108 protein-coding genes (1 of these 108 only partly in view) are annotated in these 111843 nt (G+C 65.0%); 43 read left to right on the top strand and 65 right to left on the bottom strand.

The features are described from left to right. The 6 genes from H3H36_RS03815 to H3H36_RS03790 form a co-directional block, all read right to left on the bottom strand. A protein-coding gene (locus H3H36_RS03815) for a branched-chain amino acid ABC transporter permease (protein WP_182214259.1) crosses the window boundary here: on the bottom strand, positions 1-21 show its start. It extends 996 nt beyond the left edge of the window; the window shows 21 of its 1017 coding nt (coding positions 1-21); its start codon is at positions 19-21; its stop codon lies off the left edge, out of view. Beyond that, the gene (locus H3H36_RS03810) at positions 18-890 is read right to left on the bottom strand and encodes a branched-chain amino acid ABC transporter permease (protein ID WP_182214257.1); all 873 of its coding nucleotides are present in this window, start codon (positions 888-890) and stop codon (positions 18-20) included. The genes H3H36_RS03815 and H3H36_RS03810 overlap by 4 nt, the downstream gene beginning before the upstream one ends. A 7-nt stretch (positions 891-897) precedes the next feature. After that, the gene (locus H3H36_RS03805; protein WP_182214255.1) at positions 898-2067 is read right to left on the bottom strand and encodes an ABC transporter substrate-binding protein; all 1170 of its coding nucleotides are present in this window, start codon (positions 2065-2067) and stop codon (positions 898-900) included. A 4-nt stretch (positions 2068-2071) separates the two neighbouring features. Beyond that, positions 2072-3640, bottom strand: coding sequence for a class I adenylate-forming enzyme family protein (locus H3H36_RS03800; RefSeq protein WP_182214252.1), 1569 nt, complete (start codon positions 3638-3640; stop codon positions 2072-2074). Further along, the gene (locus H3H36_RS03795) at positions 3633-4796 is read right to left on the bottom strand and encodes an acyl-CoA dehydrogenase family protein (RefSeq protein ID WP_182214250.1); all 1164 of its coding nucleotides are present in this window, start codon (positions 4794-4796) and stop codon (positions 3633-3635) included. Before H3H36_RS03795 ends, H3H36_RS03800 begins: the two co-directional genes overlap by 8 nt. A gap of 275 nt (positions 4797-5071) precedes the next feature. Further along, positions 5072-5425, bottom strand: a complete 354-nt coding sequence (locus H3H36_RS03790; RefSeq protein ID WP_182163021.1) for a flagellar basal body protein — start codon at positions 5423-5425, stop codon at positions 5072-5074. Positions 5426-5613: 188 nt separating this feature from the next. On the opposite strand from H3H36_RS03790, the gene H3H36_RS03785 reads away from it, so the two are divergent. Together H3H36_RS03785 and H3H36_RS03780 are read left to right on the top strand one after the other, a co-directional pair. Further along, on the top strand, positions 5614-6333 hold the full coding sequence (locus H3H36_RS03785; protein WP_182214248.1) for an SOS response-associated peptidase: 720 nt from the start codon (positions 5614-5616) through the stop codon (positions 6331-6333). Between the two features lie 194 nt (positions 6334-6527). Continuing rightward, a complete protein-coding gene (locus tag H3H36_RS03780) occupies positions 6528-7208 on the top strand; it encodes a phasin family protein (protein ID WP_182214245.1) in 681 nt (226 codons plus the stop codon). 37 nt (positions 7209-7245) lie between these two features. Here H3H36_RS03780 and H3H36_RS03775 read toward each other — a convergent pair whose 3' ends face one another. Beyond that, positions 7246-8130, bottom strand: a complete 885-nt coding sequence (locus H3H36_RS03775; protein WP_182214242.1) for an alpha/beta fold hydrolase — start codon at positions 8128-8130, stop codon at positions 7246-7248. Positions 8131-8357: 227 nt separating this feature from the next. Between H3H36_RS03775 and trxC the strand changes: the two genes are divergently transcribed. Further along, on the top strand, positions 8358-8810 hold the full coding sequence (gene trxC / locus H3H36_RS03770; protein ID WP_182214240.1) for a thioredoxin TrxC: 453 nt from the start codon (positions 8358-8360) through the stop codon (positions 8808-8810). Between the two features lie 8 nt (positions 8811-8818). On the opposite strand, the gene mdcE is transcribed toward trxC, so the two are convergent. After that, positions 8819-9535: a biotin-independent malonate decarboxylase subunit gamma gene (gene mdcE, locus H3H36_RS03765; protein ID WP_182214238.1), complete on the bottom strand. Its 717-nt coding sequence runs from the start codon at positions 9533-9535 to the stop codon at positions 8819-8821. Beyond that, positions 9532-10428: a biotin-independent malonate decarboxylase subunit beta gene (locus tag H3H36_RS03760; protein ID WP_182214236.1), complete on the bottom strand. Its 897-nt coding sequence runs from the start codon at positions 10426-10428 to the stop codon at positions 9532-9534. The genes mdcE and H3H36_RS03760 overlap by 4 nt, the downstream gene beginning before the upstream one ends. 293 nt (positions 10429-10721) lie before the next feature. Between H3H36_RS03760 and H3H36_RS03755 the strand changes: the two genes are divergently transcribed. Then, positions 10722-11303 (top strand): SRPBCC family protein, encoded by a 582-nt coding sequence (locus H3H36_RS03755; RefSeq protein ID WP_182214234.1) that lies wholly within the window; start codon positions 10722-10724, stop codon positions 11301-11303. Positions 11304-11321: 18 nt separating this feature from the next. Here the strand turns inward: H3H36_RS03755 and H3H36_RS03750 are convergent, their stop codons facing one another. After that, positions 11322-11771: an RrF2 family transcriptional regulator gene (locus tag H3H36_RS03750; RefSeq protein WP_182214232.1), complete on the bottom strand. Its 450-nt coding sequence runs from the start codon at positions 11769-11771 to the stop codon at positions 11322-11324. Between the two features lie 200 nt (positions 11772-11971). Between H3H36_RS03750 and H3H36_RS03745 the strand changes: the two genes are divergently transcribed. Beyond that, positions 11972-12220: a hypothetical protein gene (locus H3H36_RS03745; protein ID WP_182214229.1), complete on the top strand. Its 249-nt coding sequence runs from the start codon at positions 11972-11974 to the stop codon at positions 12218-12220. 6 nt (positions 12221-12226) lie between these two features. On the opposite strand, the gene H3H36_RS03740 is transcribed toward H3H36_RS03745, so the two are convergent. Beyond that, positions 12227-13405 carry a multidrug effflux MFS transporter gene (locus H3H36_RS03740; protein WP_182214226.1) on the bottom strand — a complete coding sequence of 393 codons (1179 nt, stop codon included), beginning with the start codon at positions 13403-13405 and terminating at the stop codon, positions 12227-12229. Between the two features lie 206 nt (positions 13406-13611). Between H3H36_RS03740 and H3H36_RS03735 the strand changes: the two genes are divergently transcribed. Then, the gene (locus H3H36_RS03735) at positions 13612-14178 is read left to right on the top strand and encodes a YceI family protein (protein WP_182214224.1); all 567 of its coding nucleotides are present in this window, start codon (positions 13612-13614) and stop codon (positions 14176-14178) included. 74 nt (positions 14179-14252) lie between these two features. On the opposite strand, the gene H3H36_RS03730 is transcribed toward H3H36_RS03735, so the two are convergent. After that, entirely contained in the window at positions 14253-14837 is a 585-nt protein-coding gene (locus H3H36_RS03730) for a chromate transporter (protein WP_182214222.1), read from the bottom strand. Further along, complete coding sequence (locus tag H3H36_RS03725) at positions 14834-15409, bottom strand: chromate transporter (RefSeq protein WP_182214220.1); 576 nt, start codon at positions 15407-15409, stop codon at positions 14834-14836. Before H3H36_RS03725 ends, H3H36_RS03730 begins: the two co-directional genes overlap by 4 nt. Before the next feature lie 259 nt (positions 15410-15668). On the opposite strand from H3H36_RS03725, the gene H3H36_RS03720 reads away from it, so the two are divergent. Beyond that, positions 15669-15893, top strand: coding sequence for a hypothetical protein (locus H3H36_RS03720; RefSeq protein ID WP_229219716.1), 225 nt, complete (start codon positions 15669-15671; stop codon positions 15891-15893). Between the two features lie 448 nt (positions 15894-16341). Here H3H36_RS03720 and H3H36_RS03715 read toward each other — a convergent pair whose 3' ends face one another. The 5 genes from H3H36_RS03715 to H3H36_RS03695 all read right to left on the bottom strand — a co-directional run bounded on the left by H3H36_RS03715 (position 16342) and on the right by H3H36_RS03695 (position 19589). After that, positions 16342-17217, bottom strand: coding sequence for a PAS domain-containing protein (locus H3H36_RS03715; protein WP_229219715.1), 876 nt, complete (start codon positions 17215-17217; stop codon positions 16342-16344). Between the two features lie 141 nt (positions 17218-17358). Then, positions 17359-17691, bottom strand: coding sequence for a hypothetical protein (locus H3H36_RS03710; protein ID WP_182214218.1), 333 nt, complete (start codon positions 17689-17691; stop codon positions 17359-17361). Then, positions 17622-18245, bottom strand: coding sequence for a phosphohydrolase (locus H3H36_RS03705; protein WP_182214215.1), 624 nt, complete (start codon positions 18243-18245; stop codon positions 17622-17624). Before H3H36_RS03705 ends, H3H36_RS03710 begins: the two co-directional genes overlap by 70 nt. Before the next feature lie 104 nt (positions 18246-18349). Then, positions 18350-19009, bottom strand: a complete 660-nt coding sequence (locus H3H36_RS03700) for a class I SAM-dependent methyltransferase (RefSeq protein ID WP_182214213.1) — start codon at positions 19007-19009, stop codon at positions 18350-18352. A 31-nt stretch (positions 19010-19040) separates the two neighbouring features. Then, positions 19041-19589, bottom strand: coding sequence for a DUF1444 domain-containing protein (locus tag H3H36_RS03695; RefSeq protein WP_182214211.1), 549 nt, complete (start codon positions 19587-19589; stop codon positions 19041-19043). Positions 19590-19778: 189 nt separating this feature from the next. Here H3H36_RS03695 and H3H36_RS03690 point away from each other — a divergent pair, with 189 nt between their 5' ends. Next, positions 19779-20408: a LysE family translocator gene (locus H3H36_RS03690; protein WP_182214208.1), complete on the top strand. Its 630-nt coding sequence runs from the start codon at positions 19779-19781 to the stop codon at positions 20406-20408. Positions 20409-20485: 77 nt separating this feature from the next. On the opposite strand, the gene H3H36_RS03685 is transcribed toward H3H36_RS03690, so the two are convergent. Then, a complete protein-coding gene (locus H3H36_RS03685; protein WP_182214206.1) occupies positions 20486-21769 on the bottom strand; it encodes an NADH:flavin oxidoreductase/NADH oxidase family protein in 1284 nt (427 codons plus the stop codon). A gap of 151 nt (positions 21770-21920) precedes the next feature. Here H3H36_RS03685 and H3H36_RS03680 point away from each other — a divergent pair, with 151 nt between their 5' ends. Beyond that, positions 21921-22361, top strand: a complete 441-nt coding sequence (locus H3H36_RS03680; protein ID WP_182214204.1) for a MerR family transcriptional regulator — start codon at positions 21921-21923, stop codon at positions 22359-22361. Here H3H36_RS03680 and H3H36_RS03675 read toward each other — a convergent pair. Together H3H36_RS03675 and H3H36_RS03670 are read right to left on the bottom strand one after the other, a co-directional pair. Continuing rightward, complete coding sequence (locus tag H3H36_RS03675; protein WP_182214202.1) at positions 22358-23065, bottom strand: YceI family protein; 708 nt, start codon at positions 23063-23065, stop codon at positions 22358-22360. The genes H3H36_RS03680 and H3H36_RS03675 overlap by 4 nt on opposite strands. 522 nt (positions 23066-23587) lie before the next feature. Beyond that, positions 23588-26254: a M1 family metallopeptidase gene (locus H3H36_RS03670; RefSeq protein ID WP_182214199.1), complete on the bottom strand. Its 2667-nt coding sequence runs from the start codon at positions 26252-26254 to the stop codon at positions 23588-23590. 170 nt (positions 26255-26424) lie between these two features. On the opposite strand from H3H36_RS03670, the gene H3H36_RS03665 reads away from it, so the two are divergent. Together H3H36_RS03665 and H3H36_RS03660 are read left to right on the top strand one after the other, a co-directional pair. Then, entirely contained in the window at positions 26425-27132 is a 708-nt protein-coding gene (locus H3H36_RS03665) for a glutathione S-transferase family protein (protein WP_182214196.1), read from the top strand. Position 27133: 1 nt separating this feature from the next. Continuing rightward, on the top strand, positions 27134-27757 hold the full coding sequence (locus tag H3H36_RS03660) for a glutathione S-transferase family protein (protein ID WP_182214194.1): 624 nt from the start codon (positions 27134-27136) through the stop codon (positions 27755-27757). A gap of 64 nt (positions 27758-27821) precedes the next feature. Here H3H36_RS03660 and H3H36_RS03655 read toward each other — a convergent pair whose 3' ends face one another. From H3H36_RS03655 to H3H36_RS03640, 4 genes are all read right to left on the bottom strand, one after another. Beyond that, complete coding sequence (locus H3H36_RS03655; protein ID WP_229219714.1) at positions 27822-28685, bottom strand: CheR family methyltransferase; 864 nt, start codon at positions 28683-28685, stop codon at positions 27822-27824. Beyond that, a complete protein-coding gene (locus tag H3H36_RS03650; protein WP_182214192.1) occupies positions 28685-33598 on the bottom strand; it encodes a HAMP domain-containing protein in 4914 nt (1637 codons plus the stop codon). Before H3H36_RS03650 ends, H3H36_RS03655 begins: the two co-directional genes overlap by 1 nt. A 5-nt stretch (positions 33599-33603) precedes the next feature. Beyond that, positions 33604-35484: a putative bifunctional diguanylate cyclase/phosphodiesterase gene (locus H3H36_RS03645; protein ID WP_182214189.1), complete on the bottom strand. Its 1881-nt coding sequence runs from the start codon at positions 35482-35484 to the stop codon at positions 33604-33606. A gap of 147 nt (positions 35485-35631) precedes the next feature. Continuing rightward, entirely contained in the window at positions 35632-37272 is a 1641-nt protein-coding gene (locus tag H3H36_RS03640) for a CehA/McbA family metallohydrolase (protein WP_182214187.1), read from the bottom strand. Between the two features lie 362 nt (positions 37273-37634). Between H3H36_RS03640 and H3H36_RS03635 the strand changes: the two genes are divergently transcribed. Beyond that, entirely contained in the window at positions 37635-41060 is a 3426-nt protein-coding gene (locus H3H36_RS03635; RefSeq protein WP_229219713.1) for a CHASE domain-containing protein, read from the top strand. Positions 41061-41101: 41 nt separating this feature from the next. Here the strand turns inward: H3H36_RS03635 and H3H36_RS03630 are convergent, their stop codons facing one another. Further along, the gene (locus tag H3H36_RS03630) at positions 41102-41512 is read right to left on the bottom strand and encodes a hypothetical protein (protein ID WP_182214185.1); all 411 of its coding nucleotides are present in this window, start codon (positions 41510-41512) and stop codon (positions 41102-41104) included. Positions 41513-41697: 185 nt separating this feature from the next. On the opposite strand from H3H36_RS03630, the gene H3H36_RS03625 reads away from it, so the two are divergent. Both H3H36_RS03625 and H3H36_RS03620 read left to right on the top strand, forming a co-directional pair. Further along, positions 41698-42225, top strand: a complete 528-nt coding sequence (locus tag H3H36_RS03625; protein ID WP_182214183.1) for a DUF1697 domain-containing protein — start codon at positions 41698-41700, stop codon at positions 42223-42225. A gap of 60 nt (positions 42226-42285) precedes the next feature. Beyond that, entirely contained in the window at positions 42286-42930 is a 645-nt protein-coding gene (locus H3H36_RS03620) for a dihydrofolate reductase family protein (protein WP_182214180.1), read from the top strand. A gap of 71 nt (positions 42931-43001) precedes the next feature. On the opposite strand, the gene H3H36_RS03615 is transcribed toward H3H36_RS03620, so the two are convergent. Then, on the bottom strand, positions 43002-43271 hold the full coding sequence (locus tag H3H36_RS03615; protein WP_182214178.1) for a hypothetical protein: 270 nt from the start codon (positions 43269-43271) through the stop codon (positions 43002-43004). A gap of 139 nt (positions 43272-43410) precedes the next feature. On the opposite strand from H3H36_RS03615, the gene H3H36_RS03610 reads away from it, so the two are divergent. The 10 genes from H3H36_RS03610 to recD all read left to right on the top strand — a co-directional run bounded on the left by H3H36_RS03610 (position 43411) and on the right by recD (position 56970). After that, positions 43411-43758, top strand: a complete 348-nt coding sequence (locus H3H36_RS03610; RefSeq protein WP_182214175.1) for a hypothetical protein — start codon at positions 43411-43413, stop codon at positions 43756-43758. A 739-nt stretch (positions 43759-44497) separates the two neighbouring features. Beyond that, positions 44498-44824 (top strand): ribonuclease E inhibitor RraB, encoded by a 327-nt coding sequence (locus H3H36_RS03605; RefSeq protein ID WP_182214173.1) that lies wholly within the window; start codon positions 44498-44500, stop codon positions 44822-44824. Positions 44825-45073: 249 nt separating this feature from the next. Next, entirely contained in the window at positions 45074-45466 is a 393-nt protein-coding gene (locus H3H36_RS03600; protein ID WP_182214171.1) for a hypothetical protein, read from the top strand. Further along, complete coding sequence (locus H3H36_RS03595) at positions 45438-46022, top strand: hypothetical protein (protein ID WP_182214169.1); 585 nt, start codon at positions 45438-45440, stop codon at positions 46020-46022. Before H3H36_RS03600 ends, H3H36_RS03595 begins: the two co-directional genes overlap by 29 nt. 124 nt (positions 46023-46146) lie before the next feature. Further along, positions 46147-46470, top strand: a complete 324-nt coding sequence (locus H3H36_RS03590) for a low molecular weight protein tyrosine phosphatase family protein (RefSeq protein WP_182214166.1) — start codon at positions 46147-46149, stop codon at positions 46468-46470. A gap of 60 nt (positions 46471-46530) precedes the next feature. Further along, positions 46531-46890, top strand: coding sequence for a hypothetical protein (locus tag H3H36_RS03585; RefSeq protein ID WP_182214164.1), 360 nt, complete (start codon positions 46531-46533; stop codon positions 46888-46890). 408 nt (positions 46891-47298) lie between these two features. Next, positions 47299-47631 carry a hypothetical protein gene (locus H3H36_RS03580; RefSeq protein WP_182214162.1) on the top strand — a complete coding sequence of 111 codons (333 nt, stop codon included), beginning with the start codon at positions 47299-47301 and terminating at the stop codon, positions 47629-47631. Between the two features lie 309 nt (positions 47632-47940). Continuing rightward, positions 47941-51369 carry an exodeoxyribonuclease V subunit gamma gene (recC, locus tag H3H36_RS03575; protein WP_182214159.1) on the top strand — a complete coding sequence of 1143 codons (3429 nt, stop codon included), beginning with the start codon at positions 47941-47943 and terminating at the stop codon, positions 51367-51369. After that, a complete protein-coding gene (gene recB / locus H3H36_RS03570) occupies positions 51366-55031 on the top strand; it encodes an exodeoxyribonuclease V subunit beta (protein WP_182214157.1) in 3666 nt (1221 codons plus the stop codon). Before recC ends, recB begins: the two co-directional genes overlap by 4 nt. Continuing rightward, a complete protein-coding gene (gene recD / locus H3H36_RS03565; RefSeq protein ID WP_229219712.1) occupies positions 55003-56970 on the top strand; it encodes an exodeoxyribonuclease V subunit alpha in 1968 nt (655 codons plus the stop codon). The genes recB and recD overlap by 29 nt, the downstream gene beginning before the upstream one ends. 328 nt (positions 56971-57298) lie before the next feature. Here the strand turns inward: recD and H3H36_RS03560 are convergent, their stop codons facing one another. Continuing rightward, on the bottom strand, positions 57299-58168 hold the full coding sequence (locus tag H3H36_RS03560; RefSeq protein WP_182214155.1) for a serine hydrolase: 870 nt from the start codon (positions 58166-58168) through the stop codon (positions 57299-57301). 511 nt (positions 58169-58679) lie between these two features. Between H3H36_RS03560 and H3H36_RS03555 the strand changes: the two genes are divergently transcribed. Continuing rightward, a complete protein-coding gene (locus H3H36_RS03555; RefSeq protein ID WP_311196568.1) occupies positions 58680-59054 on the top strand; it encodes a GNAT family N-acetyltransferase in 375 nt (124 codons plus the stop codon). Positions 59055-59546: 492 nt separating this feature from the next. On the opposite strand, the gene H3H36_RS03550 is transcribed toward H3H36_RS03555, so the two are convergent. Further along, on the bottom strand, positions 59547-59846 hold the full coding sequence (locus tag H3H36_RS03550; RefSeq protein WP_182214151.1) for a hypothetical protein: 300 nt from the start codon (positions 59844-59846) through the stop codon (positions 59547-59549). 817 nt (positions 59847-60663) lie between these two features. Here H3H36_RS03550 and ltrA point away from each other — a divergent pair. Both ltrA and H3H36_RS03540 read left to right on the top strand, forming a co-directional pair. Then, entirely contained in the window at positions 60664-62373 is a 1710-nt protein-coding gene (gene ltrA / locus H3H36_RS03545) for a group II intron reverse transcriptase/maturase (protein ID WP_182214688.1), read from the top strand. A 129-nt stretch (positions 62374-62502) separates the two neighbouring features. Further along, positions 62503-63237 (top strand): YcbK family protein, encoded by a 735-nt coding sequence (locus tag H3H36_RS03540; RefSeq protein WP_446033175.1) that lies wholly within the window; start codon positions 62503-62505, stop codon positions 63235-63237. A gap of 8 nt (positions 63238-63245) precedes the next feature. Here H3H36_RS03540 and H3H36_RS03535 read toward each other — a convergent pair whose 3' ends face one another. Then, positions 63246-63458, bottom strand: a complete 213-nt coding sequence (locus tag H3H36_RS03535) for a DUF3460 family protein (protein ID WP_182214149.1) — start codon at positions 63456-63458, stop codon at positions 63246-63248. 108 nt (positions 63459-63566) lie between these two features. Between H3H36_RS03535 and H3H36_RS03530 the strand changes: the two genes are divergently transcribed. Together H3H36_RS03530 and H3H36_RS03525 are read left to right on the top strand one after the other, a co-directional pair. Next, positions 63567-63986, top strand: a complete 420-nt coding sequence (locus H3H36_RS03530; RefSeq protein ID WP_182214147.1) for a hypothetical protein — start codon at positions 63567-63569, stop codon at positions 63984-63986. A gap of 237 nt (positions 63987-64223) precedes the next feature. Beyond that, on the top strand, positions 64224-66419 hold the full coding sequence (locus tag H3H36_RS03525) for a putative bifunctional diguanylate cyclase/phosphodiesterase (RefSeq protein WP_229219711.1): 2196 nt from the start codon (positions 64224-64226) through the stop codon (positions 66417-66419). On the opposite strand, the gene H3H36_RS03520 is transcribed toward H3H36_RS03525, so the two are convergent. The 12 genes from H3H36_RS03520 to flgB all read right to left on the bottom strand — a co-directional run bounded on the left by H3H36_RS03520 (position 66420) and on the right by flgB (position 76504). Further along, a complete protein-coding gene (locus H3H36_RS03520; RefSeq protein WP_182214145.1) occupies positions 66420-67466 on the bottom strand; it encodes a hypothetical protein in 1047 nt (348 codons plus the stop codon). A gap of 5 nt (positions 67467-67471) precedes the next feature. After that, positions 67472-68383: a flagellar hook-associated protein FlgL gene (gene flgL, locus H3H36_RS03515; protein WP_182214142.1), complete on the bottom strand. Its 912-nt coding sequence runs from the start codon at positions 68381-68383 to the stop codon at positions 67472-67474. A gap of 10 nt (positions 68384-68393) precedes the next feature. Then, positions 68394-69764, bottom strand: a complete 1371-nt coding sequence (gene flgK / locus H3H36_RS03510) for a flagellar hook-associated protein FlgK (RefSeq protein WP_182214140.1) — start codon at positions 69762-69764, stop codon at positions 68394-68396. Between the two features lie 90 nt (positions 69765-69854). After that, positions 69855-70271 carry a hypothetical protein gene (locus tag H3H36_RS03505; protein WP_229219710.1) on the bottom strand — a complete coding sequence of 139 codons (417 nt, stop codon included), beginning with the start codon at positions 70269-70271 and terminating at the stop codon, positions 69855-69857. Positions 70272-70279: 8 nt separating this feature from the next. Further along, entirely contained in the window at positions 70280-71386 is a 1107-nt protein-coding gene (locus tag H3H36_RS03500) for a flagellar basal body P-ring protein FlgI (RefSeq protein WP_182214138.1), read from the bottom strand. Between the two features lie 10 nt (positions 71387-71396). Further along, the gene (gene flgH / locus H3H36_RS03495; protein ID WP_182214136.1) at positions 71397-72080 is read right to left on the bottom strand and encodes a flagellar basal body L-ring protein FlgH; all 684 of its coding nucleotides are present in this window, start codon (positions 72078-72080) and stop codon (positions 71397-71399) included. After that, positions 72080-72871 (bottom strand): flagellar basal-body rod protein FlgG, encoded by a 792-nt coding sequence (flgG, locus tag H3H36_RS03490; RefSeq protein WP_182214133.1) that lies wholly within the window; start codon positions 72869-72871, stop codon positions 72080-72082. The genes flgH and flgG overlap by 1 nt, the downstream gene beginning before the upstream one ends. A 28-nt stretch (positions 72872-72899) precedes the next feature. Continuing rightward, positions 72900-73625, bottom strand: coding sequence for a flagellar basal-body rod protein FlgF (flgF, locus tag H3H36_RS03485; protein WP_182214131.1), 726 nt, complete (start codon positions 73623-73625; stop codon positions 72900-72902). 10 nt (positions 73626-73635) lie between these two features. Further along, the gene (locus H3H36_RS03480) at positions 73636-74964 is read right to left on the bottom strand and encodes a flagellar hook protein FlgE (RefSeq protein WP_182214129.1); all 1329 of its coding nucleotides are present in this window, start codon (positions 74962-74964) and stop codon (positions 73636-73638) included. Between the two features lie 14 nt (positions 74965-74978). Continuing rightward, the gene (locus H3H36_RS03475) at positions 74979-75668 is read right to left on the bottom strand and encodes a flagellar hook capping FlgD N-terminal domain-containing protein (protein ID WP_182214127.1); all 690 of its coding nucleotides are present in this window, start codon (positions 75666-75668) and stop codon (positions 74979-74981) included. Between the two features lie 3 nt (positions 75669-75671). After that, positions 75672-76094 carry a flagellar basal body rod protein FlgC gene (gene flgC, locus H3H36_RS03470; protein ID WP_182214124.1) on the bottom strand — a complete coding sequence of 141 codons (423 nt, stop codon included), beginning with the start codon at positions 76092-76094 and terminating at the stop codon, positions 75672-75674. Positions 76095-76141: 47 nt separating this feature from the next. Beyond that, on the bottom strand, positions 76142-76504 hold the full coding sequence (gene flgB, locus H3H36_RS03465; protein ID WP_182214122.1) for a flagellar basal body rod protein FlgB: 363 nt from the start codon (positions 76502-76504) through the stop codon (positions 76142-76144). A 163-nt stretch (positions 76505-76667) separates the two neighbouring features. On the opposite strand from flgB, the gene flgA reads away from it, so the two are divergent. Further along, positions 76668-77369: a flagellar basal body P-ring formation chaperone FlgA gene (flgA, locus tag H3H36_RS03460; protein WP_311196567.1), complete on the top strand. Its 702-nt coding sequence runs from the start codon at positions 76668-76670 to the stop codon at positions 77367-77369. Here the strand turns inward: flgA and H3H36_RS03455 are convergent. From H3H36_RS03455 to fliE, 17 genes are all read right to left on the bottom strand, one after another. Beyond that, a complete protein-coding gene (locus H3H36_RS03455) occupies positions 77354-78154 on the bottom strand; it encodes a glycoside hydrolase family 73 protein (protein WP_182214118.1) in 801 nt (266 codons plus the stop codon). The two genes, flgA and H3H36_RS03455, sit on opposite strands and share 16 nt — an antisense overlap. Then, a complete protein-coding gene (flgN, locus tag H3H36_RS03450) occupies positions 78141-78587 on the bottom strand; it encodes a flagellar export chaperone FlgN (RefSeq protein WP_311196566.1) in 447 nt (148 codons plus the stop codon). Before flgN ends, H3H36_RS03455 begins: the two co-directional genes overlap by 14 nt. Then, positions 78584-78862, bottom strand: coding sequence for a flagellar biosynthesis anti-sigma factor FlgM (locus tag H3H36_RS03445; protein WP_182214116.1), 279 nt, complete (start codon positions 78860-78862; stop codon positions 78584-78586). Before H3H36_RS03445 ends, flgN begins: the two co-directional genes overlap by 4 nt. An 85-nt stretch (positions 78863-78947) precedes the next feature. Next, entirely contained in the window at positions 78948-79952 is a 1005-nt protein-coding gene (locus H3H36_RS03440) for a flagellar motor protein MotB (RefSeq protein ID WP_182214114.1), read from the bottom strand. Then, a complete protein-coding gene (motA, locus tag H3H36_RS03435; protein ID WP_182214112.1) occupies positions 79936-80853 on the bottom strand; it encodes a flagellar motor stator protein MotA in 918 nt (305 codons plus the stop codon). Before motA ends, H3H36_RS03440 begins: the two co-directional genes overlap by 17 nt. A 53-nt stretch (positions 80854-80906) precedes the next feature. Next, a complete protein-coding gene (locus tag H3H36_RS03430) occupies positions 80907-81635 on the bottom strand; it encodes a FliA/WhiG family RNA polymerase sigma factor (RefSeq protein WP_182214110.1) in 729 nt (242 codons plus the stop codon). Between the two features lie 27 nt (positions 81636-81662). Continuing rightward, a complete protein-coding gene (locus H3H36_RS03425; protein WP_311196565.1) occupies positions 81663-82118 on the bottom strand; it encodes a flagellar basal body-associated FliL family protein in 456 nt (151 codons plus the stop codon). Positions 82119-82134: 16 nt separating this feature from the next. Continuing rightward, a complete protein-coding gene (locus tag H3H36_RS03420) occupies positions 82135-83562 on the bottom strand; it encodes a flagellar hook-length control protein FliK (RefSeq protein WP_182214105.1) in 1428 nt (475 codons plus the stop codon). After that, positions 83559-83876, bottom strand: coding sequence for a hypothetical protein (locus H3H36_RS03415; RefSeq protein ID WP_182214103.1), 318 nt, complete (start codon positions 83874-83876; stop codon positions 83559-83561). The genes H3H36_RS03420 and H3H36_RS03415 overlap by 4 nt, the downstream gene beginning before the upstream one ends. After that, complete coding sequence (gene fliS / locus H3H36_RS03410) at positions 83869-84258, bottom strand: flagellar export chaperone FliS (protein WP_182214101.1); 390 nt, start codon at positions 84256-84258, stop codon at positions 83869-83871. The genes H3H36_RS03415 and fliS overlap by 8 nt, the downstream gene beginning before the upstream one ends. A 52-nt stretch (positions 84259-84310) precedes the next feature. Next, the gene (gene fliD / locus H3H36_RS03405; RefSeq protein WP_182214098.1) at positions 84311-85711 is read right to left on the bottom strand and encodes a flagellar filament capping protein FliD; all 1401 of its coding nucleotides are present in this window, start codon (positions 85709-85711) and stop codon (positions 84311-84313) included. Positions 85712-85815: 104 nt separating this feature from the next. Beyond that, on the bottom strand, positions 85816-86235 hold the full coding sequence (fliJ, locus tag H3H36_RS03400; RefSeq protein WP_375539567.1) for a flagellar export protein FliJ: 420 nt from the start codon (positions 86233-86235) through the stop codon (positions 85816-85818). An 8-nt stretch (positions 86236-86243) separates the two neighbouring features. After that, positions 86244-87554, bottom strand: coding sequence for a flagellar protein export ATPase FliI (gene fliI, locus H3H36_RS03395; RefSeq protein ID WP_182214094.1), 1311 nt, complete (start codon positions 87552-87554; stop codon positions 86244-86246). Beyond that, on the bottom strand, positions 87551-88246 hold the full coding sequence (fliH, locus tag H3H36_RS03390; protein ID WP_182214092.1) for a flagellar assembly protein FliH: 696 nt from the start codon (positions 88244-88246) through the stop codon (positions 87551-87553). Before fliH ends, fliI begins: the two co-directional genes overlap by 4 nt. Beyond that, the gene (locus H3H36_RS03385; protein ID WP_182214089.1) at positions 88243-89277 is read right to left on the bottom strand and encodes a flagellar motor switch protein FliG; all 1035 of its coding nucleotides are present in this window, start codon (positions 89275-89277) and stop codon (positions 88243-88245) included. Before H3H36_RS03385 ends, fliH begins: the two co-directional genes overlap by 4 nt. Next, positions 89261-91021, bottom strand: a complete 1761-nt coding sequence (gene fliF, locus H3H36_RS03380) for a flagellar basal-body MS-ring/collar protein FliF (protein WP_182214086.1) — start codon at positions 91019-91021, stop codon at positions 89261-89263. Before fliF ends, H3H36_RS03385 begins: the two co-directional genes overlap by 17 nt. An 18-nt stretch (positions 91022-91039) precedes the next feature. Next, positions 91040-91384, bottom strand: coding sequence for a flagellar hook-basal body complex protein FliE (fliE, locus tag H3H36_RS03375; protein WP_182214083.1), 345 nt, complete (start codon positions 91382-91384; stop codon positions 91040-91042). Positions 91385-91988: 604 nt separating this feature from the next. Here fliE and H3H36_RS03370 point away from each other — a divergent pair. From H3H36_RS03370 to H3H36_RS03340, 7 genes are read left to right on the top strand one after another with little or no spacing between them, the layout of a single operon-like run. After that, complete coding sequence (locus H3H36_RS03370; RefSeq protein ID WP_182214081.1) at positions 91989-92849, top strand: FliM/FliN family flagellar motor switch protein; 861 nt, start codon at positions 91989-91991, stop codon at positions 92847-92849. A 2-nt stretch (positions 92850-92851) separates the two neighbouring features. Further along, positions 92852-93226 carry a FliM/FliN family flagellar motor switch protein gene (locus H3H36_RS03365; protein WP_182162639.1) on the top strand — a complete coding sequence of 125 codons (375 nt, stop codon included), beginning with the start codon at positions 92852-92854 and terminating at the stop codon, positions 93224-93226. Beyond that, positions 93223-93999 carry a flagellar type III secretion system pore protein FliP gene (fliP, locus tag H3H36_RS03360; protein ID WP_229219709.1) on the top strand — a complete coding sequence of 259 codons (777 nt, stop codon included), beginning with the start codon at positions 93223-93225 and terminating at the stop codon, positions 93997-93999. Before H3H36_RS03365 ends, fliP begins: the two co-directional genes overlap by 4 nt. Before the next feature lie 12 nt (positions 94000-94011). Beyond that, a complete protein-coding gene (gene fliQ, locus H3H36_RS03355) occupies positions 94012-94284 on the top strand; it encodes a flagellar biosynthesis protein FliQ (protein WP_182214079.1) in 273 nt (90 codons plus the stop codon). 9 nt (positions 94285-94293) lie between these two features. Then, positions 94294-95076 (top strand): flagellar biosynthetic protein FliR, encoded by a 783-nt coding sequence (locus H3H36_RS03350; protein ID WP_182214077.1) that lies wholly within the window; start codon positions 94294-94296, stop codon positions 95074-95076. Further along, positions 95069-96208 carry an EscU/YscU/HrcU family type III secretion system export apparatus switch protein gene (locus tag H3H36_RS03345; protein ID WP_182214074.1) on the top strand — a complete coding sequence of 380 codons (1140 nt, stop codon included), beginning with the start codon at positions 95069-95071 and terminating at the stop codon, positions 96206-96208. The genes H3H36_RS03350 and H3H36_RS03345 overlap by 8 nt, the downstream gene beginning before the upstream one ends. Continuing rightward, complete coding sequence (locus tag H3H36_RS03340) at positions 96205-98292, top strand: flagellar biosynthesis protein FlhA (RefSeq protein ID WP_182214072.1); 2088 nt, start codon at positions 96205-96207, stop codon at positions 98290-98292. The genes H3H36_RS03345 and H3H36_RS03340 overlap by 4 nt, the downstream gene beginning before the upstream one ends. 113 nt (positions 98293-98405) lie before the next feature. Here the strand turns inward: H3H36_RS03340 and H3H36_RS03335 are convergent, their stop codons facing one another. The 3 genes from H3H36_RS03335 to H3H36_RS03325 all read right to left on the bottom strand — a co-directional run bounded on the left by H3H36_RS03335 (position 98406) and on the right by H3H36_RS03325 (position 102182). Next, positions 98406-99323, bottom strand: a complete 918-nt coding sequence (locus H3H36_RS03335; protein WP_182214070.1) for a hypothetical protein — start codon at positions 99321-99323, stop codon at positions 98406-98408. Positions 99324-99421: 98 nt separating this feature from the next. Continuing rightward, on the bottom strand, positions 99422-100300 hold the full coding sequence (locus H3H36_RS03330; protein ID WP_182214068.1) for a flagellin N-terminal helical domain-containing protein: 879 nt from the start codon (positions 100298-100300) through the stop codon (positions 99422-99424). 253 nt (positions 100301-100553) lie between these two features. Next, positions 100554-102182 (bottom strand): electron transfer flavoprotein-ubiquinone oxidoreductase, encoded by a 1629-nt coding sequence (locus H3H36_RS03325; RefSeq protein WP_375539568.1) that lies wholly within the window; start codon positions 102180-102182, stop codon positions 100554-100556. A 234-nt stretch (positions 102183-102416) separates the two neighbouring features. Between H3H36_RS03325 and H3H36_RS03320 the strand changes: the two genes are divergently transcribed. Next, entirely contained in the window at positions 102417-103193 is a 777-nt protein-coding gene (locus tag H3H36_RS03320) for an SDR family oxidoreductase (protein WP_182214062.1), read from the top strand. A gap of 12 nt (positions 103194-103205) precedes the next feature. Here the strand turns inward: H3H36_RS03320 and H3H36_RS03315 are convergent, their stop codons facing one another. Further along, the gene (locus H3H36_RS03315; RefSeq protein WP_182214059.1) at positions 103206-103769 is read right to left on the bottom strand and encodes a PAS and helix-turn-helix domain-containing protein; all 564 of its coding nucleotides are present in this window, start codon (positions 103767-103769) and stop codon (positions 103206-103208) included. Between the two features lie 161 nt (positions 103770-103930). Here H3H36_RS03315 and H3H36_RS03310 point away from each other — a divergent pair, with 161 nt between their 5' ends. Together H3H36_RS03310 and H3H36_RS03305 are read left to right on the top strand one after the other, a co-directional pair. After that, positions 103931-104626, top strand: a complete 696-nt coding sequence (locus H3H36_RS03310) for a CoA transferase subunit A (RefSeq protein WP_182214057.1) — start codon at positions 103931-103933, stop codon at positions 104624-104626. 33 nt (positions 104627-104659) lie between these two features. Then, entirely contained in the window at positions 104660-105310 is a 651-nt protein-coding gene (locus H3H36_RS03305; protein WP_182214055.1) for a CoA transferase subunit B, read from the top strand. Between the two features lie 328 nt (positions 105311-105638). On the opposite strand, the gene H3H36_RS03300 is transcribed toward H3H36_RS03305, so the two are convergent. Further along, positions 105639-106946 (bottom strand): dicarboxylate/amino acid:cation symporter, encoded by a 1308-nt coding sequence (locus H3H36_RS03300; RefSeq protein ID WP_182214053.1) that lies wholly within the window; start codon positions 106944-106946, stop codon positions 105639-105641. 192 nt (positions 106947-107138) lie between these two features. Continuing rightward, entirely contained in the window at positions 107139-107933 is a 795-nt protein-coding gene (locus H3H36_RS03295) for a 3-hydroxybutyrate dehydrogenase (RefSeq protein ID WP_220459635.1), read from the bottom strand. A gap of 166 nt (positions 107934-108099) precedes the next feature. On the opposite strand from H3H36_RS03295, the gene H3H36_RS03290 reads away from it, so the two are divergent. Genes H3H36_RS03290 through H3H36_RS03280 form a run of 3 tightly spaced genes read left to right on the top strand, consistent with a single transcriptional unit; the run spans position 108100 to position 111610 of the window. After that, on the top strand, positions 108100-108981 hold the full coding sequence (locus tag H3H36_RS03290) for an alpha/beta fold hydrolase (RefSeq protein WP_182214050.1): 882 nt from the start codon (positions 108100-108102) through the stop codon (positions 108979-108981). A gap of 21 nt (positions 108982-109002) precedes the next feature. Next, positions 109003-109353 (top strand): RidA family protein, encoded by a 351-nt coding sequence (locus tag H3H36_RS03285; protein ID WP_182214048.1) that lies wholly within the window; start codon positions 109003-109005, stop codon positions 109351-109353. Positions 109354-109360: 7 nt separating this feature from the next. Then, positions 109361-111610, top strand: a complete 2250-nt coding sequence (locus tag H3H36_RS03280) for a RelA/SpoT family protein (RefSeq protein WP_182214046.1) — start codon at positions 109361-109363, stop codon at positions 111608-111610. Positions 111611-111843 lie beyond the last annotated feature (233 nt).

The following is a 111843-nucleotide window of genomic DNA, read 5'->3' as shown; positions in this document are numbered from 1 at the left end:
GGCGCGATGTGTGCCCGTCATCCGCGCCTCCGGGCCGTGCCCAGCAAGCCGTTAGGCAGCACGAACAGCACCAGCAGGAACAGCACCATGCCGGCCAGTTCCTGCAGCGCGGAGCTGGCCAGGGTGACGGTGAGCGCCTCGCATACGCCCAGCAGCAGGGCGCCCAGCAGCACGCCGGGAATGGAGCCCACGCCGGCCAGCACGGTGATGACGAAGGCCTTGATGGTCAGCGCGCCGCCGTAGGCTGGCTGGATCACGCCGTAGCAGTACAAGGCCACGCCGGCGAACGCGGCCAGCGCGCCCGAGACGAGAAAGGACAGCAGTTCCACGCGGCCCGGCCGGATGCCCATCAGCGCGGCCGCGTCGCGGTTGCTGGCCACGGCACGCAGCGCGCGGCCATGCCAGCTGCGCGCCAGCCACCACCACAGGGCCGCCAGCAGCAGCACGGCCAGCACGGCGAACAGCAGTTCGCTGCGCATGCTGTAGAGTGGTCCCAGCACCACGGCGTCCTGCAGCCAGGTGGAACTGGTGGAGCGCACGTCGGCCTTCCACACCAGCAGCATCGCGTTGGTGAGGATGATGCCAATGCCGAAGGTGAGGATCAGCGAATTGATCTCGCGGTCCTGGCGGATGCGCCGCACGACGCCGTACACGCCGGCCGATGCCACGCAGGTGACGGCCAGCGCGGCCGGAATGGCGGCCACGGGGCCCAGCCCGAAGCCCGATTCCAGCGTGTAGGCCACGTAGGCCGCCAGCAGTACCAGTTCGCCGTGCGCGAGGTTGATCACCCTGGTGCTGCCGAACACCAGCGCCAGGCCGAGCGCGATCAGCGCGTACGAGCAGCCTTGCAGCAGGCCCGAATACAGGGCCTGGAGCAGCAGTTCCGTCATGCCCGCCTTACCATGGCAGGCCGGGATAGACCGGCTTGCCCGTGGCATGTTCCTTCGGCCACACGATGACGATCTTCTTGTCCTGGTGCTGGCCCATGCGGTGTACGAAGTTGGGGTTGTCGCCATTGGCGTTGAACTGCACGCGGCCGATCAGGGTGTCGCGGTCGGTCTTGCGCAGTTCCTCCGCGATGCCGCCTTTCTTGATCGTCCCTTTGTCGGCTGCGCGCGCGATGGCTTCGAACAGCAGCGTGGCCTGCACGTAGCCGAACTGGCCCAGGTAGTCGGGCTCCTTCTTGTAGAGCTGGCGGTAGCCGTCGGCAAAAGCCTTGCCGTCGGCCGTCTCGAACGTGGCGGGGAAGGGCAGCAGGGCCGTGCCGTACACATTGGGCATCAGGTCCGGGAATTCAGCCGCCATCTTGGGCGTGGCCAGCGACCACACGCCCACCATGGCCTTGACGCCGGGCTTGAGCACGCGCGCCGCGCGCAGGATGCCCACGTAGTCGTTCTCGTAGCCGACCATCAGGATCACGTCGGACTTGTCCTGCAGCTTGATCTTGTTGACGATGGGCTTGAAGTCGGTGATGGCCGGATCGAACGAGTGGCCGTTGACCTTCACGCCGCGCGCACCCAGCGCCTTGGTGACGGCGGCGCTCAGATCAGAGGTGGCTTCCTTGGTCGAGTAGATGATGGAGACGGATTTGGCCCCCAGGTCGCTCAACAGGCCCAGCACGGCGCGCTCGTAGCCGGCCGTGTTATTAATGCGGAAGAAGTTCTTGCGGCCGCTGTTGACCAGGCTGTCGTCCACGCCGCCGGACGTCATGTAGACCAGATTGAGCTTGTTGGCCGCGTCCGACGCAGGTGAGATATTGTTCGAACCGTAGCCGCCCGTGATGGCCACGGCGCCCTGGCTGGCCAGCTTTTCCACCGCCGCGATGGCCTTGGCCGGCGCCGATTCATCGTCCACCGTGGCCAGCTTGATCTTGTGCTTGCCGTTGGTCTTGTTGAACACTTCGGCCGCCACGGCCACACCTTCCTGCATGCCATTACCCACGCGGGCCAGGCTGCCCGTCAGCGGCAGTTCCACGCCGACCAGGAATTCCTCGGCCCGCGCCGCGCCGCTGGCGCAAGCTGCGATGACCAATGCCGCCAAGGTGGCGCGCTTGAATGTCGTTTGCATATGTTCACTCTCTCCCATGCTTGTTATGAACTGCGCCTTGAGCCATCTGGCGCAGCTGGTTTTTCAGGATCTTGCCGCTGGCCGCCGCCGGCAGCGCCGCCATGGCGATGATCTCGGCCGGGCGTTTGTAGGGCGCCAGCGCGCCGGCCAGGTGGCGGTGCAATTCGTCCAGGGTTACGTCGCGGCGCGGGTCCAGCTCCACATAGGCTACCACTTCCTCGTTGCCCTCGGCCGCGCTGCGTCCCACCACGGCCGACTGGGTCACGCCCGGATGGGCGTTGAGCACCGTTTCCACTTCCAGCGGATAGACGTTGAAGCCGGACCGGATGATCAATTCCTTGGTGCGCCCGGCGATGAACAGCGCGCCGTCGGCGTCGCGGCGGGCGATGTCGCCCGTGTTGAGCCAGCCGCCAGGATGCATGGCGGCCGCGCTCAGGCCCGGCTCGCGGTAGTAGCCCAGCATCACGTTGGGGCCACGCACCCACAGTTCGCCCGGCGTGCCGGGCGCCACGTCCACGCCATCGGCATCGACGACACGCGCTTCCACGCCGGGAATCACCATGCCCACCGAGGTGTCGGCGCGCGGCTGGTCCAGGCGGGTCTGGCTGATGGTGGGGGCCGATTCCGTCAGGCCGTAGCCGTTGTGCAGGGGCAGGCCGAACAACTGCTCCACGTCCGCCTTCAGGGTCGGTGTGAGCGGCGAGCCGCCGGCGTAGATGAAGCGCAGCTGGGTTTCCAGGCGCTGGCCCGGCGTGGCCAGTGTTTCGAGCAGGCGCGCGTACATGCCGGGCACGCCCTGCAGGATGGTGAGGCGGTGGTGCTCCAGCGCCTGCAGCAGCAGCGCGGGTTGGAAGCGCGGGCACAGGTACAGGCAGGCGCCCGCGTACAGGGTGCCCAGCATCACGGAGGCCAGGCCGTACACGTGCGAGATGGGCAGCACGCCCCAGGCCCGGTCACTTGGCTGCAAGCCGCGCAGGCGGCTGGAGACGGCGGCGATGTACAGCAGGCTGCGGTGGCTCAGCATCACGCCCTTGGGCTGGCCCGTGGTGCCGGTGGTGTAGAGCAGGGCGGCCGTTTGCGTGGCACCGTCGGCGTGCACCGGCTCCGGCACGCAGGCCGTATTGAGTTCACCTATCATCCACTGGCCGAACGCCGTGTCGGCCACACGGGCGCCATGGCGCTGGCCGTGGGCCGCCGCTTCCGGCGAGCAGGACGCCGTGTAGAACACGCGGCGCGCGCCGCTGTGGTCGCGGATCAGGTCCACTTCGCGCGCCGACAGGCGGCCGTTCACGTGCACCACCCAGGCGTCGACGGCGGCGCAGGCGAAGGTCAGTACCGCTTGCGCCACGCAGTTTTCCGCCACCACCATCACGCGGTCGCCGCCGCGCACCTTCAGCTTGCGCAGCAGGGCGGCCGTGTCGTCCACGGCCTGCGCCAGTGCGGCGTAGCTCCAGTGGCGCTGGCCGTCGTGCAGCGCGTGGTCGTGCGGGGCGCGCGCGGCGCCGGCGCGCACGATGTCGCACAGGCGGGCGGGCAGGGCTTCCAGCAGGGAGGCGGTGTCGGTATCACGCATGGGCGGCCTTGATCATGTTGCGGGCGATGACGAGCTGCTGCACTTGCGAGGTACCTTCGAAGATGCGGAACAGGCGCACGTCGCGGTAGAAGCGTTCGGCCGCGTAGTCGGCCATGTAGCCGGCGCCGCCCAGGATCTGCACGGCGCGGTCGGCCACGCGGCCGCACATCTCGGAGGCGAACAGCTTGCAGCAGGCGGCCTCGGTGCCGATGTTGTGGCCATCGTCGCGGCGCCGGGCCGCGTCCAGAACCATGCTGCGGGCGGCGTAGATTTCTGTCTGGCTGTCGGCCAGCATGGCTTGCACCAGCTGGAATTCGGCGATGGGCTGGCCGAACTGGCGCCGTTCGATGGCGTAGCGCAGCGCGTCGTCCAGCATCCGTTCGGCCGCGCCCACGCAGACGGCGGCGATATGCAGGCGGCCCTTGTCGAGCACCTTCATGGCCGTCTTGAAGCCGGCTCCCTCGCGCCCGATCAGATTAGCGGCCGGTACCCGGCAGTTTTCAAAAATGACGTCGCAGGTGTGGGCGCCGCGCTGGCCCATCTTGCGGTCGATCTTGCCCAGCGTGAGGCCGGGCGTGTCCCGTTCGACCAGGAAGGCCGACACGCCGGCGGCGCCGGGCGTGGCCGCATCGGTGCGGGCCATGACCGTGAACAGGCCCGCTTCGGGCGCGTTGGTGATGTAGCGCTTGGTGCCGTTAAGCAGGTAGTGGTCGCCGTCGGCGTCGTGGCCACGCACGGCGCTGGTGCGCAGGGCGGCGGCGTCCGAGCCTGCTTCCGGCTCGGTCAGGGCGAACGCGCCGATCAATTCTCCGCTGGCCATGCGCGGCAGGTAGCGCGCGCGCTGCGCGTCGCTGCCGTCGAGCACGATGCCCATGGCGCCGATGCCGTTGTTGGTGCCGATCAGCGAACGGAAGGCGGGCGAGGCGTGGGCCAGCTCGAACGCTACCTGCACTTCCTCCTCCATGGTCAGGGCCAGGCCGCCGTACTGCTCCGGCAACGACAAGCCGAACAGGCCCAGTGCGCGCATTTGCGCCACGATGGCGGGCGGGATCTGGTCGGTGTCGGCCACTTCCCGTTCATGGGGCAGCAGCACCTCGCGCACGAAGCGGCGCACACTGTCGAGCAGCAGCTGTAGCGTTTCCTGGTCGCGTATCAAGGGCGTCCTTTCGTTGGCGTGGCCCGTGGCTGGTTGGCCGTGTTGCCGGTGTCGCTGGCATGGCCGCCATGCGCGCGCGGGTGCCGGGCGCGTGCTGGCCCTGGTCGTGGTGGAGGTGGGAGTGCCCGGCCGGCGGGCATGGAACGCCGTGCGATGCCGGGCCTGGGAACGGCGCTGCGCCACGCCAGTCCGGCGCAGTGTGCCCCTGCGGGGCCGCCGCTGTCAATGTTTTTTCGGAAAGTTTGCCGCGCGCGGGCGACCCATCGGGCTGGAATTCAAGCCTTGATGTTGATGAGTGAACCCAGCGTCTGGTCGGTGGTCTTGATGACTTTGGCCGACAGGTCGAACTGGGCCTTGTAGACCAGCGCGTTGGTGGCTTCCTTGGCCAGGTCGGTGCCGCTGTCGCCTTTCAGGGCGCCCGAGGTGGCCGCCGGCGTGGCCGCCGCCTGGGCCCGTGCCTGTTGCGACAGCGTCACGCCGCTGCCGGCCGGGCTGGCTTCCTGGAATTGCGCCTGGCGGGGCTGGAAGCCCTGGGTGCTGGCGTTGGCGACATTGTGCGCGGTGGTGTCCAGCGCGCGCTGGCTGGCGTTCAGACCGGACAGGCCGGCGCTGAGGGCGGCGATACTCATGTTATTTCCCTTCGGCAAGAAACTATAGTGTACACCGCATCGCCGCCCCGCGTACACCTTTTGCTGAAATATTGGGCAGATCGGACTGGCGCGGGTGCGTACCCCGCGCGCTGCCCAACCGCTGAGTACGGCGGTGCCTGTTCGGCGCTAGAATAGTTGCGTCATCAACTAGCTGGCTGGTGCGCATCATGTGCGGACGATTCGATCAAAACGATATCGCGCGGCGTTACGTGGCCGCCTTCGGCTGGGCCGACGCGGCCTACCGGGGCCAGGCCGAGCCCACCCACAACGCCACGCCGGGCACGGCGCGGTTGATCTTTCACATGCATGGCGGCGCGCCCGCCGCCGAGGATATCTACTGGGGCTACCGGCCATCCTGGGCCGTGGGCAAGCTGCCCGTCGCCTACCAGGCGCGGCTGGAGAAAATTCACGGCAATTACTGGCGCCGCCTGTTGCAGACGGGGCGCGCCGTGGTGCCGGCCCACGGCTGGTACGAGTGGACGGGCGAGAAGGGCAAGCGCCAGGCCTGGCATATACACCGCAAGGACCGCGCGCCGTTGTTCATGCTGGCGCTGGCCAGCTTCGCGCCCGCGCGCGACCATCCCGCCGAGGGCGGCTTTGTGCTGCTGACCACCGATTCCCAGGGCGGCATGGTGGACGTGCACGACCGCAGTCCGCTGGTGCTGGAGGCGGCCGACGCGGCCACCTGGCTGGACTCGGACCTGTCACCGGAGCAGGCGGCCGAGCTGGCCCGCGCGCTGGCGCTGGGGCCCGATTGCTTCGCCTGGGAGCAGGCCACGCTCGCTTCGGCGCGGCCTGCGGTCAAGGCGGCGCCCGGCGCCGGAGCGGCGGCCGAAGCTGCGCCGGCGGCGCCAGAGCCGGCGCCGCAATTGTCGTTGCCGTTGTGAACAGTGGCTTGCGCGGGCCGGTTTGAAAGGCCCGCACGTTTGATCCAGATCATGCCCCGAAGGTGCTGCTAACGTAGCCTTGTGACTCGCGCTTCAACCGCGCGTCGTCAGCCCGTTTGACCGCCGTATACCCCGCAGCAACGGGAGATTCCGCCATTCAAACCCAAGCAACTATCACACCATTCGAGGCATCCATGTACCCATTTCAGCACACCGTCACTCCCGCCGCCAAGAGCCACCTGGAGGCACAGTTGTCGTACTTCAACGACATGTCCAAATCGCTGTTCCGTACCATCCAGCAGTACAGCGACCTGAACCTGCAACTGGCCCAGACCATGCTTGAGGAAGGCAGTGTGGCCGGCCAGCAGATGTTGACGGCCAACCGGCCGGCCGAAGTGCTGGCCGCCGCCGCCGCCCACGCCCAGCCGGCCGCCGAGAAACTGCGCGCCTACCAGCAGCATGTGTCGCGCATCGCCGCCGATACCCATGTGGACCTGGCCAAGGTGGCCGAGGAACACGTGGCCGAAACGAGCCGCACCGCCAAGGCCCTGGCCGACGAGGTGGCGCGCGTGGCCACCGAGGAAACGGAAAAGACCATGCGCAACCAGCAGGATGCGATGCGCAAGTTCACCGATCCGTTCGAGCGCCTGGCCGACCAAAGCATGCGCCAGGCCGCGCACGGTAACGAGATGCGGGGCTCGTCCACGTTGCAAAGCGCCCACGGCGATGGCATGGAGGGGCGCGAGACGCCCCCGGGCATGCAGGGCGGTACGGCCGGGGCCGGCATGCAGCAGGGCAGTCCGTCGACCCAGGGCGTGCATCAGGGTAGTGCGTCCACCGCCGCTGGCAAGCCGGGCGCGCGTAAGGAAACCTGACCCCGGCCGGCGTGTCGGATGGGAAGGGGCGCCGCGCTCAGGGCGTCTCGCGCAGCCAGTCCAGGATGTGGCCGGCCACGGCCTCCGGCTGTTCGCGCTGGGGAAAGTGGCCGGCCCCGGCCAGGACGATGCGTTGGTAGGGGCCGGAAAACAGGTGTTCCTTGTGGGCCGAGGTGGCGATGCCGTTGGCGCCATCCTGGTCCCCATGCAGCAGCAGGGTGGGCACGGTGATCACGCTGCTGTCGCGCAGGGCCGCCTCCTGCGGTGCGTAATAGGGATCGCCGGCCGCGAAGCCCCAGCGGTGGCGGTATGAATGCACGGTGACGGCCGGCCAGTCCGGGTTGTCGAACGAGTGTGCCGTGCTGCGGAACTCGGCCTGGGTAAATTGCCAGGTCGGTGCCCATGTCTGCCACAGCAAACAGGCCAGTTCACGGCGTTCCTTGCGCACGGCGTCCGCGCCCCGTTCCGTGGCCATATACCAATGATACCAGTAGTTGCGCGCCTGTTCCAGGCTCAGTGCCTGGCTGGCGTCGTTGGTGCCCCAGCCGACCGACAGGGCAATGCAGCGCCGCACCCGTTGCGGCGCCAGCAGAGCCGCGTTGTAGGCCGCGCGGGCGCCCCAGTCGTGGCCGATGAGGGTGACCGGCGGCAGGCGCAGGGCGTCGGCCAGGTCCAGCGCATCCTGCGCCAGCGCGCTCAGTTGCCCGCTGCGGGGCGTGTGGGGATCGAGAAAGCGGGTTTCGCCAGCGCCGCGCAGGAACGGCACGATGATGCGGTAGCCCACGCTGGCCAGCGTGGGGAGCAACTGGTCCCAGGTATGGACATCGTCCGGCCAGCCGTGCAACAGGATCAGCGGTTCGCCGTCCGGCATGCCGTATTCGCGGTAGCCGATGCGCAGTCGTTCCGTGTTGATGAATTCCATCGCGTGCTCCACCTGTGGGCTGGACGGGCCCGCGCGGGCCCTTGGAATTGGACAGTATCGGCCACATCATACCGATACTCGCGCCTGCTTCATAGCTTCGCGGCCCACAAGGGCAGCGACGGGCGCGGCCTTGCTGTGGTAGCCGCCGCTGGCGCTCGCGTTGTAGTACTGGCGCCAATTTCTGCTACCCTTGCAGCTGTTTACTGTCAACATACAAGGCACTTGCCATGACCGCCGATACCAGTCCATCGCTGCACATCGTTTGCCCCCATTGCGACGCCGTCAACCGCGTACCCGCGGCCAGGTTGCGACAGCAGCCCGTGTGCGGCAAATGCCAGGCGGCCCTGTTCACGGGTGAGCCTCTGGAGCTGCCGGCGGCCCGCTTCCTCAAGCATATCGAGCGCAGCGACATTCCCGTCCTGGTGGACTTCTGGGCGCCGTGGTGCGGGCCCTGCCGTTCGATGGCGCCCCACTACGCGCAGGCGGCGCAGCGGCTGGAGCCGGCCTTCCGGGTCGTCAAACTCAATACGGAGGAGGCCCAGGAACTGGCCGCACGCTATGCGATCCGCAGCATCCCCACGCTGGCGCTGTTTCAGCAAGGACGGGAAGTGGCGCGCCAGCCCGGTGCCATGGATGCGGCCAATATCGTCAACTGGGCCACCCAGCACTTGCGCCGCTAACGGCCCGCTCACGATGCGGCGGCAACGTCGCCCATCACGGCCGCCATCACCGGATAAGCGTTCTGCCTGCCGCCACGCGCCAGGCCCAGCGCGGCGCGCTCGTCCGTGGGCCGGACTTGGGCCAGCGCGTTGGCCAGCGCGGCGGCCAGGTCGCCATGCCAGATCGCTTGCAGCGCGCCCATGCGGGTGTAGTTTTCCGGCCCCGGCGCGAACACGGGATGGCTGCGCGCCAGTTGTGCCAATTCCGCCTCCGGCACTTTGGTGATGCGCGCCATGGCCGCCAGCCCCATGACGCGGATGGTGGCGTCGGGCAGGGCGTAGCAGCCGTCGGCCATCAGGCCCGTGCTGACGAAGCCGCCCGACAGCGCCTGGTCATACACCAGCGCGACGATGCGGTGGCCGCGCTGGCGCGCCAGTTCCAGGCATTTGCCCAGGTGCGCCATGTAGCGCTGAATGCCCAGCATTTCGTCGCGGTGGCGCAGGCGCTGGCCCTGGGTGTCGACCAGCAGCACGATGGGGCGGCCCGGCGCGTCGCGCACCGTGCGCAGCACGGCTTGCGCTTGCGCCAGCGCGATCTCCACCCCGATCGCCGCATGGCGCGTGGTGCCGATCACGGCCACCGTCTGGCCATCGACCTGCGCCACGCCGTTCAGGAAGTCGTCCTGTTCCGTGATCGTGTGGCCTTGCGGGAACAGGGCCGCCGCCAAGGTGGTCCACGTCGTCATGGGGCACCCAGCCGGTATGGTGCGGCGGCGTCGACGAAGGCAGGCGCCGCCAGCACGGGAACGTTGTGGGCATCGGGCATGCCCAGTGCTTGCCAGATGTCTGACGGATCGCGCAGCGCGCCAAAGCGTTCGATGCGGCTGGCCAGCAGTTGCTGTTCCCGCTCCAGCGCGTCCAGCGTCAGTGGTACTGGCGCGCTGGTGCAGCGGGCCAGGGCATCCAACGCCCCCTGGCGGAACGCCGCCAGGTCGTCCGCCACCAGCAGCTGGCAGTCGCCGAGCAAATAGCGGTGCTTGCCGCCCGTGGTGCGCCACACCAGGGCGCGGTCGCGCGGGTCGAATTCCGCGCTGCCATGGCTGCTGGCGATCACTTCCGGGCCGGACATGGCCAGCCGCGCCTCGGCCGACATCAGCACCACGTTGGCGCAGCAGGCGATGATGCCCATGCCGCCGAAGGCGCCGTTGGCGCCCCCGACCAGCGCCACCACGGGCACGCCGGCGGCGCGCGCATCGAGCAGGGCGCGCATCACCTCGGACACGGCGATCAGCCCCGCATTTGCCTCATGCAGACGCACCCCGCCCGAGTCGATCAGCAACACGACGGCCGCCACCCGGTCGCGGGCGGCGCGCCGCAGCAGCCCGGCCAGCCTGGCTCCATGCACTTCGCCCACGGCGCCACCCATGAAGCTGCCGTCCTGCGCGGCCACGTAGACGGATACGCCGGCCAGCGTCGCGCGGCCCACGGCCACGCCATCGCCGGGCGCGGCCGGCACGTGGAACAGGGCCAGGTGCGGACTGGCCATCTCCGTCCCCGCCCCGTCGAAGGCCACGAAGCTGCCCGCGTCGAACACGCCGTCCAGGCGCTCGCGCGCGGTCGCGGCCAGGTAGCTGCTCATGGCGCCGCTCCCGGCAGGGCGGGTGCCGCCACGTGCGGGCGCCCGGTGGGTGGGATGGATGGTGGGGGGCTGATGCGTGGTGCGGGCATGTGTGGCTGGCTCGGTCTGGTCTGGGGTCGATGGGTCATGGCGCGCGGCGGCAGCTCAGGCGTGCCGGGCGGGCGATGCTCAGGATAATCGAAAACGGCCGGCCGGCGGTAGTGCTCCGCCGCGTGGCTATAATGGGGCGACGTGGCTGGTGCGGCCAGCCGCGGTCGCGCGCGCCGGCGCCCTCCGGCAGACTGGAGACTTGGATGCGCCGCATTCCCGTGTTTGGCCTGGCCTTGCTGGTGACCGTGGGCGCCGTGCTGCTGGCGCCGTTGCCGCTGCCGCCAGGGACGGTGCGCACCAGCGCCGTCATCGCCCGCAGTCCGGGCGCCGTGTTCGACTATGTGACCACGCCGGGCAACTGGCCGCGCTGGCATCCGTCGTCGCTGGCCGTGGCGGGGGCGACCGATCATTCGTTGCGGGTGGGTGAGGTGGTGGACGAGGATTTCATCGTGGCCGGTTACCAGGGGCGGGTGCGCTGGACCGTGGTGCAACGCCAGGTGCCCGAGCGCTGGGCCATCGCGGGCCAGATCGAGGACGGCGGCAGCGGCAAGGTCAGCTACCGGCTCACGGCGGTCGATGGAGGCACGCTGTTCGAGCGTGAATTTGATTATGCGCGGCCCAACCTGTTGTTCCTGCTGGCGGATCAGTTGCGGGTGCGGCGCCAGGTGACGGCCGAATCAGCCGAAGCGCTGCGGCGCCTGAAGGCGGTGCTGGAAGGGCAGGCGCCCGTGCCCCGCATGGCCGGGCCGGACCGGCGCGCGGCAGCCGGTGTGCCGGCCTCGTGAGCGTTGCGCCATGCCGGCTCAGGTGCGCCGTTGCAGGATGACGGGCGCGCCTTCGGCCGACGGGGCGGCGCCGGGCAACATGTCCTGCAAGGTCAGCCGGTCGAGCACGTCGAGGTAGGCGCGGGTAGCCTGGCCCAGTGCCGATTTGAGGCGGCAATCGCCCGTCAGCGGGCAAGTGTTGTGGTCGCGGTCGAAGCATTCGGCCATGTAGAAATCCGATTCCGTGTCGCGGATCAGCTGGCCGATGTTGATGTCCTTGGGCTCGCGGCCCAGCCGCAGGCCGCCGTTGCGTCCACGTACTGTTTCCACCAGCCCGGACTGGCCCAGCTGGTACACCACTTTCATCAGGTGGTTCTTGGAAATGGCATGCACGTCGGCGATGTCCTGGATGGTGACCAGGCGATCCCGATGGGCGCTCAGGTAGAGCAGCGTGCGCAGCGTGTAATCGGTGAAGGAAGTCAGTCGCATCGTCGGTTCCGTGGTGGCGGGGCGGGCGGCGGTGCCCCTTGCAAATTGCTATTTTACTTGCTGGCCGGGGCACGAGGGAAATTGAGCCCACCGCCGCTGGCGCCGCGCATGATTGCGCTATGATGGTCGCAACGGAGCTGCCTGCGCGGCCCTGCGGGCAGCTTGCCACACATTGAACCATTCTCACAAGCGGAGGCATCATGGACAACAGCGACCAGCGCCGGCAGTTCGTCGGTGAACTGTGGCGCCGCTTCGAGGCGTTGCAGCAGTGGGCCATCGACAACTGGCCCGATGCGCAGCATCCCCTGTCGAGCGCCGATTTCGTGGAAGCACGCAAGGAAATCCTGGCCCTGGCCGACGCGCGCCATCCCGTGCCGGGCCAGCACGTGCCGGAACCGTCCGAAGGCGGGCCACAGTACGAGGACGTCACCCCGACGCCGTGGCCGTGAGCGGCATCAGTGCGCCGGCCGCGCAGGCCGGCCCAGCATCCACGCCGCCAGGCTGGCCACCAGCCCGGCCAGGACACCGCAGGCGAGCTTGAAGGCGCTGTCGAACAGCAGCGGCGCCACCAGGCCCGACACCAGCGCGAACAGCAGCATCTGGATGAACGATTGCATCGACGAGGCCAGGCCGCGATGGTCCGGGAAATGGTTGAGCGCCATCATGGTCAGCGGCGGCATGGCCAGCGCCAATGCGAACGAATAGACGAACAGCGGCAGCACGGCCCAGGGCACGGCGGCCGCGTAGCAATAGTTGTAGCCCACGTTGGCGGCCGCCGACAAGGCCATCAGCCCGTAGCCGAGCCAGACCAGCGTGCGCGGCGCGTAGTGATGCGCGAACCTGGCGGCCAGCGCCGAGCCGACCACCATGCCGCTGATGAGCGGAACGAACAGCCAGGCGAAGGCCGTCTCGGGCAGGTGCAGGATGTCGATGACGAAATAGGCGGCCGAGCCGATGTAGAGCGCGAAGCCGCCAAAGCTCAGGCCGATGGCCACGGACAGCAGCAGGAACTGGTGGTGGCACAGCACTTTCCAGTAATTGGCCGCAATCGCACCCAGGTGGAACGGGTGGCGCGAGCGGGGCGGCAAGCTCTCCGGCAGCGCCCGCTGCACGGCCACGAACATCAGCGCCCCGAAGCCGGCCAGGAACCAGAAGATGGCGCGCCAGCCCAGGCTCACCTGCAGCCAGCCGCCCAGCACGGGCGCGATGGCCGGCGCCAGGCCGAACACCATCATCACGTGCGACAGGATCTTTTGGGCCGCGGCGCCTTCGAAGCGGTCTTGCACGATGGCGCGGCCGACGACGGACCCGGCCCCGGCCGCCAGGCCCTGCAGCGCGCGGCACACCAGCAGCACGCCCAGTGTGGGCGCCAGCGCGCCACCGATGGAGGCGCCGATATACAGCAGCAGCGAGGCCAGGATCACGGGGCGGCGGCCGAACGAGTCCGACAGGGTGCCGTAAAACAGCATCATGGCGGCGAAGCAAAACATGAACAGGCTTAGCGTTTGCTGGATGGCAAGCGGCGTAGCGTCGAAATCGCGGGTGATGGCTGGGAAAGACGGAAGATAGGTATCGATTGCCAATGGTCCGACCATGGTCAGGCCGGCCAGGAGCAAGGTGAGCAGGATATGCATGGCGTGATTCTTGTTCGTTGGAACGGTATTTTACGCTAGCCGGGCTGGGCCGGTACGGGATGGGCCGCTTCGGGTAATTGATCGATTTTTTCGATAGTAAAAGGCCAAATTTTGCGTTTTACATCGAATCTCTGCCGTCGCATAATCGGCCTCACACTTGAGCTGTGCCATCCGGGCCGCTCACCACCGCTTACCTGGAGTTCGTAATGAAAAAGTTAGTCGCCCTGTTGTTCGCCGCCGGTTTCTCCCTGGCCGCCTCGGCCACGCCGGAAACCTTCGTCATGGACAGCACCCACACCTTCTCGCGCTTCGAATACAGCCACTTCGGCTATTCGACGCAGTTGAGCCGCTTTGACAGCACGACGGGCAAGATCGTGCTGGATCGCGCAGCCAAGACGGGTTCGGTGGACGTGACGATCGATGCCAAATCCGTCGATACCGGCTATCCGACCTTCAATGGCCACCTGCAGGGCGAGGACTTTCTCGACACGGCCAGGTATCCCGTCATTACCTACAAGTCGACCAAGTTCAACTTTGACGGCGACAAGCTGGCCTCCGTCGACGGCAACCTGACCATCAAGGGCGTGACCAAGCCCGTCACGCTGACGGTGACGTCGTTCATGTGTATGCCCCACCCGATGTTGAAGAAGGAAGCGTGCGGCGCCAACGCCGTCGCCAAGATCAAGCGTACCGAGTTCAACGCCGGCAAATATGCGCCCTACGTGGGCGATGACGTGACGCTGACCTTCGCTGTCGAAGCCGTCAAGGAATAAGGATGAGGCGGGCGGAGCGGGGCGCCAGCATGGCGCGCTGCCTACCGCCCGGCTTTGCCTGGTTATTCACCGCCTCACACCAGCTGGAACCAGCCCAGTACGGCGCCAGCCGCCAGCAGCCACAGCAAGTGTATCCTGGTGCGCCAGATGATCAATCCGGCCGCGACCGACAGCAGCCACAGCGGCCAGTCCAGGGCGATATCGCCATGGGCGCTGCCCAGGATGATGCCCACCGACACCATCAATCCCACCACGACGGGCGCCATGCCCTGCTTGAAGGCACGCACGCCCAGTAATTCGCGGTTCTGGTGGCCCCAGCGCGCGGCCAGATAGGTGATGGTGGTGCTGGGCACCATGATGCCCGTCATTGTCACCGCCACCCCAGCCAGCGCCGCCAGGTAGCTGCCTGCGTTCAGGCCCACATTCCAGCCCATCAGCGCCACGAACAGCACGTTGGGCCCCGGCGCCGCCTGGGCGATGGCGATCGAGTCGTTGAATTGGGACTGGGTGAGCCAGTGATGTTCCTCCACCAGGAAACGGTGCATCTCGGCCGTGGTGGAGATGGCGCCGCCGATCGACATCAGCGACAGCATCAGGTAGTGGCCAAACAGGTTGAGCCAGTCGGCCCAGTCCAGCGTCAGGTGCAAAGGCGCGTTCATGGCCGCATGTTCCGGTAGGTAAGCCAGCAACCGAGGCCGCCCAGCAAGAGCAGGGTATAGATCAGCGGCCAGTGCAGCACCACCACGCATACCACGCCCAGCGCGGCAATAGGCAGCGACCACGTCAGCGGCAAGGGGTGGCGCCGCAACGCCGCCGTCAGTTTCAAGCCGGTGGCCGCGATCATGCCGGCCGACACGGCCGCCATGCCGCGCAAGGCGCCGGCCACGCCAGGATGGCTGGCGAAATGGGAATGGAGCAGGGCCAGCAACAACACCAGCAGCAGCGGCACCGTCAGCATCCCGGCCAGGGCAGCCATGGCGCCGGGCAGGCCAAAATAGCGTCCGCCTATCATCATGGACAGGTTGACCACGTTGGGGCCGGGCATGATCTGGGCCACGGCCCATTCTTCGACGAATTCCTCTTGGCTCAGCCAGCGCTTGCGCTCGACCAGCTCGCGCTGCACGACGGCCAGCACGCCGCCAAAGCCCTGCAGGGCCAGCACGGTAAACGAGATAAACAGATCAGTCAGGGAAGTGGGGCGGGGCCGTTCCGGCACAGGTGGAGCGCTCATGGCGCCATTATGGCATGGCTATTCAATTGCCGTGTGGCACAGTTGTATGCGGGTTCGCGTGCCGCCAGCCACGCTTTGTTTGATTTAGCACAAAACGGCACGGCCGGCGCGGGGTGCCGGAAAAACATTTTATTTGATGACGATGGGAAGCTGACATTGACTTTGGCGCGCCATCGCCAATACTCGTTTTTGGCAGCCAGCCCGGCGCCCGGCCAGATGAGGAGCTGGCCGCCATCCAATAGACGAGTAGAGGATTGCGATGAACGTACTGAGCATGCAACCCACAGAACCGCCCGTGCCTGCTGACCTGTATCAAGCGAGAACCGACGAGCACTGCCGCGACGTGGTCGATCGCGGCATCCTGGTGCAAGCCAGTTTCAATACCATGTGCGCGATTGAATACCTGAAATCGAACAACGTCCAGCCCCACATCATCGAACGGGTCCTATTGCACCCCGAACAGCGCCGAAAATCCCGCCACTGAGCCGTCACCCCGCCCAATATTCCAGCCTGGTCACAGAAGTTTCCACCGGGCTGGAAGCAGCGCTTCCCTTCCCGTTTCCCGGCCGCCCGCCGCGCCTCCAGTTATACACAAAACAGCAGTGAAAGATTTTTTGTAGTAACTTTCATGGTGACAATTGGTGATATTCTAAGTCTTTGATTTTATGAGGTTTAATTTTTGCCTTCTGGATAGGCAGTTTGTTGAAAGGCCCGTCAGTACAGGCTTTTTGGGTTGTCAAGAGGGGCTTGTCCACAAAGATATCCACAGTCATTGTGGATATCCGAAAAAGTGCTTAACAATCCGCGACTTAGCGTGGGCCGCTGTCACAATGCCGGCAAGATGCAGGCAAGTACAGGGAAAATTGACCGAAAATGAAAGCAGTTCACTACTGTATGCCTGAACAGTGTCTGGCCCTGTGGCGGCCGTTGCATCAGATCAGGCTGGCGACGGCCACGTAGGCTTCCGTCTGCCCCCCGGCATCGGGCGCCGGCATGATGGTGGTGCGCAGCCGCAGGGGCTGGCCTTCGCTGGTGTAGGCCGTCACCACGTCACTCCAGGCTTCGCCATCCTTGAGCGCTTGCAGCGCGTCGTTCAATTGGTCCTGGGGGAAGGGCGCGGCATGCAGGATGCGCGGCGACTGGCCCAGCAACTGCTCCGGCGCGAAGCGCAGCACGGCGCACAGCTTGTCATTCACGTCGGCGATCTTGCCGGCGGCATTGACCGTCATGATCAGCGCATGCTGGTCCACCGCCGCCAGCAGGCGGCGCGCCTGGCTCAGTTCCGATTGCAGCGCGCGGTTGCGCTGCTCGGCCGCTTCCAGGCCCGCGTAGGCCCGCAGCGACGAGATCACGGTCGTGAACAGTTTGCGCGTGGTTAGGTCGGTCTTGCACCAGAAGTCGTTGATGTCGTAATCGAGGATGATGCTGTGTTCCAGCGCCTGGCCAGGTTGGCCCGTGCGCAGCACGATGCGCACCAGGTGGTTGCCCAGCGCGTCGCGGATCTGGCGGGCCACGCGCAGGCCGGCGTCGCTCGTCTCCATGATGACGTCGAGTAACACCAGCGCCACGTCCGGGTTGGCGCGCAAGGTGCTCAAGGCTTCCTCGCCGCTGTAGGCATGCAGGAAGCTGATGCGCCGGCCCATGAAGCAGGCATTGCTGAGGGAGAATTTGGTAACCACATGCACGTCGACGTCATCATCCACAATCAGCACGCGCCACGGCGCAGGCGCCTGGGCGGCCGCGGGCTTGGCTGGCGCCACCTCGTCCTCGATCATCCAGTTTGTCGAGTCGTCGTTATTCACGTCCATGCAATTTCTCACGGCAAGTCTAGAAGGGGCGCGTAGTGTACTGCAACGCCTGTGAAATGCGGCAGTTAGAGTGACACTATTCCTGCCCCGGCGTTTTGTCAAAGGATTCCCGGCGGCGGCGCAAAAGATTTCCAATCGGCATTAAAAATATTTTGCACGGACTTGAAAACTGCCCGCGCATCCCAATTTAACAATACGTAAGTCATTGATTGTATTGAATATTTTTTCTGCCTCCAGAATGGGCATTTTGTTGAAACCCGCGCCAATACTGGCCTGCCGGGCTGTCAAGTGGCGGTTACCCACAACGTTATCCACAGTTGGTGTGGATATCTGCGAAAAATGCTTGTCGAACACGCGCTTAGGCACCAAAGTTGAGAAAACAGGTGCAGCGTGTGGTATTCCCGTCACCCGCAGGCGGCCACCAGGCGCTGCAATTCCTCCAGGAAACGCTGCTGCGCCAGCAACGGCGGCCATGGTTCCCATGCCTGGCCGCCGTAATGGGGCTGCAGCGGATCGTCCTGCAGCGGCCGTTCGCTGATCTTGAGCGTGCGCCGGACTTCCTCCTCGGACCAGCCAACGACATGCACGGCCTCGCTGGCGGCGGCCACCCGGTCGGCCCGTTTGTGGGCGATGAATTCCTGGGCCGTCCACCGTTGCAGGCCGTAGCGTTGGAACACGGCATCCTGCAGGCGCTGGCTCAGTTGCTGGAATCGTTCACCAAGGAAAGGTTTGAGTGGGCTCAGGCAGTCAAAGCCGATCAGGCCCTCGTCGCCATCGTGGATCAGTTCGCGCAGTTCCACTTCCGGCGACAGCGGCGTGGCTGACATGGCGCGCCGCAACAGCATGACCGTGATCGAGTGCTGGGCCACCGACAGGGGCAGGTGCCAGCGCGAATGGCCACCCCAGCGGTAGGTGCGGGCCAGGCCCAGCGCCAGGTCCGTATCGTCCCAGTCCAGTGGCGTGGGGTCCAGCAAATCGAGGCGCTTGCCCGATGGCATGCGTACCCAGGCGCGGTTGTCGCGACCCATCTGTGCATCCTTTCCTGTATTGCGCGTCGCGTCACGCCACCATCGTACACCGTGGCAGGGCCGGGCGCGGCCAGGTGTGTTGCTTTTTGGATGCTGGCACGGCGTCAGCGCTTGCGCGCCAGCGTCAGGCCATCGCTGAGCGGCAGCAGGGACAGGTCGATGCGTTGATCCGCGTGCAGCTTCGTGTTCAGTGCCTGCAAGGCGGCCGTGTCGTCCGTGGTGGCGGGGGCGGCCACCTGGCCGCTCCACAGCGTGTTGTCGATGGCGATCAGGCCGCCACTGCGCACCAGCTGCAGGCAGCGCTCGTAATAACCGTCGTAGCTGACCTTATCGGCGTCGATGAAGGCGAAATCATATAGTCCCGCCTCGCCGCCGGCCAGCCTGGCGTCCAGCGTTTCCAGCGCCGGGCCCAGGCACAATTCGATCCGGTCGGCCACGCCGGCCTGTTCCCAGTAGGGCTGGCCGATGCGCGTGTACGCGTCGTTCAGGTCGCAGGCCAGCAGGCGTCCGTGGGCGGGCAGGGCCAGTGCCACCGATAGCGCGCTGTAGCCGGTAAACACGCCGATCTCGATGGTGCGGCGCGCGCCCATCAGTTTGACGAGCAGGGCCATGAATTGCCCCTGCTCAGGGGAAATCTGCATGCGGGCCAGCGGATGGCTGGCCGTCGCGGCCCGCAACGCTGTTTGGGCCGGATGCTCGCGGATGGAATGGTCGAGCACGTATTGATAGAGCGTGTCGTCAAGTTCGAGGGTGCGGTTGGCCATGCGGCGACTCCCGGGATGCGGATCAGTTGTCTCAGTTGTTGTAAGCGCTCCAGCCATGGTCCTGGCGGATGAACACGGCGGTGGACAATGCGTGGTGGCGGTCGGCCAGGGGCGTCCTTGCCCGTTCCGCGATCAGCTCGAACGCGCGCGGCTGGGCCGATCCGATGGTGAAGATCAGGTCGCGCGACGGAATGGCCGCCAGCGGCTGGCCGGGCAGGTGGGGCGCCAGGCGCGGCCACAGGTCGTCGAGCAGCAGCAAGGTGGCCTCGAAGGTGCCGCCGGCCGAGATGCCGATGACGCCATCGCCGCAATCGTGCAGCTGGATACGGTCCAGGCAGCGCGGCAGGTTCCTGACGGCCAGCTGGTGCAGCGCGTCCAGGTCCATGTCCATGGTGTCGAAGGTCTTGCGGGTGATGTATTCAAGCCGGTTGGGGCGGTCGATCGCGTACATGACGACCACGTCGGCTGCCAGCGGACGCACCACGGGGGTGTCGGCTGGCGCCAGGTCGGCCAGCGTGCCCGCGCCATCGGGCCTGGCCAGCTGCTTGAGCATGGGAACGATAAACAGGGTGTCGCTCATGGCTATCCTTGCGTGCGCCTGGGGCTGCGGTGCGGTGTTTGTAGATTGGCAAGCATACTGCGTCCCATTCTAAACGAGCCATTGTCGTTTCGACCAGCGCGCGCGGGATGTGGTGTCTGGATTTTTGGATGGGAATTGACGGCCGGAAGGTATTATGGCGCTTTTCGTCTTTTTGCCGAGGTGCGCGCCGTGTTAATAGCTCCAGAACAATTTTTCGCCTTTCTCGCGGCCGCGCTGCTGATCACTGTGTCGCCAGGGCCGGACAACCTGATGGTGTTGGGTGTGGGCATGTCGCGCGGGCGGCGCCAGGGCATGGCGTTTGGATTCGGCTGCGCCCTGGGTTGCTTGAGCCACACGGTGCTGGCGGCGCTGGGCGTGAGCGCCCTGATCAAGGCGTCACCGCTGGCGTTTGGCGGCCTGAAGCTGGCAGGCGGCCTGTATCTGGTCTGGCTGGGTATAGGCGCCTTGCGCAGCCGCGGCGGCGTCCGGGTGGATGGCAGCACCTCGCCCGATGAATCGCTGGGCAAGTTGTTCGCCAAGGGATTGTTTGCCAACAGCATCAATCCCAAGGTCGTGCTGTTCTTCCTGTCGTTCCTGCCGCAGTTCGTGGTGGCCGAGCGGGGCGGGGCCAGCTGGCAGACGGCGCAGCTGGGGCTGATTTTCACGGCCCAGGCCTGTGTGCTGTTTGGTTTGCTGGGCTATTTCTCGGGGGCAGTGGGCGCCTGGCTCAACCGCCGGCCGCGCGCCGGGCTGTGGCTGGACCGGATGGCCGGCACGATTTTCGTCGGCCTGGGCGTGCGTTTGATCGTGGCCCGCTGAGCACGTGGAAGCGTGGTCGCAAACACCATCGATGTCATCAAGCCGTCATGCTGCACTGCCACAATGGCCTTGCTCTTTCAAGTCTCTCCCGATTTGAAAACTTTCGCCCGCCCCGCAAGGGTGCGGGCATTTTTTTCGTGCGCCTTCATCTGGCGGCGATAGCGCTGGGTCTGTATGGCCTCCTGCAACTGTTGCGCCAGCAGAGCGAACACTGGCCGGACGAGGGGATGGGGCGCCTGCCCCCTGCTGACGCGGCGTAGCTGGTACTTCACCATCGCCATGAGGGCGGCTGAGGCCAGCACCTTGTTTTTCCAGTTGACGGCGCGCAGCATTGCAGTGGCCGCCTGGTCGGTGCGCCACGTTGTCGGCAATCGCGGATCGATCGCCAGCGCGGTCGCCATGCCCACCATCGCGAGGCCGCTGTCCAGCACCTGTTCCACGATCGGGTAACGGCGTATGCCGCCCGTGACCATGACGGGCATCTTGGCGACCGTGGCAATGTCGCGTGCAAACTCCAGGAAATAGGCTTCGCGCGCGAGTGTCCTGCCATCACGGGCCTGGCCGATCATCGCCGGCGCCTCGTAACTACCGCCGGACAGCTCGACCAGGTCGATCGCCAATGGGTTCAGCAGGGTGATGACTTGCTTCGCGTCGTCGGTGCTGAAGCCGCCACGCTGGAAGTCCGCCGAGTTGATCTTGACGGCGACAGCGACATCCTGTCCCACGGCCTGGCGCACTTCCTTGACGATATCGGTCAGCAGCCGGGCGCGGTTCTCGATGGCACCACCCCAACGGTCGGTGCGCTTGTTGCTGATCGGGGACAGGAACTGGCTGATCAGATAACCGTGCGCGGCATGGATTTCCACGCCGTTAAAGCCACACTCTTTTGCCAGGAGGGCCGTCCTGACGAATCTGCGTTTGACGTCGGCGATATCGTCCTCGTCCATCTCGCGGGGTGTGCCAAACTGGCTGGACAGTTTGCCGAGGTCCATCGCCACGGCCGATGGCGCGATCGTAGGCTGACCCATGGCCGCTGGCATCTGGCGTCCCGGATGGTTAATCTGCATCCACACTTGCGCGCCATGCGCGCGCGCCGTCGTGGCCCATGCCTTGAAGCGGGGGAGGTATTGCGCGGAATCGAGCACCACGGTGCCCGGCCCGGTCATGGCCCGGCGATCCACCATGACATTGCCGGTGATGATCAGGCCAGCGCCGCCTTGCGCCCACGCCTGGTACAAACGAATCAGCGCATCCGAAGGCGCCTGCTCTTGGTCGGCCAGATTTTCTTCCATCGCCGCCTTGGCGATGCGGTTCTGAATGATGGTTCCGTTTGGTAAGACTAGCGCATGATAGGGATGCATAGGACTCTCCAGGGTGGCAATAGGGCCACGATAAGCTTGAAGCCAACTTGAAGGTCAAGTGCAAATACGCAAGATGTTAGAGCCCGGCTTCGGTATCGGGCCGACGGTGTAAGATCCGGTTTCTACAGCATGCAATAAAAGGGAGGGCGCCATGAAAATTGGTGAATTGGCGCAACGTAGCGGCATGGCGGCGTCGACCATCCGGTTTTACGAGTCCAAGGGATTGCTGAAGGCAGCCAATCGCCAGTCCAACGGTTACCGCGATTATCCTGTTGAGGCGGTGGGCGTGCTTGCCATTATCAATGAAGCGCAGCAGGCAGGTTTCTCGCTGGATGAAATCAAGCAGGTTTTACCGCCAGATTGCGCATCATGGCGGCACGATGCGCTGTTGATGGCCTTGGAAAAGAAAATCGCGGAGATCGAATCGCTGGAAGTGCGGCTGGCCCGGAACAAGAGCCATCTGCGCGCACTGATCAGCCTGATCGCGTCCGCGCCCGAGGAGATGGACTGCAAGGACAACCAGGCCCGTGTGCTGGCCGGCATGGGGATCGCGCCCAGCGTCGAGACGCCCGGACGTGCCCGTTCCGTCTAGCGGGCGCGCAAGTCGAATTGCAGTTCCAGTTCGTCCTGCACGGCCATGGCGCCACCCATGACGGAAAACGGCACCAGGCCGAAATCCGTTTGCCTGAGCTTCACGGTCCCGTGCACGCGCAGGCCGTCGGCGTCCGTTTCGCGCCGCGCTGCCACCGGCAGCGTGCGGGTCACGCCATGCAGGGTGATGTCTAGCTGCAAGTGGTCGTCATCGCTGCGTGTAGCATGTACGTGCACCAGCGGGAAATGGTCGGCGTCCAGCACGCGCGCCAGCATGTTGTGGCGGGTGCCGGCGATGGCGTCGGCCGACGGCTGGGGCGCCAGGCCCGCTTGCGTGCGCAAGTCGGCCTCATCGACTGTCATCTGGTCGAGCCGGAACTGGAAGTCGGCGCCGTTGTGGGCCGGCGCCACGTAGCCGTCGAACTGGCGGATGGCCACCACATGGTCATGGCCGAAGCGGGCCAGCGGACCGGCGCGGCGCACCAACACCGTGATCAGCGAGCGTTGCGCGTCGATGCGCAGCACGGCCTGGCCGGCCGCCTGCCATTGCCGGTAAGGCGCGCGCCAGTCGGCCGCTGGCGCCGCCGCGCTGGCCGGGCTTTCCTTGTGCAAACCCGCTGGTGCGCAGGCAGCCAGCAGGCAGGCCAGCAGCGGGGCGGCCAGCCGCGCGCGGCGGAAGTGATGCAATGTTGTTGTGAATGTCATCAATTGGATATCCGCCCGTCATGGCGCCGTCATAAAGGTCCTATATGATGCCTTCCGCTGGTCCCAGCGTGCTTGAGCTGGTCGCCGTGTCCGAGCCGGCACGGGATTTCACAGAGCACGACTCAGCAGGTTAGCCGGTGGCCTCGAGCACCGGCACCAGAATTCCCATCCCCGCGCTTCCTGCGCTTCCCGTGCATCCCGCGCGCCTTGCCCATCCTGTCCCTGGCCGGGCGTATATTCAACTGCCTTAATCAAGTCCTAAGCCTACGCTTGCCGATCGGTGGCAAAGTAACACCTGTAGCGCACGGTATCAGCCAGGCGCAGAGTTGCCGGACTCTTGTCTCCGGCACAGATTTCCCCAGGCGGCCCACGGGCCGCCGGAACCGAAAATCCCTACGCTTTAATCAGCGTTTCAGGCCGGCCCATCCAACGATGCTGCCGGCCTCTTTTTTTTCCGTGCCCACCCCAACCAGCCCGTGGCGACGCTGGGGAGCGCCACGGTCAGGTTGGAGCGGCGTCCGTTCAGGGCGCCTTGCGCGCCAGCCATGCATCGATCTGCGGCAGGCGTTGTTGGCGTACCTTGATGCGGTAGGCGATGCCGGCCACGGTGGCCGTGGTGTCGCCCTGGGCGCCGGCCGGCAGGTGCGCCTTGGCGAACGCCGTCAGCTTGTCCATCATGGCCGGATCGGCCGACTGGCTGGCCAGGTGCGGGAAGTAGCGGCTGCGCGAGGCGACGTCGATCTTGCCTTCCACTTGCTCGCGGTGGGCCGTGGCGTAGTCGAACGCCAGTTCCGGATGGCGCACGGCCACGCGCGAGATCATGGCGGCGCTGTCGGTGGCGCCCGGTTCGCCGCTCAGGGCCAGGTCCAGCGCGCGCTGGCCCAGCGCCGCGTCTTCCGCGGCGCCCAGCAACAGGTACAGGTCGGTGCGCAGCATGGCCGACGTTTCCGCTTTGGCCATCTGGTGCAAACGCTCCCAGGTGGCCGCGTCGGCGTGGCGCGCCACCACGCCCAGGATGGTGCGCTTGATGGCCGTCGGCATGGCTTGCGGCGTGCCGTCCTCGAAGCGGCGGCGCGCTTCGGCGATGGTGGCGGCGTCGCCCAGCGCGCTCAGGGCGCCGATCAATTCCGTGCGCAGCTTGGCCACGGACGTCGTTTCGCCCGGCGCCGCTTCCCAGCCGATGCGCGCCAGCACCGGCGACAGGTGCGCGCGCGCGTACTGGCCGAACGCGGCGCGCCGCTGCGGCATGGACTGGTATTGCTGGTCGAGGTTGGTGTAGACGCTGGCGATCTCGCTCCACACGGGCGGCGCGGCGTCCAGCGGCGCGCGGCTGGCCAGGTCGAGGAAGCTGGAGGCGGGCTGCAGGCCAGCCATGCCCAGCGACCAGCTGTCGGCCAGCAGGCCCAGTTGGTCGATCGGCGCCAGGCTGGCGAACTGGCCGGCCAGCGCGTCGAACGCCTTGGGCGCGTACAGCGTGCGGTAGTAGCCGGCCTGGCCGGCGTTGACCAGCACCGTGCCGCAACCGGGCACGGTCATGCTGGCGCGCTTGCCGCTGACGACGGCGCGCGCGCTGGCGTGGCCCACGGTCTGCGCGATGACGGGCACTTGCCACGTCAGCGGCGCCTTGTCCGGATGATCCTTGCTGAATTCACCCTGGGCCAGCGTGACGGTGGTGCTGCCGTTGCGGCACACGGCGTCCTGCACGCGGATCAGCGGCACGCCCGGCTGCAGCGTGAAGTCGTGGGCGATGGCGCGCACGGGCTTGTGGGCCGTGCGCTCGATCTCATTCCACAAATCGTCCGACACGGTGTTGCCGTGCGCGTGGCGCCGCATGTAGTTGCGCACGCCGGCCCGCCAGGCTTCCTCGCCCACGTAGTTTTCCAGCATGCGGATGACGGATTCACCCTTTTGATAGGTGATGCCGTCAAAGGCCTGGTTGGCCTGCTCCACCGTTTCGATGTGCGTCACGACCGGATGGGTGGTGGCCAGGGCGTCCTGCGCCATCGCGTGTTCGCGCGACTCGACGGCGTTGAAGCTGGTTTGCCATTCCGGATGCAGGCGGGCCGTCGTGCGGCTTTCCATCCAGCTGGCGAAGCCCTCGTTGAGCCACAGGTCATCCCACCAGCGCATGGTTACCAGGTCGCCGAACCATTGGTGGGCGATTTCGTGCGCCGCCACCAGGAACACTTCTTCCTTGTCGGCCTGGGTCGAGATGGCCGGGTCGAGCAGCATGGCGTTCTCGAACGAGAAGATGGCGCCCCAGTTTTCCATCGCGCCGAAGAACGGGCTGCGGCCGGGGGCGGCGACGTTGTCGAGCTTGGGCAGCGGGTAGGGCAGGCCGAAGTAGTCGTTATATTCGCGCAGCACGGCGGCGCTGGCATCAAGCACGAAGCGGGCCTGTTCCACCTTGCCCTTTTGCGTGACGACGCCCAGTTCCGTGGCACCCTCGCGCGTGGTGGCGCGGTCGAATTCGCCCAGGCTGAAGAACAGCAGGTAGGTCGACATGCGCGGCGTGGTGGCAAAGCGCAGCAACTGGCGGCCGTCGGGCAGGGTGCTGGCCGAGGCCACCGGCATGTTGGAGATGGCGCTCTGGCCAGCCGGCGCCGTCAGCTCCAGCGCGAACGTGGCCTTGTAGTTCGGCTCATCCCAGCAGGGCAGCACGCGGCGCGCGTCCGAATTTTCGAACTGGGTGTACAGGGCGCGCTTGCTGGCGCCGCCGTTCTGGTAGTCGAGCTGGAACAGGCCGGCCGGCTGGGTGCTGATCTTGCCGCGGTAGGCCAGTTGCAGCTGGTAGCTGCCCGGCGCCAGTTCGCGCGCGAAGCTCAGCGTCACCGTTTGCTGTTCGGCGTTGGTGGCGATGGCGCTGGCGGCCAGCGGCGCCTGGCCCGGACCGGCGCTGATGGCGGCGCTGGCGAATTCCAGGTCGGCCGCGTTGAGGGTGAGGCTGGTGCTGGGCTGGCGGATGTCGAGCGCGATGGTGACGCTGGCGCTGAAGGTGCTGTGTTGCGCGTCCGGCACGATGGACAGGGCGTAGTGGGTGGGGCTGGCATTGCGGGGCAGCTGGGTGGTGACCTCGGTGGCGTCGGCCTTGGCGACGGCCTTGACTGGTTTGGCCTCGGCCGCCGTGGCGGAAAACTGGTGGGTGGCGATCAGGGTGAGGATCGCCATGGAAATCAAGCTGCGCTGCATGCTGTGCCCTTTATCTTGTGGAGTCGGGAAAATGGTCGGAATGTAGCGGCAATCTACGGACAAAGCGCAGGCTTGTCAATGCGACCACAAGCGACCGCAAGCATCCACCAGCGCCCGCCGCCAAATGACGCTATGATCCTAACTGCAAATTGAAGAGGAAGGATGCCGACATGATCGACCTGTACACGGCCGCCACGCCGAACGGCCACAAGATTTCCATCGCGCTGGAAGAACTGGAACTGCCATACACGCTGCATGCGCTGGAACTGTCGAAGAACGAGCAGAAGCAGCCGTGGTTCCTGGCCATTAATCCGAACGGCCGCATTCCGGCCATCGTGGACCGCGCGGCCGACAATTTCGCCGTGTTCGAATCGGGCGCCATCCTGGTCTACCTGGCCGAAAAGACGGGCCGCCTGATGCCCGCCGATCCCAAGGGCCGCTCGCTGGTGATGCAGTGGCTGATGTTCCAGATGGGCGGCATCGGCCCCATGATGGGCCAGGCCAATGTGTTCTTCCGCTACTTCCCGGAGAAGATACAACCGGCCATCGACCGTTACCAGGGCGAGAGCAAGCGCCTGTTCCGCGTGCTGGACGGCCACCTGCAAGCGCACGAATACCTGGCCGGCGACTATTCGATCGCCGACATCGCCAACTGGGCCTGGGTGCGCACCCATAACTGGTCTGGCGTGCCCACCGACGATTTGCCGCACCTGACGCGCTGGCTGGCCACCGTGGGCGAACGCCCGGCCGTCAAGCGCGGCATCCAGTTGCCGCCGTCGCAGCTGGACCGCACGGCCAGCGAAGAGAAAGCCCAGCAGTTCGCCGCCGAGGCGCGCAAGATGCTGGAAACCGGACAATCCCGCGAACAAGGAGTTTGACATGAAGTTGTACACCGCATTCCGCGCGCCCAACCCGCGCCGCGTCGCCATGTTCATCGCCGAAAAAGGCATCGAGGGCATCGAGCAAGTGATGATCGACCTGACCACGAACGAGCATAAAAGCGCCGCCTTCCTGGCCAGGAATCCGCTGGCGCAGGTGCCGGCGCTGGAACTGGACGACGGCCGCATGCTGTGCGAGACGCGCGCCATCTGCACCTGGCTGGAAGGCTATGCGCCGGAACCGAACCTGATGGGCGAAGGCTACGAGGAGCGGGCCTTCATCGAGATGGCCGACCGCCGCGTGGAGCTGCGCCTGTTCGCCGCCATCGCCAACTGCATCCGCCATACCCATCCCGGCTTGGCCAAGCTGGAGCAGCCGCAGTTCCCTGAATATGGCGCCTCGCAGGGCGAGAAGATGCGCGACGTGGCGCGCTGGCTGGACCAGACGCTGGCCGGCCAGCCCTACGTGGCCGGCGCCCGCTTCACCATCGCCGACATCACGGCCTTCTGCGCGCTGGAGTTCGCGCGCGGGCTGATGAAGTTCCGGCCCGGCGCGGAGGGCATGGCGCACTTGCAGGCGTGGCGCGACCGCATCGCCGAGCGGCCCAGCGCGGCCATCTTCTGAGTCCACTTGTGGCGGCGGCCCACGCCGCCAGGACGACGTGCTGCAAGGCCGGGCGCGCAGTGGATCACGCCGTGCGTCGGTACCACGGCAGTGGCGGCAACAGCGGCCGGTAACTGGCGGCCAGCGGGTCGTCCGCGTTCAGCGGACGGTCCAGCCCCAGCACGCCGAATGGCGCCAGGCTGTCGTGGAACAGGCGCAGCACGCGCCGCCGCAGCACGGGGCCGAAGTCGGGCAGGGCGCGGCGGCACACGATCAGCTGGAATTCGTTGCACGAGGCATCCGTCACCAGGTTGTACTGGGCCCACGTGATGCGGCTGCGCAGGTGGGGCAGCAGCACGGCGCGCCCGTCCTGCACGATGAGGTGATCAAGCAGCGCGCCTTGGCCGCCACAGCGCACATAATTTTCCTGCAGGGCCGGCAGCTCGGCCAGCGCCACGCTGGCGTCCTGCGCCTGGGCCAGCTGTTCGTCGCTGGGGACGGTGGCGAAGATCTCCGTGCGACCGTCGAGCTGTTGTTCGCGCAGCAGCATGGCCAGCGTCCAGGCCTGCATGGCGCCGGCGCAGTCGGCCAGCCACACCTTGGGCAGGGCCGCGCCGCGCAAGCTGGCGTCCAGCACGGCGCGCAGCTGCGCCACTTCCCCCGCATCGTCGAACAAGGCCGCCGGTGGCACGTGCAGCGCCCGCAGCACGGTGGCCACGGCGCCGGCGTCATGCAGCACCTGGTCCTGCAGCGACGAGATGGTGCGTGCGCCCAGTTGCGCCATCGCGGCGGCCAGCTTGTGGCGCAGCACGGCCCGTTCGTGGCCGCGAAAATCGTAGCCATAACACTGTACCAGCGCTGCGAGCAGCAGTTCCAGTTCCAGCTCTTCCACGGCCGGTGCGCTGGGCTGGCACGGCGCGCAAGCACCCGCTTCCATCACGGCCGCCATCAGTGCAGCCAGACCCGCATCAGCGACAGCAGCTGCGCCACGTCCACCGGCTTGGTGATGTAGTCCGACGCGCCGGCGGCGATGCATTTGTCGCGGTCACCCTTCATGGCCTTGGCCGTGAGCGTGATGATGGGCAGCGACTTGAACTTGGGGATGCGCCGGATGGCGCGCATGGTGTCGTAACCATCCATCTCCGGCATCATGATGTCCATCAGGACGATCTCGATGGAGGGATCTCTTTCCAGTACCTCGATGCCGTCGCGCCCGTTCTCTGCGAACGACACCTGCATCTGCTGGCGCTCAAGCAGCGAGGACAGGGCGAAGATGTTGCGCAAATCATCGTCCACGATCAGCACCTTGCGGCCGGCCAGGCCGCCCTCGGCGGCGTGGATTTCCTCCAGCATGCGCCGCTGCGCCTCGGGCAGGCTGGCCTGCGAGCGGTGCAGGAACAGCGCCGTCTCGTCGAGCAGGCGTTCGGGCGAGCGGGCATCCTTGACGACGATGGTCTTGGCGTAGCGTTTGAGCTTGGCCACTTCCTTGCGGTTCAGATCCTTGGCCGTGTTGATCACGATGGGCAGGTCGCGCAGCTCCGGGTCCTTGCCGATGCGGTCGAGCAGGTCGAAGCCGTTGATGTCGGGCAGGGTCAGGTCCAGCACCATGCAGTCGAAGTGCGCATTGCGCAGCGCGTCCAGCGCAGCCTGGCCCGTCTCGACGGCGACGATGCGCAGGTCGGTGTCGCCGATCAGGGCCACGATGGCGTCGCGCTGGTGCTGCTCGTCGTCCACCACCAGCAGGCTGCGCTTGCCGCCCAACAGGAACTTCTGGATGCGGCCGAATTCCTCCTGCAGCGCCTCCTTGCCGACCGGCTTGTTCATGTAGGAGATGGCGCCCTGGCGCAGGGCACGTTCCCGCTCGCGCAGGCTGGACATCACATGCACGGGGATGTGGCGCGTGCCGGGGTCGCGCTTGAGACGGTCCAGCACCGTGAAGCCGTCGATGTCGGGCAGGTCGATGTCGAGCAGGATGGCCGAGGGCAGGTAATCGCGCGCCAGGCTCAGGGCCGAGTCGCCCTGGTGGGTGACGATGGCCTTGAAGTTCCTCTCGCGCGCGAAGTCGAGCACGATCTTGGCGAAGCGCTCGTCGTCCTCCACGATCAGCACGGACGGGTCGCCGGCCGCGATCAGGCCGCGGTCGTCGCCGGTGGCGTTGTAGTCGGCCAGGTCGTGGTCCTGGGGCAGGCCCGCCTCGCGGCCGGCAAAGGCGGATTCCATATCGTCATGTCCGGCTTGCGGCTGGGAGGCGACGATCACCTGCGGCGGCGGGGAGGGCAGGCGCACCTGCGGCTGGCGCCCCATGTCGTAGTTGATGAAGCCGGCCCGGTTATAGGGCAGGAACAGGGTGAAGGTGGAACCGGCGCCGACCACGCTTTCGACCCGGATCTCGCCGCCCAGCAGGCGCGCCAGCTCGCGCGAGATCGACAGGCCCAGCCCCGTGCCGCCGTACTTGCGGGCGGTGGAACCGTCGGCCTGCTGGAACGCCTCGAAGATCAGTTGCAACTTGTCGGCCGCGATGCCCACGCCGGTGTCGCTGACGGCGAAGGCCAGCACGGCGTCCGCGTGCAACAGGTTGGGATGGTCGCTGGTGAAGCCGCTCGTGACCAGGCTGATGGTGAGCGACACCTGGCCGTGGTTGGTGAACTTGAAGGCGTTCGACAGCAGGTTTTTCAGCACCTGCTGCAATCGCGTGGTGTCCGTCATCATGGCCGTGGGCAGGGCTTCGTCCAGCTCCACGCTGAACGACAGGTGCTTGGCTTCGGCCATGTGGCGGAAGGTGCGGTCCACGTAGTTGCGCAGGTTCTGGAAGCGGTATTCGGACACGTCCAGCGTGACGGTCCCCGATTCGATCTTGGACAGGTCGAGGATGTCGTTGATCAGCGTGAGCAGGTCGGAGCCGGAGCCGTGGATGGTCTTGGCGAATTCCACCTGCTTGCCCGACAGGTTGCCTTCCGGGTTGTCGCCCAGTTGCTGGGCCAGGATCAGCAGCGAATTGAGCGGGGTGCGCAGTTCGTGCGACATATTGGCCAGGAATTCGGACTTGTACTTGGACGACAGCGCCAGCTGGGTGGCCTTTTCCTCCAGCGCCAGCTTGGCCTGTTCCACTTCGCGGTTCTTGCGTTCGACCTCGATGTTCTGCTCCGACAGCAGGCGCGCCTTTTCGGCCAGTTCCTGGTTGGTCTGCTGCAGTTCCTGCGCCAGCGATTGCGACTGCGTCAGCAGCGACTCCGTCCGGCTGTTGGCCTCGATGGTGTTGAGCACCACGCCGATCGATTCCATCAGCTGGTCGAGGAACGACAGGTGGGTCTCCGTGAAGCGGTCCAGCGAGGCGATCTCGATCACGGCCTTGACCTGCTGTTCGAACAGGATGGGCAGCACCACGATGTTGGTGGGCGGCGCCGCGCCCAGGCCGGACGAGACGACGATGTAATCGCGCGGCACGTCCGTCAACCAGATGCGCGCCTTCTCCAGCGCGCACTGGCCCACCAGCCCTTCGCCGGGCAGGAAGGAGGTGGGCAGCTTGCGGCTGGAACGGTAGCCGTAGCTGGCGATCATGCGCAGCCGCGCATCGCTGTCCTGCGAGTCCATCATGTAGAACACGCCGTGGTGGGCCGACACCAGCGGCGCCAGCTCCGACAGGATCAGCTTGGTCACGGCCTGCAGGTCGCGCTGGCCCTGCAGCAGCCGGGTGAAGCGGGCCAGGTTGGTCTTCAGCCAGTCCTGCTGGGCATTCTTGAGCGTGGTGTCCTTCAGGTTGCGGATCATCTCGTTGATGTTGTCCTTCAGGTAGGACACTTCACCACGGGCCTCCACCTGGATCGAGCGCGACAGGTCGCCGCGCGTCACGGCCGTTGCCACTTCGGCGATGGCGCGCACCTGGTTGGTCAGGTTGGCCGCCAGCTGGTTCACGTTCTCCGTCAAGTCCTTCCACGTGCCGGCCACGCCGGACACGTTGGCCTGGCCACCGAGCTTGCCCTCCGTGCCCACTTCGCGCGCCACGCGCGTGACCTCGGAGGCGAACGAGGACAGCTGGTCCACCATCACGTTGATGGTGTCCTTCAGTTCCAGGATTTCGCCCTTGACGTCCACCGTGATCTTTTTCGACAGGTCGCCGCGCGCCACGGCCGTCGTCACGGCCGCGATGTTGCGCACCTGGCCGGTGAGGTTGGAGGCCATGAAGTTCACGTTGTCGGTCAAGTCCTTCCAGGTGCCGCCCACGCCGGGCACGTAGGCCTGGCCACCGAGCTTGCCCTCCGTGCCCACTTCGCGCGCCACCCGCGTCACTTCCGAGGCGAACGAGGACAGCTGGTCCACCATCACGTTGATGGTGTTCTTCAGTTCCAGGATTTCGCCCTTCACGTCCACCGTGATCTTTTTCGACAGGTCGCCGTTGGCCACGGCCGTCGTCACGTCGGCGATGTTACGCACCTGGCCCGTCAGGTTGCCTGCCATGGAGTTCACGCCGTCCGTCAAGTCCTTCCACGTGCCGGCCACGCCGGGCACGTTGGCCTGGCCACCGAGCTTGCCCTCCGTGCCCACCTCGCGCGCCACCCGCGTCACTTCCGAGGCGAAGGAGTTCAGCTGGTCCACCATCACGTTGATGGTGTTCTTCAGTTCCAGGATTTCGCCCTTCACGTCCACCGTGATCTTCTTCGACAGGTCGCCATTGGCCACGGCCGTGGTCACGTCGGCGATGTTGCGCACCTGGCCCGTCAGGTTGCCGGCCATGGAGTTCACCGAGTCGGTCAGGTCCTTCCAGGTGCCGGCCACGCCTTTCACCTGGGCCTGGCCACCGAGCTTGCCCTCCGTACCCACTTCGCGCGCCACCCGCGTCACTTCGGAGGCGAACGATGACAGCTGGTCCACCATCACGTTGATGGTGTTCTTCAGTTCCAGGATTTCGCCTTTCACGTCCACCGTGATCTTCTTGGACAGGTCGCCATTGGCCACGGCCGTCGTCACGGCCGCGATGTTGCGCACCTGGCCGGTCAGGTTGGAGGCCATGAAGTTCACATTGTCGGTCAAGTCCTTCCAGGTGCCGCCCACGCCGGGCACGTAGGCCTGGCCACCGAGCTTGCCTTCCGTGCCGACCTCGCGCGCCACCCGCGTCACTTCCGAGGCGAAGGAGCGCAGCTGGTCCACCATCACGTTGATGGTGTCCTTCAGTTGCAGGATTTCGCCGCGCACGTCCACCGTGATCTTCTTGGACAGGTCGCCATTGGCCACGGCCGTCGTCACTTCCGCGATGTTGCGCACCTGCGAAGTGAGGTTGCCGGCCATGGAGTTTACGGAGTCGGTCAAGTCCTTCCACGTGCCGGCCACGCCCTTGACCTGGGCCTGGCCACCGAGCTTGCCCTCGGTGCCCACCTCGCGCGCCACGCGCGTGACCTCGGACGAGAACGACGACAGCTGTTCGACCATGGTGTTGGCCGTGGTGGCGGCCCGCAGGTACTGGCCCTTGAGCGGGTGGCCGTCCACTTCCAGCGCCATGGTTTGCGACAGGTCGCCCTTGGCCACGGCGCCGATCACGCGCGCCATTTCCGTGGTGGGGCGCACCAGGTCGTCGATCAGCGTGTTGACGGAGCTGATGATGGTGGCCCAGCCGCCCACCACGTTGGGCACGGCGGCGCGCTGGGTCAATCGGCCTTCGCGGCCCACCACCCGGCTCACTTCCACGACGGCCTTGACCATCTTCTCCTTGGTCTCGATCAGGTCGTTGAGCGTGTCGGCGATCTTGCCGGAGATGCCGGTCCAGTCGGACGGCATGCGGGCCGTGAAGTCACCTTTCTTGAGCGCCATCAGGGTGGCCAGCAGCAGCTTGACGTCGAGCTCCTCGCGCATGTCGGTCATGTCGTTCATGGAAGTTATCCTCTTGGTCTGGGAGGGTGGTTGGAACACGGCGCGCATGCCTGGCCGGCGGCGCCCGTGCGGTGGAGATGGTCGATCAGGTCGGCCGGTGGCATGGGCTGGCAATAGAGCTCGCCCTGGTAATAGTCGCAGCCCTGGGCCCGCAATTGTTCCAGTTGCTGTTCGTGATTGACGCCCAGCGCCACCACCTGCATGGCCAGCGCCCGCGCCAGGTGGATCATGGCGGCCACGATGTCGCTGCCGCCGTCCTCGCGGCCGATGGCGTGCACGAAGGCGTGGTCGATCTTGAGTGCGTCGAATTGCAGCTGCTTGCAGGTGGCCAGCGACGAGTGGGCGCTGCCGAAATGGTCGAGCGCGAGACGCACGCCCGCTTCGCGCAGCTGGCGTAGCAGGGACTGGGTGCCGTCGTCGGCGCCGGGCAGCAGCGTTTCGTTCAATTCCAGCGTGACGCTGCCTGCGCTCAAGCGCTGGCGTCTCAATATGGGTAACAGTTGCTGCGCCAGTTCCAGCTCCAGCCTGGGCGCGGCCAGGTTGAAGGCCACGCCAAGCAGCGCCGGCGGCGACGCCTGGCGCCAGCTGGCCACTTGGGCGCAGGCGTTGGCGATGACCCAGGCGTCGAGCCGGTCGAGCAGGGCGCGGTCGGGCACGCTGGGCAGGAACTGGTGCGCCGGGAGCAGGCCCAGGCGCGGGTGGCGCCAATACAGCAGCGCTTCCGCGCTGTGCACGGCGCCCGTCTCCAGCGCCACCTGCGGCTGGTAGCGCAATTCCAGCTGGTCTTCATCGAGCGCTTGCCGCAGTTCGCGCGTCCATTGTTCGCGCTCGCGCTCGCGCGTGTTGAGCTCCTCGTGGAAGAAGCGGATGCTGCAGCCCTTGTCCTGCTTGGCCTGGTACATGGCCAGGTCCGCATGGCGCATCAGGGTGCGGGCGCAGTCGCCATCCTGCGGATAGAGAGCGATGCCCACGCTGGGCACGCTGCGGATGCGGTGGCTGCCGATCACATAGGGGCGGGCGCCAGCCTGCTCGATTTTGCGCGCCACGCGGGCCGCGTTGGCGGCGGCCCGTTCACCCTCGATCAGCACCACGAATTCGTCACCGCCCAGCCGGGCCACCACGTCTGACACGCGCACGGCCGCCGTCAGCCGGGCCGCCACCTGGCGCAGCAGTTCGTCACCCACTTCGTGGCCATAGTGGTCGTTGACTTCCTTGAACTTGTCCAGGTCCAGGAACAGCAGCGCGAACTGGGTGCGGTGACGGTCGGCCGAGGCCACCGCATGTTCGAGCTGCTGGATCAATGAACGGCGGTTGACGAGATTGGTCAGCGCGTCACGCGTGGACAGTTCGCGCGCGCGTTGTTCGGCGTGCTTGCGTTCCGTGATCTCCGCTTCCAGTGCCTGGTTGATGCGCTCCAGTTCCTGCAGACGCTGCACCCGCAGGTCCTCGTTCAGGCGCGCCAGTTCCTCCGACTTCTGGCGCAGCTGGATGGTCTGTTTCGTCATTTCCACGAACACTTCCACCTTGGTTTGCAGGATCTGGGGAATCACGGGCGTGAACAGGTAATCGACGGCGCCTTTCTGGTAAGCCTTCAGGCGGTTCATCTCGTCGGCGTAGTGGGCCGTGATGAAAATGATGGGCACGCCAGCCGAACGCGGGTGGGAGTGGATCGCCTCGGCGGTCTCGAAGCCATCCATGTCCGGCATGTTGACGTCGAGCAAGATGACGGCGAACTCATGGCGCAACACCTGGCGCAACGCCTCCTTGCCGGAGCCGGCCGTCAAAAGCTGATAGCCGTGCTGCCGGGCCGAGTCCGCCAACAAGTTTTCCAAGGCAAACAGGCTGGCGGGATCGTCGTTGACAAGTAGCACTTTCGGAATAGGCACGGTGTCGCTGCATCGGAATGAGGTCGGCGCTTGTGAGTGAAAAGATACGCCGGTGCGCTTGGTAGTCAAGCGAAAAGCGGCGCCCGCAACCCGTTTGCAAGGCAATAGCCGCCCGTGGATTTCCTGAATGAAATAGCGTAACGGAAATTAAGGGGGCACAGCGCACGATAGGGACGCCGGTTGCTGGCTGACCCACACGGGCGCCGACCACAACAGCTTGCCGTCGTCCTGGGTCAGCCGGGCGTAGTAGAAGTGCTGGCCGGGGGCGGGCGTGAGGCTGGTGTCGGCCGTATGGGCCAGCTCGCTGACGGCGCCGTTGCGTCCAGGTACGCCTTCGATGATAGTCAGTTCGGCCACCGCGCGGCCCGGTGCGCCCGCGTAGCGCACGCTCAGGGCGAGCGGGCCGCAGTTGACGAAACGCTCGCCCATCAGGTGGCCATTGGCGGTCAATACGATTTGCGCCTGCTTGTCCATGGTGGCGAATACGCGGCGCGCGCGCAGGGCCGCCAGCAGGCTGGCGTTGTCGAGCGCGGTGCCGCTGGGCAACAGGATCGCGCTGCGGTTGCTGTACGAGGCGCCCCAGTTGGCGCAATGGTTGTCCTGGTCGGAGCTGAAGGCGACGTGGTAGCCAGCCTCCAGCAACTGGTCGCACACGGCTTCGTAGTTGCTGCGGTGGCTTTCGCTCTCGTCGGCGCTGTGCGAGAAGGCGCTGCTGTTCATCACTTCGCACAGGGCCATGACCTCGTCGCCATCGGGCGTGTAGGCCAGCGGGACGCCGTTCACCTTGAACTGGTCCGGGGCCGGATGGTTGAACTGGCCCAGCCAGCCGCGTGCGCGCATCAGGCTGTAGAGGCTGGCGTAGTCGTTTTTCGCCGTTGCCGTATCGGCCAGCAACTGGCCACTGGCGTTGCGCTCCCAGCCCAGCAGCTCGGGGCTGTTGAAGATGTTCAGGTGGCCACCGCTGGCGATCACGCCCCATTCCTGGCCGTAGATGGCGAGAAAGCCGGGGTGGCTGGCGTTGTAGGTGGTGGCGTCCTGCAAGCCGCGCTGGTACAGGGCGGTGGCCTGTTGCGGATCGGCGTCGGGGTTGGTGCCGTCCGAGCCGTCGTACATGTGGTTGTGCTCCGACGTCATGAGGAAATCGAGGCCATGGGCCTGGGCGTAGGCGTAGGCATCGGGCGGACCGAGCGCGGCGCTTTGCGGATCTTGCGCGCCCGTGCAATGGGCCAGGTCGCCGCCGCCGTCGCTGTGGTTGGTCTGGCTGTGCAGGTTGCCGTAGTACACGGTATAGGGGCGGATGTCGGCCTCGTCTGGCGCGGGCGGGCCGCTGGTCGCGGGCCGTGCCGCGCCGGTCGCCAGTGGGCGTAACGGGGGCAGGGCCTCCAGGGGCGTCGTCCCCAGCGCGATGGGCCACTGCTGCGTGATGATACTGGCGCCGGAACGCGCCCGCAGGCGCAAGCGGTAAGCACCTGGCGCGGGAACGCGGTGGGTGCCGCCGGCGCGGCCATCCCAATCAAGGCGGACAGTGAGCGGCTGTGCGCCGAGTTGGGCGGCGCCATGCCAGCGCCGCAGCACCGCGCCCGTGCGCGAGCGCAATTCCAGCTGCCAGGCGGCCCGGTGCCGCCGGCCCTGGTCCGGGTAATTCAGGTACACCGCGATGGTCCGGTGCGCGCCGGGGCCGGCACGGTAGGGCACGTCGAGCGTGGCGTCGAATTCGCGATGGTCGGGCTGTGCCTGTGTGCGCGCTGGTGTGCGTGGCGGCAGCGGCGCCGCGCTGGCCCATGCCATCGTGGCGCAGAGCAGGGCCGCGCAGCCACGTGACGCGACGGCCCGATGTACGCAACTGCGCGCTGGCGCGCTTCCCGTTAATATAGCGGCTACCTGCCGCGTGGCGGCTGCGCTCACGACTTTCTCCTTGCAACTGAAGAGTTAGAGTGCAAGGCGCCGCCGCCGGTTCCGCACAAGGCGCAGAATATCCAGCATGACTGTTGATATATGTCGTAAGGCGGAAAACTGAAGCTGGCTTTTGCAGGAAAACGTGGTTACCCGACGTCATTAATAGTATGCTGCTGTGATGCAAATTTCTTTCGATCAGGCGTCCTGGCCAGGCTGTCATTGCCTGCTTTTCTTCAGACATAAAGTGATGGACGATGCGCACATTGGTTAAGCTGGGGAAGGCACTGACGAGCTCGCGCATGCTGATCTGGGGCGTGGGCTTGTCGCTGGCGCTGGCGGTCGGCATGACGCTGTACGCGGCCGCCCTGAAGACCGTGGAGGATGACGCCGAGCAGCGCTTCCAGAACCTGACCCGCAGCACCCAGTACAGTATTTCAGCCCGCGTCAAATCGTATTCCGACCTGGTGCGCGGCCTGGTGGCGCTGTTCCAGACCACGGACAACCTGAGCCGCCTGCAGTTTCACCAGTATGTGGCCAGCCTGGACTTGCCGCAGCATTTCACGGCCATCGAGGCGCTGACGTGGGCGCCGCTGGTGACCGATGCCCAGCGCGACGCGTTCGTGGCGGCCGTGCGGGCCGACCGCAGCCTGGAGCCGCAAGGCTATCCCAAATTCGACATCAAGCCGCCCGGCCGCCGCGCCCATTACGCCGTGCTGACCTATCTGGAACCGACCGCGCTGGCCCAGGAGAAGATGGGCGTGGACATCGCCGCCAACCCCGCCATCGACCGCGCCATGGAACTGTCGCGCGACAACGGCCAGGTGGGGGCGTCGGGCCAGCCCATCGTCGTCAACCAGCCCACGCCCCACATCGGGCTGGGCATGCGCCTGCCCGTGTACCGGCGCGGCATGCCGGTGACGGACGTGGTCAGCCGGCGCGCCGCCTATCTCGGCACGGTGGGCATCGGCTTCAGCGTGCCCAAGCTGGTGCAGGGCGCCATCGACGAAATGGCCGTGCGCCAGGTGCACCTGACCCTGTACGCGGACGGCAGCACCGACGTCGAGCAGCGCCGCCTGGTGATCGAGAAGACGGACCGGCTGCTGTTTAACGACAACGGTTCCATGCAGCCCAGTGTGCTGCCCGCGGGCCACGAGGCTGAATTCTTCCAGTCCGTGCTGCCGATCGACTTCAACGGCGCCTTGTGGAAGGCGCATTTCGTCGTGCGCAAGGCCGACTTGCTGACCGTGTTCGACACGTATTTCCCCAGCATCGCCCTGGTCACGGGCTTCGCCGGCACGATGCTGATCTACGGCTACTTCTTCATGCTGTATTCGTCGCGCCGCAGCGCCATCAAGCAGCGCTTGCTGCTCGACACCGTGCTCAACAACGTGGACGCCCGCGTCTACATGAAGAGCCAGGACCGTCGCTACATTTATGCCAACGCCAAGGTGGCGCAAGTGATGGGCTTGCCCGCGCAGGACATCATCGGCAAGGAAGACCGCGAACTGATGCCGGCCCAGGCCGCCGACGCGGCCTGGGCCGACGACCGTTCCGTGATCGCCGACAACGTCAAGCGCGCCGGCGAGGAACAGTACACGGACAGCGACGGCAATGTGCACCACTTGTGGACGGTGAAGGTGCCGGTGGAGATCGACCGCGCCGAAACGGCCGTCATCGCGCTGTCGACCGATGTGACGGAGCTGCATAAGCTGAAGGAACAGGCCGACGCGGCCAACCAGGCCAAGAGCGATTTCCTGTCCAACATGAGCCACGAGATCCGCACGCCGATGAACAGCATCATCGGCATGGCCCATCTGGCGCTGAAAGCCGTGAGCGACCCCAAGCAGCGCGATTACCTGAGCAAGATTTTCCACTCCAGCCAGCATTTACTGGGCATCATCAACGACATCCTGGACTTTTCCAAGATCGAGGCCGGCAAGATGGAACTGGAAGTGGCCGACTTCGCGCTCGACACGCTGCTCAGCAATATTTCCAGCCAGCTAGGCGAGAGCGCCGCCCGCAAGGGGCTGGAGCTGGTCTATGAAATCTGGCCGGGCCTGTCGCACCAGTTGCGCGGCGACCCCTTGCGGCTCGAGCAAATCCTCCTTAACTTCACCAATAACGCCATCAAGTTCTCCGAAAATGGCAAGATCCACATCCGCGCCCGTCCCGTGGAGGATCGCGACAACGCCACCCTGGTGCGTTTCGAAGTGCAGGACGAGGGCATAGGCATGACGCTGAGCCAGATGGGCAGCCTGTTCCAGTCGTTCCACCAGGCCGATACCTCGACCACGCGCAAGTACGGCGGCACGGGCTTGGGCCTGGTGATCAGCAAGCAACTGGCCGAACTGATGGGCGGCACCGTGGGCGTGGAGAGCCGGCTGGGCGAGGGCAGCACGTTCTGGTTCACGGCGCGGCTGGGCAAGGGGACCAGTTTCCTCGAACCCAACGACGGCGCCGTGCTGCCCGATGTGCTCGACAGCATCCGGGGCGCGTCCATCCTCTTGGTCGAGGACAACGTATTCAGCCAGCAAGTCGGCCAGGAATTGCTGGAGGACGCGGGCGCCATCGTGGCCGTGGCCAACAACGGCAAGGAAGCCATCGACATGCTGCTGCGCAAGCGCTACGACTGCGTGCTGATGGACGTGCAAATGCCGGTCATGGACGGCTTTGAAGCCACGCGTCTGATCCGCTCCGATTCCCGCTTGCAAGCCACCCTGGTGATCGCCATGACGGCCAATGCCGGCCGTGAAGACCAGCGCCGCTGCATCGAAGCGGGCATGGATGAGTTCGTCACCAAGCCGATCGCTCCCCAGTTGCTGTTTAACGTGTTGTCAAAATGGATGAACCAGCGGGCGCGGGCGGCCGGCCCGCTCGCCTTGGCCGACCCACCGGCCGCCAGGCTGGTGCCGGACGTGGCCTTGCCTGTCCCGGCCGCGAGCACGACGGCCGGCACGGCTAGTCCGGCAAACACGGCTAGCCCTGCCGGCGTTGCCGCCGGTACCGCCAGCAAGGCGTTGCTGACGGCGCCGCCGGCTACCGCCGGGGTTGCGGCCGGCGTGGGGGCTGTGCCCGCCGTGCCACTTCCCGCGTCCACGCCGGCCGGCAGCCCCGTTGCGGCCGCTGCCGACGCCGCTGCATCGCCCATCAGTCCGGCCGCCGCGAGCCGCGGTCCGGCGATGACCGGCGCCGCCCAGGCTGCCAGCGCCGATTCCGCCACCATGGGCCTGCCAGCCGGCGCAACATCCGTAGCGCCCCCGGTCGATGGTGTCAATGCACCGGCCGTGCCAGCATCCGGCCAGGCCACCCCGGCGCCGCAGGCCGATGAGGCTGAGATGTTCGACCTGGCCGCCCTGGGCCAGACTTTCGGCAACAAGCCGGACAAGATGCGCAAGTATGCGATGCTGTTCCTGGATTCGGCCCGCGATGGCATGGTGGAAGTGGACGCGGCGCTGGCTCAGGGTGACCTGACGCAACTATCGGAACTGGGGCACCGCATCAAATCGTCCGCCCGCGCCGTGGGGGCCATGCGCTTTGGCAACCTGTGCCTGGCGTTGGAGCAAATGCGCAAGGAACCCGATGCCGCACGGGCGCGTCAACTGGTGGGGCAAATGCACGCCATGTTGGCGCAGCTCAATGAATTGGTGGCGCAGGAGTTGCTTGCGTTGGCGGCGGACTGAGCCAGATCATGATGCGCCGCACCGACGGCGGCGCATAGCCGTTAAGGACGGCAGCCGGGCATGGGTTGCGGTGCCGGCGACATGAACGTCACCGCATCGTTGCAGATCAGGTAAGCCAACTGCCATTTCCCTTGATTATTGCCGGCCACCTTGGCCGTGTGCAGCAGCACGCGAGCACCCTCATAATTGCGCAGCAAGCGCACGACGGCCCGGCCATTGGGATTGGTATCCTGGCGTGGCGTGAGTTCGACCGTCAGATCGCCCAGTGATTCGACCACCGTTTTGCTGTAGGGTGGGGCGTCCAGTTCCAGCGTCTTGCCGGCGATGCCGGTACCCTGGATGGAGATGGAAAAGTGCGGCGGCGGCATGTCCTCGACGCCACGGGCCTGGGCAGCGGCCGCAGCCACGCCCAGCGCAAAAATAAGGCAAACTCCTGCGGGACGTATCGACATGCGGCACTCCGGAAACATGATGGCGCAAATGGTACTGCATCTTGCTGCATGGAATTCTCTCCAAATATTGCGTCGTTCCGCTTGCTGCCTGCCGCAGAATAGTTCAGCAGAACCTGGTCTCGCCGCCTATAATCTGTTTGATAATAGATGAATGTTTATGCAATAGTGCTTATTTGGGAAGCTGTATGACGCGTTACGCATGTATGTTACGGGGCATCAACGTCAGTGGTCAGCGCAAGATCGCGATGAAGGAACTGGTCGGCGTCTGCCAATCACTTGGTTTCACCAAGGTTGAGAGCTATCTGCAGAGTGGCAATATCGCCCTGAATAGCGAACTCGATGCGGTGGCACTGGAAACGACCCTGGAACGCGCTATTTGCCGCGAGTTCGGGTATGCCGACGTTGATGTGCTGGCCCGCACCGCAGCGGAGATCCAGGCGGCTATCGACGCGGTGCCGGCCGCCTGGAAGGGGCGCGACACGGCGACCCTGTATTTCACCTTCCTCAAGGCGGAAGGTGACGCCACCGTAGAGCGCGGCAGCTTCCTGCCCGATGAATTCTCCATCGGCGAAAAAGTGGTCTATGTGCATTGCCCTGGCGGGTATGGAAAGACCAAACTGAATAACAGCTATTTTGAGCGGGTGCTGAAATTGCGCGCCACCACACGCAACTGGAATACCACCACCAGACTGTACGAACTGGCACGCGGCTAAGGAGCGTGTTGTGGTCCGGCTCCCTCGGCCAATGGCATCAATTCCAATGGAGGAGTCAGCATGACACGCGTTCGAGTTGAAAGTTTCACGATTTCCATCGATGGCTATGGAGCGGGCCCGGATCAGGATCTCGATAATCCGCTCGGCGTAGGGGGCCGGGATTTGCATCAGTGGATGGTCCCAACGCGCACATTCCAGCGCGCACACGGACTGGGAGAGGGCACGACTGGCGTCGACGAGGATTTCGCCGCGCGGGGCTTCCAGAATGTCGGTGCGTGGATTCTGGGGCGAAACATGTTCGGGCCGGTTCGCGGCCCCTGGCCTGATTTGTGCTGGCAGGGCTGGTGGGGGAATAACCCGCCCTATCATGTACCCGTCTTCGTCCTGACCCACCACCCACGCCCATCACTCCAGATGGAGGGCGGCACGACGTTCCACTTCGTCACAGGCGGCATACACGAAGCGCTGGACCGGGCTCGCCAGGCTGCGAATGGCAAGGACGTGCGCATTGGTGGCGGGGCTTATGTGATCCGGCAATATCTACAGGCGGCGCTCATCGATGAATTGCATATCGCGATCTCTCCCATTTTGTTGGGCCGGGGCGAACCATTGTTCGAAGGCCTGGACCTGCGGGCGCTCGGATACGAGTGCGTCGAATTTGTCGGAACGGAAAAGGCGACCCACGTCGTGCTTCGGCGCCGGTAATGGACGAATTGACGTTATCTCCTGCTTGCGGCAAGCGGCGGACCTCAAGGAAGCACCACGCGCGCGAAAACTCAGAAAAGTGTACCAATGGCTCTTGAATCGACGACGAAAATCGCGTTTTCGCATCGCTTCCAGTCCTCGGATGTCAGCCACTCTTCGTAGGCAGCGGCATCGAGGGTTTTCTTATTTCGTGCGTCCAGCTGGGTGCAGAGCCGGGCGACCATTTCTGCCTCCAACGGATGTTGGAGATAAAAGGTCGCCGTATGGTCAGGCACATTGTCGGCAACGGTTGCGCGTTGCTCATCACACGCACTAAAGAGCAATACCATACTGTACAGCACGATTCTTCGCAGACTAAGCACGTTATCGCCACTTGCACTATTACAAGCTCGAAGTTGAAATGTAACGTATTGTAACCAAAGTGTCGGAGGCGACGCATTACCAAGTAGTAATGTCCAGTTTGACTAAAGCGCGTTACCGATGAAATTACCTCAGTTCGTGGGAATTTGTGACTTTTTCATTTTGGCAAGCTGGTATCCTGTGCCCTTTGACCCAAGCAGGCCAGTCGCTGCCGGAGGAGAAGTTGGCATGCGCTCAATTTTTGACTGTAATCGAGTTCAATTTTTAGGCGCGGCACTTATTATTTGGGCCGCATTGGTGGTTTTATATGCCTTGATTTATTTTTCCTCGAATATATTTTTTGGTACGGGGGATGGCCGATGGGATACATATGGACTAGTCGTTGCCATTCTCTCGCTACCCTATGCTATTGCCATGCTTCTTGTGAATATATTTTGCGTCTTTAGGGGCGAAGAAGGCTATGACTAACGTCAGTTTTGGCGGGTGGATACATCACTGGGAGGGGCTGGAGGCTATTTTCGGCCAATTGCAGACGTACGGATTATCGAAAGTAAAATTAAATGAATAAAATGCGAGTCGCTTTAATTGCCGTTATAAAACGTCAATTTCGGATGGTTTTATTGGTGTTCGTAATTAACGTTGGAATTAAATATTGGTGCGATGGACAACTAACGCTAGCAAGCTGTGTCGCGATCATGTTCGGAATCTTTCTGGTCGCTCTCTTGTATGCCGTAGCTGAAATATATTGGATTAATAAGAAAAAATAAATCTGCGCTTCTTGATGTAGTTTCCGATATTTCTGATATCGGCCAGGAGCTATCTGTGGCGTTTGACAGGGATTGATATGCGAGCGGAAATTCGAAGGCTAATCGATTTGGACACGTTGCCTAGCGAAGACGAAGGCGACGTCGACAGACTCCGCAAATACGAGATCGAATATCGCGCAATCAAACGGCCCGTTACCGACGAAGAGGCAATTGCGCTGCTGAGTCTTTTTGGCGAAGATGGGTGTTTCGGCCTCGCCTCATCGCTGATGTGCTTGATAGAGACTGCACCAGGCTGGCCAATTAAAGAGCGCCTAAATGGCTCTACGAATCCCTGGGTCCTCGAAATGAGAAATCGAGCCATCCGTGGAGGCGTCTTGCGAGATGAAGAATAGGTCACAGTTCGGCAAGAGCGGACGGCCGTATTTTTAGGAAAAAATGAAATGCCTTCAAAAGTAAGCTGGCCCAATGACGCAGATGGGGATGTTTTTCGTAGAATGCAGAAAAGTGGGTTTGACTTCGATAAGGCTGTCGATATCGACTTTAATGTAGATTTTGATGCGTGGCCACCTTCCGAAGAACTAGTGAGTATGCTTCGGTCGCAATTTAAGAATGTGAAGATTTATTCCCCTGACTCGAGTGGCGACGGATATTTCCAATTCGTCTTAAATGCTGTGCCAACGTACGAATTAGTTATGTCTATCCAAAAATCCATCTCTGAAATGGCGGTCCGGTTCGGGGGGGGTGAATCATGGGGCGTGCTGCAATGAGTCTGATAGCGGCCAAGAACGGTCATTCAGAATAAAATTAGCTGGTAAAAAGGAATTTATGAAAAACCGAATTATAGCGTTTCTGTTGGCATTAAGTTTTACTTCGGTACTATTGACATTTATTGTTTTTGTTTCGATGAAATCTTTAAATTGGTTGTTTCAAGTTAGTCAGAGTACATTGGTTGCTTTCTCGACATTAAGTGTGTCCGTGTTATGCATTTCAGTTTTCTTGAGAAGAAAATATAAACCTTGACCGAATCCGGCCAGCAGCTGTCCTTAATTTTTGGAAGCGATCTAATGACAAAAATTCTGGCAATCCTTATTCTCTCGTCTGGCTTTAACGTAGCTGTTGAAACGAAGGATGGCTTTGTGGAGCGTTCATTTCAAAATACGCGTGAAGGCGTCAGTGATTTTCTGACCTTTGCAGAACCGTATGTGAAGTCCGAAAACCTAAAATTTTGTGCTGTTTCCACGATTGATGACTCGGGGGCGGTTATGCAATGGGTAGCTGAAAGCGGCCTGCGAGTTGGCTTTTTGACGTACCCGACCTACCTGGAATACACAAACGATGAAAAATCCGACCTGAACTCCGCAGCGACAGTAGCAAATGCTTGTGTCGCTCGATATGTCATTATCAAATGACGGTGTACGGCCATTAACAGACGTTGAGAAGCAAACGAAATATAACCCAGTGGATGAAATCTTGAACCTAGGGCCTGAATTCATCTTTGGGCTGCATGAAATCAAATGGTTTTCGCACTGTGGCGAAGTGCCTCCCACGTTGCCCTTTGAGCCCATCGCTTTTGCATCGCAGTCGCAGGCAATGGAGAGTGCCTTTGATCTTTGCTGGGAAAACACTACGCTCGAAGCCAGAAATAGGCTTACTGAATTTCTTCATAAGAACCACAGTTCGGAGTACGCCAATTGGAATGAGATAGCTCGTGAAATCAAACGCTTTGTCATTGAGCCGCTGGTTTCTCGACATTGGCAGCCATATGCTTACAAGCATGGGCTTGCTAAAGTGTTTGTGGATTGTGTAAGCTGGGACGTGCTTGGAGCATGCATGGAAAATGCGTATCGACTATGTGCATCCCCGACGTCGTTCTTCCTGCCATTATTGAGCGTCTACAAAGCTGGCCATTTTCCTTGTGGATGGATCGAGGGGAATTACCCTGAAGGGCGATTGGTAATTTGGTAGCTATGCCCTACCATACAATCCAACGGATGCCTTACAGCTCCGCTGGTCGTGCATGGAGATGCCACAGGCAGAGTTCGGCCATTGGCTGCCCCTTTTTTTTTGAAAACTCTGAGGATGAAATAGATTGAAGCGTGCTTTGTTCCTCTGCTCCCAGAATCGTCTGAGAAGTCCGACAGCCGAGCAGATTTTCGCAAGCTGGCCAGATGTCGAAACAGACTCTGCAGGGCTCGGTGGTGATGCGACCGTGCCGCTTTCCACCGAACAGATAGAGTGGGCGAACATCATATTTGTAATGGAGAAGACTCATCGAAATCGTCTCTCGTCCAAATTTCGCTCTTATCTGAATGGGAAGCGCATCATCTGTTTGGACATCCCTGATGACTATGAGTTTATGCAGCCGGAGCTTATTAAGCTGCTTGAGGTAAAGGCAGGCAAGTTCTTACGTTAGTCTCTTGCCGGCCAGAAGCCGCCCTATAAATTTCCTGATAATCCTGACCGTTCGAAAGCAATGAATATACCCAAGACAGTGATAATAGGCGTGTTCAGTGCTGTGGTAAATCCTCTCATCGCCTTTATCGTACACACTGCCTTTGAGAATTTTTCTGGTTCAGCTCAGTGGCTCGTTGTCGTCATGATTGGACTGTCAACAGGGATGTTGGAAGGGATCTTTATCGGACGACCGTGGCATAGAACTATCGGCATTGGTACTTTTATCGGCACACTGATATTGTGGTCGCCTGTAGTGATGGCCACATACGGATTTGCTTTACTGGCGCTTCCCTTGTTGGCCACCTTTGCTGTGCTTGTTTGGTTCGGTACTAAGCTTGGAAATAATCTGCGGGCGAAAGTGTCTGCTGTGCGATGGTAGTCTTGTCGTGTCACGGCCAAGAGCAGACTGTCGAGCAATCCAAAAAAATTGGGATTGCAACAAAATATAGTGGGTAATCAACTGATCCGAAACATGTACGCTACTCTTTCCCACCGTCGAAAGAGAACGCCTGTGGTTTTGGGCGTGTTTATATCAACACTAATCCATGGCGCCGTATGGGTTTTACTTAATCTACGTCAGGTCGATGTCTGTGTTCATCATAAGCGTGCCATGGCCCTCCCGTCTTCTGCCATGGTTTATATTAAACCGCAACCTAGCTAGCCCCGCCATGTATCAGCTGTCAAGTCCACCAGACCAAAGGCGACATTTTTGGCATCCCGGCATTCCCCCAAGCGAAAACAAGAGCTCCCCGACTTGACGTATGAAGCGGACACGCGGGTCCCTCATATGAAGACGATCGAAGCGGCAGTGCCGAATGTGACGGATACGCTACATGCAGAAACTCCAACTGAAACACCGGCACGACTGGATATTGAAGAACTTAGAGCGTTTGCGAGGCGAGAAATGGAACGACAGGGTGTCCGATCAGGTCACGCCGCCCAAAAGCAAGAACCGGGTGCCTTAGCGGCTGATGTTGGGCAAGAAACGCTTGAACGAGCGAGGCGTCCGAAGTGTGACAACGATTACAAACCTAAAGTCGGATCGGTTGAATTTAGTGGTTTAATGAAACTGCCGTTTCTTTTGCGGGGAGCACTCTCCGATAAGGGTTGTAAATGGTAAGACTTTGTTCTTGTTTTTCGCAGTGACTACTTTGGGGTGCGGATTCAATAATAAATGCGAGGGTCCGTTTCGGGGCGTATGCAGCCCCATCCATATTCGATGAAATGCAGCCGCAGCGAAATAAAAACGAAGATCAGGCGATAAAGCCCGTGCGGTCCGTTTCCCTGCCAGCCGCCATGCTTGCTAATCCCGGCAAGCATCGCCATACCAAAAAAGCCAAACTAAACCGCACTCAAGGGGCTGCGCGCTGGCGCGCCAACGGCGATAATGCGCATGGCGCCAGTCCGGCGCGCCACGAAACGGAGCCCCATGCAATCGAGCATCACCCCCGGCCTGCTTATCCTGCACGGCAACCAGATGGAACAACTGCGCGCGGCCGTGTTCCAGTGGCTGCGCAACCATCCGCTGGGGCCGCTGGAACAGGACATCTTCCTGGTCCAGTCGAACGGCGTGGCCGAGTGGCTCAAGATCGCGCTGGCCGAGGAATTGGGCGTGTGCGCTGCCACCCGCGTGGCGCTGCCGGCCCGCTTCCTGTGGGATACCTACCGCGGCATGCTGGGACGCGAGCGCGTGCCGGCCCTGTCGGCCTTCGACAAAGGCCCGCTCACCTGGCGCCTGATGCGCCTGCTTCCCACGCTGCTGGGCCAAGCCGTCTTCACGCCGCTGCGCCACTTCCTGGCCGACGGCGAGGCTGAGCGCCGTCTCCAATTGGCCGAGCGGCTGGCCGACCTGTTCGACCAATACCAGGTGTACCGCGCCGACTGGCTGGAGGACTGGGCCGCCGGCCGCGACCAGTTGCGCAGCGCGCGCGGCGAGATTGCACCGCTGCCGCCCGACCAGTGCTGGCAAGGCCAGTTGTGGCGCGCCGTGATGGCCGACGTGGCGCCGGAGGAGCGTGGCCTGGGCCGCGCCACCGTGCACACGGAATTCGTGCGCGCCACCGCCGCCGGCGCCACGCCGGCCGGTCGCCTGCCGCGCCGCATCGTGCTGTTCGGCGTGTCGGCGCTGCCGTACCAGAGCTTGCAGGCGCTCGCTTCGCTGGCGCGCCACACGCAGGTGCTGCTGGCCGTGCCCAATCCGTGCCAGTTCTATTGGGGCGACATCATCGAAGGGCGCGACTTGCTGCGCGCCGCCCACCGTCGCCAGCAACTGCGCAATGGCCAGGACCTGGGCCAGATTCCGCTGGAAGAACTGCACGCGCACAGCCATCCACTGCTGGCAAGCTGGGGACGCCAGGGGCGCGATTTCATCCGCATGCTGGACGAATTCGATGCCGAGGCGGCCGCCGCGGCCGAAGCGCAGGGCGCGGACGGCAGCGCGCCGCTGCGCGTCGATCTGTTCAGCGATGGCGAGGCCGACACCCTGCTGGGCCAGGTGCAGGCGGCCGTACGCGACCTGCTGCCGCTGTCCGAGCATCCGCACCGGCCGCCGCCGGACGCGGACCGTTCAATTGAATTCCACATCGCCCACAGCGTACAGCGCGAGGTGGAGGTGCTGCACGACCAGTTGCTGGCCATGTTCGCCGCTGGCGCAGAGACGGACATGCCGCTGCGCCCGCGCGATGTGGTGGTGATGGTGCCCGACATCGACACCTGTTCCGCCGCCATCCACGCCGTCTTCGCGCAGCACAAGCGCAGTGACCCGCGCTACATTCCGTTCGAGATCGCGGACGTGAAGGACCGCAGCGTCAATCCGCTGCTGGTGGCGCTGGAATGGCTGCTGCGCCTGCCGCAGCAGCGCTGCCGCCAGAGCGAAGTGCGCGATCTGCTGGACGTGCCGGCGCTGGCCCGGCGTTTCGGCCTGGGTGCCGAAGATCTGCCCACGCTGGGCCTGTGGATCGAAGGCGCCGGCGTGCGCTGGGGCCTGGACCAGGCCCACCGCGATGGCCTGGGCCTGGGCTCGGCCGGCGAGCAGAATGCGTGGATCTTCGGCGTGCGCCGCATGCTGCTCGGTTACGCCAGCGGCGATGGCGCCAGTTTCGCCGGCATCGAACCGTATGCGGAAGTGGGCGGCCTCGATGCCGCGCTGGCCGGCTCGCTGGCGCAACTGGTGGAAGCGCTGCTGCACTGGCGCGCGTTGCTGGCCCAGTCCCGCTCCCCGGCCGACTGGGGCGTGCAGGCGCGCGCGCTGCTGGCTACCTTCTTCGATGGCGCCGAGGAGACTGACCGCCTCACCCTGGCCCAGCTCAGCGACACGCTCAACCACTGGCTCACCACGTGCGAGGCGGCCGGCTTCGATGAAGCCGTGCCGCTGGCGGTGCTGCGCGAAGCGTGGCTGGGCGCCTTGGACGAGCCCACGCTGGACCACCAGTTCGTTTCCGGTGGCGTCACCTTCTGCACGCTGATGCCGATGCGCGCCGTGCCATTCCGCGTCGTGTGCCTGTTGGGCATGAACGATGGCGACTTCCCGCGCCGTGCGCCCAAGGCCGATTTCGATTTGCTGGCGCAGCCGGGCATGGCCCGCCCCGGCGACCGTTCGCGCCGCGACGACGACCGCTACCTGATGCTGGAGGCTTTGCTGGCCGCGCGCGACAAACTGTACGTGAGCTGGGTCGGCCGCAATGTGCGTGACAACAGCGAGCAGCCGCCATCGGTGCTGGTGTCGCAATTGCGCGATTACCTCGTCAATGGCTGGGGGCTGGACCTGCGCGCGCGCACCACGGAGCACGCGCTGCAACCGTTCAGCCGCCGTTATTTCGAAGCAGGGGGCTTGCTCACCTACGCCGGCGAATGGCGCGTTGCCCATACCGACAGTGATGCGCGGCAGGAGGCGGCCGCGCTGCCACCGTTCGAGATCGACGACAAATACCGGCTCAAGCTGTCCGCGCTGGCCAATTTCATGCGCCAGCCGGTGCGTTATTTCTTCCGCCAGCGGCTGGGTGTGATCTTCGGCGACGCGACGCTGGTGGGCGAGGACGAGGAACCGTTTTCGCTCAACGCACTGGAACGCTATCTGCTCGAAGACGTGATGCTGGACGACGAGGGCGCCGACACGGAACAGCTGGACGAGGTGCGCGATCATCTGGCCGCCCGCGCCGAACGGCTGGCGCGCGAAGGCGTGCTGCCGATAGGCCTGATCGGCCAGCAGTGGCAGCGCCAGCTGGTCGACGCGCTGGTGCCGGTGCGCTGCGCATGGCTCACGCTGCGCCAGCACTATCCGCAAGCGGCGCCCAAGCTGGCGCTGAACCTGGAATTGTCCGGCGTGCCGCTGGACGACTGGCTGGACCAGTTGCGCAGCAACGGCCAGGACACGGTCTGGCTCACCCAGATGTCGTCCAAGGTGACGGACAAGGGCGGACAGCCACGCGGCGACAAGCTGATCCCCATGTGGCTGCGCCAGTTGGCGGCGGCGGCGGCCGGCACGCCCGTCACCGGCTACCTGGTGGCGCGCGACGCCATCGTGGCCATGGCGCCGCTGGAGCAGGGCGCGGCGCTGCAAACGCTGCGCGACCTGGTCAGCATCTGGCGCGACGGCATGCACCGTCCGCTGCCCACGGCGTGCAAGACGGCGCTGGCCTTGATGCAGGGCGGCGACCCGCGCGCCGTGTATGACGGCGGCTTCGATGTCGATGGCGAGAACGCCGACCTGTGCCTGGCGCGCCTGTGGCCGGATTTCGCCGCGCTGGAAGCCGAGGAATTGTGGGCCGATTGCGCCCAGGCCCTGTATGGCCCGCTCGCCGCATGGCTCAAGGATCACATTTCGGTCGAACCGATCACGCCCGATGGGGAACACGCATGACGCAATTGCTGGCACCTTTGACTTTTCCCCTGCACGGCGCGCGCCTGATCGAGGCCAGCGCCGGCACCGGCAAGACGTGGACCATCGCCGCGCTGTACCTGCGGCTGGTGCTGGGCCATGGTGGTGACGATGGCTACCTGCGTCCGCTGCTGCCGGCCGATATCCTCGTGATGACCTTCACGCGCGCGGCCACCCGCGAGCTGTCGAACCGCGTGCGGGAACGGCTGGTGGAGGCGGCCGCCTATTTCCGCGGCCAGTCGGACCAGCGCGACGACTATCTCGACGCGCTGCTCGACTCCTACCCCGACCACACGGCGCGCCAGCAAGCGGCGCACCGCCTGATGCTGGCGGCCGAGACGATGGACGAAGCGGCCATCTTCACCATCGACGCGTGGTGCCAGCGCATGCTGCGCGAGCACGCATTCGACAGCGGCAGCCTGTTCGACGAGGAACTGGTGAGCGATGAGCAGACCCTGTTCGACGACGCGGCCCACGACTACTGGCGCCAGCAGGTTTATCCGCTCGACGCGCATGGGCTGGAAGCGCTGCTCGCTTGCTGGGGCGATGTGGAGGCGCTCAAGAAGTCGGTGCGCGAATTGGCCAGGCGGGCCGACATTGATGGCGACGAGGGCAGGGAAGCGCTGGCCAGCTTGATCGCACGCGGCCTGCGCGAGCAGCAGGCCACGCTGGCGGCGCTCAAGCAGGACTGGCACGCGCGCGCCAATCGCATGGAACAGTGGATCGCGGCCCAGCGCGAGGCCAGTCCCAAGTGCTTCAACGGCAACAAGATGCGGGCCAATTCGCTGGTGGCCTGGTTCGACGGCCTGCGCGCATGGGCCCAGTCGCCATTGCAGGTCATGCCCGAACTGTCGGAGGCAGGCTGGAAACGGCTCACGGCCGACGGCATCGCGGATGCGTTCTCCAAGGATTATGTGGCCGAAATCCCTGACGATTTCGACGCCCTCGCACCGCTGCAGCAGGCGCTGGCGGCCATCGTTCCGCTGTCGCACGCGCTGTACCGCCATGCGGCGGCCAGCGTGGCGCGGCGCATGGCGGAACTCAAGCGGCGCAACCGCCAGTTCGGTTTCGCTGACATGCTGGACCGGCTGAACGCCGCGCTGCAGGGCGAGAACGCGGAGGCGCTGCGCAAGCGCATCACGGAGCAGTATCCGGTGGCGATGGTGGACGAATTCCAGGACACGGCGCCCAACCAGTACGAAATCTTCAACCTGTTGTACCGCGTGGCGGACAACGACCGCCGCCTGGGCCTGTTCCTGATCGGCGATCCCAAGCAGTCGATCTACGGCTTCCGTGGTGCCGACATCCACAGCTACCTGTCGGCGCGGCAGGCCACCACGGGCCGCCATTACCAGCTGGGCACCAACTTCCGCTCCACGGCCGGTGTGGTCGATGCCGTCAACCGCCTGTTCCTGCACGCGGAAGGCGATGGGGCGTCCGCCGGCTTCCCGCGCGGCGCGTTCCGCTTCCGTAAGGACGGCGTCAATCCGCTGCCGTTTGAGGCCGTGGGCGCGCGCGGGCGCGAGGAGCGGCTGGTCAACGTGGCAGGCGAGGTGCCGGCCATGGCCGTGTGCTGCACGGCCATGCCGGACATGCGCAAGGAAGGCTACCTGGACTTTTTCGCCCATCACTGCGCTGAGCACATCGTGGCCCAGTTGAACGACGCGCGGGCCGGCTTCGATGGCCCCAAGGGTTTCCTGCGGCTGCAGCCGGCCGACATCGCCGTGCTGGTGCGCGACCGCAGGGAGGCGGCCGCCGTCCGGCGCGCGCTGCAACGGCGCAACGTGGCCAGCGTTTACCTGTCCGACAAGGATTCCGTGATCGACAGCGACGAGGCGGCCGACGTGTTGCGCTGGCTGTCGGCACTGGCCAATCCGCTCGACGGCGCGCTGGCCCGCGCTGCCTTCGCCACCCGCACGGCCGGTCTGCCGCTGGCGGAGTTGGCGCGCCTCACCTCGGACGAGCTGGCGTGGGAGGAGCGGGTGGAGCAGCTCAAGGCGCTGCACATCGTCTGGCAGCGCCAGGGTGTGCTGGCCATGCTGCGCCGCTTTATCCACGAACTGGGGCTGCCGGCAGCACTGCTGGCGCAGGCCGGCGGCGAACGGCGTCTGACCAACCTGCTGCACCTGGCCGAACTGCTGCAATCGGCCAGCCGCCAGCTCGATGGCGAGCAGGCGCTGATCCGCTGGCTGGCCGAGCAGATCGACGGCGGCACGGACGGTGGCGATGAACGTGTGCTGCGTCTGGAAAGCGATGCGGAACTGGTCAAGGTGGTCACGGTTCACAAGTCCAAGGGCCTCGAATATCCGCTCGTGTACCTGCCGTTCGCCGTCACGGCGCGCAAGGTCGAGCGGCGCAACCGCAGCTTCTTCGAATACACGGACGACGCCGGCCAGCGCCAGATCGACCTCGCCCTGACAGACGACGCGCTGGAAGCGGTGGAGCGGGCCCGCATCGAGGAGGATTTGCGCTTGCTGTACGTGGCGCTCACGCGCGCCCGTCATGCGCTGTGGCTGGGCGTGGCCGCGCTGGCCGGCCGCAAGGCGGGCGAGAACACCTTGCACGAGTCGGCGCTCGGTTATCTGTTGACGGGCGGTGAGAGCCTGCCAGCCGACTTGCTGCTGGAGCGGTGGCGGCACCTGGCGGGCGACTGCGCCGCCATCGCCGTGCGCGCGCTGGAACCGGACCGGCAGTTCACGCTGCTGAACCGCGTCGAGCAGCGTCCGCCGCTGCTGGAAACGGCGCCGTACACGGGCAGGTTCGAGCGCGACTGGTCGGTGGGCAGTTTCAGTTCGCTGGCGCGGCGCACGGGGCCGGCCAACGCGCCCGTGCCACGCCACGCCCTGCAGGAAAAGCTGCTGGAAGCGGAGGACAGTCCCGCCGTGGTGCGCACGGAGGATGCACCCTGGCACCGTTTTCCTCGCGGTTCCGTGCCGGGCAATTTCCTGCACGAACAGCTGGAGTGGATGGGGCAGGAAGGCTTCGATGTCGTCGAGCGCGAGTATTTCGACACGGCGCTGGCGCGGCGGGTGGAGCGGGCCGGCTGGAGCCACCGGCTCGACGATACCAATGCCTGGCTGCGCGCCATCGCCGCCACGCCACTGCCGCCGCTGGACGCGCCACTGTGCCGCGTGGCCACCGCCTTGCCGGAAATGGAATTCTGGTTCCCGAGCGAGCGCCTCAGTTCCGGCGCGCTGGACCGCTTGTGCCGCACGCATCTGCTGGACGGCATGCCGCGCCCGGCCTTGCCCGAGCGGCAGTTGCACGGTATGTTGAAAGGTTTTACTGATTTGGTGTTTGAGCATGAAAATCGCTACTGGGTGATGGATTACAAGTCCAACGCGCTGGGCGCGGGCGACGCGGCCTACCACCGGCAGGCGTTGGCGGCCGGCATGGCCGAACATCGCTACGACATCCAGGGCGCGATCTACATGCTGGCGCTGCACCGGCTGTTGCGCAGCCGCCTGGGCGACGCGTATGACCCGGCGCTGCACTTGGGTGGCGCCATCTTCCTGTTCCTGCGCGGTATTGTGCATCCGCAGACCCACGGCTGCTACCTGCTGGCGCCCGAACCGGCCTTGCTGGATGGGCTGGATCAGTTGCTGAACGAAACGAATGAGCTCGAATATGACCATGATGCATGAACCGGCCCTGTTCACCGTGCTGGACGGCTTGACGGAAGCGGGCCAGTTGCGGCGCCTGAGCGGGGCATTTGCACGCTTTATCGACTCCGTTGGCGGAAGTACGCCACAGTTGATGGCAGCTTGCGCACTGCTGTCGGAACTGGAAGGGCGCGGCCACAGCTGTCTGCTGCTGGACGATCTGGCCGCCGCGCCGGCCGCCTTGATGGGCTGGACGGACGAGCAGTGGCAGCCTGTGCGTGACGCCGTGGGTGATTGGCCCCGGAGTGCGGCCGCCTGGCGTGCGGCGCTGGCCGGCGCCGGGCAGGTCTGGTCCGTGGGCGACCTGGATTGCCAGCAGCCCCTGGTGCTCGATGGCGAACGGCTCTACCTGCGGCGCTACTGGCGCGACGAAACCCAGGTCGCGCATGCCGTGCGCAGCCGCGCGCTGGCGGCGCTCACACCGGATGTGGCCGACGTGCGGCGCTGGCTGGATGTGCTGTTCGACCACGCGCCCCGCGAGGGCGGGGTGGACTGGCAGAAGATCGCCTGCGCCGTCGCCCTGCGCGGCCAGCTCGGCATCATCACGGGCGGCCCCGGCACGGGCAAGACCTACACCGTGGCCCGGCTGCTGGCCTTGCTGTTCGCCACCGAGGGCCAGCGCCAGGCCGGTATGCGCATCGCCATGGCCGCGCCCACCGGCAAGGCGGCGGCCCGCCTCAAGCAATCGATCGACCAGGCGCTCGATGTGCTGGCCGCCAAGGTCGGGCCGGCACTGCCGCTGCACGAACTGGCGGCCCGCATGGGCGCGGCGCGCACCCTGCACAGCCTGCTGGGCGCGCGGCCCGACACGCGCGCGTTCCAGCATCATGCGGGCAATCCGCTGGAAGTTGACGTGCTGATCGTGGATGAAGCGTCGATGATCCACCTGGAAATGATGGCTTCGCTGCTGGCTGCCTTGCCGCCCCACGCGCGCCTGATCCTGCTCGGTGACAAGGATCAGCTCGCCTCCGTCGAGGCGGGGGCCGTGCTGGGCGACCTGTGCCACCGGGCCGAGACGGGCGGCTACGACGACGCTACGCTCGCCTATGTGGCGGCCGCGACGGGGCAGGACATTCCGGCCACTTTCCAAGGGCAAGGCGGCCCGATTGCACAACAAACCGTGATGTTGCGGCAAAGCCGGCGTTTCGGCGGGCCGATCGGCGCGCTGGCGCTGGCCGTCAACGCGGGCGATAGTGTCAAGGCCCAGGAAGTGTTGCGCGGCACGACAGACGGCACGGTGGCCTGGATAGCGCCGGCCCAGCAATCGGACGTGGTGCAACTGGCGCTGGCGGGCCGGTCCGGCGTCGGCGGCGGCTATCAGGGGTATCTGCGGATGGTACAGGCCGGCGCGCCGGAAGGGGCGGCCCATGATGGCTGGGTGGCGTCCGTGCTCAAGGAGTTCGAAGCGTTCCGCATCCTGTGCGCCGTGCGCGAAGGGGAGTGGGGCGTGACCGGATTGAACGAGGTGATCGAACACAGGCTGGAAGCGGCCGGGTTGATACGGCGCCGCGGCGAATGGTATGTGGGCCGTCCCGTCATGGTCACGCGTAACGATTACGGCACCGGTGTGTTTAATGGCGACATCGGGCTGACGCTGGCGGACCCGGCCCGGCCCGGCGCCTTGCGCGTGTATTTCCTGGAAGGCGAGAACATCCGCAGCGTACTGGCCACCCGCTTGCGCAACGTGGAAACGGCGTTCGCGATGACGGTGCATAAGTCGCAGGGTTCCGAATTCAACCACACGGTGCTGGCCCTGCCGCGCGAGGGGGGCGGCGCGCTGGCGCGTGAACTGGTCTACACCGGCATCACGCGTGCGCGCAACTACTTCACGCTCGTGTCACCGAGCCCGCAGTTGCTGCACGAAGCCATAGGCCAGCGCACCCAGCGGGCTTCGGGCTTGCGCGGTCTTCTAGACAACTGAGCAGGCAGACCCTGCACTGCGGCTGCCAGGCGCGGCCGGCACCGACTCCCGCGGCCAGCGATGGTGACGCGGGTTTTTTTCGCCAACTTCCAGGGAGAGACGGGCGTAACATGCCAATTATTGGCGTAAAAAGACCAATTTCTGGCGCGGAAAGGCTGAACGGCACCGCATGAGGGCGGCGCCGCGGCTGATCCGTGGCCCTGCTGGAAGTTGTGCTGAGGGAAATTTCTGGCTGGACGCGGTGGCGGGACGATGTTGCCCGGCTCGCCATCGGGGCAATAAAAAACCGGGCCACGGGGCCCGGTTCTGGATCAAGCGTTCGCGTCGTTCAGGCGCGGCGGCGGTGGCCGCTGGTGTGAGCGTGCTTGCGGTGGTGGGTGTTCGATGCGCGCATGACCTTGGGCTCTTCTTCCGATCCTGCGATAAAGCGGCGGATGTTGAGGGCATCCATCAAGCGGGCGGAACTGGCCTTGGCGTTCAGCAATACCAGGGTGGCATTCTTGCCGGCCGACTTGATGCGCATGATCAGGCAGCGGCCTGCTTCTTCCGTGTAGCCGGTCTTGGACATGCCGATATCCCAGCCCTTGGCGCCCACCAGGCGGTTGGTGTTGTGGTACTCCACCTTGCGGCCCTTGATGTTGATGACGTCCTTGGCATCGGTGGTGATGCGGCGGATTTCCGGATAGTTGGCGGCGGCCGTGGCCATCTTGACCAGGTCGGCGGCCGTGGAGCGGTTGTTGGGCGACAAGCCCGTCGGCTCCTCGATCACGGTCTGGGTCATGCCCAGCGCGTGGATCTTGGCCTTGACGGCGGCCGCGAACGCGGTCGGGCCGCCAGGGTAGGTGCGCGCCAGCGAGGCGGCCGCACGGTTGTCGGACGACATCAGCGCCAGTTGCAGCACGTCGCGGCGGGCGATCTCGGCCCCCACCGGCACGCGCGAGGTGCTGTGCTTGAGGGTGTCGACGTCCGTCTTGTCGATGCTGATCATGGCGTCCATGTCAGGTTTGGAGTCCAGCACCACCATCGCTGTCATCAGCTTGGTCAGCGAGGCGATCGGTACTTGAACGTTGGCATTTTTTTCGAGCAGCACCTTGCCGGTGTCGTTTTCGACCACCAGCACGGACTGCGAACCGAGCGGTACTGCGCATGCAGCGACAGCAAACGAACTGAGCACTACAGCAACTATTTTCTTGAGCATGTGTTTTTAGGAGGAAAGGGAGTCTATCGGACCGCCGGCGGCGGCGCGTCGCACAACTTTTCTGGCGGTGCGGCAATATTTTCCTGAGGATAAACAATAACATTAAAGTGGTTTCTCGTCTATCGTACTTGGGCCATCCGGCCACGGCCGTGGCGCGCGGGGGCGGTGATTGTTGTGGCGCACGCATGCGCAACGCTGGAAAAGTGAGCGCTGGTGTAGAATGCCGCCCGGTCCGGGCTCCACCCTCCAGGCTGGCCGGAGGCGGTCCGCAACGGCTTCCCACGCTTGGTGTATAGTCGCTGCATGCACAGCGAAGCGCCACAGGCATTCTTCACTTTGCTAATGAAATATTTTGTGAGCGTACATGAGTCTTGAAATTCGACTTGCTGCTTCGACAGATGCATTTGCGGCATGTAATGTCCTGCGACGTTCCATTGCGGAATGTTGTGTCCTGGATCATAAGAACGATCCAGCCATCCTGGACGCCTGGCTAGGCAACAAGACCCCGCAAATGGTGGCCAGCTGGTTCACATCGCCCACCAATTTCTCGCTGGTGGCCGTGGAAGACGGCGTCGTGGTCGGCGTGGCCCTGTTGACGGCCGCGGGCAAGCTGGCGCTGTGTTACCTGTTGCCGGAAGCGCGCAGCAAGGGGGCGGGCAAGGCCTTGTTGGCGCGCGTGGAGCAACAGGCGTGCAGCTGGGGCGTCAAGGCCCTGCAACTGCACAGCACGGCGACGGGGGAAGGCTTCTTCGCCAGCCAGGGCTATATTCATTCCGGTAAAGTGCGCTCACCGTATGGCGTGGAAACAATTTTCTTCTGGAAGCAACTGGGCGAAGGCTCGCCGACGGCCGGGCGCAAGCGCTTTTGTAACTGCAATAACAGTTAGCCGCCCGTGCGTGGCGGTGGCAACGGCAAACTGAGATCCACCGCGCTGCCGATGCGCTGCGCGCGCAGCCGCATATTGCCCAGGCCATGTCCATGACTGGCCGCTTCGGCGTGGAAGCCGCAGCCATCGTCGCGCAACTTCGGTGCCGACCGCTCAGGCGGACATCGGCGCGGCTGGGTTCGGGTATGACCCGGCCATCGCGGCCGTTGGCGGCCGTGCCCGCCAGGCGCACGTCGGGCGCGGCGTCAACCATGGCCGCGTAGCGGCGCAGCCGAATCCTCGGGCTGCCGTGCGAAAAAAAGATGCGTGCCGGACCGGCACGGTGGTTTTCCATTTCCCCCTGCTACGTTATAGTAAGCGCATTGGTGCGACACGACACTTCGCCTCGTGTAAAGAGAGAAAACTCTTTTGAATAAAACAGCTCTTGGGCCAATTCGGACGCGAGCGTATTGGTCAGTCCCGTTTGAGGCTTGGGGATTGGGTGGAAAGGCTTTAATGCAGGATCGGCGTGCCGGTACTTTCGGGCATGACGATATTGTGTTTGGAGCCGATGATTTGTTCCACGGCAGTTAAAGCTTCGGCTAAATCGACGGTTGCCACAACGTCTGAGCCTTGGGTAATAACGCCATGCAGTATGGTGTGACCGACCGGAGGTGCAAATTGGACGAAGGGCATGAAGTAGCCGTTGACTTTCTTGATGGTGACTTGCAACGTACCGGGTTGGGTGCTTAGTATTCTCAGATCGTCAATTGAGATATTCGGTAACTGGCTGGGTGCGGTAGTAGCAGTCATTGGTTTCACAGGGAGGTTAATCACCATTTCGGTGATGGGTTAAGTCAAAGGGGCGAAAGCTCTGCTTATCATTGTTCGAGTCATCATACTGTAATACGTGATGGTTAGTGAACCTGTTATGCGACTAGCAGTAGCCTACGGAGACATGCGTTGCTGGTAACGGCAAGGTGTGAAGCTCTCCTGACAATGTATCCCCCAGTAATGGCACAGGTCGGCCGCGAGGCAGGACTGTGGATACTCCGAGCAGTGACGGGGTTGAGGGGCTAGGCTGGCTGGTATGGGTAATGAAAGTGAATTGTCGAAAACTTCGTAATTACTGAGGTGCCAAAACTGCTGTTAGGCATTGACCAAAATGGTGCGTGGCCGGTTATTCCGCTCGATGCTCGGAATACGTCGTCATCAGGCCACCGGAGGAAAGACAGACCCTAAACCAGTCGTGTGATAAGCAGGGAACGTGGAAAACCCGACTCTCCGCCTCTTTCAGAGTTTTAGAAAGTAGGCAGGCGACCCGCGAGGGAAGTTGTTGGAGGAGCGGGCATGGGAGGATAGAGAAAGCGAATGCCGGGCTGTAATGGCTCGGATAGGGATTCAAGATTTGTCCCGACCTGAAAGGGTGCAGACTTCTATCTGGTCTATCGTCGCAAGACGGCTGACCAACCCTTTACCTTGGATTGGGTGAGGGGTGAGTATCAGGATATCGGTACTCGCCGAACGGATATTTTCACTTGTGGGAGCTATGGACGCTCCCACAAGGAGCTTTATGGTTCTCACTTGGGAAATTGAAATCCGAATTTCAATTTACAAGGGAGAAAGCAGCATGAGAGTGCATATCCATACGGATGTGTCTGCGCTTTCTGGCAAACCGCAACACTGGCACGCTGTTAATTGGCGTCAGGTGGAACGGAATGTAAGAGGGATGCAGATGCGAATTGCGAAGGCAACACGGGAAGGCAAATGGCGTAAGGTGAAAGCCTTGCAACGAATGCTGACCCGCACGTTTTCCGCTAAGTTGTTTGCGGTGAAGCGTGTTACTGAGAATCAAGGTAAGCGTACAGCAGGTGTTGACGGTGAACTATGGGCGTTACCTGAAACGAAGTGGTCCGCAGTTAGCAGGATGAAGCAACGTGGGTATAGACCTCTGCCTTTGCGGAGAATCTATATACCGAAAGCAAATGGGAAAAAACGCCCCTTAGGGATACCCACCATGCTTGATCGGGCCATGCAGGCTTTATATCTGTTGGCGTTGGAGCCCGTATCAGAATCGACGAGTGATCCGAACTCTTATGGGTTCAGGAGAAATCGTTCGACCGCTGATGCGATGTCCCAACTGTTCCTTTCCTTATCCAAGAAGGCTTCGGCTCAATGGGTTCTGGAAGCGGATATTGCAGGCTGTTTCGATCATATCGACCATGCGTGGCTGGACAAGAATGTCCCGTTGGACAGGACGGTTCTGCGCAAATGGTTGAAGTCTGGTCTGATTTATCAAGGCCAGTTTCAGGAGACAACCGCGGGTACGCCACAGGGAGGAATTATCTCCCCGACGTTGGCAAATGTAGCGCTGAATGGCTTGGAATCGGGACTGGCGGGCTACTTGTGTAGCAAGTTTGGATCGAAGAAGGCCATAAAGCTGAAGGTGAATGTTGTTCGATACGCGGACGACTTTGTTATCACCGGGACTTCGCAAGACGTTCTGGAAAATGAAGTCCGACCGTGGGTAGTTGCTTTCCTTGCCGTTCGGGGTTTGCAACTGTCACCGGAGAAGACGCGCATCACACATATCGACCAAGGCTTTGATTTCTTAGGGTGGAATTTCCGCAAGTATCAGGGAACGCTGCTCATCAAGCCGAGCAAGAAAAACGTGCAAACGTTCTATCGCAAGGTGACGGAAATTATCAGCACACATAAAGGGGTGACGCAGGAGGAACTGATCTTCATGTTGAACCCTGTGCTGCGGGGCTGGGCGCAGTATCACAGCCCTGTGGTGGCCAAGGAGGCGTACAGCCGCATGGATGACCTGTTATTCAGGGCGATCTGGCGGTGGGCGAAGCGACGACATCCACAAAAGAGCACTGCATGGGTGAAAGGGAAATACTTCCACTCCATTGGTGATCGGGCATGGGTGTTTGCTGCTCCCGTGGTAGCCGACGATGGCGGCAAGGTGTTGAGGGAACTGTATGACGTTTCCAAGACAGCGATTAAGCGACACAAGAAAATCAAAGGGGCTTACAACCCGTTTGATCCAGATTGGGAGATGTACGGCGAAACGCTGCATCAGGAGCGCATGTTGGAAAACATGAGCCACCGCAAGCAGTGGATTCGTATGTATGTTGACCAGGGCGGCTTGTGCGCCGTGTGTAACTGCAAGATGACCAAGGCAACTGGCTCGCATGACCATCACATCGAATATCGAGTAGATGGAGGGTCGGACGCCTTGAGTAATCGTGTGCTGTTGCACCCGAACTGTCACACCCAAGTACACAGTATGGGTTTGAAGGTAATTAAGCCGGTTCCCGTTTGGGGAATTTAGAAAGACGAGTTCCTTTTTAGGAATGAGTTATAGGCTTGAGCCGTGTGCGGTGAAAATCGCACGCACGGTTCTGAGGGGGGAGTGGGCCAGTAATGGCCTGCTCCTACCCAACTTTTTATAGGCAGCAATATGGTTACGCGCAGAACTTTTCTTCAACAGGGGCTGGGCCTGACGGCCACCGCTTTCCTGGGGACGCCGTTGATCGGTTGTGCCGCGCGCAGCGTCACCCACACGGCCACGGCCGGCACCAGATCCGTCGCGCACGCGGCACCGGCCAAGCCTGCCAGGCAACTGGCCCAGGCACAGCCCGATGGCGGGCCGGCCCCACAGGCGGAACTGGAACCGCCGCCCGATATCTTCGATGCCCAGGCGCTGGACCTGGACTTCTGGCTCAAGCCGCGCGTGATCGACGTGACGCGCCCGGCCAGCGGCGAGCGGGCCAAGATCCTGTACTGGAAGGATGGCGACATCATCGACTCGGCCTACCAGGAACTGTGCCACTTGCTGCGCGACGTGAACGGCAAGGAAACGGCGCCCATCGACCCCAAGCTGTTCGAGACGCTGTGGGGCACGCAAGCGTTCGTGGCCCGCTACGGCATCGAGCAACCGCTGGAAATCCTGTCGGGCTACCGTACCGCCAGCTCCAACCGCAAGCTGATCGAATCCGGCGTGCCGGCCGCGCGCCAGTCGCTGCATATCGAGGGACGGGCGGCCGATATCCGGATCGCCAACCTGAACGCGGAAGTGCTCGGCGGCCTCGTGCGCAGCTTCCGCCAGGGCGGCGTGGGCTTTTACTACCGCTCCGGGCCGCGCGGCGGCTGGATCCACGCGGACACCGGCCTCAAACGCACCTGGAAGGGCTGAACCGGCCCTCATTCATAGTAGTACGGTGGCAGCGGCACGCTGTCTTGCTGCGCCTTTTCCAGGTCGTCCAGTTTGACGGGCCGTTCCCACCAGGTGCGCCAGCCCAGTTGCTGGTCGCGCACCACGCCCGGATGGTCGTGCAGATAGCCATCGATGAAGCGGGTGAATTCGGACTGGTAGACGGCGCCGCCGGGGCCGTACCAGCTGGCTCGGTGTTTCATGGCGTCCTCCCTGAAGCTGCCACGTAGTTACTATCCTAATCCTTTTTCGCTGCGTCTGCCGTACGGGATCGGTTAGACTGGCGGCAAGCAACCGAACACAGGAATACCATGCAGGATCAGAACGAAGGAGGCGCGCCGCCGCGCTTCAAGCCGGTGCCGTGGATGGCGCTGGAGAACGCGGCCGACGTCGAGCTGTGGGTAGAGGAACACAACCGCAGCATGCAGGACAACATCGCCCGCCATGAGACTGTCTATGGCGTGTGCTTCACGCTGGCCGAAGGAGGCGAGATCTATATGCAGACCAGCCCGGACGGCGCCGTCATCCTGGACGTGACGCCGGAGGCGGCCTGGGTGGCGCCGCTGATCATGGCCGCGGCGCGGGTCGAGGCGCCGGCCGGCGCGCTGTGGGTGCTGCCGGACGATAAGCTGGTCCAGTTGATGATAGGCTTGAGCAGCCTGATCGCCAGTTCCATGCTGGTGGTGGGCCATCCGTTCGGCCGCCGGCGCCACTACGGCGCGGGGCGCTGAGCTGTTTGCCAGCGGCGGCCTGCACGGCATGCAGGTGCAACGGTGCCGGCGCGCCGCGCCCCGGTTTAGTCATGTGGCCCAGGCGCGGGCGGCGGCGCCATTGCCACGCCGTCGTCACTCCTATCATGTGCGGGATGCTCGACAGCGTACGTCTTCGATGTTAGTCTTGAATGGCCGGAATTTATTATCCTTATTGCATGACTTTGCCATTGCGCCCGCGCTGCGCGGAAGGGGATCATGGACGACGAATTGCAACCGCCCGGCGCCAGCATGGCGGCGGCCCTGGCGCCGCTGGCCGGCATGGCCGTGCCACTGGGCGATGGCGTGCGCGCGGCGCTGGCCGCACGGGCCGCGGAAGGGCTGACGCCGGAGCGGCTGCGGCAGGAGCAGGAGCACGCCTATTTCAACGATATCTACCTGCTGGCGCCGGTCGGCTATTTCGTGCTGGGGCTCGATACCACCATCCTGCAAATGAACCTGGTGGGCGCGGACTTGCTCGGCGTGCCGCGCCAGAATCCCGACCGGGTGCATTTCCGTAACTTCATCAGTTCCCGCTTCATCGCCGATTTCGACCGTTTCGTGCAGGCCGCCATCAACAGCAGCGCGCCCCAGCGCTGCGATCTGCAACTGCTGCGCGCCCACGAGCAGCACGGTTTCCCGGCCACGCTGCGCGCCAGCGCCGACCTGGGTGGCCAGGCCTTGCGGGTGGTGCTGGAACTGGCCGAAGGCAAACTGGCCGCGCTCGAGCGCAGCGAGGAACGGTTCCGCCGCATCGTGCACACGGCCGAGGAGGGCATCTGGGAAATCGACGACCAGGCCCGCACCAGTTTCGTCAATCCCAAGATGGCGTCCATGCTGGGCTACACCATCGAGGAGATGCTGGAACAGCCGCTGGTGAACTTCATGGATGACGAGGGCCGCACCATCCTCGAACGCAATATCGCGCGCCGCCGCGACGGCGTGGCCGAGCGCCACGAGTTCAAGTTCCTGCGCAAGGATGGCGGCGAACTGTGGGCCACACTGGCCACCAATCCCATCTTCGACCCCCTGGGCCAGTACCTGGGCGCGCTGGCGCTGGTGACCGACATCACGGAGCGGCGCCAGACGTCTGAGCTGATCTGGCACCAGGCCAATTTCGACGCCTTGACGGCCCTGCCCAACCGCCACATGTTCCAGGACCGGCTGCGCCAGGAAATGAAAAAGGCCAAGCGCGAAGGCTTGTTCCTGGCCCTGCTGTTCATCGACCTCGATGGTTTCAAGCAAGTCAACGATACCCTGGGCCACGCCCAGGGCGACGCGCTGCTGGTGGAGGCGGCGCGCCGCATCGGCGCCTGCGTGCGCGCGTCCGACACGCTGGCCCGCCTCGGCGGCGATGAATTCACCATCATCCTGTCGGGCCTGGACCATGTGTCGAGCGTGGAGCGCATCGCCCAGAACATCCTGGCCAATCTGAACCAGCCGTTCCAGCTCGGCGAGCAGCAGGGCCGGGTGTCGGCCAGCGTGGGCATCGCCCTGTACCCGTCGGACGCGGCCGAGCCCGACGAACTGCTGCGCCACGCGGACCAGGCCATGTACGCGGCCAAGCATGGCGGGCGCAACCGCTACAGCTATTTCACGCCGGACTTGCAACTGGCGGCCCAGGCCCGGCTGCGCATCGGCCAGGACTTGCGGCTGGCCCAGGCCCAGGGCCAGTTCGCCCTGCACTACCAGCCCATCGTCAACCTGGCCACGGGCGCCATCGAGCGGGCCGAGGCGCTGCTGCGCTGGCAGCATCCGGAGCGGGGCTTGCTGGCGCCGGCCGAGTTCCTGGCGCAGGCCGAAGCGTCGGGCCTGCTGCTGGAGCTGGGCGACTGGGTGTTCCGCCAGGCCGCCGCCCAGGCGCGCCAGTGGCAAGCCAGGTTCGGCGCCGGCTTCCAGATCAGCGTGAACCTGTCACCGGGCCAGTTGCGGGGCGAGGCGGCCCTGTACCAGGGCTGGCAAGACTATGTGCGGGCGCTGGACTTGCCGCCGCGCAGCATCGTGCTGGAAATCGGCGAGGGCGTGTTGCTCGACCATGCCAGTCCCGTGGTGGCGCGGCTGCGGGCCCTGCGCGAGATGGGCTTGCAGGTGGCGCTGGACGACTTCGGCACCGGCTATTCCTCGCTGGCCCACCTCAAGCATTTCGACATCGATTACCTCAAGCTCGACCACAGCTTCGTGCGTGAACTGGCGGCCGACACGGGCGACCTGGCCTTGTGCGAGGCCATCATCGTGATGGCCCACAAGCTGGGGCTGCGGGTGGTGGCCGAAGGGGTGGAGACGGCGGTCCAGCGCGACTTGCTGGCGCTGGCCCAGTGCGACTACGCGCAAGGTTTTGTGTATGCGCAAGCCATGCCGGCCGCCGACTTCACGGCGCTGGCCGGGCGCGGCTTGCCGCCCCCGGCGCCGGCCTGATCAGCGCAGGCCCAGCAGCGACACCACGCGCTCGCGGCTGATGCCGGCCAGCGCCGAGGTGATCGACAGCAGCGACTGGTAGCCGGGCTGGCTGGCGGACGAGACGAAGTTTTGCGCCACCTGGCCCATGCCGGCCGTGTCCGCGCCGGCCGGCGCGGCCACCTGGATCTGGCGGTCGGCCTGGCTCAGCGCGCCGTTGACCGAGGCGATGGCCGCTTCCACCTGGGCCAGGGCCTGCACCACTTGCTGCAGGGTCTGGCGCAGCGCGTCCGCGTCCGCGGTGTGCCACTGGTCCGGATCGATGGCGGGTGTTTCCTCTTCGGCCTTGATCCGGTTCAACTGGCCGCCGGGGAAGCGGATGCCGCCGCCTTGCACGGAGAAGCTGTCGCGTACGCCGGCCCAGTCCGACTCCGGGGTGGAGAAATCGAGGTTGCCATCGTCGCCCACGGCCACGCGCACACCGGCCGGGGCCAGCGCATCGTCGAAGCGCTGGGCGATCGCGTCGTCGCTCAAGCCCGCTTCCAGGCTCACCGAGCGCAGGCTCTGGGCGCCGGCGCCCACGGCGATGGCCAGCACTTCCTTGCCGCCATTGCGCAAGTGGGCCAGGCTCATGCCGCGCACGGTGAAATGCTGCAGGGCCGGTTTGCGGCCATAGGCCAGGCGGGCGTCGAGCGTGCCGCCGGAGGCGCTCTGGCGGGTACGCCAGGTGGCGCCGAACTGGCGCACGCGGGCCTCGATGCTGCCGTCGCGCACCGGGTGGGCGGCCAGCTTGTCCGACAGTTCCGATTTCAGGCTGCGCAGCTGGGCCGCGCTCTGCTCGAGAAAGTCCAGGGCCTGCTGGGCGCCGGAGATGTCGCCTTGCAGCGGCTGGCTCCAGTTGGCGATGCCCTGGCGCAGCGGGGCGGCCGTGGTGGGGGAGGGCGTGACCGGCGTGGCCGTGGCCGCCCGTTCGCCATCCAGCCCCAGCGCGGTGCCATCGGCCGGACTGGCGCCGCCGGCAGTGCCGGGGGCAATGACGGTGGTGGGGGTGGATTGCGCGATTTGCATATGATTTACAGGACGTTGAACAGCGACAGGTTGCTGACCTTGGAATAGGCCTTGTACGACGATTGCAGCGCCAGATTATAGCCATTGAGCTCGGTGGCGGCCTGGCCATAGTCGAGCTGGCCCAGGGTGGTCATGGCCGTCTGGTTCGACAGGCTGACGTTGGCGTGGTTGTTGTCGAGCGTGCTCAGGATGTTCTGGGCGCCGCCCAGGTCGGCGATCTTGCCCGACACGAGGTCCAGCGTGTTCTTGGTGCCATCGAGGTTGGCGCTCAGGGCCGCCTTGAGCGAGGGCGTGGCCGGCGTCACGCCGGGCGCCGACAGTTCGGCGATCGACGTGTCAAGCTGGTTGAGCAGCGTTTCCAGGCCCGACACGTTCTCGTTGGCCACCTGCGTGATGCCATTGCCCACCACCACTTGTTGCGGGTTGGTGTTGCCGGTGTAGGTGTAGCGCGCACCGACGGGGGCGGCCGGGTCGTAGGTGATGGCCGGGGTGTTGGTCAGCGTGCCCGAGAAGATGTAGCGGCCTTCCTGGTCCTTGGTGTTGGCGTTGTAGTACAGGCTGTCGCGCAGCGACGTCAGGGGATTGACCATGGAACCGAGGTCGGCCGCCGCGTTGCCGCCGTCCGAGGCCCACACGAGCAAGTCCTGGGCCTGGTTGATGTCGGCCGTCATCGAGCTCAGGTAGGTTTCGTTCTTCTCCAGGCGGATCTTGATGGCGCCGATGTTGTCGCGGTACTGGCCGACGATGGCTTCCTCGCGCGTCAGGCGCGACAGGCGCACATTGGTGACGGGGTCGTCCGAGGGCAGCTGGATCTTGTTGCCCGAAGCCATCTGGTCGGTCAGCTGGGCCAGCTTGTCCTGGTTGAATTGCAGGCCGCGGTTCATGGTGGCCTGGAACTGGCTGGTGGCGATGCGCATCGTGCTCTCCTTAGGCGAACATTTGCAAGGTGGCGTCGAACAGGGTGTTGGCGACGGAAATCACCTTCATGTTGGCCTGGTACATATTCTGGTATTCCACCAGGTTGATCGCTTCCTCGTCGGAATTGACGCCGCTGGTCGACTTCCAGTCATCCTCGGCCTGCTGGCGGATGGTGGTGGCCGTGTTGAGCAGCGACTGGTTCTTGGCGCTGTCGATGCCCAGCTTGCCCACCAGCTGGGTGTCGGCGTCGCCCACCAGCACGCTGCCGATCGAGCTCAGGTTGACGCTCTGGTTCTTGATGTCGATCAGTTGCTGCAAGTTGGCGCTGTCGCCAGGGGTGCCGTCGGACGAGAAGGCCAGGTCGGCGGCCTGGATGCCCGCAGTCGTCTCCAGCAGGCCGGTGGCGCTGGCCGGGTTGAACACCAGCAGCGGCGCGCCGGGATTGCCGTTGGCGTCAAAGCCGGCCCCGAGCTGGGCGTTGACCTTGGACGACAGCTGGTTGGCCATGTCGGCGATCGATTGCTGCAGCGGCTTGAGGTTGTTGGTCATGTAGTCGCTCAGTCCGCCCAGCTGCCCGCCGACCTTGGTGTCATCGAGCGTGAACGGGGTGTTGGCGAAATTGAGCGTCAGTACCGGTGAGCCGGCGCTGGTGTCGAACGTCAGGGTGCCGGCGATGTTGCCGGCCACCAGCGGCTGGCCCCCTTTGAGCGACACGCTGCGGCTGCCGTCCGGGTTCTCGTTCACTTCCAGCGCCACCTGGCTGGCCAGGCCATCGATCAGCTGGTCGCGCTTGTCGATCAGGGCCGAGGTGTTGGTGCCCAGCACGCCCACGGCCGTGATCTGCTGGTTCAGCGCGGCGATGCTTTGCAGCGTCGAATTAATCTGCGGCAAGATGGCGTCGCGCTGCTGCTGGATCGAGATCAGCTGGTTGGCCGTCACGTTGTAGATGCTGTTGAAGTGCTGCGACATGGCGCCGGCCGCCGTCACCACCTGCTGGCGCAGCGGGGTGGAGGTGGGGTCGACCCCGGCCGCGTTGAGGGCCTTGAAGAACTGGTCGACGCCGGCGCTGATGCTCGACAGGCTGTCGTTCATCACCCGTTCCATCTGGGTCAGGTAAGGCTGGACCTGGGTGCGCGCGCCCAGGTCGGAATTGGCGCGCCACATCTGCTGGGTCTTGTAGGAATCGCTGAAACGCAGCAGCGCACTCACTTGCACGCCGTTGCCGGGCAGCTTGCTGCCCGCATCCGGCTGCACGGCCGCCAGCAGCACACCCTGGCGCGTGTAACCCTTGGTCTGCAGGTTGGCGATGTTCTGGCTCGACGTGTTCAGGGCGGCCTGGGCCGCCAGCGCGCCGGTCAGTGCGTTATAGGAGATGCTCATAGGGCAAGGGTCTTTCCAGGTTGAGGCCGGGCATCCCGGCCGCTGGCCGTGGCCGGTGTGCCGGGTCCGTTAACGCTACAGGGCGACCAATTATTGCCGCCGATTAAGAGAATGTGCGGAATTTTCCGTATCGGATGCCACGGTGGGGGGAGCGGGCGCATTGGCCGGGGCCGGCGGCAGCAGCTGGCGCAAGATGGCGTCGGCGATGCCGAAGGCGCGCTGGCCGGCCATCTTGTCGGCCACCAGGTTGTCGGCCATGTCCAGCATGTCGCCGTTGATGGAATCCTTGTGGGCGCCCTCGTCGCCGGCCATGGCGCGCGTGCCCTCGCGCATCTGGTGCAGCATGTGGCCGATGAAGAAGCTTTCGAACTTGATGGCGGCGGCCGTGGCCTTGGCGCGGTAGGCCGTGTCGGCCGGGCTTTCGCCGGCGGCGGGCGCCACCGGCGCGTCGCCCAGCTGGTCGGCCGTGCCCAGGCGCAGCAGGCGGGGATCGAAGGGTGTTTGCATGGCTGACCTCAAATGACGACCAGTTCGCCTTCGATGGCGCCGGCCTGGTCCAGTGCCTGCAGGATGGCCATGATGTCGTCCGGCGAGGCGCCCAGGCTGTTGATGACGTCGATGATCGCTTGCAGCTTGGCGCCGGCCGGCCACTTGAACATCTGGCCCGAGCCCTGGTCCACCGTCACCTGCGACTGCGGGGTGGTGGTGGTGGTGCCCTGGCTGAACGGGGCCGGCTGGCTGACCTTGGAACTTTCCGAGATCACCACCTTGAGCGAGCCGTGGGTGACGGCCGCGGCGCGTACCCGCAGGCCGTCGGCGATCACCACCGTGCCGGTGCGGGAATTGAACACCACCTTGGGCACGTCGTCGCCCACGTCCACCGACAGGCTTTCCAGCTTGGCCATGAAGGCCACGCGCTGGGTCGGGTTGGGCGGCGCCACCACGTCGATCGAGGTGGCGTCGCTGGTGGTGGCGATGTCGCCAAAGCGCTTGTTGATGGCGTCGACGATGTTGATGGCGGTCTGGAACTGGGGGTGGCGCAGCGACAGGCGCACCGTGGGCTTGGTGGCGAAGTCGGTGCTGATCTCGCGTTCGATGGTGGCGCCGCTGGGAATGCGGCCCGAGGTGGGCGTGTTGACGGTGACCGACGAGCCGCTCTTGCCGGTGGCGTTCAGGCCGCCCACCACCAGGTTGCCCTGGGCCAGCGCATAGACTTCATTGTCGGCCGCGCGCAGCGGCGTGAGCAGCAGGGCCCCGCCGCGCAGGCTCTTGGCGTCGCCCATCGAGGACACGGTGACATCGATATTCTGGCCGCGCCGGTAGCCGGGCGGGAACACGGCGCTGACCATGACGGTGGCCACGTTCTTGCTTTTCGCGTCCGTGCCGTCGGGCACCTTGACGCCGAACTGCTTGAGCATATTGATCACGGACTGGCTGGCGAACTTGACCTGGGTCGAGTCGCCGCTGCCGTTCAGGCCCACCACCAGGCCGTAGCCCACCAGCGGGTTGTCGCGCAAGCCTTCGACGCTGACCAGGTTGCGCAGCACCTGGGCCGCCTGGGCCGGCGCGGCGGCGCCCAGCACGGCGCACAGGATAAGGGTGAGGGTGGAGCGGAATGTCATGGCGGCGGCCTCAGAAAGGCATCAATGGACCGTTGAAGAAGCGGGTCAGCCAGCCCGGGGTCTGGCTGTCGGCCAGCGTGCCCTGGGCGGAATAGGCGATACGGGCGTTGGCGATGCGCTGCGACGAGACCTGGTTGTCGGCGTCGATGTCGGCCGCCCGCAGGTAGCCGCGCAGGCGCACGAATTCCTCGCCCTGGTTGAGGGTCAGGCTTTTCTCGCCGGCCACGCGCAGCAAGCCATTGGGCAGCACTTCCTGCACGATCACGGTGATGGCGCCCGTCAGCGCGTTCTGCTGGGTGCTGGTGGCGTCGCCGGCGAATGAGCGCTGGGCGCCCGTGTCCAGGCCCAGCTTGGGCAGCGTCTTGCCCAGCACGCTGGGCGCGGTGACGCTGGCCGTGCTGTCCTTGGAAAAACTGGTGCCGGCCTTCTTGCTGGCCTGGGTGGTTTCCTGCAGGTTGACGGTGACCACGTCGCCCACCCGGAAGGCGCGCGAGTCGGACGTCAGCGACAGGGCCAGGTCGGGGCTGAACACGCCGCCCGAGGTGCCCTTGGGGCTGACGGCGCGCGAGACGGCCGGCGGTTCGTCCATGGGGCCGGGCCGCACGGGCGGCGGCGCCAGCGCGGCGCAGCCGGCCAGGGTCAACGCCAGGCAGGGCGCCGCGCGCCGTGCCAGCGCGCACAGCACGGTGTTCATCAGCGGGCCGCCTGGGACAGGTATTGCAGCATGTTGTCGGCCGCCGTCAGCACCTTGGTGTTCATCTCGTAGGTGCGCTGGGCCGCGATCATGTCCACCATCTCCTCGACCACCTGGACGTTGGAGCCTTCCAGCGCGCCCTGCTTGAGCTTGCCCAGCTGGGCTTCGCCGGGCTTGCCTTCGGTGGGGGTGCCGCTGGCGGCCGTTTCCTGGAACAGGTTCTCGCCCAGCGCCTGCAGGCCGGTCGGGTTGATGAAGCTGGTCAGGGTCAGCTGGCCCAGTTCGCTGCCGGCCGTGTTGCCGGGGATGGTGGCCGTGACCATGCCGTTCTCGCCGATGGTGATGGCGGTGGCGTTCGAGGGCACCGTGATCTGGGGGATCAGCGGCAAGCCGTGGGCGTTGACGAGGATGCCGTTGGCGTCCACCTGCAGCTGGCCGGCGCGGGTGTAGGCCGTGTCGCCGTTGGGCCGGCGCACGGCCAGGAAACCGTTGCCGGTGATGGCCACGTCGAGCGCGTTGCCCGTCGTTTGCAGGCTGCCGGTGGTAAAGACCTTCTGCGTGCCCACCATGTGGGTGCCGTTGCCCAGCTGCACACCGGACGGTGCCAGCGTGTTGTTGTCGGCGCGCTGGGTGCCCGGCTGCTGTTCGATCGAGTAGAACAGGTCCTCGAACATCACGCGGTCCTTCTTGAAGCCGACCGTGTTGGCGTTGGCCAGGTTGTTGGCGATGGCTTGCAGTTTCTCGTCCTGGGCCTGGACCCCGGTCTTGCTGATCCACATTGCTGGATTCATGGTCTTCCCCTGTATGCGTTAGGCGGGCTTACGCGCCCATCAGTTTGTTGCCGGACTGGACGTTCGTGTCGGCCGCCGTCAGCAACTTCATCTGCAATTCAAACGTGCGGTTCAAGCTCATCGTGGCCACCATCTCTTCCACGGCCGACACGTTGCTGCCTTCCAGGTGGCCCGAACGCACCAGCACGGTGGGATCGGTGGGCAAGGGCTGGCCGTTGCGCGCCACCAGCAGGCCCGCTTCGTTCTTGGTCAGTTCCGAGCCTTCGGCCTTGACCAGCTTGAGCTTGTCGATGGTTTGCATGATGGCCGTGCCGGGGCTCTGGATCGACACCGTGCCATCCTGGCCGATGGCGATCTTGGTGTATTCGGGCACCGTGATCGGCCCCCCTTCGCCGAGGATGGGGTTGCCGTTCACCTTGAGCGTGCCATCGGCGTCCAGCGTGATGGCGCCGGCCCGGGTGTAGGCTTCGCCGGTGGGGCCCTGGACGGCGAACAAGCCGTCGCCGCTGATGGCCACGTCCAGTTCGCGTCCGGTGGCCTTGACGGTGCCGGGCCGTACGGACACGGCGTTGGCCTGCAGTTGTGCCAGGTGGCGGTCGTCGTAGCCGTAGCCGGACAGCGACTGGGCCGTGGCCAGTTCCATGTTGGCCCGAAAGCCGGCCGTGTCCATATTGGCCAGGTTGTTGGCGTGCACTTGCTGGCCCCGCAGGGCCCGTTCGGCCCCGCTCATGGCGGTGTAGATCAGGGCATCCATGGCTCAGTCCTCAGATGGCCTGCATCAGCGATTGCATCATCGTGCTTTCGGTCTGGATCACCTTGGAGTTGGCCTGGTAGTTGCGCTGCGAGGTCATCAGGCCCACCAGTTCCGAGGTCACGTCCACGTTCGACTGTTCGAGCGAACTGGTGTTGAGCGAGCCGGCCATGCCGTCGCCCGGCGTGCCCACCAGCGCCGTGCCCGAGGCGCTCGAGGCGACCCAGCTGGTGTCGCTGATCGACGTCAGGGCGCCCTCATCCGGGAAGGCGGCCACGGCGATCTTGCCCACCGATTGCTTCTGGCCATTGCTGTACTTGGCCACCACCGAGCCATCCTGGGCCAGGTCGATGCCGGCGAACACGCCCGAGGCATAGCCGTCGGCATAGTTGCTCGAGGTGGTCGCTTCGCCGGCGAAACTGGTGGTGCCGGTGTAGTTGATCTCGAGCAGGTTGGGCGTGGCGCCGACGGTGGTTCCTAACGTGGCGCCGCTGGCGGGCGCGCCTGGTGCGCCGGGCGCGGGCAGCGCCAGCTGGTAGACGCCGGCCGTGCCGCCGTTCGCCACCGAAGCGGGGTTGGGGTTGGTCATCTGGCCGGTGGTGGCCGAGAAGGTCATCGATAACGGTGTGCCGACTTCCTTACCGTCCAGCACGAAGTGCACGTCGACGCCGGGCGCCGTCTTGACGAAGTACTGGGTCAGCGTGTGCTGGGCGCCCAGGGAGTCATAGATGATGGTGGCCTTGGTCAGGTTGAACGACAGCGGGTCGGCCGTCACGGGCGGCGCGGCCGCCGGGTCGGGCGCCACCCAGGCGTTGGCGGGCGCCACCCAGTCCGCCGACAGGTTGCCCACATAACCCATTTTGCCGGAGACCACGGCCGGGATCTGGCCGGTGGGGATGGTGATGTCGCCCAGCGCGCCCAGCACGGTGCTGGGCGGGGTTTGCGGGAAGCCCTGCACGTTGCGGCCGCTGGCGTCGACCAGGTAGCTGACCTGGGTCTTGTTGCCGGCCGCGTCAGTCTTCTCGAACGTCTTGGAGGTGTCGAAGATGCCGACCCGGGTGTACTGGGTCTCGCCCGCGGCCGTCTTGGTGACGAAGAAGCCGCGGCCGTTGATGGACGCGTCCAGCGAGCGGCCCGTGTTGAGCACGCCGCCCGACAGGCCGATGCTTTGCGTCACCGAGCCGACCTCGGTGCCGGTGGGCTGGCTGCCCGCCACCAGCGCCGAGAAGTTGGCGCGCCCGGACTTGAAGCCGAAGGTGCCGGCGTTGGCGATGTTGTGGCTGACGGTGTCGAGCTGCTCGTTGATGGCCTGGATGCCAGACAATGCGATATCAAAACTCATGGCGGAGTCCTTTCTTAGAGACTGGATTGGGTGGCGGACGCGGAGGCGACGGTCTTGCCGTTGAAGGCGGTGATGGCGGTGGGCGCCACGTCGCCCACGTGGGCGACGCTGATGACGATGCTGCCGGTGGGCGACAGGCGCACGCTGTTCAGGCGCCCGGCCAGGTCGATCGGCGGCACTTCCTTGGTGCTCGTTTCGACCGACATCGTGTAGGTGCCGGCGGGCAAGCCCAGCGCGCCCGGATCGATGGTGAACGGCACCGTGCCGGCCGCCTGCACACCGAGCGTCACATTGTGCTTGTTGCCGGCCGCGTCGGTCAGCACGAGGGTGGTGCTGGTGCTGGTGCTGGACAAGGTCATCTGGCCCCGCACGGCGCTGCCATCGAGCGTGACGGTGTTGCTGGTGGCCATCACGTCCGAGCCGACCTGGGCCCCCAGGGCCAGCACCTGCATGCTTTGCAGCACGCTGGCGTTGGCGCTGGTGAGCGTGGACAGGTTCTGCAGCGACTCCGTTTGCGACAGCTGGGTCAGCTGGTTGACGAACTGGGACGGGTCGGTGGGCGAGAGCGGGTCCTGGTTCTTGATCTGGGCCACCAGCAGCTTGGTGAACATGTCCTTGGTCTGGGCGGCCGTGTTACCGGTGATGCTGGTGCCGGTGGCGGCGGCCGGCGCGGCCGCGGGATTGTTGAGGAGGCTCGTTTGCATGGCTTAACCTTCACCGAGTTTAAGGAGGGATTGCTGCATGGTGCGGATACGCCCCAGCACTTCGACATTGGTCTCGAACGCGCGCGAGGCCGACATCATGTCGGTCATCTCGGCCACCTGGTTGACGTTGGGATAGAACACCATGCCCTCGCTGTTGGCCATCGGGTGGCCCGGCTCATAGACCTTGCGCAGCGGCTCGCTCGATTCGACCACGTCGAGCACCTGCACCTTGCCGCTGGCCTGGTCGAGCGCGTCGATGGAGTCCGTCATCACGGCCGCGAACACGGGCTTGCGGGCCCGGTAGGTGTCGGCCTCGGTGCCGGCCACGGAGTCGGCGTTGGCCAGGTTGCTGGCGATGGTGTTGAGCCGCACGGTCTGGGCCGCCATGGCCGAACCGGCGATTTCCGAAATGCTTTTGAATGACATGGCGTCTCCCGGCGCGCTGGCGCGCGCTTGATATCTGTTACTGTCCGTTATTGCCCGTTGATGGCCTTGGCCAGGCCCTTGAGCGTCATATTGATGAAAGTGAGGCTGGTCTGGAAATCGTTGGCGTTCTGGGCGAACGCGGCCTGTTCCACGCCGATCTCCACCGTGTTGCCGTCGCGGCTGGGGTGGTAGGGCACGCGGTACAGGGCCTCGCCATCGCTGTCGAAGGCGGGCACGCCGTCCGACGCTTGCTGGGTGCTGGCCAGCATGGCGCCGAAATCCATGTCCCGGGCCTGGAAGCCGGGCGTGTTCTCGTTGGCAATATTGGACGCCAGCACGCGGGTGCGCTCGGCCCGCAATTGCAGCGCCTCCGGGTGCAGGCCCACGGCATCCTTGAAATTAATCCCCATCTCGCTCCCCCTGGTTCATGGCGTCCATTGTGATCGCTGGCGTTGCGGGCATGATTCCCCATGTAAAATGGCGACCGATGGCGCACCGCGCCCCAGCCGCATTCGCATCATAGTAGAGGTATTTCCCATGCGCAACAAATCTATTGTAACCCGATTCGCGCCCGTGTTGCTCATCGGAATTTTCACGATGGCCAAGGGGGCGCCCGTCGGCCCCGAGCAAATGTTGGCGCAAGTGCAGCAAGCGGCCCGCGCCCACGTGCTGGCGCAGGCGGCCAGCGCCGGGCTGAGCGCGCCGCTGGCGGAAGTGACGGTGGTGCGCGGCAGCCGGCCGCTGGCCGCCTGCGGCCGGGCCGTCACGGTGGAAGCGGTCGACACGCGGCAACCGCTGCGCATGCGTTTCGCGGCCGTGTGCCCGGGCGCCGATGGCTGGCGGTATGAATTCGTGGTGCGGGCCCAGGTGTCGGCCCCGGTGGTGGTGAGCGCCACGGACGTGCCGGCCGGCAAGGTGTTGACGGACGAGGACTTGTTGCTCGAGCGCCACGAGCTGGTGTCGCTGACGGATGTGCTGGCCTCGCCCCAGGCGGCGCTGGGCATGAGCGGCAAGCGCACGCTGCGGGCCGGCGAAGTGCTGCGCATGGCGCTGCTGGCCGCGCCCACCGTCGTCAAGCGCGGCGACGCCGTGACCATCGTGGCGCGGCGCGACCAGATCGAGGTCAGCATGGCCGGCGAGGCGCTCGACAGCGGCGCGCGCGGCGCGCTGGTGCGCGTGCGTAACGCCAACGGCACCGTGCTGCGGGCCCGCGTGACGGGCGAGGGGACGGTGGAACCTGCCGACATGCCCGTCACGGCTCAGTCCCCCGACTGAACGGCGGAGGCGGCGCCGCGCTGCAGCCGCGCGGCCAGCTTGCCCAGCTTGTCGGCATAGGCGGGGTCGGTGGCGTAGCCGCCGTGCGCCAGGCCGCGCGCGAAGGCGTGGGCGTCGTCGCCGGCGTGCAGCGCGCCCTGGAAGCGCGGATTGCTGCTGAGCATATCGGCGTAGTCGCGGAAGGCGCTGGCCGGGTCCGGATAGCTGCGGAACCGTTCCACCTTCTTCAGGGCCGCGCCGTGCACGTATTCGGTGGTGGTGGCGTCGGCCACGGCGCCGCTCCAGCTGGCGCCCGCCTTCAGGCCGAACAGGTTGTAGCTGTCGGCGCCGCCGGCGCGCAGGGGCCGCTGGCCCCAGCCCGATTCGAGCGCCGCGTGGGCCGCCACGATGTTGGGCGACACGCCCAGCCGGGCGCCCGCTTCCTCGGCCCATGGCTGTATTGACGCGAGAAACTGTTGCTGCACTTCTGTATCGACGCCGGCCGTGGCGCCATCGATGGCGCCACCCTGGGCCTGCTGGCGCAAGGCCAGGCCGGCCGCGCTCAGGTCCAAGCCGGGCGATGGCGGCCGCGCTGACGGTGCGGCGGCCGTGCCGCCGCCGTGGGCCAGGAAGTCGGCCACCTCGTCCTGCACCTGGCGGAAGGTGGCATCGAAGCGGGCGCCGCCGGCGCTCGCGCTCCAGCCGCCGAATGCGGCGGGCAGGGCCGCCGCGGGGCGGCTCGCTTGCATGTTCGAGACGGTGGCCGCAGTCGGGGTCGTGGCCTGCGTGCCGTCAAGCTGGCGCATAGAGTTGCTCCTCGCCATGCAGCACGCGCTGCATGATGGTGTATTGCTCAACCAGCAAGTCGCTATTGCGCTTGCCCAGGCGTTTGCACTCGCGCACGCGGTGTTCCAGCGTGCGCCAATCGGCTTCCATTCTCTCCCGTGCCGGATTTTTCAGCAAGGCAAATGCCTGGGCCATGGTGCCTTGTGGGCCCAGCAAGCGTTGTACCTGCGCCACGCGCGCGGCGCGGCGCGCCTCCATGGTGTCGACCAGGGCCGTGATGGCGTCGGCCAGTTCGGTCAAGCGCGCGCTCTGGTGGCGCACGGCGCCGTCAAACTGCTGTTCCAGCAGCTCGTGCAACTGCTGGTAGGCCAGCAGGTCGGCCGCCACGCCTTGCAGCAGGGCGCGCATGGTGTCCTGGCGCGAGGCCGGGGCCGGGGCTGTTGAGGCCGTCACGACTCGCTCCCGTGGAAGCGCTGGATCAGGCCGGCCAGCTTGGCCGGGTCGAACGGCAGTTCGCCCTTGGCCAGCGCGTCGCGCAGCAGGGCCACCTTGTCGTGGTCGATATCGTCGGGCATGGCGCGCAGGGCCGCCAGGGCGGGCTGCAGTACGGCCGACTGCAGCGGCGCCGGCGCCGGGGCCGGCGCGGCCGGCGCGGCCGCCTCGGCCGGGGCGCTGTCGGCCACGCGCTGGACGGCCAGACCGTCCGGGCTTGCGGTGGAAATTCTCATGCGGCTGCCTCGTGTCGGTTTGGTTTCCATGTCAGCCTGCCTGTCGCCGGCAGGGGCGTGCGGTGATGGTCTTGCTCATGCAGCGTTACCTCGGGTGGACTTGCTTGTCGGCTTGCTTGTCGCCTTGCGGCAGCAGCCGTTCGCGCAGCTTTTGCAGCACGGTGTTGTCGGGCAGGGCCGTGTCGACCTCTTCGGTCAGGGCACTCTTGTTGTTGGGTACGCCAAACATGGCGGCGATGGTCTTGGCCTGGCCCGTGGTCAGGATCAGCAGTTCGATGCGCCGGTTCACGCCCGCGTCGGCCCGCTTGGCGTCCAGCGGCGCGCGGTCGGCCATGCCCACCACTTGCAGCACGGAATCGGGATTCATGCTGCCGGCCAAGAGCTGGGCCCGGGCCGACATGGCCCGGTTGCTCGACAGGGTCCAGTTGGAGAACGCGGAATAACTGGTGTCGGCGTACTGCAGCGAATCGGTGTGGCCGACGATCAGCATCTGGTTTTCCATGCGCGCGAACAGCGGGCCCATCTTGCGCAGCAGGGCGCGGAACTTGTCGGTGGGCACGGCGCTGCCGCGCACGAACATGCCCTGGTGGTCGGTGTCGTGCAGCATCACGCGCAAGCCATAGGGCGTGATCACGGTTTCCAGGTTGCTGGTCAGGCCGAAGTCGGCGCTCATCTGGGTCAGCGCCTTGGACAGCGCCTGCAAGTCGCTGGGGCTGTCGTACTTGACCTTGGCCGGCGTCACCACGGGCGCGGCCTCGCCGCTGGCCAGCTGGGCGCCGGGGGCGTCCGAGTTGCCCGTGCGGGGCATGGGGAAGCGTTCGATCAGGCTGCCTCGGGGGCCGCCCACCTGCTCCGGCATCACGCCCTTGCCCTGGTCGGTCTTGGCGCCGTCCGCTTCCGTGAGGATTTGCTGCAACGATTCCGTGTTGCGCGAGGCCATCAGCCACAGCACGAGGAACAGGCAGCTGAGCGCCAGGCAGAAGTCGGCGAACGCCACCTTCCACGCGCCGCCGTGTTCGTCGTGCGCGTGCTTGCCGCCGCCGCGCTTGACGATGGTCTGGTCGTGGCCCTTGTCATGCGGCTTTAGCACGGCCACCTCCGCGACGCGACGACGCTTCCGGCTCGCTGTCGCGGCCTTCCAGGTCGTTGATCCACCGTTCCAGCTGGGCGAAGCTGGGCTTGATATTGAGCGGCACCAGGCGCCGCCCGGCGTCGATGGCCAGCAGCGGCGGCTTGCCGGCCACGTGGGTCACCAGCACCACTTTCACGCATTCCTTGTTGGACGCTTCCTGGCCCACCAGCTGCTTCATCATGTTGGAGATCGGGTCCAGGATGCCGTAGCAAAAGAAGATGCCGATGAAGGTGCCCACCATGGCCGCGCCCACGTGCTCGGCGATGTCGCCCGAGCTGGCGCCTTCGCTGACGGTGTTCATGGTGATCACGATGCCCAGCACGGCGGCCAGGATGCCGAAGCCGGGCATGGCTTCGCCGATCTTGTTGAGCGACTTGGCCGGCTGGTTCAGTTCCTCGTGGATGGCTTCCAGTTCCTGGTCCAGCACGCCCTCGAGCTCGTGCGCGTTGATCTTGCCCATGGCCATCAGGCGGAAGTTGTCGACGATGAAGGCCAGCAGCTTGGGTTCCTCCAGCACGCGCGGGTAGCGCTGGAACAGGGGGCTGTCCTTGGGCGCCTCGACGTGGGCGTCGAGCGCCTTGAGGCCGCCGGCGGCCAGTTGCAGCAGCTCGTACATCAGCAGCAGCAACTGGCGCTGGAATTCCGAGTCGTACTTCTTGCGAAACACGATCTTCTTGATCTGCGTGACCATCTCGGCCAGCACGTGGCGCGGGTTGCCCAGCACGATGGCGCCCAGCCCGGAGCCGGCGATGACGATCAGCTCGATCGGTTGCCAGATCTGATGGAACGAGCCGCCCATCATGAAAAAGCCGCCGAACACGCTGCCCAGTACGATGAAGATGCCGATGATTTGTTGCATGATGATGCGCCTTTCTGCTTCTAGTTCTAATCCTTGTGGTGCCCGCTGGCGTGTCAGGCGCTTTGCAGCACCGCTTTCATCTTGCCCAGGGCCGCCTTGTTCAGCTGGCAGACCCGGGCGTCGGTCAAGTCCAGCACGGCGGCGATTTCCTTGTAACTCAATTCAAACTCGTAATACATCTGCACCACGCGCTGCTCGCGTTCGTCCAGCCCGCGCAGCGCCTGTTCCAGGCTGCGCCGCACCAGCAATTGCTCCTCGGGGCTGGGCGCGCTGTCGTGGCTGACACTGTCCTGCAGCACGTCGTCGAAGCTGGCGATCGACTCGGCGTTCTCGTCGAGCTGGTAAGCCTGGTAGGCTTCGGGCGTGAGGCCCAGGCCGCTGATGATGTCCTGCTCGCTCGGTTCGCGGCCCAGCTTGCGGGTCAGTTCGCGCACGGCGTCGCGCAGCTTGTGGCTGTGCTGGCGCACGGCGCGCGGGCGCCAGTCCTGGCGCCGCAGCTCGTCGAGGATGGCGCCACGGATGCGCAGGCTGGCGTAGCTGCCAAAGGCCGCGTCCGGCGCGCCATAGCGGCGCAAGGCTTCGAGCAGGCCCATCAGGCCGATCTGCTCCATGTCGTCGCGGTCGATGGCGCCGGCCACTTGCGAATTGAGCTGGCGCACGATGCGCTTGACCAGCGGCGCGTAGGACAGCAGATGTTTCTGCTCGTCCGCCGCGCTCAGCGTCACCGTCGCCGCGCCGTCGCCATGCATGGCGCCGTAGGCGTCCGGTTCCATGTATGCCATGCCCGCCCCCTGTGTAGTCATGGCCGTCTATTCCAGGATCAGCTTGCCGATCAGGACTTCGGAAAATGGCTTGTCGCGCTTGTCGTGGGCATAGGTCTCGTCGTACGCCTTGTTCAGTTCGGCCGCGTACTGGTCGATCGTCATGGTCTGGGCCGTGGCCAGCGGCAGCGCCGACAAGGTGCGCACGGCCACGCTGCGCAGCATCGGCAATTGTTCCTTGGCCACTTTTTCCTTGTCCTCGCTGGTGGTGATCACCAGGTCGGCCGAGATGTAATGGGTGGCCGTGTCGCCAGGGCTGCGCTTGAGCATGATGATCACTTTTTCCACCGTCAGGTACTTGGGCGGCTTGCCATCGTCGTGGCGCTCGGCCTTCTTGGCTTCGGCCGTGCCGGCGGACGCGCCCTTGGACAGGTACCAGACGGCGCCGCCGGCCACACCCGCGCCGAGCACGGCCACCACCACGAACGCAATGATCATTTTCATATTCTTCATCTACAACTTACTCCCGTTCGGTCGACATGGCAAAAGAGGCGGCGGCGTCGCTGTCGTCGGACAGGGCGCGGCCTGGCGTGCGGGCTTCTTCCTGCTGGCCTTGCTGGCCACGGCCGTTGCCGTCACCGCCGGCCAGCATGCCGCGCGGCGCTGGCGAGACGGTCACGGCCACGTCGGCGAACTGGCGCTGCGACAGATCCTGGCGCACGCTATCGCCGATGCTGTTGAGCTGGCGCAGCACTTCGCTGTTGTTGGCCGACAAGGTCACCTGCAGCGCACCGGCCGTGTGGCGGATCGAGATCTCGACCCGGCCCATGTTGGGCGGATCGAGCCGGATCACGGCATGTTCGTCGTTGCGTTGCAGCTGCAACTGCAGGCGCTCGCCCAGCGCCTCGCGCAGCGGTTGCTGCCATTGTTCCGGGGTGCCGGCCAGCTTGACGCTGTCGGCGCCAGCCGGCGCCGGGCTGGCCGCGGTGAGGCTGGCGTAGATGGCGGTCGCTGCCGGTGCCGGTGCCGGTGCCGCAAAGTCGCGGCGGGCCGCCGGCATACCGTCGTCCCTGGCGGCGCCCGCCAGCGCCACGTGGGGCGCGGTGTCGGCCGCCACGCTGTCGGCTGGCGCCATGGTCCTGGTGGCGCCTCGCGCGTCCGTGCGGGCCGGCACGACGGGGGCGGGCTGGAACGGGGCCGCCGCCGTGACCGGGCTGGCCGGTATGGTGGTGGCCACGCTGGCGGCTGTCGCGGCCGGGCTTGGGGGGCTGGTGCGTGCTGCCGCTGCCGTGTCGGCTGGCGTGGCTGGCTCGCCGCTGTCGGCTGGCAGGTGTGGCCCGGCCGTGGTGGCGGCTGGCGCCACGGGGGCCGCGCTGGCCGCCAGGGCAGCCAGGGCAGTCAGGGCGACGGGGACAGTGCCGGCCGGGCGGGCGCCGGCGGCGTTGGCCGGGGCCGCCACTGGCGCGGGGGCGGCGGCGCCCGTGTCCGGGGCGGTCGCGGCCGCGCCCGGCACAGGCAGGACGGCCACCCCGGCCGCGCTCAGGTCGAGGCGGGTGCTGGCGCCGTTCAGGGAAGCGCTGGTGCTGAGCGCGTCGATGCGCAAGGTGCCGGGGGCGGCGCTGGTGACGGCGCCGGAAGCGGGCGCGGCCGACGGCAGGGCGACGGCCAGCATGGCGGCCGCCATGGAGGCCATGGCGGCGGTGGGGTCGGCGCCGGCGGCGCCTGGGCCGGCCTCGTCGGCGGCCGCTGGCACGGGGGCGTCAGCCTGCCGGGGCGCGGGTGCCGGATCGGCGTCCGTCAGGTTCAAGATCTGGGCGAACAGGGGCAGGGCGGCGGCCACGGCGCCGGCCGGGGCGGCATCGGGCGCGCTGGCGATCAGGTCGGCGCCGGCCGCTGCGACGGGCGCGGTGTTGTTGGCGCTAGTGCTGTTGTTGGTTATTAAGGTCATGCTGGAGTTCCCGGGTCGGCACTGTCGTTGGTCAAAGCGTAGGCGATCCAGCCTTCTTTATTGCTTTGCATATCGTGTAATCGTTTGCTCATGTCGGCCATGGCCACCTCGCAACGGGCGGCCGCTTGCAGGTGCAACTGGTGCAGGGCCGTCAGGGCCGCCTGCTCGGCCGGGCTCCACGGGGCCTGGCCGGCCATGGCGGGCAGGGCCGTGGCCATGGAAATATTAATCGCCGCCAGCGCCGGCCAGTCGTCGGCGGCGAGGGCGGCGCGCAGCTTGTTGGCCAGGCGTACCAGGGCCCGTTGCCTATCCATTCTTGGCCTGTACGCCCAGCCAGCCTTGCTTGATGGTGGTGAGCAGCCTGGTCACTTCGTCGATGATCTCCGGTTCCATGCTGACCCCTGCCTTGTACAGGCGCGCCGCGCAATAGTCGTACAGCTGGCCCAGGTTGGCCACCACCTCGCCGCCATGCTCGAAGTCCAGCGAGCTCGACAGGCCGTTGATGATTTCCACGCACTTGTTCAGGCTGTTGGCCTTGAGCTCATAGCGCTTGCCGACGATGTGGCCGCGCGCGCGCGCCAGTTCCTCCAGCAAGCCGTCGGTCAGCACCAGCACCAGTTCGACCGGCGTGGCGCGGGCCGTCTGGGCCTCCAGGTTGACGGCGTGGTAGGAACCGTAAGCTTCTTGATTCATCATGTTGTTCACCATTGAAAGTAAGGCGTGCGGCGGGGCAGGGGCCCCGGCCGCGTCAACTGCTACTGCTGTTCGACGAGAACAGCGCGGTAAACAGGTTGGAATTGTTGTTCATTTGCGACTGCAACTGTTGCAGCGCCGTGAATTGGCCGAGATAGCGCTTGTAGGCGCTGTCGTACTGGGTCTGCAACGTGGCCTGGCGGTCCGTCAGCGCCGCCTGCAGCTTGCTGACGGAGGTCTTGCGGGTGCCGATCTGGCCGGTGGCCGAGTTGGTCCACTGGTCCATCACCTTGTTGAGCGCGCCCAGCGCACCGCTGCCGCTGGTGCCGCTGACGCGGCCGAACAGACTGTCGAGTCCGGTCGGATTGGCGGCGATGGCCTTGGTGAGGCGGCTGCTGTCGAGCGCCAGGCTGCCGTCGCGCTGGGCCGTGATGCCGTAGGCCACCAGCGTCTGGCCATTGGCGCCCAGCGTGCGCACGGCCGCCACCATGCGGCTGCGCAGCGCGGCCACGCCGGCGTCGGCCGCGAACGGACCGGAGGCCACGCCCTTGCTGCTGTCGGCCGTCTGGGTCAGCGAATTGAGCACGGTGTTGAGCTTGTTGTAGGCGTCGACGAAGCTTTGCACATTGGCCTTGGTGGCGCTCAGGTCATTGCCCACAGTCAGCGTGACGGGCGCTGCACCGGCCGCCTGGGCCTGGGTGAACGTCATCGACACGTTATCGATCAGGTTGTAGGTGTTCGACGCTTGTTGCACCTTGGTGCCGGTGCCCTGGGCGCCGATCCACACGATGGCGTCCTGGGCGGCCGTGACGGTCTTCTGGTTGCCCGCGCCCAGCGCGGCCTTCAGGCCGGCGTCATTGACGCCCGACACGTCCAGCGAGACGGCGTTGGCCGCGCCGGTCTGGTTGGCGCTCAGCACCAGCGTGGTCTGGCCGTTGACGTTCAGGGTCGAGGCCGTCACACGCGAGTTGTTGCCGGCCGCGATGTTGATGGCGGCCGCCACTTCCTTGGCCGACAGCACGTTATCGTGGTTGGTGTCGGCGTTGGCCAGGTCGATCTGGAACGAGCTGCCGTCGGCCAGCGTGACGTTCAGGGTGCCGGCGCCGGCGGCCGTGCTGTCGGCCACGTTGCCGTAGGACACCTGGCCGGCCGTGGCCAGTTGCTCCACGTAGAACGAGTAGGTGCCGGCCACGGCGCTGGCGTTGGCGCTGGCCGTGCCCACGGCGCTGCTGAAGGTGGCGCTGTTGGCCATCACGGAGGTGGTGACCGAGGCCAGCCCGCTAATGGCCGTCTGGAACGCGCCCATGGCCGCGTTCAGCGACGTGAGCGCGCTGGCGGTGGCGTTGGCCGTGCTGGTCTGGTCATCGAGGATCGCCTTGGTGCCGGCGATATACGAGGTGGCCAGGTTGGTGGCGGTGGTGGCCGGATCGTAGGTGGGGCTGCTGATGGCGGACATGATCGTGCTCCAGGGAAAGTATTAGGAAGTGTACCTTGTTATAAGGCGACCTAAATCGTTTCCATATGAAAATAATCCGAAAAAAAAGCTGGCATGCCTGGGATTCACTTCTGGCCGCGGAACCACAGTTGCGTTGCCAGTTCGTCATGTTGCTTGCGTTCCAGGGCGTTGTGCTGCCGCTGGGCCGCTTGTTGTTGCTTGGTGAGCACCTTGTCGAGCACCTCGCGCTTGACCCAGGCCGCGTTCAGCGCCCGCTGCGACACGGCCATGTCGGCTTCGTGCATGTGCAGGTCGAGCCGGTGGTTGTCGGCCATCTGCATCACGGCTTGCTTGTAGTCGCCGCAGTTGCCGGCCAGGGCCAGCGGCAGGTTGCCGGACGCGCCGCTGTTGGTGTACAGCCCCGTCAGGCGTTCGAGGTTCTTCTGATAGCGTTCGCGCAAGCTGGTCTTTTCCGCCATTTCCGTCTGCAGGCGTTCTACCTCCGTGTTGCGCAGGGCGACCAGGGTGCTCAGATTGCGTATCATGTGTTGGCTCATGTCATCAACCTTTCAAGTTGTTCGACGCAGGCGGGGAAGGGCGCCGCTTCCTTGGTGCCCTGGCACAAATACTCTTCAATCCGGGGATGCAGCTTGACGGCCTGGTCGGTGACGGGATCGGCGCCGGGCACGTAGGCGCCCAGCGGGATCAGGTCGCGTACCCGGTCGTGGCGGGCCATGGCGGCCTTCATGGCGCGCGCGGCCTGCACGTGTTCCTTGCTGATGATCTGGTTCATGCAACGGCTGATGGAGGCGCCGATGTCGATGGCCGGGTAGTGGCCCCGTTCGGCCAGTTCGCGCGTCATCACGATGTGGCCGTCGAGGATGGCGCGCGCCGTGTCGACCACCGGGTCCTGCTGGTCGTCGCCTTCGGCCAGCACGGTGTAGATGGCGCTCATGCTGCCGGCCGGGTTCTCGCCGTTGCCGGCCGACTCCACCAGTTGCGGCAGGCTGGAGAACACGGACGGCGGGTAGCCCTTGGTGGCCGGCGGCTCGCCCAGCGCCAGCGCCACTTCGCGCAGCGCCATCGCGTAGCGCGTCAGCGAATCGACCAGCAGCAGCACGTTCTTGCCCTGGTCGCGGAAATGGGCCGCGATCGAATGGCACAGTTCGGTGGCCATGATGCGCATCAGCGGGCTTTCGTCGGCCGGGGCGATCACCAGCACGGCCTTGGCCAAGCCTTCCTTGCCCAGCGACATGTCGACAAATTCACGCACCTCGCGCGAGCGCTCGCCGATCAGGCCCACCACCACCACGTCGGCCACGGTCTGGCGCGTGATCAGGCCCAGCAGCACGGATTTGCCCACGCCGGAGCCGGCCATCAGGCCCACGCGCTGGCCCTTGCCCAGGGTCAGCATGCCGTTGATGGCGCGCACGCCCACGTCCAGCGCTTCGGTGACGGGTTTTTTCTTGAGCGGATGGATGCGCGGCGGCTGGGCCTCGAGCGGGAATTCGCCGCCCAGCTTGCCCAGCCCGTCGATCGGCTCGCCCAGGCCGTTGACCATGCGCCCCAGCCAGCCCGGGCCGATCTGCAGGCTCACCTTGTCGGGCGAGGGCAGCACGCGCGCGCCCGTGGTCAGGCCGGTGGCCTTCTTGAACGGCATCAGGAACGACAGCTTGTCGCGGAAACCGACCACCTGGGCGTCCAGCCAGGGGCCGCCCACGGTTTCGATCTGGCAGCGCTGGCCGGTGTGCAAGCGGCAACCGGCCGCTTCCAGCAGCAGGCCGGACGCGCCCACCAGCCGCCCGGTCGGGGTGGCCACGGGCACGGCGTCCAGTTCCAGATTGCGCAGCGCGTCAGCGATCATTCTTCGCTCTCGGTGTCGTCGTCGCCGCCGTCGGCAGCCTGCAGTTGATTATCGACCTGTTCCATGACGGCGGCAAGCCGTTGATGACAGCCGGCATCGACTTCGTTGTCGCCGGCCTTGATGCGGCATTCGCCCGCGTCCAGCCGGGCGTCGCCGATCAGGTTCCAGCGCTTGGCGCGCTTGGGATCGAGCTCGCTGATGCGCTTTAATTCCTCGGGGTTCAGGTAGACGTCGATCTCCTCGCGCGTGGGCGGCATGGAGGCCAGCGTCTCGTCCACCAGGGCCATGATCTGCACCGGCTGCAGGGCCAGTTCGGCCCGGATCACCTGGCGCGCCACCTTGGCCACCAGGTCCACCACTTCCTTGCGCTGGGCCGCGCGGTAGTCGGCGCGCAGCTTCTTCAGGCTTTTCAGCATGGCCTCCACGGGACGGGCCAGCTGGTCGTAGGCCACCAGCGTCTCGTGGCGGCCTTCGGTGCGGCCCTGTTCCAGGCCGGCCGCGCGGCCGGCCTCGAAGCCATCCTCCTGGCCGCGCGTCAGGCCGATCTCGTAACCGTCCCGCTGGCCCTGCTCGAAGCCCTGGCTGACCGAGGCTTGCCAGGCGGCGCCGTCGCCCGCGCTGCCGTGCGGGCGCACGCTGGCGGCCATCACTTGCGACAGGGGCGGGAAACGGTAGGGGCGGAATTGCTTCATTCGACCACCGCCTCCGCGAACAGCTGGATCTCGATTTCGCCGGCGTCGGCCAGCGCCTTGACGGTGGCCATGATTTCCTGGCGGGTCTGCTCGATGCGCGACATGGGGATGGGGCCGGCGCGCCGCATCATGTCCTCGAACGCCTGGGCCTGGCGCTTGGGCATGGTCTTGAGCACGGCGTCGCGGATCGACACTTCGGCGCCCTTGAGCGCGATGGCCCACTGTTCCAGCGGCACTTCCTCGATGATGCGGGTGAGGGCCACCTCGGACTGGGTCGACAGGATGAAGAAGTCGTACATCGACAGCTCGATCTGGGCCACCACTTCCGGGTCGTGGGCGCGCAGCAGTTCCACCATCTGGGCCCGGTTGCCGGGCAGGCGGTTGAGGATCTCGGCCGCCTGGCGTATCCCTTCCACGCTGGTGCTTTGCATGTCGAACGTGCCCAGGCAGCGCACCACCAGCTGGTCCAGTTCGAGCAGCAGGTCGCGGTCGATCTCGTCCAGGCGGGCCAGGTTCAGGAGCACCAGGTCGCGGCCCTCGACGGGCAGGGCATCGATGATCTGGCCGGCCAGCGCGGGCGGCAAGAAGGCCAGGAACACCGCTTGCATGCGCACGTGCTCGTTGGAGATGTATTCGGCCAGCCACTTGGGCGAGGCCCACTGCAGGCGCGCCATCTTGGGCCGCAGCTCGTCGCCGTAGATGCTGTTGAGCACGGTGTTGGCGATGTCGCCACCGAGCGCCAGGTCCAGCGAGCGCTTCAGGTAGCTGCGCGAGGCGCCATGCACGCCCGATTGCTGGCGGTAATCGTCAAAGAAGGTCTGCATGGCGTGCTTGACGGACTCGACCTTGATGCCGCTCATGCGCGACATGACCTGGGTCACTTCCAGCAATTCCTCGCGCGACAAACAGCGCAGCACGGCCGCGGCCGGCTCCTCGCCTATGCTCAGCAGCACGATGGCGGCCTGCTCGACCGGGGTCAGGTAGACCGGCTGTGCTTCCTGGGACTCTTGTATGCTATTGAGTTCGGCCATTTTTCTGCATCCATTGTTTGACGACTTCGGCGACGCGTTCGGGTTCCTTCTCCGCCAGCACCTTCAAGTGATCGACCATCACGTCCACCGGCGAACCGGCTGGCGGCAAGTCATAGTTTTCCAGCAGCGGCACCACCGGCATGCCGGGCACGGCGCCTTCCACGCCGGGCAGGGCGCCGGCCACGGCCGCACCGGGCAGGCCTGGCGCGCCGGCCACGGCGCCGGCCAGGGCCGGGGCGGCGCCGGCCGCCTGGGCCGCGGCCTGGGCGGCGGCCGCTTCGGCCATGCGGCGTTCGGCGGCGATGCGCACGGCCGTGGCCGGGTTGGGCGTCAGCCGTACCGTCAGCAGGCGCATCAGCGGGCGCAGGATCAGCAGGTAACCGAGCAGAGCGCCCACGGCGTACATGATCCAGGAGCTGAAATCGACCACGGTGTCGCGCTCCTGCCACCATGGCGTCAGCGGCGCCTTGGGCGGGAAGTTCATGGCCGACACCACCAGCTGGTCGCCCCGTTCGGCGTCGATACCGAGGCCGTTACGGAGGATCTTGTCGATGTTGGCGATTTCAGCGGGGCTCCAGCCGGTCTTGGGGAACGGTGCTGCGGCCTGGGCCAGCACCACGGCCACGCTGAGCTTTTGCAGGCGGCCACGGCTGCGCTTGGTCTGGATGATGCTGCGGTCGTAGGCGTACTGGCGGGTGGTGGCGTTCTTGCGGGCCGTGCCATCGTTGGGCGGGGTGGCGTCGGCCGGCTTGGCGGCGGCGGCCGGGTCGGCGGCGGCCGCCGGCGGGCGGTTCGACAGCGAGCCCGGCACGCCCATCACGAGCCGGTTGCGGTCCTGTTCCTCGCGCATGGCCTCGCTGGTGACTTTGGGATCGGCGCCGTATTTCTCGACCGTCTCCTCGACCTTGTCGTTATCGACGGCGGCCGACACGGACAGGCGGAAGTTATCCTCGCCGATGATGGGGCCGAGCAGGTTCTTGACGTTGGCCTTGACGTCGTCCTGGTAGCGTTTGCCGTTCTCGCCGCCCGAATTGGTGGCGTCATAGCCTTCGCTCAGGTCCACATGGGACGACAGCAGGTTGCCGTTCTGGTCCACCAGGCTCACGCGCTGCGGGCTCAGGCTGGCCACGCTGCCGGCCACCATATTGACGACGGCGGCGATGGCCTCGGACGACATGGTGTGCCCCGGCTTGACGGCCACCACCACGGAAGCGGACGACTTCTCGCCGTCCGACGAGATGAACGAGGTGGACTTGGCGATCGACAGGTGCACGCGGGCGTGGGCGATGGCGTCCAGCGTCATGATGGACTGGGCCAGCTCACCTTCGAGGCCGCGGCGGAAGCGCACGTCCTGCACGAACTGGGATACGCCCAGCGGGTCGTTCTTGTCCATCAGCTCCAGGCCGGCCGGCAGCTGGGCCGTGACGCCCTTGGCCGCCAGCAGCATGCGTACCTTGCCCAGCATGCTGCCGGGCACCAGCACCTGGCCGCTGTCGGGATGCAAGCGATAAGGGATGTGGTCGGTGTCGAGCACGCTCATCATGTCGGCGGCCGCCACTTTCTCGTGGGCGCCGAACACCGGCTTGTAGGACGACTGGTCGCTCCACAGGTACATCAGCACCATGGCCGTGATGCCGATGGCCAGCAGCAGCATCGGATACAGGTTCTTGAGCACGGTGGGAGGAACGGCGGGCACCGGATTGGCGCGCCAGCGCCCGAAGGCGGACTTGAGAGTGTCGATCACGTTGGGGCTTCCGCAGGCTTACAGGGGGAGTTTGATCAGTTCGTCGACGGCGCCCATCACCTTGTTGCGTACTTGCATCAACATGGAGAACGACAGGCTCGCTTCCTGGCTGGACAGCATGGCGCCGACCAGGTCGTCGCTCTTGCCGGCGTCCACATCGGCCATGCGCTGGGACGCCAGGCGGTCGTCGTCGTTGACCTTGCCGATTGCGTCGTGCATGGTCTGGGCGAAGGAAAACGCGGGCTGGGCGTGGGCCCCGCCAAACTGGGCCGCCGGGGCGATCGTGGCATGGGCCAGTTGGTCGGCCGCATTGGTGAGTGACGCCAGGTCGGCCTGGATCAGGGTCGAGATCGTGTTACTCATCTTTCCACCTCCATTCGTGCAACGTTAGTCACGCATCGTTACCATAGCCAGAATGCCGGCTGGCAGCAAGCGCCAAGTGCGGGGCCTGTGGGCCCGCTCAGTGCCGGCGTGCTGCGCGTCCGGCGTCCGTGTCGCGCACGCGTCGGACGGCTGGCATGGTTGCGTCGGTTAAAGTCTGACACGGTGGGCCGCAGGGGGAGCGGGCCACCATGATCGTCGCCTTGATCTCACGTATGGAACGGGGCCGTCGCCGGCGCCGGGCCACCGTTCCGTTTCTCTTGGGTAGAAACTATTCTTGCAAGGCAAATATCGTTATAAATCATCCATCAAGCGGCGACAGGCGCGACATTGGGTGAGAAAAACGATGCTCTTTTTCAGGCTGCGCCAAGCTTACCTGTCGGCAACTTTCCTGTAAAGCCCCAAGCGGGATTAAAATATTGATCCGTGGAAATACTGTGAAATATCATGTATCCTATGCTACCGAGATCGTCCTACTTAAAGTACGATATACCTGACAGGCCCATTTTCCGCCGGGAGCATGGGCTGGGCGCGCCGGCCCGCTGGCAGGCTGGGGTGTGTTCGGTCCAGACCACGAGATGACTACATGAAACAGACTGCGCCGTACCAAGTGCTCGACCCTTGCCTGCTGGGCAGGCCGGTGCATTTGCTGCACATTTTCGCGGCCCAGTTGCGCGACGACCTGGCCCAGGCCATGCGGCTGAACATGAACCGCCGCTACTGGGGCGCGTTCCAGGTCGAGGACGTGGCGTTCAGCCGCCTGGAAGGCCATGAGCCGCGCACGCGCTGGCTCAGCTTCGCCGCGCCGGCCGGCAACATCGCATTCTCGCTCGAGCGCAAGGTGCTGCTGAGCGTGCTCAACTTCCGCTATGGCCGCAACAAGAGCGGCGTGGCCGCGCCCATCGACGAGAGCGCCGTGCGGGTCACGGCCACCGAGGAGCGGCTCGCTGTGGTACTGGGACAACAACTGGCCGGCACCCTGGCCGGGCGTATCGAGCTGAACCTGCCGGTGTCGGACAAGGCGACGCTGGCCCCCAGCGACGAATTCAAGCCGGCCACGGGCAACCATCCGCCCAAGGGCACATGGATCATCACCGTCACCGTGACCGAAGGCGAGGGCGAGGGCGCCACCAGCGGCCGCTTCTGGTTCGCGCTCGACAAGAGCCTGATGGCCAGCGTGCTGCGCGGCCTGTTGCCGGAACGGGACCAGGCCAAGAAGAACAAGAGCGCCGGGCCGCTGGCCCAGCGTTTGCAAGTGGGGCTGCAGGGCCGGCTGGTGAGCAAGGAAGTGGCGCTGGGCAGCCTGTTCGACTTGCAGGTGGGCGACATCATCCCCATCAGCCTGCACCGGGCCGATGTCCTGCTCGACGATTCACGCCTGTTCACGGCGGCCGTCACGGAGCACAAGGGCAAACTCTGCTTAACCTCTTTTGAAGACGTCGATTAACCATGATGAATATGAACGCCAACACCCCGAGCGACGCCTTGCTGGAAGACTTGTCCGATGAAATGATCATCGACCAGGTTGGCGGCGAGCTGCACGACGTGCCCGAGCCGAAGCCGCGCCGCGACTTGCCACAGATGATGCGCAAGATCCCCGTGACGCTGACGCTGGAGGTGGGCTCGGCCCGTATTTCGCTGCAGGAGCTGATGGCCATCGGCCCCGACAGCGTGGTCGAACTCGACGTGCTGGCCGGCGAGCCGCTGGTCATCAAGGTCAACGGCACGGCCATTGGCCGCGCGGAAGTGGTGGTGGCAGGCGAGAATTACGGGCTCAAAGTGATCGACCTGGACGGACTCAATCTCGACATGATGGCGCCATGACGTGGTGCCCGATGTGGCCGGCGCCGGCGCGCCGGCGCTGGTGGCCGGCGGCCGCCTGCTTGTCCCTGTTCCTGTTGTGCTGCTGGGGGCCGGCCCAGGCCGTTGACCTGCTGGCCAATGTGGTGCCTGGGGCCAAGACCGAACTGACGGTCAAGACCCAGATCCTGATCATCATGACCTTGCTGGGCTTGCTGCCCGTGATGGTGATGATGATGACCAGCTTCACCCGCTTCGTCATCGTGCTGTCGCTGCTGCGCCAGGCGCTCGGTTTGCAGCAGGGCCTGCCCAACCGCATCATCACGGGCGTGGCCCTGATCCTTACGCTGCTGGTGATGCGCCCCATCGGCGACCAGGTGTGGACGGAAGCGTTCGTGCCCTACGACAAGGACAAGATCGGCCTCGAGGAAGCCCTCAAGATCGCGGAAAAACCCGTGTCGCGCTTCATGCTGGCCCAGACCAGCAAGGCCGCGCTGGCCCAGATCGCCCACCTGGCCGGCGAGGACAAGGTGACCGTGCCGGCCGAGCACGCTTTCACCGTCAAGCTGGCCGCCTTCGTGCTGTCGGAACTGAAGACGGCGTTCCAGATCGGCTGCATGCTGTTCATTCCCTTCCTCGTGATCGACCTGGTGGTGTCGTCGGTGCTGATGGCGATGGGCATGATGATGCTGTCGCCGCTGGTGATTTCCTTGCCGTTCAAGTTGCTGTTGTTCGTGCTGGTCGATGGCTGGACCCTGACCGTCAACACGCTCGTGACCAGCATCCAGGCTTACTGACAGGCGGACCTTATGCTTACTCCTGAAGTCGCCGTCGACCTGATCGTGGAAGCGTTGCACATCGTGATGCTGCTGGTGGTGCTGCTGGTGGTGCCGGGCCTGGTGACGGGCTTGCTGGTGGCGCTGGTGCAGGCGGCCACCCAGATCAACGAGCAAACCTTGAGTTTCCTGCCGCGCCTCCTGGTGACGCTGCTGGCCATCATCCTCATGGGACGCTGGATGTCGGGCTACCTGATGGATTTCTGCGTCTCCATCTTCCAGCGCGCCGCCACCCTGGTCGGCTAGCCACGCCCGATGGAACACCTCCTGGACCAGTTGCTGCCCATGCTCAACGCGCTGTGGTGGCCGTTCTGCCGGGTGCTGGCCATGCTGACGGCCGTGCCCGTGCTGGGCGAGGCCGTCACCCCCGTCACGGTGCGCATCCTGGCCGCGCTGGTGCTGGCCATCCTGATGCTGCCGCTCACGCAAGGGGCGGCCGTGATCGACCCCATGTCGCTGCAAGGCGTGCTGGCCACGTTCGAGCAAGCCATCATCGGCGGCGTGCTGGGGCTGGCGTTCCACTTCGCCATGTCCGTGATCGGCGTGCTCGGCTTCATGGTGTCGTCGCAGGTGGGCTTTTCCATGGCCGTCATGAACGACCCCATGAACGGCCAGTCGTCGGACGTGGTGTCGGCCCTGCTGTCGGTGCTGGCCATCATCGTGTTCTTTTCGATCGACGGCCACCTGGTGGTGGCGGCCGTGATCGGCCAGAGCTTCAAGGCCTGGCCGCTGGGCCATGGCGTCGGTCCGCTGCTGCTGCAAAGCGTGGCCTACAACGCGGCCTGGATCTTCTCGGCCGCCATGCTGCTGGCCATGCCCGTCGTGTTCTCGACGCTGGTGGTGCAGCTGGGCTTTGGTTTCCTGAACCGGGTGGCGCCCACGCTGAACCTGTTCGCGCTGGGCTTTTCCGTCATCACCCTGTTCGGCTTGCTGATGCTGGGCCAGGTGGTGCGCTTCATCCCCGAGCACTATGTGCGCATGACGGGCCAGGTACTGGAATTGATACGGCAACAGATGCAGGCGGCGGGCCATGGCTGAATCGAGCACCGGCGATAAGACAGAGAAGGCGTCACAGCAGAAGCTGAAGAAGTCGCGCCAGGAAGGGCAGGTGGTGCGCTCGCGCGACCTGTCGACGGCGATCGGCATCCTGGTCAGCCTGAAACTGTTCGTCTACCTGCTGCCGTCGTATTTCCGCCAGTTCCAGGCCATCTTCGAGCTCGGCTTCGCGCCGCTGGGCAGCGCCGGCGCCATCGACAACGCGCTCTCGGTGGTGTTCGGCGAAGCCATGTGGCTGCTGGTGCAGATGGTGCTGCCGCTGTTCGTGGTGCCCTTGTTCATCGTGCTGGGCGCCATGGTCCCCGGTGGCTGGGTGATCAGCATGCGCCACTGGGAACCGAAGCTGGAGCGCTTGAGTCCGGCGGCCAACCTGGGCCGGCTGTTCTCGTCCAAGCATGGCTTTGAATTGCTGGTGTCGATCGGCAAGGCGACGGTGCTGATCTGGGTGCTGGTGCACGTGGCCCGTTCCACCGTCAAGGATTACACCCAGCTCGAGCACATGGCCATGGGCCAGGCCATGCTGGCCGGCTCCAGCCTGATGCTCGACGGCTTGATGTCGCTGGTGTCCGTGTTTATCATTTTCGCCGTGATCGACGTGCCGGCCCAGGCGTATTTCTTCGCCCGGAACCAGCGCATGAGCAAGCAGGACATGAAGGAGGAGCACAAGAGCAACGAAGGCCGGCCCGAAGTCAAGAACCGCATCCGCCAGTTGCAGCGCCAGCTGGCCCGGCGCAGCGCCCGCAAGACCGTGCCCACGGCCGACGTGGTGATCGTCAACCCCGAGCACTACGCCGTGGCCCTGAAGTATGACCAGAGCAAGGCCGAGGCGCCCTACGTGGTGGCCAAGGGCGTGGACGAGATGGCGCTCTACATCCGCCAGCTGGCCGTGGAATTCAAGATCGAGGTGTTGCCGCTGCCGCCGCTGGCGCGCGCCATCTACAACACCAGCCAGGTCAACCAGCAGATCCCCGTGCAGTTGTACCAGGCCGTGTCGCAAGTGTTGAATTACGTGCTGCAACTGCAGGCATTCCGTACTGGACGGCGCGCCGTCCAGCCCGCATTCCCCAACGAGGTGGTCGTTCCACCTTCCATGAGCGAGGTTGTCCCCACATGAATTTCCTGAACCGCCTGGTCGCCGAAGCGCGGCGCCACAAGTTCGCCACCCCGGCCTTCCTGATGGTGGTGCTGGCCATGATCATGCTGCCACTGCCGCCGACGGTGCTGGACATCATGTTCACCTTCAACATCGTGCTGGCCCTGATCGTGATCCTGGTCAGCGTGACGGCAAGGCGGCCGCTGGACTTCTCCGTGTTCCCCACGGTGATCCTGGCCACCACCATGCTGCGGCTGACACTGAATGTGGCGTCGACGCGGGTGGTGCTGCTGCATGGCCATGAGGGCACGTCGGCGGCCGGCCTGGTGATCGAAGCGTTCGGCAAGGTCGTCATTGGCGGCAACTTCGTGGTCGGCATGGTGGTGTTCGTGATCCTGATGATCATCAACTTCGTGGTCGTCACCAAGGGCGCGGAGCGGATCTCGGAAGTGTCGGCCCGCTTCACGCTGGACGCCCTGCCGGGCAAGCAGATGGCCATCGACGCCGACCTCAACGCCGGCCTGATCAACCAGGAAAAAGCCCAGGTCCGCCGCCTGGAAGTGGCGGCCGAAGCCGACTTCTACGGCGCCATGGACGGCGCCTCCAAGTTCGTGCGCGGCGACGCCGTGGCGTCCATCCTGATCCTGATCATCAACATGGTGGGCGGGGTGGCCATTGGCGCCCTGATGCACGACCTCAGCTTCGGCGACGCCTTCCGCGAATACGCGCTGCTGACCATCGGTGACGGCCTGGTGGCCCAGATCCCGGCGCTGCTGCTGTCGGCCGCCGCCGCCATCCTCGTCACGCGCATCAGCGACGCGGGCGACTTCGAACAGCAGGTGGGCAGCCAGCTCCTGGCTTCGCCGCCGGTGATCCTGTCGGCGGCCGGCATGATGTTCGTGCTGGCCCTGGTGCCGGGCATGCCCTGGGCCATGTTCCTCACGTTCGCGGCCGTGCTGGCCTACGTCGGCTACCGGCTCAGCCAGCGCGTCAAGCAACCCGAGACGGACGCGCTGGCCGCCATCGAGGCCGCGCTGCGCGAGGAGAAGGTGGCCGAGCTGGACTGGCACAGCCTGCCGGCCGTGCAGCCGCTGCAGGTGACGCTGGGCTACAAGCTGGTGAGCCTGATCGACAAGGCCCATGGCGAGCCGCTGACCAAGCGGGTCAAGGGCGTGCGCCAGAGCCTGTCCGAAGCGATGGGCCTGCTGCTGCCGCCGATCACCGTGCGCGACGACCTGGGCTTGAAGCCCTCGCAGTACGCGGTGGTGTTGTCGGGCAGCGTGGTGGCCCAGGCCGAAGTGTTCCCGGACCGGCTGATGGCCATCCCGTCGCCCAATGTGTATGGCCAGATCGACGGCATTCCCGGCATCGAGCCGGCCTATGGCATGCCCGTCACATGGATCGAGCAGGGCGAGAAGGCCAACGCGCTGGGGCTCGGCTACCAGGTGGTGGAGGCGCCCAGCGCCATCGCCACCCACCTGTCCAAGCTGATCCGCGAATACTTGCCGGAGCTGTTCCGCCATGAGGACGTGCCGGCCATGATGGAGCGCCTGACGGCCTTGTCGCCCAAGCTGGCCGCGGCGCTCGACAAGGCGCTGACCCACACCCAGATCCTGCGCGTGTTCCGCGTCCTGCTGGCCGAGAACGTGTCGCTCAAGGATATCGTACCCATCGCCACCACCCTGGTCGACAGTTCCGAGACCACCAAGGACCCGATCCTGCTGGCGGCCGAGGTGCGCTGCGCGTTGCGGCGCCAGATCGTCACGGGCCTGTTCGGGCAGAAGACGGAGATGCAGGCCTTCAACCTGGGCGGCGAGCTGGAAAACATGTTGCTCGGCTCCCTGAACCAGGCCCGCCAGGGCGGCAAGGTGGTGCTGGACAACTACCCGATCGACCCGCACCTGCTGGCCCAGTTGCAGGTGAACATGCCGGTGGCGCGCGAGCAGATGAAGCAGCAGGCCACGCCGCCGCTGCTGCTGGTGCTGCCGCAGATCCGGCCGCTGCTGGCCCGTTACGCGCGCCTGTTCGCGCCCGGCCTGCATGTGCTGTCCTACAACGAAATCCCCGAGAACCGCGAAGTGAGCATCATCGGCACGGTCGGCTGAAAATCGGGGACGTAACACGATTTGCCCACACGGAAAGGACGGTTTCCGCCTGGATAAATGGTGTTACGTCCCCAGTTTTGCGGCAGGGATAAATAGTGTTACGTCCCGGGTTGTTACAGCTCGTCCGGCGGCAAGGGATGAGACAGCAGCACGGCCAGTTCGGCCATGGCCTTGAACACGGCCGGCGTGAGGGCGGCCAGTTGTGCCCGCTCCGGCGCATGCCGGGCCGCCAGCGGCAGTTCGCGCGTCACGCGGCAGCGGATGAAGGTCAGGCCGGTCCGGCTGACGACGGCGGCCAGTTGCGGCAGCATCTCGCGCAGGTGCTGCAAGGCCGAATTCTGCTGCGCCGCCACTTCCAGCACCACGCCCCCGGCCCACGGTTCCATCTGGATCACCACCCGCCCTATGCCGGGCAGCATCAGTTCCAGCCGCAGCGCGATGCGCGGGCCGCGCCGGCGCGGGTGTTCGTCCTCGCCTTCCTGGTCGCGGCTGACCACCCGCAGCACCAGTTGTTCCGCGCCCCACGCGTAGACGGCGAAGCGCCACGGTTCCAGCTCCGTCACCAGCGGCGGCGCACCGCGCCCCTCGCGCAGCACGGCCGGCGTGTGGTCGGCCATGAACAGGCTGGAGGGAACATGCTGGCCCTGGGCCTGCTCCTGGAGGGCGGCACGCTGCTGGCCGTAGGTGTGCACCATGACCAGCCAGGAACTGGCCAGGCTGGTCGTGTCGGGCGGCGCCCACACCAACTGGCGCGACAGGAAGACCTGGTTGGGATGCATGGCGGCCGGATCGGCTGCGCTGGGGGTGTCGGCCGCAAGCTGGGCAGCCAGCGTATCGAGCCCGGCGCGCGACAGTGGCAGGCTTTCCGCCGTATCGGCCAGCAGTTCGACGGCGGCCGGCGTGACGGGCGCCAGCGGATAGTCGCCGCCGCCGTCGCCGGCGGCCGGGCCCGTCTGCGGCTGGGGCAGCGGGGTGGGGCGGTCGGGCACGCTCAACGGAGCGGTGGTGGGGCCGATGCGGTCGAATGCCATAGTGCTAACTCAGGTCTAGCGGGCCAAAAAAAAGCCAACCGGGTTGCCGGTTGGCTCCTGTTGCGCCTGCCCGCGCGGCGGGCAGGGCGGCGCTACAATTATTGCAGCAGGGACATAACCAGCGACGAGGTGCTGTTCGATTGCTTCAGCATCGCGGTGCCGGCTTGCAGCAGCATCTGGCTCGAGGTCATGTTCGACGATTCGGTCGCGAAGTCGGTGTCCATGATGCGGCCGGTAGCGGCCTTGGTGTTGGTCGAGATGTTCGACAAGTTGTTGTAGACGTGGTCCAGGCGGTTCGAGATCGCACCCAGTTTCGAGCGCAGCGCACCGACGGAATCGATGGCGGTGGCCAGCTTGTCGATGGTGGTGTTGGCCGAGCCGGCCGCGGTCAGCTCCGTGCCGCCGGTCGAGGCGACGCCGGTGGCGCCGTCGTATTCGACCGCGGCGGCGGCCAGGTCGGTGTGCACCTGGGTCAGTTCGGCCGTCACGTCGCCGCTCATCTTTTCGGTCGAGCCGGCGCCGATCTGGAAGTCGACGGCGGTGGCCAGTTTGCCGGTGCCGTTGGTCAGCAGGGCGGTGCCGCCGAACTTGGTGTTGGTCATGATGTTGCTCAGTTCGCTCGTCAGCGAGTCGAATTCTTTCTGCATGGCGGTCTGGTCGTTGGCAGTCGAGGAGCCGTCGGCGGCCTGGGTGGCCAGGTCTTTCATGCGCATCAGGATGTTGGTGGTCTCGTCCAGCGCGCCTTCACCCGTTTGCAGCATCGAGATCGAGTTCTGGGTGTTGCGCATGGCCACAGCCATACCGCTGGTCTGGGCTTTCAGACGGGTGGCGATCTGCAGGCCGGCGGCGTCGTCCATTGCCGAGTTGATGCGGAAGCCGGTGCTCAGGCGGGTCTGCGAAGTCGACAGGCTGCCCTGGGTGCGGGTGATCGAGTTCTGGGCGGACAGGGCCGCTGCATTGGTGTGAAGGCTCAGCATGAAATAACTCCTGGTAGGTGGATTCAGTTCGGAGCATCGGTTTCTTTGTGCTCTCCCAAGTACAAGACGACCGTTTCGGATGGGACATTAAATGCCACGTGGAAATTTTTTGAAAAATATTTGTAACCAGCGTTAAGTCGAGTCCGCCAGCGCCTTTCCACCCCGCAATGATGGACGCTTTTGGCCGGCCGCGGTGAAAAAAAACAGCGCGGGGTGCAAGCACGCCGCGCTGTTTTTTAGTCAACCATGCCGATTACATGTTCGGGTAGTTGGGGCCGCCGCCGCCTTCGGGCGTGATCCAGACGATGTTCTGGGTCGGGTCCTTGATGTCGCAGGTCTTGCAGTGCACGCAGTTCTGGGCGTTGATCTGCAGGCGGTCCTGGCCTTCGTCGGTCTTGACGAATTCATACACGCCGGCCGGGCAGTAGCGCGATTCCGGACCCGCGTATTTGCGCAGGTTCACGTCCACCGGCACGCTGGCGTTCTTCAGCGTCAGGTGGATAGGCTGATCTTCCGCATGGTTGGTGTTGGAAATGAACACCGAGGACAGGCGGTCGAAGGTCAGCTTGCCATCCGGCTTGGGATAGTTGATCGGCGCGAAGTCGCTGGCCGGCTTCAGGCACTCGTGGTCGGCATGGCTGTGGTGCAGCGTCCATGGCGCCTTGCCGCGGAAGATGATCTGGTCGATACCCGTCATCAGGGCGCCCACGTACAGGCCCATGTTCAGGTAAGGCTTGACGTTGCGCGCCACGTGCAGTTCCTCGTGCAGCCACGATTGCTCGAAGGCGACCGGATAGCTGACCAGTTCGTCGTGCTGGCGGTTCTCGCCCAGCGCCGCGAACACGGATTCGGCCGCCAGCATGCCGGACTTGATGGCCGCGTGCGAACCCTTGATGCGGCTCATGTTCAGGAAGCCGGCGTCGCAGCCGATCAGCGCGCCGCCGGGGAACACCAGCTTGGGCAGCGATTGCAGGCCGCCGGCCGTGATCGCGCGCGCGCCGTAGGAGATGCGCTTGCCGCCTTCGAAGAAGGTGCGGATGGCCGGGTGGGTCTTGTAGCGCTGGAATTCCTCGTACGGCGACAGGTAGGGGTTCGCATAGTTCAGGCCCACCACATAGCCGACCATGACCTGGTTGTTTTCCAGGTGGTACAGGAACGAGCCGCCATAGGTTTTGCTGTCCAGCGGCCAGCCCGTGGTGTGGATCACCAGGCCAGGCTGGTGCTTGGCTGGGTCGATTTCCCACAGTTCCTTGATGCCGATGCCGTACGATTGCGGGTCCTTGCCCTTGTTCAGGTCGAACTTGGCCATCAGCTGCTTGCCCAGGTGGCCGCGCGCGCCTTCGGCGAACAGCGTGTACTTGCCGTGCAGTTCCATGCCCAGCTGGAAGTCCGGACCGGCTTCGCCGTCGCGCTTGACGCCCATGTTGCCGGTGGCCACGCCCTTGACGGAACCATCGTCGTTGTACAGCACTTCGGCGGCCGCGAAGCCGGGGAAGATTTCCACGCCCAGCGATTCGGCCTGCTGGCCCAGCCAGCGCACCACGTTGCCGAGCGAGATCACGTAGTTGCCGTGGTTCTCGAAGCAGGCTGGCAGCGCGAAGTTGGGCGTCTTGTAGGCTTTCTTTTCAGTCAGGAACAGCACGCGGTCTTCCGTCACCTCGGTGTTGAGGGGCGCGCCCAGTTCCTTCCAGTTGGGGATCAGCTCGGTCAGCGCCTTCGGGTCCATCACGGCGCCCGACAGGATGTGCGCGCCCAGTTCGCCGCCTTTTTCCAGCACGACGACGGACACGTCCTGGCCTTTTTCCGCAGCCATCTGCTTGATCTTGATCGCGGCCGACAAGCCGGCAGGGCCGCCGCCGACGATCACGACGTCATACTCCATCGCATCGCGTGGGCCGTACTGTTCAACTAGGGTTTGGGGCTGGGTCATGGTGTGTTCTTATGAGGAGGAGAAAAAAATTTTAGCACGAGTGTGCTTCTTTTTGCTGCCGAATGCAACGCCGGCGACATTTTGAGGCACATTATTAGATGCTGCAATCTAATACTGGCAATTTGTGTAATCATTACGCCAGCATCGCGCATGCGGTGCGCCATTACCAAACACAGGGAGCAGCTCGTGGGGATAGAAGTCAATTTTGAGGGAAAAATCGCGCTGATCACCGGCGCCTCCAGCGGCCTGGGCGCGCGGTTCGCCAAGGTGCTGGCCCAGGCCGGCGCCCAGGTGGTGCTGGCTTCGCGCCGTACCGAGCGCCTCAAGGAATTGCGGGCCGAGATCGAGGCCGACGGCGGCGCCGCCCACGTCGTGAGCCTGGACGTGACCGATTACGCCAGCATCAAATCGGCCATCGCCCACGCGGAAACGGAAGCGGGGCCGATCGACATCCTGGTCAACAATTCGGGCGTGTCGACCACGCAACGGCTGGTGGATGTGACGCCGGAAGACTATGCGTTCATCATGGACACTAATTTGCGCGGCGCGTTTTTCGTGGCCCAGCAGACGGCCAAGCGCATGATCGCGCGCGCCAAGGGGGATCCCAAAAAACAACACCGCATCATCAATATCGCCTCCGTGGCCGGCTTGCGCGTGCTGCCGCAGATTGGCGTGTACTGCATGAGCAAGGCCGGCGTGGTGCAGATGACCAAGGCCATGGCGGTGGAGTGGGGCAAGTACGGCATCAACACCAACGCCATCTGCCCCGGCTATATCTCGACCGAGATCAACGAGGATTATTTCGCCAGCGAACAGGGCCAGAAGCTGATCAGCATGCTGCCGCGCAAGCGCCCCGGCAAGCCCGAAGACCTCGATGGCCTGATGCTGCTGCTGGCCGGCGACGAGTCGCACTTCATCAACGGCGCCATCATCTCGGCCGACGACGGCATGCTGGCCATGTAGTGATAACCGGGCTCAGGCTTGCTGCAAGCCCACCAGCTTGTGCACCAGCTCCGACGAGGTGGCCGCGCCGAACTTGCGCATCAGCTTGGCGCGGTGCATCTCCACCGTGCGCGGGCTCAGGTCCACCTGGCGCGCGATCACCTTGCTGGTCTTGCCTTCGACCAGCAGGGCCGCGATTTCCCGCTCGCGCGCCGTCAGCTCGGCCGTCACCGGCCGTTTCTCGCTGACATCCTCGAACGTCCAGATGCCCGGCCCCAGCGGCTCGTTGGGCTTGAGGGCGTGGCCCGTCACGTGGCACCAGAACAGCTCATCGTTGGCGCGGCGCATGATGCGCTCGTCCGAATAGCGGCCCTTGGCGTTCATGATGGGGATGATGCGGTCGCCCGTGCGCAGGAATTCATCCATGGTCGGATACAGGGCGCGGAACGACAAGCCCTGCAGCGCCTCGCGCGTATAGCCGAACATGCCGGCCAGCGCGTCGTTGCAGGCCAGGATCACCCGGTTTTCGGAAATGCACATGCCGACCGGCGCGTGCAGGAAGATGGTTTCGTAATCGATGGCGGGCGGTACGTTCATGTGGGCGAAATCAACTCGGGTGGCATGAAAACAGCTTAAAAAGAGGCACGGCGCGCCGGTAGTTCTACGGTATTGTGCTTTTGAAGGGCGTATTCTATGCTCCATACGCTCTTCGCACACTACCGCGAGCGACACAGCTTATCAAAAGAAAAGGGACACGTATGAATAAAGTTTATCCCGATGCCGCCGCCGCCCTGGCCGGTATCGTCCAGGATGGTCAAACCATCGCCGTTGGCGGCTTCGGCCTGTGCGGCATTCCCGAAGCCCTGATCGTCGCGCTGCGCGATTCCGGCGTGAAAGGCTTGACGGCCATTTCCAACAACGCCGGCGTGGATGGCTTCGGCCTGGGCCAGTTGCTGGAAACGCGCCAGATCCGCAAGATGATCTCGTCCTACGTGGGCGAGAACAAGGAATTCGCGCGCCAGTACCTGGCCGGCGAACTGGAACTGGAATTCACGCCGCAAGGCACGCTGGCCGAAAAACTGCGTGCCGGCGGCGCCGGCATTCCGGCCTTCTTCACCAAGACGGGCGTGGGCACCATCGTGGCCGAAGGCAAGGAAATCCGCGAATTCGACGGCGAAGCCTATGTGATGGAACGCAGCCTGGTGGCCGACGTGTCGCTGGTCAAGGCGTGGAAGGCCGACAAGGCCGGCAACCTGATCTTCCGCAAGACGGCCCGCAACTTCAACCCCAACGTGGCCATGGCCGGCAAGATCACCGTGGTGGAAGTGGAGCAACTGGTGGAGACGGGCGAGATCGACCCGGACCAGGTGCATCTGCCCAGCATTTTCGTGCACCGCATCGTCGTCAACGCGACGCCGGAAAAACGCATCGAACAGCGCACCGTGCGCGCCTGATGCGCGCGCCACCACAACAAGACGGAGATTACTATGGCATGGACTCGTGACGAAATGGCCGCGCGCGCGGCGAAGGAATTGCAGGACGGATTTTATGTGAACCTAGGTATCGGCCTGCCCACCCTGGTGGCCAACTATGTGCCCGCCGATATCGAAGTGTTCCTGCAATCGGAAAACGGCTTGCTGGGCATCGGCCCGTTCCCGACCGACGCGGAAGTGGACGCCGACCTGATCAATGCGGGCAAGCAGACCGTGACGGCCTTGCCCGGCGCGGCCTACTTCAGCTCGGCCGACTCGTTCGGCATGATCCGCGGTGGCAAGATCAACCTGGCCATCCTGGGCGCGATGCAAGTATCGGAACATGGCGACCTGGCCAACTGGATGATCCCGGGCAAAATGGTCAAGGGCATGGGCGGCGCCATGGACCTGGTGGCTGGCGTCAAGCGCGTCGTGGTGTTGATGGAACACGTGGCCACGGCCAAGGATGGCAGCACCTCGCACAAGCTGCTCAAGCATTGCGACTTGCCGCTGACGGGCGTGGGCGTGGTGGACCTGATCATCACCGACCTGGGCGTGATGGAAGTGACCAGCAAGGGTTTGAAAGTGACGGAACTGGCGCCGGGCGTCACCAAGGAGCAGATCCAGGCCGCCACGGGCGTGGAACTGGATCTGTCGGCCGTGTAAGCGGTCCGGCCGGCAAAAGATAGAATGGCGCGCCTTGGGCGCGCCATTTTTTTCCAAAACCGGTGTCCAAAACCGGTGTCAGGTCTGTCATTCGGACAGTCGTCGCGCATCTTTGAGTTTTGTCATAACGCGTGTTTTTGATCGCCAAGGCAACGACGACAAGAGGCCGCCCACCATAAATCACCTCTGCAATGACTGATCGAGCTCAAAGCTATGGTCCGTGTGTCCTAATGACAGACCTGACACCGAATTGCCGAATTGGAAATGGCAAAATTAAAAAGGCCCCACACCTTGCGGTGCAGGGCCTTGCCGTTGAGGCGGCGGCGGATCAGTGCTGGGCGACTTTTAAGCCATCCTCACCGTAGGCCGGGCTGGCGGCCGAGCCGGGATGGGCCAGTTCCATTTTCAGGCGGTCATGGTCGAGCTCCTTTTCCCAGTTCGACACCACCACGGCGGCCACGCCATTGCCCACGAAGTTGGTCAGGGCCCGGCATTCGCTCATGAAGCGGTCGATGCCCAGGATCAGCGCCATGCCGGCCACCGGGATGGTGGGCACCACGGCCAGCGTGGCGGCCAGCGTGATGAAGCCGGCGCCGGTGATGCCGGATGCGCCTTTCGAGGTCAGCATGGCCACGCCGAGGATGGTCAACTCCTGCATCAACGTCAGGTCCGTGTTGGTGGCCTGGGCCACGAACAGGGCCGCCATCGTCATGTAGATGTTGGTGCCGTCCAGGTTGAACGAGTAGCCGGTGGGCACCACCAGGCCGACCACGGACTTGGAGCAACCGAGCTTTTCCAGCTTGGTCATCAGCGAAGGCAGGGCGCTTTCCGACGAGGACGTGCCCAGCACGATCAGCAGTTCTTCCTTGATGTAGAGGATGAAGCGGCCGATCGAGAAACCGGTCAGCTTGGCCACCGTGCCCAGCACGATGAACACGAACAGGCCGCAGGTCAGGTAGAACGAACCCATCAGCTTGGCCAGCGGCAGCAGCGAGGCGATGCCGTATTTGCCGATGGTGAAGGCCATGGCGCCGAACGCACCAATGGGCGCGACTTTCATGATGATGTTGACCATGCCGAAGATGGCCGTGGCGATCTCGTCGATCAAACGGGTCACCGCCTTGCCTTTCTCGCCCATGATGGACAGCGCGAAGCCGAACAGGATGGCCACCAGCAGCACTTGCAGGATCTCACCCTTGGCGAACGCGTCCACCAGCGTGTTGGGGATGATGTTCATGATGAAGTCGACCGTGGACTGCGACTTGGCCTTGGTGGTGAATTCCGCGATGGCCTTGGTGTCGAGCGTGGCGGGGTCGGCGTTGAAGCCGGCGCCCGGGCGCAGGATGTTGGCCACGAACAGGCCGATCACGAGCGCGAAGGTGGATACCACTTCGAAGTACAGCAGCGCCTTGCCGCCCACGCGGCCCACTTTCTTGACGTCCTGCATGCCGGCGATCCCGGAGACGACGGTGCAGAAGATCACCGGGGCGATGATCATCTTGATCAGCTTGATGAAGCCGTCTCCCAGCGGCTTCATGGCGACGGCGTTGGCGGGCAGGAAGTAGCCCAGCAACACGCCGCAGGCGATCGCAAACAGCACCTGCACGTATAGTATTTTATAAAACGGCTTTTTCACGGCGACTCCTCGTGGCGGGTAATTTGAGGAGTCCATGATGGATGAAAGGTTCAGTTATCACTATTGTGGTTAACCGCAAATCAGGGCGGTGATAACTGGGGCGAGGCGGGCTGTGGCATATCCGCCACGGCCGCGCCGCCTGCGCTGGCGATGCCGGACGGATCCGGCGCCAGCGCGAATGGCAAGGAATGCTTACTGGGCCACCCAGCCGCCGTCCATATTCCAGGTCGCGCCGCGCACCTGGCGCGCCGCGTCGCTGCACAGGAACACGGCCATCGCGCCCAGTTCCTCAGGGGTGACGAATTCGCCCGATGGCTGCTTGTCGGCCAGCAGCGCGCGCTTGGCGTCCTCGTTGCTCAGGCCATCCTTGACGGCGCGCGCATCGACCTGCTTTTGCACCAGCGGCGTCAGCACCCAGCCGGGGCAGATGGCGTTGACGGTGATGCCCGTGGTGGCCGTCTCCAGCGCCGTCACCTTGGTCAGGCCCAGCAGGCCGTGCTTGGCCGCCACGTAGGCCGATTTCTGTTCCGAGCCCACCAGGCCGTGCACCGAGGCCAGGTTGATGATGCGGCCCCAGTTCTTCGCGCGCATGGCCGGCAGCGCCAGGCGCGTGGTGTGGAAGGCCGAGGTCAGGTTGATGGCGATGATGGCGTCCCATTTCTCGACCGGGAAGTCTTCCACCTTGGCCACGTACTGGATGCCGGCATTGTTGACCAGCACGTCCACGCCGCCGAACTTGTCGGCCGCGAAGGCCATCATGGCTTCGATCTCGGCCGGCTTGGACATGTCGGCGTTGTGGTAGGCCGTCTGGACCTTGAATTCGCGGGCCACGTCGGCCTGCAGCTTGTCGATTTCGGCGGCGTCGCCGAAACCGTTGAATACGATGTTGGCCCCTTCAGCGGCCAGCGCGCGCGCCATGCCCAGGCCGATGCCGGAGGTGGAGCCGGTGACCAGTGCGGTTTTGCCTGCCAGGATAGTGCTTGCCATGATGTCCTCTGTGAAATGTTCTCGGGTTGGTGGTCTGGAGCATGCTGCGCTACACTGCGGTAATATTTTTAGCGCAACGCCCGGTAAAATGTAATCACCCGTCATCATTACATAAAAATCCACCTGCGGTATTTGGAAACGAATCCGCATTTGACAAGGAAGTGGCATGTTCGAAGCAAAATTGAAGTCTGTTCAGTGCCTGTCCATGGCCGGCCTGCATCACATGGCGTACAAGGAATGGGGCGCGGCGGACAATCCGAACGTGCTGGTGTGCGTGCATGGCGTGACCCGGGTGTCGGACGATTTCGACGCCATGGCGCGCGCGCTGGCCGCCGACTATCGCGTGATCTGCCCCGACGTGGTGGGCCGTGGCCGTTCGGGCCGGCTGCGCAATCCGCAGCTGTATGTGATTCCCCAGTACGTGAGCGACATGGTCACGCTGCTGGCGCGTGTGCTGGCCAATAACGAGCGCCAGAGCGTGGACTGGTTCGGCACCTCGATGGGCGGCCTGATCGGCCTGGGCCTGGCTTCGCTGCCGGGCAATCCCATCGGTCGCCTGATCCTGAACGATATCGGCCCATCGCTGGAAGCGCCGGCCCTGCAGCGCATCGGCGACTACATCGGCCAGGACTTGCGTTTCCCCACCTTCGAGGAAGGCGCGCGTTTCGTGCGCGACGTCTCGCTCACCTTCGGCCCGCACACGGAAGCCGAGTGGCACAAGCTGGCGGCCGACGTGCTGCGCCAGGACCAGGACGGCATGTGGGTGCGCCATTACGACATGGGCCTGGCCCAGCCGTTCCGCGCCGCCACGCCCGAATCGGTGGCGGCCGACCAGGCCATGCTGTGGGCCTCGTATGACGCCATCACCTGCCCGACCTTGCTGATCCGCGGCGGCGAATCGGACCTGTTGTCGCGCGCGACGGCCGAGATCATGACGCAGCGCGGCCCGCGCGCCACGCTGGTGGAAGTGCCCGGCGTGGGCCACGCGCCCACCTTCGTGCACGATGACCAGATCGCCATCGTCAAGCAATTCTTACTGAACAAATAACCTGTAACAACAACGAGAATCATGGAAATCAAACGACTGCATGTGGGCAAGCGCCTGTCCGAAGTGGCGATCCACAACCACACCGTGTACCTGGCCGGCCAGGTGGCGGACGACAAGACGCAGGACATCAACGGCCAGATGCGCGAAGTGCTGGGCCATATCGACCGCCTGCTGGGCGAGGCCGGCAGCGACAAGACCTGCATCCTGAGCTGCCAGATTTACCTGTCGGACCTGGCCAACTTCGCCGGCATGAACGAGGAGTGGGACGCCTGGGTGGCCCACGGCCATACGCCACCGCGCGCCACCGTGCAGGCGCAACTGGCCGACCCGGCCTGGCTGGTGGAAGTGGTCGTCGTCGCCGCAATGCGTTAGGCGGCATATGGTTTCTATCGCAGCGCTCAATAGCGCAACGTCGGACCAGCTGGTGCAAGGCCTGTCGGCCGACGATGGCGCGCGCGTGCTGGCCGCGCTCGACGTGGCCAGCGCGGCCTATGGCGACCGGCTGTGCAGCAGCGGCCAGCCGGCCTTCGAGTTTTCCGTCGGCGTGGCCGCCACGCTGGCCTTCCTGCGCACGGACGCGGAAACCCGCATCGCCGGCTTGATGTTCGAACTGACCTTGCTCGACCCCACGCAGGCGCCCACCATCGAGCCCCGTTTCGGCAAGGAAGTGTGCGACCTGGTGTCGGGCGTGCGCCAGCTGATCCGGCTGCGTGAACTGACGCGCGGCCAGAAGGATGCGGGCGGCCGCGGCAAGAACGCGGCCCAGCTGGCCGTGGCCCAGGTGGAAACGCTGCGCAAGATGCTGCTGGCCATGGCCAGCGACATGCGCGTGGTGCTGGTACGCCTGGCCTCGTGCGTGACGACCTTGCGCTACTTCGCCGACATCAAGCTGTTCAACGAGGCCACCCGCGCCTACGGGCGTGAGACGCTGGACCTGTACGCGCCGCTGGCCAACCGGCTCGGTATCTGGCAGCTCAAGTGGGAGCTGGAGGATTTGTCGTTCCGCTTCATCGAGCCGGAAACCTACAAGCGCATCGCCAAGATGCTGGAAGAAAAGCGCATGATGCGCGAAGGCTTCGTCACCTCGGCCATCGCCCGGCTGCAAGCGGAGATGAAGGCGGCCGGCATCCAGGCCGAAGTGTTCGGCCGGCCCAAGCACATCTACAGCATCTGGAACAAGATGCGCGGCAAGGAGCTCGACTTCACCGACCTGTACGACGTGCGCGCGTTCCGCGTGATCGTGGCCGACGTCAAGACCTGCTACACGGTGCTGGGCGTGGTGCACAACATCTGGACCCCGATCCCGAAAGAGTTCGACGACTACATCTCGCGGCCCAAGCCCAATGGCTACCAGTCGCTGCACACGGTGGTGACGGCCGAGGATGGCCGGCCGCTGGAAGTGCAGATCCGCACCCAGGAAATGCACAACTTCGCCGAGTACGGCGTGGCGGCCCACTGGCGCTACAAGGAGGAGGGCGGTTCCAACTTCGCCGGCCAGAAGTACGACGAGAAGATCGCCTGGCTGCGCCAGCTGCTGGCGTGGAAGACGGACGTGGCCGACGCCGTGGTGGGGCAGGAGGAAACCCAGCGCGAATGGGTGGAAAAACTGAAGGCGGCCGCGCTGGACGACCGCATCTTCGTGCTCACGCCGCAGGCGCGCGTGCTCGAGCTGCCCGTGGGCGCCACCCCGATCGATTTCGCCTACCACCTGCACAGTGATGTGGGCCACCGCTGCCGCGGTGCGCGCGTGGACGGCGTGATGGTGCCGCTCAACACGCCGCTCAGGAACGGCCAGACGTGCGAGATCATCACGGCCAAGGGCGCGCCTGGCACGGCCGGCCCGTCGCGCGACTGGCTCAACGCGGACTACACGGTCAGCAGCCGCACGCGCTCCAAGATCCGCGCCTGGTTCCATGCCATCGACATGCAGGAAACCTTGTCCAACGGCCGCGCGCTGGTGGAAAAATCCTTGCAGCGCGAAGGCAAGACGGCCGTCAACCTGGAAGCGCTGGCGCAGAAGCTGGGCTTTGCCAAGGTGGACGACCTGTTCCTGGCCGTGGGCAAGGACTTGTTCAGCCTGCGCCACGTGGAGGCGGCGCTGCACGACAACGCGGAGCCGGCCGCCGGCCCGGAAGACGCGGTGGTGGTGGGCAAGAGCCGCGCCTCGAGCGTGGAGCAGGGCGCCAAGTCCGGCGTGCTGGTGGTGGGGACGGATGGCCTGATGACGCAGCTGGCCAAGTGCTGCAAGCCGGCGCCGCCGGACGGCATCGTCGGTTTCGTCACGCGCGGCAAGGGGGTGTCCATCCACCGCGCCACGTGCAAGAACTTCGCCGAGATGCGGGCCAAGGCGCCCGAGCGGGTGATCTTTACGGAATGGGGCCGGGCCGAGCGCGATACGGTGTACCCGGTCGACATCTTCATCCTGGCCGGCGACCGCCAAGGCTTGCTGCGCGATATCTCCGAGATTTTCTCACGCGAGAAAATCAACGTGATCGGCGTGAACACGCAATCGGCCAAGGGCCAGGCCCGCATGACCTTCACGGCCGAAATCGGCTCCACGGCGCAGTTGCAGAAGGCGCTGCTGGCCATCGCGGAAGTGGGCGGCGTGCTCGAAGCGCGCCGGGCCTGAGGCGTCAGCGAGAAGCGGGGTCACCCATTAGCCAACCAGCGTCAAGTCGATAATACTGTCCCGGCGCCTCGATTTTATCGAGGCGCAATTTCTTGCCTGCCTTAGTCGCAAACGCTTGTCGCGCCCGTTTTCTCAGTACTTGGTTGCGAAGCATCGCACCAGTCACCCATCAGGATCAAGCAAGCCGGCGGCAGCGCCGGTTGCCCTGGCGGCATCGGCCGCCCCAGAAAAAC

The organism is Rugamonas fusca, from assembly GCF_014042365.1.
Lineage (GTDB): Bacteria > Pseudomonadota > Gammaproteobacteria > Burkholderiales > Burkholderiaceae_D > Rugamonas > Rugamonas fusca.
This window is presented reverse-complemented; position numbering and strand designations above follow the sequence as displayed.

Excerpts from the sequence above, each read along its gene's own strand:
- H3H36_RS03810 (WP_182214257.1), bottom strand. The coding sequence starts at position 890 with ATGACGGAACTGCTGCTCCAGGCCCTGTATTCGGGCCTGCTGCAAGGC.
- H3H36_RS03805 (WP_182214255.1), bottom strand. The coding sequence starts at position 2,067 with ATGCAAACGACATTCAAGCGCGCCACCTTGGCGGCATTGGTCATCGCA.
- H3H36_RS03800 (WP_182214252.1), bottom strand. The coding sequence starts at position 3,640 with ATGCGTGATACCGACACCGCCTCCCTGCTGGAAGCCCTGCCCGCCCGC.
- H3H36_RS03790 (WP_182163021.1), bottom strand. The coding sequence starts at position 5,425 with ATGAGTATCGCCGCCCTCAGCGCCGGCCTGTCCGGTCTGAACGCCAGC.
- H3H36_RS03785 (WP_182214248.1), top strand. The coding sequence starts at position 5,614 with ATGTGCGGACGATTCGATCAAAACGATATCGCGCGGCGTTACGTGGCC.
- H3H36_RS03780 (WP_182214245.1), top strand. The coding sequence starts at position 6,528 with ATGTACCCATTTCAGCACACCGTCACTCCCGCCGCCAAGAGCCACCTG.
- H3H36_RS03775 (WP_182214242.1), bottom strand. The coding sequence starts at position 8,130 with ATGGAATTCATCAACACGGAACGACTGCGCATCGGCTACCGCGAATAC.
- trxC (WP_182214240.1), top strand. The coding sequence starts at position 8,358 with ATGACCGCCGATACCAGTCCATCGCTGCACATCGTTTGCCCCCATTGC.
- mdcE (WP_182214238.1), bottom strand. The coding sequence starts at position 9,535 with ATGACGACGTGGACCACCTTGGCGGCGGCCCTGTTCCCGCAAGGCCAC.
- H3H36_RS03760 (WP_182214236.1), bottom strand. The coding sequence starts at position 10,428 with ATGAGCAGCTACCTGGCCGCGACCGCGCGCGAGCGCCTGGACGGCGTG.
- H3H36_RS03755 (WP_182214234.1), top strand. The coding sequence starts at position 10,722 with ATGCGCCGCATTCCCGTGTTTGGCCTGGCCTTGCTGGTGACCGTGGGC.
- H3H36_RS03750 (WP_182214232.1), bottom strand. The coding sequence starts at position 11,771 with ATGCGACTGACTTCCTTCACCGATTACACGCTGCGCACGCTGCTCTAC.
- H3H36_RS03745 (WP_182214229.1), top strand. The coding sequence starts at position 11,972 with ATGGACAACAGCGACCAGCGCCGGCAGTTCGTCGGTGAACTGTGGCGC.
- H3H36_RS03740 (WP_182214226.1), bottom strand. The coding sequence starts at position 13,405 with ATGCATATCCTGCTCACCTTGCTCCTGGCCGGCCTGACCATGGTCGGA.
- H3H36_RS03735 (WP_182214224.1), top strand. The coding sequence starts at position 13,612 with ATGAAAAAGTTAGTCGCCCTGTTGTTCGCCGCCGGTTTCTCCCTGGCC.
- H3H36_RS03730 (WP_182214222.1), bottom strand. The coding sequence starts at position 14,837 with ATGAACGCGCCTTTGCACCTGACGCTGGACTGGGCCGACTGGCTCAAC.
- H3H36_RS03725 (WP_182214220.1), bottom strand. The coding sequence starts at position 15,409 with ATGAGCGCTCCACCTGTGCCGGAACGGCCCCGCCCCACTTCCCTGACT.
- H3H36_RS03720 (WP_229219716.1), top strand. The coding sequence starts at position 15,669 with ATGAACGTACTGAGCATGCAACCCACAGAACCGCCCGTGCCTGCTGAC.
- H3H36_RS03715 (WP_229219715.1), bottom strand. The coding sequence starts at position 17,217 with ATGGACGTGAATAACGACGACTCGACAAACTGGATGATCGAGGACGAG.
- H3H36_RS03710 (WP_182214218.1), bottom strand. The coding sequence starts at position 17,691 with ATGGCCGCCGTTGCTGGCGCAGCAGCGTTTCCTGGAGGAATTGCAGCG.
- H3H36_RS03705 (WP_182214215.1), bottom strand. The coding sequence starts at position 18,245 with ATGGGTCGCGACAACCGCGCCTGGGTACGCATGCCATCGGGCAAGCGC.
- H3H36_RS03700 (WP_182214213.1), bottom strand. The coding sequence starts at position 19,009 with ATGGCCAACCGCACCCTCGAACTTGACGACACGCTCTATCAATACGTG.
- H3H36_RS03695 (WP_182214211.1), bottom strand. The coding sequence starts at position 19,589 with ATGAGCGACACCCTGTTTATCGTTCCCATGCTCAAGCAGCTGGCCAGG.
- H3H36_RS03685 (WP_182214206.1), bottom strand. The coding sequence starts at position 21,769 with ATGCATCCCTATCATGCGCTAGTCTTACCAAACGGAACCATCATTCAG.
- H3H36_RS03680 (WP_182214204.1), top strand. The coding sequence starts at position 21,921 with ATGAAAATTGGTGAATTGGCGCAACGTAGCGGCATGGCGGCGTCGACC.
- H3H36_RS03675 (WP_182214202.1), bottom strand. The coding sequence starts at position 23,065 with ATGACATTCACAACAACATTGCATCACTTCCGCCGCGCGCGGCTGGCC.
- H3H36_RS03670 (WP_182214199.1), bottom strand. The coding sequence starts at position 26,254 with ATGCAGCGCAGCTTGATTTCCATGGCGATCCTCACCCTGATCGCCACC.
- H3H36_RS03665 (WP_182214196.1), top strand. The coding sequence starts at position 26,425 with ATGATCGACCTGTACACGGCCGCCACGCCGAACGGCCACAAGATTTCC.
- H3H36_RS03660 (WP_182214194.1), top strand. The coding sequence starts at position 27,134 with ATGAAGTTGTACACCGCATTCCGCGCGCCCAACCCGCGCCGCGTCGCC.
- H3H36_RS03655 (WP_229219714.1), bottom strand. The coding sequence starts at position 28,685 with ATGGCGGCCGTGATGGAAGCGGGTGCTTGCGCGCCGTGCCAGCCCAGC.
- H3H36_RS03650 (WP_182214192.1), bottom strand. The coding sequence starts at position 33,598 with ATGAACGACATGACCGACATGCGCGAGGAGCTCGACGTCAAGCTGCTG.
- H3H36_RS03640 (WP_182214187.1), bottom strand. The coding sequence starts at position 37,272 with ATGGCATGGGCCAGCGCGGCGCCGCTGCCGCCACGCACACCAGCGCGC.
- H3H36_RS03635 (WP_229219713.1), top strand. The coding sequence starts at position 37,635 with ATGCGCACATTGGTTAAGCTGGGGAAGGCACTGACGAGCTCGCGCATG.
- H3H36_RS03630 (WP_182214185.1), bottom strand. The coding sequence starts at position 41,512 with ATGTCGATACGTCCCGCAGGAGTTTGCCTTATTTTTGCGCTGGGCGTG.
- H3H36_RS03625 (WP_182214183.1), top strand. The coding sequence starts at position 41,698 with ATGACGCGTTACGCATGTATGTTACGGGGCATCAACGTCAGTGGTCAG.
- H3H36_RS03620 (WP_182214180.1), top strand. The coding sequence starts at position 42,286 with ATGACACGCGTTCGAGTTGAAAGTTTCACGATTTCCATCGATGGCTAT.
- H3H36_RS03610 (WP_182214175.1), top strand. The coding sequence starts at position 43,411 with ATGAAATTACCTCAGTTCGTGGGAATTTGTGACTTTTTCATTTTGGCA.
- H3H36_RS03605 (WP_182214173.1), top strand. The coding sequence starts at position 44,498 with ATGCCTTCAAAAGTAAGCTGGCCCAATGACGCAGATGGGGATGTTTTT.
- H3H36_RS03585 (WP_182214164.1), top strand. The coding sequence starts at position 46,531 with ATGAATATACCCAAGACAGTGATAATAGGCGTGTTCAGTGCTGTGGTA.
- H3H36_RS03580 (WP_182214162.1), top strand. The coding sequence starts at position 47,299 with ATGAAGACGATCGAAGCGGCAGTGCCGAATGTGACGGATACGCTACAT.
- recC (WP_182214159.1), top strand. The coding sequence starts at position 47,941 with ATGCAATCGAGCATCACCCCCGGCCTGCTTATCCTGCACGGCAACCAG.
- recB (WP_182214157.1), top strand. The coding sequence starts at position 51,366 with ATGACGCAATTGCTGGCACCTTTGACTTTTCCCCTGCACGGCGCGCGC.
- recD (WP_229219712.1), top strand. The coding sequence starts at position 55,003 with ATGAGCTCGAATATGACCATGATGCATGAACCGGCCCTGTTCACCGTG.
- H3H36_RS03560 (WP_182214155.1), bottom strand. The coding sequence starts at position 58,168 with ATGCTCAAGAAAATAGTTGCTGTAGTGCTCAGTTCGTTTGCTGTCGCT.
- H3H36_RS03555 (WP_311196568.1), top strand. The coding sequence starts at position 58,680 with ATGGTGGCCAGCTGGTTCACATCGCCCACCAATTTCTCGCTGGTGGCC.
- H3H36_RS03550 (WP_182214151.1), bottom strand. The coding sequence starts at position 59,846 with ATGACTGCTACTACCGCACCCAGCCAGTTACCGAATATCTCAATTGAC.
- ltrA (WP_182214688.1), top strand. The coding sequence starts at position 60,664 with ATGAGAGTGCATATCCATACGGATGTGTCTGCGCTTTCTGGCAAACCG.
- H3H36_RS03540 (WP_446033175.1), top strand. The coding sequence starts at position 62,503 with ATGGTTACGCGCAGAACTTTTCTTCAACAGGGGCTGGGCCTGACGGCC.
- H3H36_RS03535 (WP_182214149.1), bottom strand. The coding sequence starts at position 63,458 with ATGAAACACCGAGCCAGCTGGTACGGCCCCGGCGGCGCCGTCTACCAG.
- H3H36_RS03530 (WP_182214147.1), top strand. The coding sequence starts at position 63,567 with ATGCAGGATCAGAACGAAGGAGGCGCGCCGCCGCGCTTCAAGCCGGTG.
- H3H36_RS03525 (WP_229219711.1), top strand. The coding sequence starts at position 64,224 with ATGGACGACGAATTGCAACCGCCCGGCGCCAGCATGGCGGCGGCCCTG.
- H3H36_RS03520 (WP_182214145.1), bottom strand. The coding sequence starts at position 67,466 with ATGCAAATCGCGCAATCCACCCCCACCACCGTCATTGCCCCCGGCACT.
- flgL (WP_182214142.1), bottom strand. The coding sequence starts at position 68,383 with ATGCGCATCGCCACCAGCCAGTTCCAGGCCACCATGAACCGCGGCCTG.
- flgK (WP_182214140.1), bottom strand. The coding sequence starts at position 69,764 with ATGAGCATCTCCTATAACGCACTGACCGGCGCGCTGGCGGCCCAGGCC.
- H3H36_RS03505 (WP_229219710.1), bottom strand. The coding sequence starts at position 70,271 with ATGCAAACACCCTTCGATCCCCGCCTGCTGCGCCTGGGCACGGCCGAC.
- H3H36_RS03500 (WP_182214138.1), bottom strand. The coding sequence starts at position 71,386 with ATGACATTCCGCTCCACCCTCACCCTTATCCTGTGCGCCGTGCTGGGC.
- flgH (WP_182214136.1), bottom strand. The coding sequence starts at position 72,080 with ATGAACACCGTGCTGTGCGCGCTGGCACGGCGCGCGGCGCCCTGCCTG.
- flgG (WP_182214133.1), bottom strand. The coding sequence starts at position 72,871 with ATGAATCCAGCAATGTGGATCAGCAAGACCGGGGTCCAGGCCCAGGAC.
- flgF (WP_182214131.1), bottom strand. The coding sequence starts at position 73,625 with ATGGATGCCCTGATCTACACCGCCATGAGCGGGGCCGAACGGGCCCTG.
- H3H36_RS03480 (WP_182214129.1), bottom strand. The coding sequence starts at position 74,964 with ATGAGTTTTGATATCGCATTGTCTGGCATCCAGGCCATCAACGAGCAG.
- H3H36_RS03475 (WP_182214127.1), bottom strand. The coding sequence starts at position 75,668 with ATGCAAACGAGCCTCCTCAACAATCCCGCGGCCGCGCCGGCCGCCGCC.
- flgC (WP_182214124.1), bottom strand. The coding sequence starts at position 76,094 with ATGTCATTCAAAAGCATTTCGGAAATCGCCGGTTCGGCCATGGCGGCC.
- flgB (WP_182214122.1), bottom strand. The coding sequence starts at position 76,504 with ATGGGGATTAATTTCAAGGATGCCGTGGGCCTGCACCCGGAGGCGCTG.
- H3H36_RS03455 (WP_182214118.1), bottom strand. The coding sequence starts at position 78,154 with ATGCGCCAGCTTGACGGCACGCAGGCCACGACCCCGACTGCGGCCACC.
- H3H36_RS03445 (WP_182214116.1), bottom strand. The coding sequence starts at position 78,862 with ATGAGAATTTCCACCGCAAGCCCGGACGGTCTGGCCGTCCAGCGCGTG.
- motA (WP_182214112.1), bottom strand. The coding sequence starts at position 80,853 with ATGCAACAAATCATCGGCATCTTCATCGTACTGGGCAGCGTGTTCGGC.
- H3H36_RS03430 (WP_182214110.1), bottom strand. The coding sequence starts at position 81,635 with ATGGCATACATGGAACCGGACGCCTACGGCGCCATGCATGGCGACGGC.
- H3H36_RS03425 (WP_311196565.1), bottom strand. The coding sequence starts at position 82,118 with ATGAAAATGATCATTGCGTTCGTGGTGGTGGCCGTGCTCGGCGCGGGT.
- H3H36_RS03420 (WP_182214105.1), bottom strand. The coding sequence starts at position 83,562 with ATGACCTTAATAACCAACAACAGCACTAGCGCCAACAACACCGCGCCC.
- H3H36_RS03415 (WP_182214103.1), bottom strand. The coding sequence starts at position 83,876 with ATGGATAGGCAACGGGCCCTGGTACGCCTGGCCAACAAGCTGCGCGCC.
- fliS (WP_182214101.1), bottom strand. The coding sequence starts at position 84,258 with ATGATGAATCAAGAAGCTTACGGTTCCTACCACGCCGTCAACCTGGAG.
- fliD (WP_182214098.1), bottom strand. The coding sequence starts at position 85,711 with ATGTCCGCCATCAGCAGCCCCACCTACGATCCGGCCACCACCGCCACC.
- fliJ (WP_375539567.1), bottom strand. The coding sequence starts at position 86,235 with ATGATACGCAATCTGAGCACCCTGGTCGCCCTGCGCAACACGGAGGTA.
- fliI (WP_182214094.1), bottom strand. The coding sequence starts at position 87,554 with ATGATCGCTGACGCGCTGCGCAATCTGGAACTGGACGCCGTGCCCGTG.
- fliH (WP_182214092.1), bottom strand. The coding sequence starts at position 88,246 with ATGAAGCAATTCCGCCCCTACCGTTTCCCGCCCCTGTCGCAAGTGATG.
- H3H36_RS03385 (WP_182214089.1), bottom strand. The coding sequence starts at position 89,277 with ATGGCCGAACTCAATAGCATACAAGAGTCCCAGGAAGCACAGCCGGTC.
- fliE (WP_182214083.1), bottom strand. The coding sequence starts at position 91,384 with ATGAGTAACACGATCTCGACCCTGATCCAGGCCGACCTGGCGTCACTC.
- H3H36_RS03370 (WP_182214081.1), top strand. The coding sequence starts at position 91,989 with ATGAAACAGACTGCGCCGTACCAAGTGCTCGACCCTTGCCTGCTGGGC.
- H3H36_RS03365 (WP_182162639.1), top strand. The coding sequence starts at position 92,852 with ATGATGAATATGAACGCCAACACCCCGAGCGACGCCTTGCTGGAAGAC.
- fliP (WP_229219709.1), top strand. The coding sequence starts at position 93,223 with ATGACGTGGTGCCCGATGTGGCCGGCGCCGGCGCGCCGGCGCTGGTGG.
- fliQ (WP_182214079.1), top strand. The coding sequence starts at position 94,012 with ATGCTTACTCCTGAAGTCGCCGTCGACCTGATCGTGGAAGCGTTGCAC.
- H3H36_RS03350 (WP_182214077.1), top strand. The coding sequence starts at position 94,294 with ATGGAACACCTCCTGGACCAGTTGCTGCCCATGCTCAACGCGCTGTGG.
- H3H36_RS03345 (WP_182214074.1), top strand. The coding sequence starts at position 95,069 with ATGGCTGAATCGAGCACCGGCGATAAGACAGAGAAGGCGTCACAGCAG.
- H3H36_RS03340 (WP_182214072.1), top strand. The coding sequence starts at position 96,205 with ATGAATTTCCTGAACCGCCTGGTCGCCGAAGCGCGGCGCCACAAGTTC.
- H3H36_RS03335 (WP_182214070.1), bottom strand. The coding sequence starts at position 99,323 with ATGGCATTCGACCGCATCGGCCCCACCACCGCTCCGTTGAGCGTGCCC.
- H3H36_RS03330 (WP_182214068.1), bottom strand. The coding sequence starts at position 100,300 with ATGCTGAGCCTTCACACCAATGCAGCGGCCCTGTCCGCCCAGAACTCG.
- H3H36_RS03325 (WP_375539568.1), bottom strand. The coding sequence starts at position 102,182 with ATGGAGTATGACGTCGTGATCGTCGGCGGCGGCCCTGCCGGCTTGTCG.
- H3H36_RS03315 (WP_182214059.1), bottom strand. The coding sequence starts at position 103,769 with ATGAACGTACCGCCCGCCATCGATTACGAAACCATCTTCCTGCACGCG.
- H3H36_RS03310 (WP_182214057.1), top strand. The coding sequence starts at position 103,931 with ATGAATAAAGTTTATCCCGATGCCGCCGCCGCCCTGGCCGGTATCGTC.
- H3H36_RS03305 (WP_182214055.1), top strand. The coding sequence starts at position 104,660 with ATGGCATGGACTCGTGACGAAATGGCCGCGCGCGCGGCGAAGGAATTG.
- H3H36_RS03295 (WP_220459635.1), bottom strand. The coding sequence starts at position 107,933 with ATGGCAAGCACTATCCTGGCAGGCAAAACCGCACTGGTCACCGGCTCC.
- H3H36_RS03290 (WP_182214050.1), top strand. The coding sequence starts at position 108,100 with ATGTTCGAAGCAAAATTGAAGTCTGTTCAGTGCCTGTCCATGGCCGGC.
- H3H36_RS03285 (WP_182214048.1), top strand. The coding sequence starts at position 109,003 with ATGGAAATCAAACGACTGCATGTGGGCAAGCGCCTGTCCGAAGTGGCG.
- H3H36_RS03280 (WP_182214046.1), top strand. The coding sequence starts at position 109,361 with ATGGTTTCTATCGCAGCGCTCAATAGCGCAACGTCGGACCAGCTGGTG.